General features: G+C 69.7%; 88 protein-coding genes and 8 pseudogenes. 43 read left to right on the top strand and 53 right to left on the bottom strand.

Translation table 11 applies throughout. From position 1 onward, the window contains the following. Nucleotides 1-192 precede the first annotated feature (192 nt). Nucleotides 193-696, top strand: a complete 504-nt coding sequence (locus ADY59_RS13315) for a GNAT family N-acetyltransferase (protein WP_231618702.1) — start codon at nt 193-195, stop codon at nt 694-696. Nucleotides 697-1,106: 410 nt separating this feature from the next. Here ADY59_RS13315 and ADY59_RS13310 read toward each other — a convergent pair whose 3' ends face one another. Next, nucleotides 1,107-1,472, bottom strand: coding sequence for a TetR-like C-terminal domain-containing protein (locus ADY59_RS13310; protein WP_082310078.1), 366 nt, complete (start codon nt 1,470-1,472; stop codon nt 1,107-1,109). Between the two features lie 367 nt (nt 1,473-1,839). Here ADY59_RS13310 and ADY59_RS13305 point away from each other — a divergent pair, with 367 nt between their 5' ends. The 4 genes from ADY59_RS13305 (at nt 1,840) to ADY59_RS49900 (ending at nt 7,882) form a co-directional block, all read left to right on the top strand. Further along, nucleotides 1,840-4,860 carry a S8 family peptidase gene (locus ADY59_RS13305; protein ID WP_231618698.1) on the top strand — a complete coding sequence of 1,007 codons (3,021 nt, stop codon included), beginning with the start codon at nt 1,840-1,842 and terminating at the stop codon, nt 4,858-4,860. A 237-nt stretch (nt 4,861-5,097) separates the two neighbouring features. Beyond that, nucleotides 5,098-5,271 carry a hypothetical protein gene (locus tag ADY59_RS48680; protein WP_197093607.1) on the top strand — a complete coding sequence of 58 codons (174 nt, stop codon included), beginning with the start codon at nt 5,098-5,100 and terminating at the stop codon, nt 5,269-5,271. A gap of 161 nt (nt 5,272-5,432) precedes the next feature. Then, entirely contained in the window at nt 5,433-7,274 is a 1,842-nt protein-coding gene (locus tag ADY59_RS13300; protein ID WP_049562024.1) for a preprotein translocase subunit SecA, read from the top strand. A gap of 320 nt (nt 7,275-7,594) precedes the next feature. After that, nucleotides 7,595-7,882 carry a hypothetical protein gene (locus ADY59_RS49900; RefSeq protein ID WP_156325464.1) on the top strand — a complete coding sequence of 96 codons (288 nt, stop codon included), beginning with the start codon at nt 7,595-7,597 and terminating at the stop codon, nt 7,880-7,882. A gap of 385 nt (nt 7,883-8,267) precedes the next feature. Here the strand turns inward: ADY59_RS49900 and ADY59_RS13290 are convergent, their stop codons facing one another. The 8 genes from ADY59_RS13290 to ADY59_RS13255 all read right to left on the bottom strand — a co-directional run bounded on the left by ADY59_RS13290 (nt 8,268) and on the right by ADY59_RS13255 (nt 15,739). Continuing rightward, complete coding sequence (locus ADY59_RS13290) at nt 8,268-9,167, bottom strand: arginase family protein (RefSeq protein ID WP_049562021.1); 900 nt, start codon at nt 9,165-9,167, stop codon at nt 8,268-8,270. A 238-nt stretch (nt 9,168-9,405) separates the two neighbouring features. Further along, nucleotides 9,406-10,641 (bottom strand): RNA polymerase sigma factor, encoded by a 1,236-nt coding sequence (locus tag ADY59_RS13285; RefSeq protein WP_049562019.1) that lies wholly within the window; start codon nt 10,639-10,641, stop codon nt 9,406-9,408. Further along, nucleotides 10,638-10,961 (bottom strand): YciI family protein, encoded by a 324-nt coding sequence (locus tag ADY59_RS13280; RefSeq protein ID WP_049562017.1) that lies wholly within the window; start codon nt 10,959-10,961, stop codon nt 10,638-10,640. Before ADY59_RS13280 ends, ADY59_RS13285 begins: the two co-directional genes overlap by 4 nt. A 37-nt stretch (nt 10,962-10,998) precedes the next feature. Further along, entirely contained in the window at nt 10,999-11,610 is a 612-nt protein-coding gene (locus ADY59_RS13275; RefSeq protein WP_049562016.1) for a dihydrofolate reductase family protein, read from the bottom strand. A 358-nt stretch (nt 11,611-11,968) separates the two neighbouring features. Beyond that, entirely contained in the window at nt 11,969-12,142 is a 174-nt protein-coding gene (locus tag ADY59_RS49895; protein WP_156325463.1) for a hypothetical protein, read from the bottom strand. Between the two features lie 270 nt (nt 12,143-12,412). Further along, nucleotides 12,413-13,891 carry a serine hydrolase domain-containing protein gene (locus tag ADY59_RS13265; protein WP_231618701.1) on the bottom strand — a complete coding sequence of 493 codons (1,479 nt, stop codon included), beginning with the start codon at nt 13,889-13,891 and terminating at the stop codon, nt 12,413-12,415. A 97-nt stretch (nt 13,892-13,988) separates the two neighbouring features. Further along, a complete protein-coding gene (locus ADY59_RS13260; RefSeq protein ID WP_049562013.1) occupies nt 13,989-14,633 on the bottom strand; it encodes a response regulator transcription factor in 645 nt (214 codons plus the stop codon). Further along, nucleotides 14,624-15,739, bottom strand: a complete 1,116-nt coding sequence (locus ADY59_RS13255; RefSeq protein ID WP_049562011.1) for a sensor histidine kinase — start codon at nt 15,737-15,739, stop codon at nt 14,624-14,626. Before ADY59_RS13255 ends, ADY59_RS13260 begins: the two co-directional genes overlap by 10 nt. Before the next feature lie 790 nt (nt 15,740-16,529). Between ADY59_RS13255 and ADY59_RS49890 the strand changes: the two genes are divergently transcribed. Beyond that, a complete protein-coding gene (locus ADY59_RS49890) occupies nt 16,530-16,799 on the top strand; it encodes a hypothetical protein (protein WP_156325462.1) in 270 nt (89 codons plus the stop codon). Between the two features lie 294 nt (nt 16,800-17,093). Here ADY59_RS49890 and yczR read toward each other — a convergent pair whose 3' ends face one another. Beyond that, nucleotides 17,094-18,503 (bottom strand): aminotransferase-like domain-containing protein, encoded by a 1,410-nt coding sequence (gene yczR, locus ADY59_RS13250; RefSeq protein WP_049562010.1) that lies wholly within the window; start codon nt 18,501-18,503, stop codon nt 17,094-17,096. A gap of 105 nt (nt 18,504-18,608) precedes the next feature. Between yczR and ADY59_RS13245 the strand changes: the two genes are divergently transcribed. Then, complete coding sequence (locus tag ADY59_RS13245; protein WP_049562008.1) at nt 18,609-19,478, top strand: PhzF family phenazine biosynthesis protein; 870 nt, start codon at nt 18,609-18,611, stop codon at nt 19,476-19,478. Then, nucleotides 19,475-20,458: an ornithine cyclodeaminase family protein gene (locus ADY59_RS13240; protein ID WP_156325460.1), complete on the top strand. Its 984-nt coding sequence runs from the start codon at nt 19,475-19,477 to the stop codon at nt 20,456-20,458. The genes ADY59_RS13245 and ADY59_RS13240 overlap by 4 nt, the downstream gene beginning before the upstream one ends. Before the next feature lie 128 nt (nt 20,459-20,586). Here ADY59_RS13240 and ADY59_RS13235 read toward each other — a convergent pair whose 3' ends face one another. From ADY59_RS13235 to ADY59_RS13225, 3 genes are all read right to left on the bottom strand, one after another. Next, nucleotides 20,587-23,163, bottom strand: a complete 2,577-nt coding sequence (locus ADY59_RS13235; RefSeq protein ID WP_231618700.1) for a bifunctional FO biosynthesis protein CofGH — start codon at nt 23,161-23,163, stop codon at nt 20,587-20,589. A gap of 474 nt (nt 23,164-23,637) precedes the next feature. Then, on the bottom strand, nt 23,638-24,027 hold the full coding sequence (locus ADY59_RS13230) for a PPOX class F420-dependent oxidoreductase (RefSeq protein WP_049562003.1): 390 nt from the start codon (nt 24,025-24,027) through the stop codon (nt 23,638-23,640). A gap of 108 nt (nt 24,028-24,135) precedes the next feature. Continuing rightward, nucleotides 24,136-24,990 carry a TetR/AcrR family transcriptional regulator gene (locus ADY59_RS13225; protein ID WP_231618696.1) on the bottom strand — a complete coding sequence of 285 codons (855 nt, stop codon included), beginning with the start codon at nt 24,988-24,990 and terminating at the stop codon, nt 24,136-24,138. 55 nt (nt 24,991-25,045) lie between these two features. Here ADY59_RS13225 and ADY59_RS13220 point away from each other — a divergent pair, with 55 nt between their 5' ends. Continuing rightward, nucleotides 25,046-25,849, top strand: coding sequence for a CPBP family glutamic-type intramembrane protease (locus tag ADY59_RS13220; protein WP_049562000.1), 804 nt, complete (start codon nt 25,046-25,048; stop codon nt 25,847-25,849). 79 nt (nt 25,850-25,928) lie between these two features. Here the strand turns inward: ADY59_RS13220 and ADY59_RS53995 are convergent. Beyond that, nucleotides 25,929-26,092 (bottom strand): annotated as a pseudogene (locus tag ADY59_RS53995) (ISL3 family transposase); the annotation flags it as partial. A 260-nt stretch (nt 26,093-26,352) separates the two neighbouring features. Here ADY59_RS53995 and ADY59_RS49885 point away from each other — a divergent pair. After that, entirely contained in the window at nt 26,353-26,748 is a 396-nt protein-coding gene (locus ADY59_RS49885) for a hypothetical protein (protein WP_156325459.1), read from the top strand. A gap of 47 nt (nt 26,749-26,795) precedes the next feature. Here ADY59_RS49885 and ADY59_RS13215 read toward each other — a convergent pair whose 3' ends face one another. Then, nucleotides 26,796-27,338, bottom strand: coding sequence for a dihydrofolate reductase family protein (locus ADY59_RS13215; protein WP_049561999.1), 543 nt, complete (start codon nt 27,336-27,338; stop codon nt 26,796-26,798). Nucleotides 27,339-27,477: 139 nt separating this feature from the next. Here ADY59_RS13215 and ADY59_RS13210 point away from each other — a divergent pair, with 139 nt between their 5' ends. Next, complete coding sequence (locus ADY59_RS13210; RefSeq protein WP_231618695.1) at nt 27,478-28,068, top strand: TetR/AcrR family transcriptional regulator; 591 nt, start codon at nt 27,478-27,480, stop codon at nt 28,066-28,068. Nucleotides 28,069-28,231: 163 nt separating this feature from the next. Here the strand turns inward: ADY59_RS13210 and ADY59_RS13205 are convergent, their stop codons facing one another. Further along, nucleotides 28,232-29,464 (bottom strand): hypothetical protein, encoded by a 1,233-nt coding sequence (locus tag ADY59_RS13205; protein ID WP_156325458.1) that lies wholly within the window; start codon nt 29,462-29,464, stop codon nt 28,232-28,234. A 97-nt stretch (nt 29,465-29,561) separates the two neighbouring features. On the opposite strand from ADY59_RS13205, the gene ADY59_RS48675 reads away from it, so the two are divergent. Further along, nucleotides 29,562-30,617: a tyrosine-type recombinase/integrase gene (locus ADY59_RS48675; RefSeq protein ID WP_197093605.1), complete on the top strand. Its 1,056-nt coding sequence runs from the start codon at nt 29,562-29,564 to the stop codon at nt 30,615-30,617. A 7-nt stretch (nt 30,618-30,624) separates the two neighbouring features. On the opposite strand, the gene ADY59_RS13195 is transcribed toward ADY59_RS48675, so the two are convergent. The 3 genes from ADY59_RS13195 to ADY59_RS13185 form a co-directional block, all read right to left on the bottom strand. Continuing rightward, on the bottom strand, nt 30,625-31,122 hold the full coding sequence (locus tag ADY59_RS13195; RefSeq protein ID WP_049561996.1) for a hypothetical protein: 498 nt from the start codon (nt 31,120-31,122) through the stop codon (nt 30,625-30,627). A 322-nt stretch (nt 31,123-31,444) separates the two neighbouring features. Further along, complete coding sequence (locus ADY59_RS13190) at nt 31,445-32,413, bottom strand: hypothetical protein (protein WP_049561995.1); 969 nt, start codon at nt 32,411-32,413, stop codon at nt 31,445-31,447. Between the two features lie 96 nt (nt 32,414-32,509). After that, nucleotides 32,510-33,343, bottom strand: coding sequence for a hypothetical protein (locus tag ADY59_RS13185; RefSeq protein WP_049561993.1), 834 nt, complete (start codon nt 33,341-33,343; stop codon nt 32,510-32,512). Nucleotides 33,344-33,543: 200 nt separating this feature from the next. Here ADY59_RS13185 and ADY59_RS13180 point away from each other — a divergent pair, with 200 nt between their 5' ends. From ADY59_RS13180 to ADY59_RS13170, 3 genes are all read left to right on the top strand, one after another. Then, nucleotides 33,544-33,777, top strand: coding sequence for a hypothetical protein (locus ADY59_RS13180; protein WP_049561991.1), 234 nt, complete (start codon nt 33,544-33,546; stop codon nt 33,775-33,777). 233 nt (nt 33,778-34,010) lie between these two features. Next, complete coding sequence (locus ADY59_RS13175; protein WP_049561989.1) at nt 34,011-34,349, top strand: DoxX family protein; 339 nt, start codon at nt 34,011-34,013, stop codon at nt 34,347-34,349. 152 nt (nt 34,350-34,501) lie between these two features. After that, nucleotides 34,502-34,807: a Tn3 family transposase gene (locus tag ADY59_RS13170; RefSeq protein ID WP_063780653.1), complete on the top strand. Its 306-nt coding sequence runs from the start codon at nt 34,502-34,504 to the stop codon at nt 34,805-34,807. A 356-nt stretch (nt 34,808-35,163) separates the two neighbouring features. Here the strand turns inward: ADY59_RS13170 and ADY59_RS13165 are convergent. The 3 genes and pseudogenes from ADY59_RS13165 to ADY59_RS51320 form a co-directional block, all read right to left on the bottom strand. After that, a pseudogene (locus ADY59_RS13165) lies at nt 35,164-35,919 on the bottom strand (SDR family NAD(P)-dependent oxidoreductase); the annotation flags it as partial. 55 nt (nt 35,920-35,974) lie between these two features. Further along, nucleotides 35,975-36,784, bottom strand: coding sequence for an NmrA/HSCARG family protein (locus ADY59_RS13160; protein ID WP_049561988.1), 810 nt, complete (start codon nt 36,782-36,784; stop codon nt 35,975-35,977). Then, on the bottom strand, nt 36,781-37,146 hold the full coding sequence (locus tag ADY59_RS51320; RefSeq protein WP_049561986.1) for an SgcJ/EcaC family oxidoreductase: 366 nt from the start codon (nt 37,144-37,146) through the stop codon (nt 36,781-36,783). Before ADY59_RS51320 ends, ADY59_RS13160 begins: the two co-directional genes overlap by 4 nt. Nucleotides 37,147-37,234: 88 nt before the next feature. On the opposite strand from ADY59_RS51320, the gene ADY59_RS13150 reads away from it, so the two are divergent. Next, a complete protein-coding gene (locus ADY59_RS13150) occupies nt 37,235-37,876 on the top strand; it encodes a TetR/AcrR family transcriptional regulator (protein ID WP_049561984.1) in 642 nt (213 codons plus the stop codon). A gap of 183 nt (nt 37,877-38,059) precedes the next feature. On the opposite strand, the gene ADY59_RS13145 is transcribed toward ADY59_RS13150, so the two are convergent. Next, nucleotides 38,060-38,602, bottom strand: coding sequence for a recombinase family protein (locus ADY59_RS13145; protein ID WP_197093604.1), 543 nt, complete (start codon nt 38,600-38,602; stop codon nt 38,060-38,062). On the opposite strand from ADY59_RS13145, the gene ADY59_RS48670 reads away from it, so the two are divergent. The 5 genes from ADY59_RS48670 (at nt 38,602) to ADY59_RS49880 (ending at nt 41,708) form a co-directional block, all read left to right on the top strand. After that, a complete protein-coding gene (locus ADY59_RS48670; RefSeq protein WP_082310072.1) occupies nt 38,602-39,045 on the top strand; it encodes a mycothiol transferase in 444 nt (147 codons plus the stop codon). The two genes, ADY59_RS13145 and ADY59_RS48670, sit on opposite strands and share 1 nt — an antisense overlap. Nucleotides 39,046-39,418: 373 nt before the next feature. Continuing rightward, nucleotides 39,419-39,793 (top strand): GntR family transcriptional regulator, encoded by a 375-nt coding sequence (locus ADY59_RS13135; RefSeq protein WP_049561980.1) that lies wholly within the window; start codon nt 39,419-39,421, stop codon nt 39,791-39,793. Further along, nucleotides 39,790-40,695, top strand: a complete 906-nt coding sequence (locus ADY59_RS13130) for an ABC transporter ATP-binding protein (protein WP_049561978.1) — start codon at nt 39,790-39,792, stop codon at nt 40,693-40,695. Before ADY59_RS13135 ends, ADY59_RS13130 begins: the two co-directional genes overlap by 4 nt. Beyond that, nucleotides 40,692-41,387: a hypothetical protein gene (locus tag ADY59_RS13125; RefSeq protein WP_049561977.1), complete on the top strand. Its 696-nt coding sequence runs from the start codon at nt 40,692-40,694 to the stop codon at nt 41,385-41,387. The genes ADY59_RS13130 and ADY59_RS13125 overlap by 4 nt, the downstream gene beginning before the upstream one ends. A 111-nt stretch (nt 41,388-41,498) precedes the next feature. After that, nucleotides 41,499-41,708: a hypothetical protein gene (locus tag ADY59_RS49880; RefSeq protein WP_156325456.1), complete on the top strand. Its 210-nt coding sequence runs from the start codon at nt 41,499-41,501 to the stop codon at nt 41,706-41,708. Nucleotides 41,709-41,803: 95 nt separating this feature from the next. On the opposite strand, the pseudogene ADY59_RS52525 reads toward ADY59_RS49880, so the two are convergent. Then, nucleotides 41,804-41,971: pseudogene (locus tag ADY59_RS52525) on the bottom strand (IS5/IS1182 family transposase); the annotation flags it as partial. A gap of 73 nt (nt 41,972-42,044) precedes the next feature. On the opposite strand from ADY59_RS52525, the gene ADY59_RS47510 reads away from it, so the two are divergent. Beyond that, nucleotides 42,045-43,652, top strand: a complete 1,608-nt coding sequence (locus ADY59_RS47510) for a DUF4158 domain-containing protein (protein WP_082310070.1) — start codon at nt 42,045-42,047, stop codon at nt 43,650-43,652. A 217-nt stretch (nt 43,653-43,869) separates the two neighbouring features. On the opposite strand, the gene ADY59_RS13110 is transcribed toward ADY59_RS47510, so the two are convergent. Then, a complete protein-coding gene (locus ADY59_RS13110) occupies nt 43,870-44,388 on the bottom strand; it encodes a TetR/AcrR family transcriptional regulator (protein WP_231618693.1) in 519 nt (172 codons plus the stop codon). A gap of 174 nt (nt 44,389-44,562) precedes the next feature. Here ADY59_RS13110 and ADY59_RS13105 point away from each other — a divergent pair, with 174 nt between their 5' ends. Beyond that, a complete protein-coding gene (locus ADY59_RS13105; RefSeq protein WP_049561974.1) occupies nt 44,563-46,035 on the top strand; it encodes an MFS transporter in 1,473 nt (490 codons plus the stop codon). A 153-nt stretch (nt 46,036-46,188) separates the two neighbouring features. Here ADY59_RS13105 and ADY59_RS13100 read toward each other — a convergent pair whose 3' ends face one another. Genes ADY59_RS13100 through ADY59_RS13085 form a run of 4 tightly spaced genes read right to left on the bottom strand, consistent with a single transcriptional unit; the run spans nt 46,189 to nt 56,508 of the window. Beyond that, on the bottom strand, nt 46,189-47,685 hold the full coding sequence (locus tag ADY59_RS13100; RefSeq protein ID WP_049561973.1) for a hypothetical protein: 1,497 nt from the start codon (nt 47,683-47,685) through the stop codon (nt 46,189-46,191). Beyond that, nucleotides 47,685-51,875: a hypothetical protein gene (locus tag ADY59_RS13095; RefSeq protein ID WP_049561971.1), complete on the bottom strand. Its 4,191-nt coding sequence runs from the start codon at nt 51,873-51,875 to the stop codon at nt 47,685-47,687. Before ADY59_RS13095 ends, ADY59_RS13100 begins: the two co-directional genes overlap by 1 nt. Continuing rightward, the gene (locus ADY59_RS13090) at nt 51,872-54,346 is read right to left on the bottom strand and encodes a hypothetical protein (RefSeq protein WP_049561968.1); all 2,475 of its coding nucleotides are present in this window, start codon (nt 54,344-54,346) and stop codon (nt 51,872-51,874) included. Before ADY59_RS13090 ends, ADY59_RS13095 begins: the two co-directional genes overlap by 4 nt. Continuing rightward, complete coding sequence (locus tag ADY59_RS13085) at nt 54,343-56,508, bottom strand: DUF6603 domain-containing protein (protein WP_049561967.1); 2,166 nt, start codon at nt 56,506-56,508, stop codon at nt 54,343-54,345. The genes ADY59_RS13090 and ADY59_RS13085 overlap by 4 nt, the downstream gene beginning before the upstream one ends. A gap of 657 nt (nt 56,509-57,165) precedes the next feature. Between ADY59_RS13085 and ADY59_RS13080 the strand changes: the two genes are divergently transcribed. From ADY59_RS13080 to ADY59_RS13075, 3 genes and pseudogenes are all read left to right on the top strand, one after another. Beyond that, nucleotides 57,166-58,443: a hypothetical protein gene (locus ADY59_RS13080; protein WP_156325455.1), complete on the top strand. Its 1,278-nt coding sequence runs from the start codon at nt 57,166-57,168 to the stop codon at nt 58,441-58,443. 120 nt (nt 58,444-58,563) lie between these two features. After that, nucleotides 58,564-58,918, top strand: a pseudogene (locus ADY59_RS48665) (IS5/IS1182 family transposase); the annotation flags it as partial. A 41-nt stretch (nt 58,919-58,959) separates the two neighbouring features. Beyond that, the gene (locus tag ADY59_RS13075) at nt 58,960-59,403 is read left to right on the top strand and encodes a nitroreductase/quinone reductase family protein (protein WP_049561964.1); all 444 of its coding nucleotides are present in this window, start codon (nt 58,960-58,962) and stop codon (nt 59,401-59,403) included. An 888-nt stretch (nt 59,404-60,291) separates the two neighbouring features. On the opposite strand, the gene ADY59_RS13070 is transcribed toward ADY59_RS13075, so the two are convergent. Beyond that, nucleotides 60,292-61,965 carry a hypothetical protein gene (locus ADY59_RS13070; protein ID WP_156325454.1) on the bottom strand — a complete coding sequence of 558 codons (1,674 nt, stop codon included), beginning with the start codon at nt 61,963-61,965 and terminating at the stop codon, nt 60,292-60,294. 235 nt (nt 61,966-62,200) lie between these two features. On the opposite strand from ADY59_RS13070, the gene ADY59_RS13065 reads away from it, so the two are divergent. Beyond that, nucleotides 62,201-63,565: a DHA2 family efflux MFS transporter permease subunit gene (locus tag ADY59_RS13065; protein ID WP_049561961.1), complete on the top strand. Its 1,365-nt coding sequence runs from the start codon at nt 62,201-62,203 to the stop codon at nt 63,563-63,565. Between the two features lie 141 nt (nt 63,566-63,706). Beyond that, entirely contained in the window at nt 63,707-64,504 is a 798-nt protein-coding gene (locus ADY59_RS13060; RefSeq protein ID WP_197093603.1) for an AraC family transcriptional regulator, read from the top strand. Nucleotides 64,505-64,876: 372 nt separating this feature from the next. Here ADY59_RS13060 and ADY59_RS13055 read toward each other — a convergent pair whose 3' ends face one another. Then, entirely contained in the window at nt 64,877-65,983 is a 1,107-nt protein-coding gene (locus ADY59_RS13055) for a pentapeptide repeat-containing protein (protein WP_197093602.1), read from the bottom strand. Between the two features lie 224 nt (nt 65,984-66,207). Here ADY59_RS13055 and ADY59_RS49870 point away from each other — a divergent pair, with 224 nt between their 5' ends. Genes ADY59_RS49870 through ADY59_RS53990 form a run of 3 tightly spaced genes read left to right on the top strand, consistent with a single transcriptional unit; the run spans nt 66,208 to nt 67,114 of the window. Then, nucleotides 66,208-66,426 carry a hypothetical protein gene (locus ADY59_RS49870; protein WP_156325453.1) on the top strand — a complete coding sequence of 73 codons (219 nt, stop codon included), beginning with the start codon at nt 66,208-66,210 and terminating at the stop codon, nt 66,424-66,426. Between the two features lie 41 nt (nt 66,427-66,467). Next, nucleotides 66,468-66,608 (top strand): hypothetical protein, encoded by a 141-nt coding sequence (locus ADY59_RS49865; RefSeq protein ID WP_156325452.1) that lies wholly within the window; start codon nt 66,468-66,470, stop codon nt 66,606-66,608. Next, entirely contained in the window at nt 66,605-67,114 is a 510-nt protein-coding gene (locus tag ADY59_RS53990) for a DUF4158 domain-containing protein (protein WP_049561960.1), read from the top strand. Before ADY59_RS49865 ends, ADY59_RS53990 begins: the two co-directional genes overlap by 4 nt. On the opposite strand, the pseudogene ADY59_RS48660 reads toward ADY59_RS53990, so the two are convergent. The 3 genes and pseudogenes from ADY59_RS48660 to ADY59_RS13030 all read right to left on the bottom strand — a co-directional run. After that, nucleotides 67,104-68,339 (bottom strand): annotated as a pseudogene (locus ADY59_RS48660) (trans-sulfuration enzyme family protein); the annotation flags it as partial. The gene ADY59_RS53990 and the pseudogene ADY59_RS48660 sit on opposite strands and share 11 nt — an antisense overlap. A 42-nt stretch (nt 68,340-68,381) precedes the next feature. Beyond that, nucleotides 68,382-69,569 (bottom strand): cysteine desulfurase family protein, encoded by a 1,188-nt coding sequence (locus tag ADY59_RS13035; protein WP_049561954.1) that lies wholly within the window; start codon nt 69,567-69,569, stop codon nt 68,382-68,384. Further along, entirely contained in the window at nt 69,566-70,243 is a 678-nt protein-coding gene (locus ADY59_RS13030) for an ArsR/SmtB family transcription factor (RefSeq protein ID WP_049561952.1), read from the bottom strand. Before ADY59_RS13030 ends, ADY59_RS13035 begins: the two co-directional genes overlap by 4 nt. A gap of 95 nt (nt 70,244-70,338) precedes the next feature. Here ADY59_RS13030 and ADY59_RS13025 point away from each other — a divergent pair, with 95 nt between their 5' ends. Then, complete coding sequence (locus tag ADY59_RS13025) at nt 70,339-71,715, top strand: rhodanese-like domain-containing protein (RefSeq protein ID WP_049561951.1); 1,377 nt, start codon at nt 70,339-70,341, stop codon at nt 71,713-71,715. Further along, complete coding sequence (locus ADY59_RS13020) at nt 71,712-72,962, top strand: MFS transporter (protein WP_082310068.1); 1,251 nt, start codon at nt 71,712-71,714, stop codon at nt 72,960-72,962. Before ADY59_RS13025 ends, ADY59_RS13020 begins: the two co-directional genes overlap by 4 nt. Before the next feature lie 18 nt (nt 72,963-72,980). Here the strand turns inward: ADY59_RS13020 and ADY59_RS13015 are convergent, their stop codons facing one another. The 3 genes from ADY59_RS13015 to ADY59_RS13005 are packed head-to-tail and all read right to left on the bottom strand — an operon-like array spanning nt 72,981 to nt 75,224. Continuing rightward, a complete protein-coding gene (locus ADY59_RS13015) occupies nt 72,981-73,313 on the bottom strand; it encodes a thioredoxin family protein (protein WP_049561950.1) in 333 nt (110 codons plus the stop codon). A 58-nt stretch (nt 73,314-73,371) separates the two neighbouring features. Beyond that, entirely contained in the window at nt 73,372-74,037 is a 666-nt protein-coding gene (locus ADY59_RS13010) for a class I SAM-dependent methyltransferase (protein ID WP_049562034.1), read from the bottom strand. 5 nt (nt 74,038-74,042) lie between these two features. Further along, nucleotides 74,043-75,224: a cytochrome P450 gene (locus ADY59_RS13005; RefSeq protein ID WP_082310067.1), complete on the bottom strand. Its 1,182-nt coding sequence runs from the start codon at nt 75,222-75,224 to the stop codon at nt 74,043-74,045. A gap of 87 nt (nt 75,225-75,311) precedes the next feature. On the opposite strand from ADY59_RS13005, the gene ADY59_RS13000 reads away from it, so the two are divergent. After that, a complete protein-coding gene (locus ADY59_RS13000; protein WP_049561943.1) occupies nt 75,312-75,932 on the top strand; it encodes a TetR/AcrR family transcriptional regulator in 621 nt (206 codons plus the stop codon). Between the two features lie 190 nt (nt 75,933-76,122). Here the strand turns inward: ADY59_RS13000 and ADY59_RS52520 are convergent. From ADY59_RS52520 to ADY59_RS12990, 6 genes and pseudogenes are all read right to left on the bottom strand, one after another. Continuing rightward, nucleotides 76,123-76,348, bottom strand: a pseudogene (locus ADY59_RS52520) (transposase); the annotation flags it as partial. A gap of 156 nt (nt 76,349-76,504) precedes the next feature. Further along, nucleotides 76,505-76,942, bottom strand: a complete 438-nt coding sequence (locus ADY59_RS49855) for a transposase (protein WP_156325451.1) — start codon at nt 76,940-76,942, stop codon at nt 76,505-76,507. A 7-nt stretch (nt 76,943-76,949) separates the two neighbouring features. Continuing rightward, nucleotides 76,950-77,081, bottom strand: a pseudogene (locus tag ADY59_RS53985) (winged helix-turn-helix domain-containing protein); the annotation flags it as partial. Between the two features lie 15 nt (nt 77,082-77,096). After that, nucleotides 77,097-77,423 (bottom strand): helix-turn-helix domain-containing protein, encoded by a 327-nt coding sequence (locus ADY59_RS53980; RefSeq protein WP_442937698.1) that lies wholly within the window; start codon nt 77,421-77,423, stop codon nt 77,097-77,099. A 47-nt stretch (nt 77,424-77,470) separates the two neighbouring features. After that, the gene (locus tag ADY59_RS49850; RefSeq protein WP_156325450.1) at nt 77,471-77,656 is read right to left on the bottom strand and encodes a hypothetical protein; all 186 of its coding nucleotides are present in this window, start codon (nt 77,654-77,656) and stop codon (nt 77,471-77,473) included. Between the two features lie 56 nt (nt 77,657-77,712). After that, nucleotides 77,713-78,951, bottom strand: a complete 1,239-nt coding sequence (locus ADY59_RS12990) for an alpha/beta hydrolase (protein WP_269433590.1) — start codon at nt 78,949-78,951, stop codon at nt 77,713-77,715. A 226-nt stretch (nt 78,952-79,177) separates the two neighbouring features. Between ADY59_RS12990 and ADY59_RS12985 the strand changes: the two genes are divergently transcribed. Further along, on the top strand, nt 79,178-79,972 hold the full coding sequence (locus ADY59_RS12985; protein ID WP_049561939.1) for a MerR family transcriptional regulator: 795 nt from the start codon (nt 79,178-79,180) through the stop codon (nt 79,970-79,972). Next, a complete protein-coding gene (locus tag ADY59_RS12980) occupies nt 79,972-80,307 on the top strand; it encodes a hypothetical protein (protein WP_156325449.1) in 336 nt (111 codons plus the stop codon). Before ADY59_RS12985 ends, ADY59_RS12980 begins: the two co-directional genes overlap by 1 nt. A 206-nt stretch (nt 80,308-80,513) precedes the next feature. On the opposite strand, the gene ADY59_RS49845 is transcribed toward ADY59_RS12980, so the two are convergent. Further along, nucleotides 80,514-80,681 carry a hypothetical protein gene (locus tag ADY59_RS49845; protein ID WP_156325448.1) on the bottom strand — a complete coding sequence of 56 codons (168 nt, stop codon included), beginning with the start codon at nt 80,679-80,681 and terminating at the stop codon, nt 80,514-80,516. Between the two features lie 485 nt (nt 80,682-81,166). On the opposite strand from ADY59_RS49845, the gene ADY59_RS12975 reads away from it, so the two are divergent. Further along, on the top strand, nt 81,167-81,538 hold the full coding sequence (locus ADY59_RS12975; RefSeq protein ID WP_049561932.1) for a hypothetical protein: 372 nt from the start codon (nt 81,167-81,169) through the stop codon (nt 81,536-81,538). Between the two features lie 136 nt (nt 81,539-81,674). Beyond that, nucleotides 81,675-82,085, top strand: a complete 411-nt coding sequence (locus tag ADY59_RS12970) for a hypothetical protein (RefSeq protein ID WP_156325447.1) — start codon at nt 81,675-81,677, stop codon at nt 82,083-82,085. Nucleotides 82,086-82,250: 165 nt separating this feature from the next. On the opposite strand, the gene ADY59_RS12965 is transcribed toward ADY59_RS12970, so the two are convergent. Then, entirely contained in the window at nt 82,251-82,868 is a 618-nt protein-coding gene (locus ADY59_RS12965; RefSeq protein WP_049561930.1) for an RICIN domain-containing protein, read from the bottom strand. Here ADY59_RS12965 and ADY59_RS51290 point away from each other — a divergent pair. Next, entirely contained in the window at nt 82,855-83,106 is a 252-nt protein-coding gene (locus ADY59_RS51290) for a hypothetical protein (protein WP_197093597.1), read from the top strand. The two genes, ADY59_RS12965 and ADY59_RS51290, sit on opposite strands and share 14 nt — an antisense overlap. Before the next feature lie 47 nt (nt 83,107-83,153). Here the strand turns inward: ADY59_RS51290 and ADY59_RS48640 are convergent, their stop codons facing one another. From ADY59_RS48640 to ADY59_RS53975, 3 genes and pseudogenes are all read right to left on the bottom strand, one after another. Further along, nucleotides 83,154-83,333: a hypothetical protein gene (locus tag ADY59_RS48640; protein WP_197093596.1), complete on the bottom strand. Its 180-nt coding sequence runs from the start codon at nt 83,331-83,333 to the stop codon at nt 83,154-83,156. A gap of 77 nt (nt 83,334-83,410) precedes the next feature. Next, a complete protein-coding gene (locus tag ADY59_RS52515) occupies nt 83,411-83,977 on the bottom strand; it encodes a hypothetical protein (protein WP_053174715.1) in 567 nt (188 codons plus the stop codon). Nucleotides 83,978-84,081: 104 nt separating this feature from the next. Further along, nucleotides 84,082-84,273, bottom strand: a pseudogene (locus ADY59_RS53975) (MFS transporter); the annotation flags it as partial. On the opposite strand from ADY59_RS53975, the gene ADY59_RS12955 reads away from it, so the two are divergent. After that, on the top strand, nt 84,234-84,713 hold the full coding sequence (locus tag ADY59_RS12955) for a recombinase family protein (protein ID WP_197093594.1): 480 nt from the start codon (nt 84,234-84,236) through the stop codon (nt 84,711-84,713). The pseudogene ADY59_RS53975 and the gene ADY59_RS12955 overlap by 40 nt on opposite strands. Continuing rightward, a complete protein-coding gene (locus tag ADY59_RS51280) occupies nt 84,671-84,883 on the top strand; it encodes a helix-turn-helix domain-containing protein (RefSeq protein ID WP_197093593.1) in 213 nt (70 codons plus the stop codon). The genes ADY59_RS12955 and ADY59_RS51280 overlap by 43 nt, the downstream gene beginning before the upstream one ends. A 181-nt stretch (nt 84,884-85,064) precedes the next feature. Here the strand turns inward: ADY59_RS51280 and ADY59_RS12950 are convergent, their stop codons facing one another. Both ADY59_RS12950 and ADY59_RS12945 read right to left on the bottom strand, forming a co-directional pair. Further along, the gene (locus ADY59_RS12950; protein ID WP_049561929.1) at nt 85,065-86,237 is read right to left on the bottom strand and encodes an FAD-dependent monooxygenase; all 1,173 of its coding nucleotides are present in this window, start codon (nt 86,235-86,237) and stop codon (nt 85,065-85,067) included. After that, entirely contained in the window at nt 86,234-86,689 is a 456-nt protein-coding gene (locus tag ADY59_RS12945; protein ID WP_063780652.1) for a GbsR/MarR family transcriptional regulator, read from the bottom strand. The genes ADY59_RS12950 and ADY59_RS12945 overlap by 4 nt, the downstream gene beginning before the upstream one ends. Before the next feature lie 117 nt (nt 86,690-86,806). Between ADY59_RS12945 and ADY59_RS12940 the strand changes: the two genes are divergently transcribed. Beyond that, nucleotides 86,807-87,478, top strand: a complete 672-nt coding sequence (locus tag ADY59_RS12940; RefSeq protein WP_049561926.1) for a DUF998 domain-containing protein — start codon at nt 86,807-86,809, stop codon at nt 87,476-87,478. A gap of 53 nt (nt 87,479-87,531) precedes the next feature. Here ADY59_RS12940 and ADY59_RS49840 read toward each other — a convergent pair whose 3' ends face one another. Next, entirely contained in the window at nt 87,532-87,693 is a 162-nt protein-coding gene (locus ADY59_RS49840; protein ID WP_156325446.1) for a helix-turn-helix domain-containing protein, read from the bottom strand. 74 nt (nt 87,694-87,767) lie between these two features. On the opposite strand from ADY59_RS49840, the gene ADY59_RS53970 reads away from it, so the two are divergent. After that, entirely contained in the window at nt 87,768-88,172 is a 405-nt protein-coding gene (locus tag ADY59_RS53970; RefSeq protein ID WP_156325465.1) for a Tn3 family transposase, read from the top strand. Here ADY59_RS53970 and ADY59_RS12935 read toward each other — a convergent pair. Together ADY59_RS12935 and ADY59_RS12930 are read right to left on the bottom strand one after the other, a co-directional pair. After that, the gene (locus ADY59_RS12935; RefSeq protein WP_053174712.1) at nt 88,114-88,293 is read right to left on the bottom strand and encodes a sulfurtransferase TusA family protein; all 180 of its coding nucleotides are present in this window, start codon (nt 88,291-88,293) and stop codon (nt 88,114-88,116) included. The two genes, ADY59_RS53970 and ADY59_RS12935, sit on opposite strands and share 59 nt — an antisense overlap. 156 nt (nt 88,294-88,449) lie before the next feature. Then, entirely contained in the window at nt 88,450-88,719 is a 270-nt protein-coding gene (locus ADY59_RS12930; RefSeq protein ID WP_269433592.1) for a LysE family translocator, read from the bottom strand. Between the last annotated feature and the right edge of the window lie 76 nt (nt 88,720-88,795).

The raw sequence follows: 88,795 nt of genomic DNA, 5'->3' as shown, positions 1-88,795 counted from the left end.
TCAGCCGGGCGTTACGGTGGGACATGAAGCCTCCGTGCGGTGCAGATTCGACACCTTCACCACATCGGAGGCTTCTCTATTGATCAAGCTCCTCTGTTAACAACGCTCGTGGTCGATACAGCTAGCAGCTTGCCGGGAGGTCCGGAAACACGACCGTCATCTGCCCGTGAGCAGAATGTCCATATGACGAAAGTGCGCGCTTTGACCGAAACCGACCTGCCCGCCATCGCCGGCATCTACGCCCACTACGTGACCACCACGGTCGCCACGTTTGACGAGACGCCTCTGGCGGCGGACGACTGGCGGGTCAAGGCCGGCGGCATCACGGGGGCGGGGCTGCCGTTCCTGGTCGCAGAGGTGGACGGGGAGGTCGCGGGGTACGCCTACGTTTCCCAGTACCGGCCCAAGCCCGCCTACCGGCACACGCTGGAGGACACGATTTACCTGGCGCCGGAGCACACGGGGCGCGGGCTCGGGCGGCTGCTGCTGGGCTCCTTGATCGACGCGACCCGTGAGACGGAGGCCCGCCAGCTCGTCGCGGTGATCGCCGACTCCGGGGATCCGTCCTCGGCCCGGCTGCACGAGAAGTTCGGCTTCGAGGCGGTGGGCCGGCTGAGGTCGGTCGGGTTCAAGCACGGCCGCTGGATCGACACGGTGCTGATGGAGCTGGACCTGCGCCAGCCCCGTTCTCCGTAGGTGAGTGATCTTCGCCGGCGGTCTCGTGGATCGATGTCGAGGAGGTCCAGGAGATGGAGTCGGAGGTCCGTTCCATGATCCGTCCGTCGTAGGGCAGACTAGGCGCGACCTGGATCGCGGGCATTGTTCTGCGGCGGGCGGCCCGCGAGCTGATGGGGCCAAGCCGGTTCGGTAGACGGGCCGAGCACCGCGGACCCGTACGTCTGAGGGTGGACTCGTTCGGCTCACAGCGGAGCGGTCCACCATTCCGACGCGACGGAAAGCCCGGCCAGGCGGAGTGCCTCGCGTTTGCCTCGTCCGCGTGGCCGCACACCACCACGCCCTGGGCCGCGCGCTCGGCCGCCTGGATGCGATGGGGCTGCGGCCGACTCTGCTCGCCGAGGACGGGACTGGGCCGTTGCCGGGGGCTCCTACGATCGGATCGTGTCCATGACGGGTGTCCGCCCTATTCCGCCGTCATGGCTGAGCGCGGCAATGATCTTGTCGGTGAGGCGTTGCATGCGTTCCGGGTCGGGTGCGGCCTGAATGATGCTGACACGCCGGTAGAGAGGCCCGGCCGGGAAGTCCAGTCCCAGCTCGACGTCGGTGCCGGCAGGCAGTCCGCCGCGCTCGACGGCGCGGTGCAGGATCGCGGCTACCTTGTTGCGGCGAACCGGCAGGCCGGAGTCCGACTCCGCGCCGTCCGCCGAACGCCCACCTGAATGATCATGCCGCGCCACCACGGGTGGAGAGAATGGCGCGATTCGCACATTCTTTGGCGGGAAACCGTTATCCATATTTCGTCCTACCCGAAATTATGGTTACGCGAACGGACGACGCGTTCTCCGTTCGAAAGTGACTAGAGCATCGGGCTGGACTCCGCGGGATGGAGCACCCAGCCCCGCGAACTGGAGTTATCAGGTGGACATCGGTAGAACGGCCGGCGTTGGCGGCTTACTCCTGGGAATGCTGCTGAGCACGGCTCCCGCCATTGCCACGCCTTCGCAGGCTGCGGCCGCACCAGCGGCCGGCCCGCGGCGCATTGTCACGCTCATCACCGGCGACCAGGTGTTCATGCAAGGCGCGACGTCCCGATCGGTGCAGCCCGCGAAAGGGCGGGAGGGAACCGCCTTTCGCACCTTTACTCTGGACGACCACGTCTACGTGATCCCGGCGGATGCCGAGCGGCTGGTTGCCACTGGCGCCGTGGACCGCAGGCTGTTCGACGTGACCACGCTGCTGGATCTCGGCTACGACGATGCTCACAGCACCTCGTTGCCGCTCATCGTGAGCCACCCGGTCGGCCAGGTGATCACCCAGAGCTACGTCGCGCCCGCCTCCGTCACCCGCGAGCTGCGCAGCATCGACGCGGTCGCGGTAGCGGCGGACAAACGTCAAGCCGGCGCCGTGTGGGACGCGCTGACGAAGGGGGACGGCGTACGCACCCTGGAGGAAAGCGTCACGCGGGTCTGGCTGGACGGCAAGCGGCGCGCGGTCCTGGACCAGAGCGTCAAGCAGATCGGCGCTCCCGCCGCGTGGGCGGCGGGTTACACCGGAGCCGGAGTCAAGGTCGCCGTGCTCGACACGGGCGTGGATCAGACGCACCCCGACCTGGCCGACCGCGAGATCGCCGAGCGCAACTTCAGCGGCTCGGCCGACAACGTGGACCGCGTCGGTCACGGGACGCACGTCGCCTCGACCGTGGCCGGGACCGGCGCCGCGTCCGGCGGCAAGTACCGGGGCGTGGCGTACGGGGCGTCCATCCTCGACGGCAAGGTGCTCGACGATTACGGCTCCGGCCCCGACTCCTCGATCATCGCAGGCATGGAATGGGCCGCCGAGCAGGGCGCCGACATCGTGAACATGAGCCTCGGCGGGTACGACACTCCCGGCCTGGACCCGATGGAGGAGGCGGTCAACCGGCTCTCCCAGCAGTACGGCACGCTCTTCGTCATCGCGGCCGGCAACTCCGGTCCGGACGGCGAAACGGTGGCATCGCCCGGCAGCGCGGCAGCCGCGCTGACCGTGGGCGCGGTGGACCGCGACGACGTCCTCGCCGAGTTCTCCAGCAGGGGCCCGACGGTCGGCGACGGCGCCATCAAGCCGGACGTCACGGCCCCCGGGGTCGGCATCGTGGCGGCGGCGCACGCCGACGGCACGATCGGCGACCCGGTGGAGAAGGGGTACACCAGACTGTCGGGCACGTCGATGGCGACCCCGCACGTGGCGGGGGCGGCGGCGCTGCTCACTCAGAAGCACCCGGACTGGACCGGGGAACGGCTGAAGGCCGCACTGTCCGGATCGGCGTCACCTCACCCGAAGGCCACCGCCTTCGAACAGGGCGCCGGCCGGATCGCCGTGGCCGCGGCCCTGGCCCAGACCGTGATCTCCGAGCCGGTCAGCCTCGGTCTGGGAACGCAGAGGTGGCCCTACGACGCCCAGGAGCCCGTCACGCGGCCGCTCACGTACCACAATCTCGGCAGCGGCCCCGTCACCCTGACCCTCGCGGTCGACGCGGCGGCTCCGGACGGTACGCCGGCTGAGGTGTTCTCGCTGAGCGCCACCACGGTCACGGTACCGGCGGGCGGCCAGGCGCAGGTCACGGTCACCGGCGACGCGCGCCGGGGCACGGCCGACGGCGTGTACTCGGGCGCGGTCGTCGCCACCACAGGTGATTCGGTCACCCGCACCCCGATCGCGATCCACCGCGAGCCGGAGAGCTACGACCTCACCCTGGCGTTTCTCGACGAGAACGGTGCGCCGACCCCCGAGTACGCCAGTACCCTCATCGGACTGGACAGCTCGTATGCCAGTTTCCCGTACGACGCCGACGGGACGGTGACGACCCGGCTGCCGAAGGGGCGCTACCTCATCGAGGGGGCGGTCTACACCCAGGCCGACGGCCGTGCCAACCTGATCGCGCATCCGGGCGTGGTCCTCGACCGTGACCTGTCGTTCACGATGGATCCCAGGACCGGCAAGCCGGTCAAGATCGTACCACCTGCTTCCGCGCGGCTCGAACTCGGGGACATCGGCTACGCGATCCAGAGCCGAACCCGCCTGTTCGGCAGCGGGATGCTCATCAACGATCTGAACGTCCTGACCACCGCCCAGCTGGGCCGGCCGCACAAGGACGACATTTTGACCGGCAAGGTGAACACTCACTGGGCCGGCGCAGGTGGGGAGGTCTACGGGCTGGCGTGGTTCCCGGCGGGCAAGATGCCGGTCGACTTCACCAAGACGGTCCAGAAGCGGGACCTCGCCACCGTCCGTGCGGAATTCGGCGCCACGATCAAGGGCCATGTCGGCCGCCGGTCGGTGTCACCCTTCCCGACGTCCGGCAACGCGTTCGTCTGGTCACTGCTGTCGGACGTCCCCCTGCCGGGCGCCCGCACGGAGCACTACTCCACCGACGGCACCGTCTGGACCGGCTCCGTGATCCAGACCGACACCGACGGTGGGATCCACGCCACGTGGACCGCTCCGGCCCAGACGTACCGGGCGCGGCACAGGTACACCGCCCGTTACATCGACGCCGTGTACGGACCCGGCGCGGCGGCCTCGGAGAATGCGACCTTGGCACTGCGTCGCGGCGACACCATGTCGATCGACGTGCCGATGTTCACGGACGGCAACGGCAACGCCGGCTTCTCCAGAACCGACCAGGCGACGACCAAGCTGTACTACAACGGCAAGCTCATCGACGAGATCGCCGCCCCCGGCTCGGGAACCTTCGAGAACGTGCCGCCCCAGCGCGGCCTGTACCGGCTCGCCACGAGCGTGGTGCGCGGGACCGCGTTCGACCTCAGCACGAGGATCGACGCGGAATGGACCTTCCGCTCGGCCCACGTCGGCGACCGCCAGTCTCCCGCGCTGGACGTCATCTTCCTGCGATTCCTGCCGCGGCTGGAGGCGGACGACACCGCGAAGGCCGGCCGGACCCAGCTCGTGCCGTTGCAACTGCAGGACCAGCGAGGGGCGAACCTGCGGCCCAAGCAACTGTCGCTCGAGGTCTCCTACGACGAGGGGAAGACCTGGCGGCAGGCCCCGATCGTGGCGGCCCACACGGCTAAGCTGTCGCACCCGAAGAACGCCTCGACGGTGTCACTGCGGGCGTCGGCGACGGACGCCGACGGCAACACCGTCAAGGAGACGGTGATCCGCGCGTACAAGCTGCGACCGTGATCCCCGTGATCCCCGTGATCCCGGACGTCCACGCGACCGCCACACACCGGGAACGCCCGGGAGACGACGGCGGAAGGAGTGCCGGCGGCTGAGGTGCCGGCCGTGGGCCTCGGTGCCGAAGTCGCCCCACCGCGAGGCCGGATCAGCCGCGCAGGGCTGATCCGGCCTTCCTCCTGCCCGGTGTCACCCCAGGTGTGAGCCGTCGCCAACTCGATCGGACCGGAAGAACGGGTCCAATTGCTCGGCAGGCTGCTGCGCGCGCAGATACGGGCGGGAGCCGTCGCAGCCGCCCGCGAGACGCGCCGCGAAGCAGTGGAGTACGCGGATTCCCTGGGCCGCGACGACCTGATGATCGCCGCATTCACCGCATGGACAGAGCCGACCGCCTGGCGACTGGCGGGTATGTGGTGAGCGGTGTGGACAAGCGCGGCCTTCCAGCTCTGGTTGGCGTGGCATGGCCGCGAAGCAGACGCATCTCCGAAGGAGGCATCGGCTGCCATTCTTCGCCACTTCTCGGCCATCTCAGATCATTCGCCCTCTCCCGGCTGACACACTTGAAGGTGTCACACCGTTTGCATCTGGACATTCGGGCGATCGAGCGCATGGCCGCACTCCTGGCGGACGCGTCCGACCCTGATCTGTTCACGCGCGCCGTCGCCCTACGCAGGCGACAGGCCACAGGAGAAAGTCCGGACGCGCTGCTGCCCGAGGCGTTCGCACTCGTTTCTGCGACGTTCGGCAGGATCTTCGGCCACCGCTGCACCCCCGCCGAGCTGCAGGCCGGCACCGCACTGTACCGCGGAGCCATGGTGGAGCTCGCCGATCGCACGGCTTGGCCCGCCGCCGCGACGCTCGCCGTCTTCCTCGGCGCCGTGGCAGGCAGGGGCGTCCATCTGATGACCGGGGACGGCGCGCCCGTCACGGCCACGGTGTGTGAGCGCCTCGGGCTGAGGGTCGCCCACCTGTCCAACGACATGGAGACGGACGAGCGACGACTCGCCTATGCGGCGGACGTGACGGTGGGACGGGTTGAGGAGTTCGGCTACGATCACCTGTTCGACAACCGCGTGTCGGGCCCCAACGAGCGGGTGCAGCGCGAGCCGTACCGCGCCATCGTGATGGAAGCCGACCTCGTCATGCTCGACCAGTCGACCACCGACCTCACCCTGGACCGCGACGGCATCCGCACGGCGTCGATCAGCGTTCGCGCCTGTCTGGCCCGGTACGAGTCCCTGGCAGGGATTGCCCCGACGGTCCTGACCGAAGCCGCCGAGTTCACCCACCTCTTTGGGCTTTCCGTGGAAAACGTCGACACGGCGCATCCGACCGCGCGGCATGACCATCCCGACCTGCTGTACACCACGACCGAGGCCAAACTGAACGGCCTTCTCGAGATCATCGCAGGTCACCACGCCGAGGCCCGGCCGGTACTGGTGGTCGCGGACTCCCCGGAGATCACCGAGCGGCTGGCCGATCTGCTGGCCGCCCGCGGCCTGCCGGTCGCATGGCCTCACCAGGAGCGCCCGCTGGCCCGCGCGGGATGCCCGGCGACGGTCACCCTGTTGAAGCAGCCAGCGGTGGAGGGCGAGGTCGCCTTGGGCGGTGACCTGGACTGGCTGGCCCAGGAACACGTACTGGCTTCGGGCCTCGACCCGGTGATCGCCTCCGGCGATGCCTGGGACGAGGCAGTGGCCGTGGCCAGGCGGGGGCTGCTCCCCGCGTGGACGGCCGACCGGGATCGGGTGGTCGAGACAGGTGGGCTGGTGGTACTGGGCGCCGAATATCCGAGCACCAGGCGCCTGGAGGCACGCCTGCGCGCGCTGGCGGGAGCACGGGGAGACACACGGATCTTCGTGGCGCTGGACGAGAGCTGGATCTGGCACCGGGATGCCGACTGGCCGCGCCGCCTCCTCCTGAAGCACATCACCGAGCCGGTGGAGGGGGCGCTGCTCGCCAGAACCGTCGAGCGTGCCAAGCGGAAATGCGAGGCGCGGATCACCGGTTATCGGCGCCGGGCGGCGGCCTGCGATGCGGTTCTCTCAGCGATCCGGGAGCAACTGTACGCCGAGCGCCGCGCGATGGTGGAAGGTGCCGAGCCGCTGGAAGCGGTCCTGGCGTTCACCGGCGAGCAGGCGCCGCCGGGAAACGTGGGCAGGGAGGCACTGCGCCTCATCGCCGCGGAGGTCATCGACGAACAGTGGACGGCCTGCCTGGCCGAGCTCACAGCGATGCGCGACGACGACGCGCAGGTACAGCGCTCTCAGGAAGCGTCGCCCGCCTTCCGGGAGAAGGCCGAGGCCGCCGACAGGGCGATGCGCGAGAGGGCAGCGAAGGCACTCACGGATCGGCTGCACGGGCTGGGAGGGTACTGGTATGTCCCGTCCAGCTCTCTCCCTCCTTGGTCGGCGCGCTGAAACGAGCTACCGGCGCGTGAGCCTGACCGGCTCGGAGGTGTCGCGGGACCGACGCTCGGGCTGGCCATCCGCAAGAAGCGTGATGCGCTGACCGTTTTTCGTTTCACGACGCCACACCTGCTGATCAGCTCAAGCTCATACACCCCTTCGGCGGACTCGACCGATGGCGGCCCGCCCAACGCGCTTCTCGCCGGCCGTGCCGAACGCACCTGGCTCGCCGAATTTCCGAAGGTACGGCGGCGCGTACGGTCGCCGGCGATCCTGCGATGCCGTCGTGGACCCGGCCATCGTGCGGGGCTGCGTCGGCAGGCGCCAGCAACGTGGCCGAGCGCCGCATCGCCTCCAACTGTTTGACCTTCGGGGCCTTCGCGGACATCCCGGGCGCGGCGAGCTCGGCCAGCCTCACCGGCGCCACCCCCATGGTGTCCACCGCGCCGCCGCCCAGCGCCCATACCGCCTCGACCTGCTCCAGCGCCTTACCCTGCCCGGTCCCGGACACGTCCGTCACCGTGGCGGGCATTCACGCCAGCGTCGAGCCCCTCCGGCCGTCGGGGACCTCCAGCAGCTCCACCGGCGTCCGCTCGGCCTGCTCAGCGCACCTGCGCTGACCTCTGGAAAGTCCTTGGCGCTGTTCCCTGAGGAATGTCCCAGGACCCCTTCGCCTCCCTGGCGGTGGGTGGTTTGGTGGGCAGCCTGCTGACGGAAACTCTGGTGCGCCGGCCAGGCACCGGCAACGTCATCCGGCCGACGTTGGTCATGGATGTGGCGATGTCTCTGGCCCTGACGCCCGACCACCCGCGTGCACGGCGCCCACCGGCTGTTGTCGACCGCAGGTGCAGCCGGAGGCTCTTTGCCGGGCGGAACCCTGGCCACCGCCTCCACCTGCTCGTCCGCGACCGTCCGGGCCGGCAAGCGCTGAGACGGGGTACGCAGGGTTCGCGATCACCGGGTGCGTCAGACCCGCGACGGAGGAGCACGGACAGCTCCTGTACCTCAGCCGTGCAGGGATGTGACAAGGGTGTCGGTCAATTCTCGCGCGAGCCGGCCGTCCGGATCGAGATCGGGGTCGAAGACGGTCACCTGGAAGCCGGTACAGCCCGGCGCTGCCAGCAGCGGAGACAGCAGTGCGATGAGCTCGTCATGCCGCAACCCGCCGGGATCGGGCGAGTCGACGGCCGGCATCACGTCGGGATCGAGCACGTCGGCGTCGAGGTGCACCCAGAAGCCGTCCAGCTCGGCTCGCTCCAGATGCGCGAGCACGGAGGCGGTGGTCGCAGCGCTGCCCTCCTGCCGGATCCGGCTGACGTTCCACACCGGGATGCCGAGGTCATGCAATTCGTCCTGGTTCGCGTCCTCGTCCCGCACACCCAGCACGACCACGTCGGAATCGCGCACGTACGGGCGGCGGCCCTCGATGTCGGTCAGGTCCGGCTGCCCTCGCCCGGTGGCCAGAGCCAGGTCCTCTCCGGCGGCCGCACCGATGCCGGTGGAGTTGCCCGGGTGCCGGAAGTCGTCGTGGCCGTCGACGAAGACCAGACCATATCGGCCGCGCCGGGAGAGCGCCAGCGTGCTGCCCAGCAGAATGCTGCAGTCTCCGCCGAGGACGACCGGAAACCGGTTCTCCATGAGGAGGGCCTCGATGCGATCGGCCAGTTTCACTGTGTACGTGGCTATGGCTGCGGCGTTGAACACCCCGTCGCCGCTTCGCCACTCGCCGCGATCGTAGCGCGGCGGAGTGAGACACCCAGCGTCCTCGGCAGCCAGGCGGAGTCGCAGGCCGTTGTCCCGCAACGCGCCGGGCAGCTTGTAGCAGCCGGGCACGGTGCCCGGCGCAGGCGGCCGTAGGCCCAGGTTGGAAGGGGCGTCGAGCAACGCTGGTCGTCGGTTCGTCACTGCCTCAACCTACCGGTGCACGCCTGTTCGGTGGCGACGATCGGAGTGCATATGATCATGAAATTGCGCAGCCCGGGCGTTTGCCCGTGCTGCAATCATCGCTTGACGGAAAGCCGCATGAAATGGCGGGGAGCTGTGATGCGAGACCCTTCGTCGACGCGACAGGTTGTCGGATGCATCGGCAGGGCGCCTCGGGGGCGGCCGCCGCTGCGCGCGGGGTTGATCGGGGCTGTGGGCGCTATCGCAGTTGGTCGCGGCGGCGGGTGAGGTAGGCGGTCTCGGCGGTGTTGCCCGCCAGTTCGATGGCTTTGTCGTAGGCCGCGCACGCCTGCTGGCCGCGGCCCAGCCGGCGCAGCAGGTCGGCGCGGGTGGCGTGGTAGGCGTGATAGCCGGCCAGCGTGTCCTCAAGGCGGTCGACGGCCGCCAATGCCACCTGCGGGCCGTCGAACTCGGCGACCGCGATGGCCCGGTTGAGGGCGATGATCGGCGAGGGATCGAGGCGGATGAGTTGGTCGTAGAGGGCGAGGACCTGTGACCAGTCGGTGTCGCGGATATCGCGGGCGGAGGTGTGCACGGCGTTGATCGCGGCGAGGATCTGGTAGCGGCCGGGAGCCGCCCCGGCGGCGGTGGCGGCGAGGCGCTCACGCACCAGCCGGTGGCCCTCGGCGATCAGGCCGGCGTCCCAGGCCCCGCGGTCCTGCTCGGCCAGGGGGACCAGGTCGCCGCCGGCCGAGACGCGGGCGGTGCGGCGAGCCTCGGTGAGGAGCATCAGCGCCAGCAGCCCGGCCACCTCGCCGTCGCCCGGCATGAGGCCACGGATCAGGCGGGTGAGCCGGATCGCCTCGGCGGTCAGGTCGGGACGTAGGGGATCGGTGTCGGGGCCGGTCGCCAGGTAGCCCTCGTTGAACACGAGATACAGGACGGCGAGTACACCGGAGACGCGGGCCGGTAGATCCTCGGCGGATGGCACCCGGTAGGGGATGCGGGCCGCCTTGATCTTGGTCTTGGCCCGGGTGATCCGCTGTCCCATGGCGGTCTCGGCCACCAGGTAGGCGCGGGCGATCTCGGGCACGGTCAGACCGCCGACCATGCGCAGCGTCAGCGCAACGCGAGTCTGCATCGCCAGTGCCGGATGGCAACAGGTGAAGATCAGCCGGAGCCGGTCGTCGTCGATGGCGCCGACAGGCTCGGGCGGGTCGTTGCCGTACACCGTCTGAGCCTCCTTGTGCTTGTCGTCGCGCTTGTTCTCGCGACGGATCCGGTCGATGGCCTTGCGGTTGGCAGTGGTGGTCAGCCAGGCGCCGGGGTTGGGCGGCACGCCGTCGGCCGGCCACCGCTCGACGGCGGCCGCGAACGCCTCGGCGGCCGCCTCCTCGGCGATATCGAGGTCACCGAAACGCCTGGTCAGGGCGGCGATCACCCGCGCCCACTCCTCTTCGTGGGCCCGGGTGATCGCTTCCCGGGCGTCGATCAAAGGAACGGCCGCACCTCGATCTTCCGATCGCAGACCTTCGACGCCTCGGCGGCGAGCTTGAGCGCCACATCCAGATCGGGGGCCTCCCACACCCAGATGCCGGCGAGATACTCCTTCGACTCCACGAAAGGCCCGTCGCTGAACACCGCCGGCTCGCCCCGGTTGTCGATGACCGTGGCGGCGTCGGTGTCCGCGAGTCCGCCCGAGAAGACCCAGTAGCCCTCGGCGATCAGACGTTCGTTGAACGCGCTGATGGCAGGCCGCCTGTCCGTGCTGCCAGGATTGCTCTTGTCATCGATCACGGAAACCAGATATTGCATCTGAAGATCAACTCCTGTGGTGTCAAGGCGGCGTGGTTCAGGCCGTTGGCGCATACTGCGGGCGCCCAGCCGGCCGGTAGACCGCGATCGACACACCCTTGGAGTCGACCCGCGATTCGACCAGGTCGAGCGCAAGATCCGGGCCCGCTGCGGGGAACAACCGCGCGCCCTGGCCGACGACCACCGGGACGGTGATCAGCATCATCTCGTCGACCAGGTCGTTCTCCAGCAGCCACTGGACCAGGATGCCACTGCCGTGCACCTGCAGCTCACCCCCGGGCCTGGCCTTCAGCTCACCGATGGCCGCCGCAAGGTCACCACCGAGAACGGTCGTGTCCTGCCAGCGCGGGGCGGTGAGCGTGGTCGAGGCAACGTACTTGGGGGCCTCGTTCAAGGCCACGCCGATGGGATGGGCGCGCATCTGGTCGATGGATCCCCAAGAGCCGGCGAACAGCTCGTAGGTGTGCCGGCCGAACAGGAACGCCTCGGCGCGCTGATAGGTCTGCGTGATGAACGCCCTGGTCTCGTCATCGCCTTTCCCCAACGCCCAGCCGCCGCGCTCGAATCCGTTCCTGCGGTCATCCGACGCGGCGCCGTTTCCCTGCATCACGCCATCGAGGGTGACCTGAGTCATGGTCGTCAGCTTCATGATCGCGATTCCTTTGACTTGGCGCCGCCCCTTGCGGGCGGCCTCACCCCTGCTACGAACACCACCGCCCCGATCCGACACCACCTCCCGGATTTCTTGAAGAACTGGCCGGGGCTCCGGTCTCGTCAGCGATCCGACGGCACGACGGCTTCACGGCGACGGCGCTCCGCCTCCTTGATCGCGCCCAGCACGGACGGGGATCTGGGGCCAGATCGATCGCGAAGACCCTGGAGGCGGGTGGCCTGGCCTGGCGCTGGCGGGGATGTCGGTCAGTGCCTGATGCGGTACCAGTGCGGGTCGAAGGCGATCCCGGTCTTGCGTCGCAGCCGCCGTACCAGGTCGTGGACCGCCGAGCAGGTCAGCGCTCCGCCGGGACCGGGATCGTGCACGGCGTCCTGAATCTGGGCCGGGCGCCGTTGTCGTTGACCCGCGACTGGACCGTCACCGTCCGTTCGGCGGCCGCCAGGTCCTGGTGGCGCGCGCCCAGCGCCTCGCCGATCCGGATCCCGCTGTCGTGGAGCAGCGCGGACAAGCGCCAGTCCAGCCCCTGCCGGCCGAGGAAGGTGAAGCAGTCCTGCAGATCGGGAGCGTACGCCTTGATCGTGTTGGGGATCGTCCGATGTCGGTCAGGTACGCCAGACAGGCCTCGATCGGCTGGACCGGCCGCCTGCATGCTTCCTCCGGTGATCCAGCAGACAGATGACAGGATGAGCCGTTCGTCATGGACGCCGTGGACAGCGGCCAGGCGCTACAGACAACGGCCGCTTGTGAAACAGCCTCGGAAGTCGTGAAGTCCCGGTGCTCACGTTCCGGTCGTAGAGGATGCCGACTGGCGGCGCTGCTGTCGCAGGAGAGCGCGGATGCGGGCGGTGGTGACCATGATCCCGGTTGCTGCGGTCAGGCCGACTGCGGCGAGGAAGGTCGGCCAGATGTGGGACAGCAGGACAAAGGTGACGCCGCGCCCGCCGGTGATCAGTTCCAGGATGCGCGGCAGGAAGGCAAGCACCGGCGACGGCAGCAGATAGGGGACGAGCCGGAGCGTCGTTCTCCAGGGGGCAGCGGTGGCGCGGCGCTGCGCCCAACGGCGCGCCCGGCGAGCTTTGACGGCCCCGCCTGTCGCGATCGAGATCGCGGCGGCGAGGGCGGTCAGGTCGGCGATGAAGGCGAGCGGGAGCGGGGCGCCCGTGCCGGGCGTGCCCTGGGTCAGGGCGATGAGTCCTTCCATGACGGCCTCGACGTCGGCCTCCAGCGGCATGCGGCTGTTGGACATCAGCGCGATGCCGTACCCGCTGCCGGGCAGGAGCACCATGGTGGCCGTGGAGGTGAAGGACGATCCGGGGTGCGTGATCTGCCGGGGCCCGCCGTAGGGGTCGGGATTGTCCCAGCCGAGGGCGTAGCGGCCGTCGGGTGCGCTGGGCCGATGCAACTCGCGCAGCCCTTTCTTGGACAGGACGGTGCTCGCCGCGCCACGGGTGTGCAGGGCCAGCCAGTTGGCGAGGTCGTCGGCGGTGGTGACGATGCCGGCCGAGCCGGCGACGAACCGGTCGGGCTCGGTGCGTGGCCAGGTGATCCCGAGGAAGCGGTTGTGCCCGTCGATGAGGCCGGGTACCGGGTCCTGCCAGCTGTCGACGGTCACGGTCGAGGTCATCCGCAACGGGGTGAACACCCGCTGGGCGAGGTATTCGGCGAAGGGCAGCCCGCTCACCACTTCCACCAGCCGAGCGGCGACCCAGTAGTTGGGGTTGTGGTATTCGTGTCGCCGGCCCGGCAGGGCGGCCAGCCTGGCGCGGCGCAGGTCCGCCACGGCTTGGCGCAGGGAGTCCGGCTGGGGTAGACCGGCCTCAGGGTGGGTGGTATCCGACATGCCGGAGCTGTGGTCGAGCAGCTGGCGAACGGTGATCTGCTCGGCTCTGGGGTCGGCCATGGCGAATTCCGGCAGATGGCGCGCGACGGGGTCATCGAGCCTGAGGTCGCCGGCCTCGGTCAACTGCATTACCGCCAGGGCGGTGAACGACTTCGACAGTGATGCGATCCGCATCGGTGTCCGGCTGGTGACCGGCTCGCCACGCGCGTCATGCCCGTATCCGCCGGTGTGCAGGACGCGCCCGTTCTTGACGAGTGCCACCGCGACGCCGGGCAGGCGAGTGGGGCCGAGATTGGCCGCTACGACCTCGGCGATCGCGGCCGGGGCTGGCTGCGCCGCCGCGGCGGCGGGTGCGGCCGGCAAGCCGAGGCAGCACGCCACCACGGCGACCGCGCTGGTCATGAAGCGCCTTGTCATCACGTTCACACGTACTCCTGTGCAGAGGGGCGGAGGGAAGAGGGCAGGGCTGAGCGACCGGGCGGCACTCCGGCCGTCCAGTGGTCAGATCCGGGGGTTAGTCGTTGAGGAAGCGCACGATGGCCAGGACCCGGCGGTTGTAGCCGTCGGCGTGCGCGAGGCCGAGCTTGTCGAAGATGGCGTTGGCGTGCTTCTCCACCGCGCTGCGCGACACATGCAGCCGTCCGGCGATCGACTCGTTGGTATGCCCCTGTGCCATCAGGGTGAGCACCTCGTGCTCGCGCACGCTCAGCCGGGCCAGGGATGTGGTGTCGCGTGCACGGTTGAGCAGCCGCCGGACGACCTCTGGGTCGAACGCCGTGCCGCCGTCCGCCACCCGCCGCAGCGCCTCCAGGAAGTCGCCGACCTCGACCACCCGGTCCTTGAGCAGGTAGCCGACCCCGCGTACCCCGCCGTCGACAAGCTGGGCGGTGTAGCGCGTATCGACGTACTGCGACAGCACCAGCACGCCGATCCCAGGGTGCCGGCGCCGCACGGCGAGCGCGGCCCGCAGGCCCTCGCTGGTGAAGGTCGGCGGCATGCGCACATCGGCGATGACCACCTCCGGCTGATGCTCATCACACGCGGCCACCAGCCCTTCCCCGTCGCCGACGGCCGCCACGACCTGGTGGCCGTCCTCGCTCAGCAGCCGGGTCAGGCCCTCACGCAGCAGCGTGCTGTCTTCGGCCAGGACTATGCGCATGGCAGCTCCACCCGCAGCGTCGTCGGCCCTCCGCCGGGGCTGTCAAGGTCGAAGCGGCCGTCGTAGGCGGCTACCCGGCGGGCCAGGCCGGACAGGCCGCGGCCGTCGGGGCGGGCGCCGCCGACGCCGTCGTCGCTGACACGTACGCGCAACGTGCCGGCGGCTTGGCGGACCTCGACCTCAACCCGTTGAGCCTGGCTGTGTTTGAGCGCGTTCGTCACCGCCTCGCAGACCACGAAGTAGGCGACCGTCTCCTGGGCCGAGCCCGGCCGGAACGGAACGTCGTAGTCCAGGTTGATCGGCACGCTGGAGCGTTCGACGAGCGACTCCAGCGCCGCCGGCAACCCGCCGTCGTCCAGCGCCACCGGGTAGATCCGCCAGGCCACCTCCCGCAACTCCTCCAGAGCGCGACGGGATTCCTCCCGCGCCTGCCGGAACAGCGCGGCGGCAGCGCCGGAGTCGTCGAGGCGATGGGCGCGGCCTAGCAGCATGCCCAGCGCGACCAGTCGCTGCTGCACGCCGTCGTGCAGGTCCCGCTCGATCCGCCGACGCTCGTCGTCGACCGCCTCCAGCACCTCTGCCCGCGTCCGCGACAGTTGCTCGACGCGGCTGCGCAGCGCCTCCTTGTCGCTGGGCGCGAGTCCCCATTCCGCCAGCCGCCGTTCCAACGCCGCCAGGCCGATCAGGGCCTGCGCCGCCAGGAAGATGACGAGGAGTCCGAACGCCGTCCAGGTGATCGGGTCGTACCAGCTCATCTCGGCACGCTGCTCGGTACCGCCGGACAGCGCCCGCCAGCTCAGCGTCACCCAGATCCCGACCAGCACCAGCACCCCGCCGCCGAGCCCGCCCACGACGCCGCGCATCGCCACGTACGCCAGCGCCCGCCCCTCAGCCAGACCAGGGGCGACGCTGCCACCCAGCCAGCGATTGACGCGGACCCGATCGGCCTCGGCCAGCCGCCGCGCGCCGCGGAACGACCAGTGCCGGGCAGAGGGTATGGCCAGCAGCGGCATCGCGAGGACGACCCACGCCAGCTCGACCACGGCCATCACCGCCCCGAGCACCAGCCCGACCATGCCACGTACTGCCGCCCACGCCACAACCATGGTCACGAACTCTAGACAGCCGCCCGGCGACAGCACATTGAAGGTTTCCACAAAGCCGACCAACCGCGAGTGTCCTGGGTGGGGGACCCGTTCGGGGCTTGAGCAGAATCCGCACGGCCAGTGACGTTGCGGAGCCCGGCGGGCCCGGCTAAGCGTCACTGGTCGGACGCACCGTCGAAGTCCTCGCCCGCATCGGTCTGCTCGATGATGACCGCGTCCCCGTCTTCGACAGCTGGCTGGCCGGCAAGCTGAGCGGCCTCGCTCCCGGCATCGCCGCCGACGTCGAGGCATGGGCCCGCCTACCGCACGAGGGCGGGCCTCGCCAGCGAGCGCGCAGCATCCAGACCGTCTGGAGCTACCTCACCGAGATCCGGCCTGCCCTGCTCGACTGGTCAGGCACCTACGATCACCTGCGGGAGGTCACCCGCGACGCGGCGCACCGGACACGCTCGAAGCCGCTCTCCGCTGACACTCTTCGCGACGTTCAGCGCGCCGAACCAACCGAGAGGTTGATCAGTAGGGGGCAGGCGCAGTTCACGTCCATCATGGAGTAGTGACAATGTGTGGCTGGCTGGGCGAACGGCCGAAACCGCAGCGCTGCGCAAAGTCCTGACCACGCTGGATTCGGTGGGCATGCGTCCAGAAGGGCGGGCACATGCCCGCCCGAGCATTTGAGGCAAGCGGCTGCTGCTCGAACAGTGGCAGCCGAGGACAAAGCTCGACGAGCCCCGCGGCGCCTGGCCGCATCGCGCGAGCCCGTCGGTTCACCGCCGTCTCCAAGACTGCGGGCGTGAGCACCGACTTCCTCTATCGTCACCCCGAACTACGTGCGCAGATCGAACGGCAACGAGCCAAGTCCCGCGGCAGATCTCGCCCCTCGGCCGCAGATGATGAGCCCGCCGCCTCATCTTCGGCCGCTGTGAGGGTGCTCGCGCGCAAGCTGGAGGAAGAACGAGGCGCTCGGCGCCGTGAGGTTGCGGAACTGCGCCGAGCATTGGAAGCAGCTCACGTGGAGGATCTGGAGCTGCGCCGCCGCCTTGAGCGATACGAGCCGGCATGATGATGCTCAGGGAGTAGGTCAGCGGGCGGGTGGTGCTCGCGGCGAGGAGGTCTCCATCGGCTGGTACTCATCAGTGAGATGGTGACGGGGACTTCGGTGATCTCAAGATGTCCGGTCGGTGCTCGTTCATCCCCATTGGGAGGCGGCATGGGAGAGCAGGTCCCCGTTCTCGAGAAGAAGATCATCTCCATCTGGGCGCGGACGGGCGGGCCGTCGTAACGGCCGTACCTCGCCGCTTCTGAGTCGCTCAGAGAGTCGAGATGCCCAGAGATGCCGCCGCGACAGCTCCCGGTATTACGGAGCGGCATGGGCTTCGGTGAGTCTGTCGACCGCGGCGTCGAGTGCCTCCGGCGGGAGGGTGAAGGGAAGTCGCAGGTAGTGGCCCAGCGCGCCGTCGGGGGAGAAGTAGAAGCCGGGCGTGAGAGAGAGGTTGAGGCTGGCCGCGCGGCTGGCCAGCCGGCTGGAGTCGATGTCGAGGAGTTCGAGCCACAGCGACAGGCCGCCCTGCGGGATCTGGAAGCGGCACCACGGCAGCGCGGACAAGCGGGAGACCAGGTGGTCGCGCTGTATCCGCAGTTGAGCACGTCGGCGATCGAGGATCGTCGCCTGGTGTTCCACAAGCTGGGCCGCGACGAGCCGGTCGAACGGTGAGGGCGCGAGAGCGGCCGCGAGGGGGAGCGCCGCCAGACGGTGGATGACGTCGGGATGAGCACGGATCCATCCCACGCGCAGGCCCGGCCATAGGACCTTGCTCAGGGATCCCACATGGACGACGTTGCGGTCGCCGGCCCGTGTGACGGTGCGAGGCGGCGCGATGGCGTGCCCGCGCAGGTCGAGATCCCGCATGGTCTCGTCGAAGACGACCACGGTGTCGTGGGCGCGCAGGCGGCGCCGGAGTTCGCCGCGCTCCTCCTCGCTCATCAGCAGGCCGGTGGGGTTGTGGAAGTCCGGGATCAGATAGGTGAGGGACGGCCGGGCGGCCTGGAGGGTGCGGTCGAGGGCGGGGATGTCCCAGCCGCTGGACCTGAGGGGTTGCGCGACGAGCCTGGCACCGGCGGCGCGGAAGATGGCGAGCGCGCCGGGATAGGTGGGGGAGTCCAGGACGACCCTGCTGCTCTGGCGCAGGTATGCCGCACTGAGCAGGCTGAGCGCGGCGTCGGCGCCGCTGGTCAGCAGGAGGTGCTCGCCGTGGGTCGCGAACCCTTGGGCGCAGTACGCGTCGGCGATGGCGGTGTGCAGCGTTGACGGTCCATGGCCGCCGGCAGTGTCGTGCAGCAGGGCGGCGGGCAGAGTATCGGCTGCCGCGTGTACTGCCTGCAGGAGCTCGTCGAACGGCGCCGCGGGCTCCGCTCTGGTCAGGTCGAGCGCGGCGCCGCTCCTGCCCGCCTGGCCCCGGTCACTGGCCCACGGCGAAAGGCGATCGTGCAGCCGGGGCGGCAGGCGGGTGGTGCTGCCGGAGCCGGTCCGCGTGATGATCAGCTGTTCGGCTCGCAGGAGGTGGTAGCACGCTGCCACGGTGCCCCTGGCAAGTCCGAGCTCGCCGGCGAGCAGGCGTTCGGCAGGAAGCCGCACCCCGAGCGGCAGCCGGCCGTCGTGGACGGCCTTCTCGATGGCGACGGCCAACTGCTTGGCGAGCGTGCCGTCACCGACGCGCCAGTCGCCGAGCAGCCGGGGGAACTGCGACGCGGGGACGCGCCGCACCATACGACTCACATGGGCCACTTTAACCAGATTGGACCATGACTGGACGGCCGGTCTTGCCTAGCGTCGAGCCGTGACCAGCCACCACCCCTCCGACCCTGGACCCACATGCCCCTGAGCTACCGACATGTCGATGTCTTCGCCGCCAAGGCGTTCACCGGCAACAGCCTTGCCGTCTTCCCCACGAACCCGGGCCTGTCCAGCGCGCAGATGCTCGCGATCACCCAGGAGCTCCGGCACTTCGAAACGATCTTCCTGAACGACTCGGGTGAGGAGGGAGAGGTCCAGGCCCGGGTGTTCGACCTCTTCGAGGAACTGGACTTCGCCGGGCACCCCGTCCTGGGCGCGGCCGCCGTCCTGCACGAGCGCGACGGGGAGCCCGGCGTGCGGCGCCGGCGCTTCCGCCTGCCCCGCAAGACCGTCGCGGTGACCACGCACCGTACGGCCACCGGCTACCACGCCGCACTGGACCAGGGGAAACCGGAATTCCTCGCCACCGTACCGGCGCAGAACAGGCTGGAGATCGCCACGGCTCTGTCCTTGCCGGAGTCGGCGCTCGCCGAGCTTCCCCTGGAAGTCGTCTCCACCGGACTGCGATACCTCATCGTCGCGGTGATGGGAGGTCTGGCCGGGGCAAAGATCGTCCGCGACGACTTCGCGGACCTGATCGCGCGTCACGGCGCGCAGTTCGCCTACCTGGTCGACGTCCAAGCTCTGGAAGGCCGCCACTGGAACAACGACGGCGTCCTGGAGGACGTCGCGACCGGCAGCGCGGCCGGCTGTGTCGGCGCCTACCTGGCCAGGCACCACATCGTGCCCGTCGAGGAGGAATTCCTGCTGCGGCAGGGGCGCTTCACCGGCCGGCCGAGCCTGCTCACCGTCCTGCCGCAGGGTCGCCCCGGCGACCTGCACAACGTCCGGGTCGGCGGCGACGTGACCCTGGTGGCCCGGGGAACCCTGGACACCCTGCCCGAGTGAGGACCCTCATGCCCGGTTTCCCCCTCTACACCGCTGACCAGATTCGCACTGCCGTGTGCCTCGCCGACCTGATCGAGCCGACGGCCGAGGCCCTCGCAGCGTTCAGCACCACCGAGGGAGCTCAGGCTCCGGTCGTGGTACTTCCCCTGGCCGAGGGCGGGGACTCCCACATCAAGGCGGCCTACCTGCCCGGGGGACGCCACTTCCTGGTCAAGATCTCCAACTGGTTCCCCGGCAACCGGCCTCGCGGCATGCCCGAAGGCGGCGGATTCGTCGCGCTCTTCGACGCGACGACCGGCGCCGTAACCGCCCTGCTTGAGGACGAACACCACCTCACCGACCTCCGCACGGCCGCGGCCGGAGCCGTCTGCGTCCGCGCCCTGGCCCGCCCGGACGCAGCCCGCGCCACCGTCCTGGGGACCGGCAGGCAGGCCGAGCTACAGGCTCACGCGCTCACTTTCGTACGCCCGATCCAGCACATCAGTGTGTGGGGCCGGGACCACGGCCGGGCGACCGCCCTCGCCACCCGCCTGGGCCGCGACCTACCGCACACCGAGGTCGTCGCCGCCGCGGACCCGGAGCAGGCCGTACGAGAATCCGACGTCGTCATCACCGCGACCGCCAGCTCCACCCCCGTCCTGTTCGGCTCCTGGCTGCGCCCCGGGCAGCACATCACCGCACTCGGCGCCGACGACCCCACCAAGCGGGAACTCGACGGCGCCGGCTTGCGGCGCGCCACCCAGGTCTTCGTCGACAGCCGGGAGCTCAGCCTCCGCTACGGGGACATCCACGCCGCCATCGCCCGTGGAGAGGTGACCAGCGACCGCATCGACGGCGAGGTAGGCGAGATCCTGTCCGGCCGGATTCGCGGACGCCGCACACCGGCGGACATCACGGTGGCCAAGCTCATCGGTATCGGCCCCCAGGACCTCGCCGCCGCCGAGACCGCCCTCGCCCTTCTGGAACACACCATCCGCTGATCACCACCGGCGCGCTCATGATGTTGATCATCGCGACTTGGCCCGGTTCAAACTCTTGATCGGACGATCAGATCCACTCCACGCTCCACTTCGGCTCACCCCGCCAGATATTTCGCTAGATCGCGGGGTCAGTTGCTGATCAGCGGCAGCAGACTCGGCCGCCATACGCCGTCGTGCTCGCGTCCTGTCGCCAGGCGCTCCGCGTCGACCTCGCCGTACGTGGTCGTTCGCTGGCGGGCGGGGCGGCCGACGGCGTGTGCGAGGGCTTCGAGGTCGGCGATCGTCTTGTAGCTGCCGTTCTCGGCGCCTGCCATGCGGCTGATGGTCTCCTCCATCAGCGTGCCGCCCAGATCGTTCACGCCACCGCGGAGCACGTCGAGCACCCCAGGCGGGCCCAGCTTCACCCAGCTCGTCTGAATGTTCGCGATCCGACCGTGCAGCAGCAGGCGGGCCAGCGCGTGCACGGCACGGTTTTCCAGGTGCGTGGGGCCTGGACGGGCGATGCCGGCCAGATACAGCGGTGCGTTCGTGTGGACGAACGGCAGGAGCACGAACTCGGTGAACCCGCCCGTCCGTGCCTGGATGTCGCGGATCAGCTTGATGTGGGCTATCCAGTGCGCCGGGTTGTCGACGTGGCCGTACATCATCGTCGACGTCGTCGGGATGCCCAGTTCATGGGCTGTGGTCACGACCTCGATCCAGGACGAAGCCGGCAGTTTCCCCTTGGTCAGGATCCAGCGGATGTCGTCGTCGAGGATCTCGGCCGCGGTGCCAGGCAGCGAGTCCACTCCGGCCTCCTTGGCGGCGCTCAGCCAGTCGCGGATGGACAGGTTGGTCCGCGACGCGCCGTTCACCACCTCCATCGGTGAGAAGGCATGGACGTGCAAGCCGGGCGCGCGCCGTTTCACTTCGGCGGCGATGTCGAAGTACGCGGTTGCGGGCAGGTCGGGATCGATGCCGCCTTGCATGCACACCTCGGTCGCGCCGACCGACCACGCCTGCTCCGCTCGTTGGCCGACCTGTTCCAGCGATAGCGTGTACGCGTCACTGTCGGTGCGGCGCTGCGCGAACGCGCAGAACCGGCAGCCGGTGTAGCAGACATTGGTGAAGTTGATGTTCCGGGTGACCACGTAGGTCACCTCGTCGCCGACCGCGTCGCGGCGGACATCGTCGGCCAGTGCGGCGAGCGCCGAGATTTCCGGGCCCTCGCCGGCGGACAGCAGCATCAGGCCGTCCTCATCGGACAGCCCGCCCGGGTCGGCCTCAGCGCGCAGCAGAGCCGCGGAGAACTCCCGGCGCAGCCCACCGGTCGGGCGGCTCGCCTCCCTCGTGGCAGGCATGGCGTCCACCTCGGTCCGCAGCGCCTCCCAGTCCCCATACACCGAGTCGAAGTCGTCGCGCCGGTCTGACGTGCGGCCCTCGGTGTCGATCCTCACATGCAGGTCGGTTCGTCCGGATGAGACCAGAGCAACCTCCGGCTCCTGCCACCGCCGCCCGATCGGCCGGCTGTCCCGCTTGGCCAGGCCCGTTGCCGGGTCGGCGAGAGCGGCCACATGCCCGGCGACGCGCGGATCCAGCCACGGCTGCCCGCGCAGCACGTACTCCGGGTAGATCGGCAGCCGTTCCTCCAGCGAGAACCCCGCAGCCTGGGTGTGCCGGGCCAACGTGTCCTCGCGCGGCCACGGACGCTCGGGGTTCACGTGGTCAGGGGTCAGCGGTGACACGCCGCCCCAGTCGTCGATCCCGGCTCGCAGCAGCAATTCGAACTCGCCAGCGATCAGATTCGGCGGGGCCTGGATGCGCATTTTCGGCCCCAGTATCAAGCGGGCCACCGCGACGGTCGCAGCCAGATCCTCAAGCGTGGCGTCGGCCATGCCCGCCATCGCGGTGTCCGGCTTGGCCCGGAAGTTTTGCACGATGACTTCCTGGATGCCGCCGTACTGCTGGGCCACCTTGCGGATCGTGAACAGCGAGTCGACCCGCTCGGCGAGACTTTCGCCGATACCGCTCAAAATCCCGGTGGTGAACGGCACCGAGTTGCGCCCGGCGTCCTGAAGCACCCGTAGCCGGACGGCAGGATCTTTGTCCGGCGAGCCGTAGTGCGGGCCGCCCGGCCGCGACCACAGCCGGGTCGCGGTGCTCTCCAGCATCATGCCCATCGACGCCGACACCGGCTTGAGACGCTGGAAGTCGGCCCAGGTCAGAACGCCCGGATTCAGGTGCGGGAGCACGCCGGTCTCCTCCAGCACCTTGATGGACATCGCCCGCACGTAGGAGAGCGTGTCCGGATAGCCGGCTTCGTCGAGCCACTCGCGTGCCGCGGTCCACCTGTCCTCCGGCCGGTCGCCGAGAGTGAACAGGACTTCCTTGACGCCCAGCTCGGCGCCACGCCGGACGATGGCGAGCACCTCGTCCTCAGTGAGGAACGCCGCAGGCACCCGCCCCGGGACGGTGGCGAACGTGCAGTAGTGGCAACGGTCCCGGCAGAGTCTGGACAGCGGGACGAACACGCTACGGGAGTAGGTGATCACCCCTGGCCGACCGGCCGCGTCGAGTCCCGCATCGCGTACCCGGGAGGCGGCGGCCAGCAATTCGTCCAACTGTGATCCGCGGGCGTGCAGCAAGATCTCGGCCTCAGTGGGGTCAAGGGCGAGTCCCTCCCCGGCCCGGCGCAACGCCCGGCGGACGGCTGACTCGGCGGGCACGAACCCGCGGCTCACCGGTGTCCCCGATGCCTGCGCACCGTCAGCGTCGGTGCGCACCGAAGTGAGGCGCTGACCGGGGTTAGGGAGGTGCGTACAGCGGCGGCCCTGCGGCGAGCGCTGCGGGTCGAAGGACAGACAATGTCCTGGGCGGTGTGGAAGCTCACGGCTATCTCCAAGCAAGAGTCGTGCAGGGTTCTTGGCAGGCGGGCCCATTCGTAGACCGCCTCGGCCAGAGGCATGGCAGGGCGGGCGCGGAGCCAGTGGTCGCCGAGGAGTCCGGATGAGATGATTGCCGGCGTCACGTCGTACTCGGTCGCACGGTCGCCCGGTGGGCGCACCGAGTCAGCTCGGTCATCCATCGTCGGGCGCGGTGAGCCCGCCCTCACCGATCCGCCGATGGTGAACCGGTGGTTGATCGCCAGGAATGCTCGAAGTAAGCCGCCAGTTCGTACAGCCCTTGCCCCTGGCGAGCTTTCACACCTTGCGGCTCGACCGAGCTCCGTCCACCCCCCAGGAGATGATCTTGCTGGGAGTGATCAGGATGATCTCACGCGAGAAATACGGTATCGGCGGCTCGTGGTCGGTCAGGGCCACAGCTGAGCCTCGGATCTCGATGCCGCGTACCACCCATGGATCCACTGAGGCCAGGTCGTCCACGACGAGTGAGACCGTGCTGCCCTGCTGAACGTTCCTGAACTTCTGGGATGCCCCCAGCGCGTGCCCGCCGATGGTGATCGTGCCGGAGGCGGCGTCCACGAAGAACCCCACCGGGTTGTTCTGGACGAGCCCGGCGGGAGAAACGGTGGCCAGGCGTCCAAGGCGCTGTCCAGCCAGGTAATCAAGTTCCGCTTGCGTGAAGGTCATACGGCAAAGCATGCAACCTTGACACTGACGTCAATCAAATTCGGCTACCGGTCTCGCGTGCCTGGGGGCAACCGGAATACGGGAGAAAGACACCGCGGCCATGCTCGTTCAGCTCATCGGCCACCGCCCGGCTTGCAGGGCGGTCGTGACCGAGTGCTCGTACTCGTCGGTCCATTCGATGTCGGGGTCGGCCTCCACGAGGCTGAGCACCACGGAGGCGATCGCCAGCGCGGGCTCCGACCATTCGGCGGGCTCGGGCGCCCCGAACGGATTGGCCTGGAATCGCACGGTGCTGATCTCCGGATTGGCGGGCTGCATCAGGATGAGCCCTCGCAGGGTGGCGATGGCCAGGCGGGCCGCCGTCTCGAAGGTGACGCCGGCCTGCGGCCGCAGGCCGATCAGGCGGGCCACCTGCGCGTAAGCCGTTGCAACCCCCGCGACCATGGAGCGCTCCGACTCCGCAAGGGATCGCTGAACTTCGCTCCGTAGTTCGCCGTCGGGCAGGCTGCGGAAGGTCGCCTGCAGCGCGAGATAAGTACGCCAGGCCGGCGACCGGTGGAAGATTTCGAACTCTCCGAGCGCGCTTCCCCGGAGCACCTCGGCGGCCAGCGCGCGGCGCAGGCCCGGCGTGCGGGCCCAGCCGATCGAGGCGAGAAGAGTGCGGGCCACGGACCGTATCGCGCCCGGATCCGCGCCGATGATGGCCGGACTGTCACCTTTGGCAAGCTCACGCAGCAGGTCGCCGAAGAACATGTCCTTGTTCGGCCAGCGGCGGTAGACGGCGCTGCGGGCGACCCCCGCGTCGCGGATGACCTCCTCGAAGCTGATGTGTTCCAGGCTCACTGTCAAGCCGGCTTCATCGACCTTGGCGATCGCGGCGTCGAGCATGCGTCGCGCGGTCTCTTCGTCGGACAGTCGCCTGCGGCGTCGCGCGAGGCCAATCCCCGGTGTTTCAGCTGTCACGCATCCATTCTATGGTACTTGAGATATTAGGTCCCAAAGTAGAGACGGTGAGCCTGTGAAGGTGCTGACGACCGACATTCCGGCGCGCGAACGCGCCGGAATTCGCCTGGTGCGGTTCTTCGTCCTCGTCACCGCGTTGTCGGTGCCCTTCTACATCCTCGGCGCGGTGTCGTCCACCGTCCGCGTGGGTGCGCTCCACCTGCCCGCGAGCGCGGCCATGTTCGTGCTGCCGGGGCTCGCCGCGGTGATCCTGGTCTTTCGCGAGGGCGGGTCGGCTGCGGTCAGGGCCCTGCTGGCCCGCGTGGTAGACCGGCCCGCGGGGCAGGCCCGCTGGTATGCCGTCGCGGCGCTCCTTCCCGTTGCCGTCGGCCTTCTGGCGTGGGCCCTGCTGTGGCTCGGCGGCCGAGCCGACCCGGTGCTTCCGGCGCCGTTGGCTCTGCTGCCCCTGCTGCTCACCGCGATGGTGGTAGCGGCCGCATGCGAGGAACTGGGCTGGGCCGCTCATGCCGGCGATCCGATACGACGCCGGTTCGGCACGCTCGGGACCGGACTGCTCCTCGGGCTGTTCTGGGCTGTCTGGCATCTGGTCCCGCTCCTGCAGGCCGGTCACGGGGCGGCCTGGATCGGCGGATGGTTCCTGGGCACGGTCGCGAGCCGAATGATCATCGTCGGCCTCTGCGCTGCCACCGGCGGCGTGTCGGCGGCGATCTTCATGCACGCCATGATCAACATCACCGCCGCCTACCTTCCCGGCTACGACATGCCCTTCGCTCCTCTCGTGACAGCTCTGCTCACCGCCGTGGCTGCCGCGGGCATCCTGCGGCTCGTCTCGTGCCGCTCCTCCTGCGCAATCGGTTGACGAGCAGTCATGGCACACGCCGTCGAGGGGCGTGTGCCAACGGCTCTGGCCCACTTTCGGTGGTTACGGAACGTGGTTGGCCGAGCAGGATGCGGTGGCGAAGAAGAGCGAACCCGGCGCGGCCGTACATCTGCCGTTTGAGGAGCTTGGTCTTGGTGGAACGGCAGGCTGAGCGCGGCATTCACTGTGGCGCGGTCATTGCCAGGCGCGGGTGAAGGCGTGCAGGTGCGGCAGGTCGACGGCGATCTGGCCGGCACCGGCGCGAAAGCGCCGTAGGTAGCGTTGCACCTGCTGCTCGGCGCCGGAGTATCCGAGCGTGGTGATCTCGCGCGGCCCTGCACAGAGCGCAGTACCGGTCGGCCTCTGAGCAGCAACCAATCGGTCAGTGGCGGTAGCGGATCGACATCGGCGGACCTGCCGCCATCCAGCGGCCCGCTGCGGGCGAGCAGCAGTATGGCGGCGGATTGAGTAACCGTGGACGGACTGGCCCTACTGTGCGGCGCATGCCGGTGGTGGAGTTCCTGATCGATTACGAAGCGCCCGAGTCCGGCCGATACGGGGAAGTGCCGTCGAGCGCGAACCTGGAGCGGGTGTTCTTCCTCGATGACGAGGACCGGGAGCTGGTCGAGCGTCGTCGTGGCGAGCGCATGAAGCTCGGTTTCAGCTCACCGGTCGCCGGCCACGGCGATCTTCTTGGAGGGCAAGGCGGTCGACGACTGTCTGGGGATGCTCGATCTGCTGGTCACCACCGAGCACACGCAGCCACATGCAGACGGCGACGATTCATCTGGATGGGCTGGGACGAACACGGTGACGGCTCGCCGGCGTCGAAGCGGGGTACTGGCCGACGGCTGGGAATGGGGTTCCGGAACCCGCTTGGGGTCGGGGCGGACAAGTGACGAGGGCTCGTGGCGGACCCGATAGCTCGGAGGACCTGCAACTCTGGCTAACGGAGGACTCGGTAGCGAAGATGAGCCTCGCTGGCGAAGGCTGAGGTGTCGAGGCGCTCAAGCTCGATGTGCCGCCCCAGGCCTGCGAACAGCGAGATGCCGTCGCCGAGCAGGACCGGCGCAACGTCCAGGTGGAGCTCGTCGACGAGACCGAGCCGCAGGCACTGTCGCGAGATTGTTCCTCCGAGCAGACTGACCCAGCCGTCCCCGGCCGCTTGCGTGGCCAGCCTGACGGCCTCGCTGATGTCGTCGACGACGAAGTTGTACGTGGTGCCGTCGCGCTCGATCGGCTCATGGGCGCTGTGGGTCATCAGGTAGACCGGGACCTTCAGCATGCCGCCATACGGGATCTCGCCGTCCTCGATGGTCTGGGTCTTGTTCGCGCCGCCGACCACCGCGCCGATCCGGCTCATCACTTTCTCGACGACGGCGTAATCCTCGGGAGCGGAGGGTCGGCCGAACATCCAGTCGACCCCGCCGTCCTCCTTTGCCATGAACCCGTCGAGAGTGATGGTCGCGTGGACGATCACGGTAGCCATGAGCCGCTCCTATCTCCAAGAGGTGAGTCGATCGACTCGCCTCTATCAACCTAATCGTGTTCGTAATGGTGAGTCAAGGAACTCGCCTCGATGAGATACTGAACGGATGACACGTGGACGCTCCTCGTACCACCGTGCGGTGGCCGCGACCAATCGCGAGGCGATCCTGGGCGCCGCCGCGCAGCTCTTCCTGGAGTTCGGGTACGACCGCACGCCACTGGCACGTGTCGCCGAGCGCGCGGGGGTGTCCAAGGCGACGCTCTTCAAGCAGTTCCCGACCAAGGCCGAGCTCTTCGAGGCAACGGTGCTCGCGGCAGGCGGATCGCCGGCTCCGGAACCGGTCGAGATCCCGACCGGCGACCTCTACGCGGGCTTGGTGGTGCTGGGTCGCGCGTATTCGGAACTGTTGACTCGTCCTCGCATGGTCGCCCTGATGCGAACCGTGATCGCCGAATCGCACCACTTCCCCGAACTGCGCGAGCGGACCTTCGACTTCGGCACGCTGCCTGTGCTGCAGGCGCTGGGGCGCTATCTGCGGGAGGCGCACTTCGCAGGAAGCGCCGACATCGAGGATCCGGATCTGGCATCCGCACAGTTCCTCGGCATGATCGCGTCCGCGATCTTCTGGCCGCGCCTCATGCACGGTACGTGGTCGATCACCGAGGAAGAGCAGTCGCGGGCGGTCGACGAAGCAGCCCGGACGATCGCCGCGCGCTTCGCAACTCCCTGACCTGATCATCCGCGTTCGGAGCAGTGCCCAACCTTAGGCGTACAGCCCCCTCTCGCCCGTGCAGATGGGCTCTTTGGTCGTTGACTCATCTGCCGGAGACTTCCTCCTTCGTCGATCTACGACACCTCGGCGGCTGCCACTCGACTCACTTCTGAAGCACGCCCTAACGGGACTTTTCATTCGGATTCTGGTCATGCCCCGACTCCGATGCTGCTGGTGTCGTGATGCCAGAAAGATCCTCGGATTCGCTCTGATCCGGTGCGCGACGGGATTGCTGCTCGCGCAGGAGTGCCTGTGCGACGGCGGCGGCCGTGACGGCCTCTTCGCGCTGCTGCTGGGCGCTCTTCAGTGCGCTGGCGAGGTCGGCGCGTTCGCCTCGCAGTCGTTCGGCCTCGCCGAGGGCTGCGGCTCTGGCTTGGTCTGCGAGGGTGCGGGCCTGCTCGGCCACGGCGGCGGCGGTGACGGCTTGCTCGCGTCGCTGTTGTTCGGCGGTGAGCGCTTGGCGCAGCCGGTCGATCTCCTCGGCGTGCGCTGTGGCGGTGCCGCGGGCCTGGTCGCGTTCCTGCTCGGTTTTCCGGGTCCGGGCTTGCTGCTCCTGCAGTTGGCGCCGGAGGTCGGTGAGCTCGTGCTGCCCGTCCTCGGCCTGGCGTTGCAGTTCGGTGATGCGGGCGGTCGCGGTGGCGTGCAGTTCGGTGAGTTCGGTGGTTCGCCGACGGGCGGCGTCACGGTCGTGCTCTGCCCGACGCTGCCGGTCGGCGGCATCGGCGGCGAGCTGCTCGGCCTGAGCGCGTGCGTTCTGGTGCTCGCCGACCTGGCGCCAGGCGTCCTGCTCGCGTTCCTCGGCGCGGTCGCGGGCACTCTCGGCCTGGGCGCGTTCCTGCTCGGCGGCGGCGATCCGGGCGGCGGCGGTGTTGGCCGTCGTGGTGACGCGTTGCTCGGCGGCCGCGGCGGCGGCGCGGGCCTCCTCGGCGGCCTGCTCGGCGGCCTCGACCTGGGCCAGCGCACCACCGCTCAGCTCGGCGAGCTGGGCGCGCAGCGCTTCCTGGGCGGCCTGCCATTGCTCGCCCGCGGCCAGCAGCGGGTCGAGGAGGTCCTGGGTGCGCAACAGCGCGTTGGCCACAGGGGCGGCGTGCACGGCGGTACGCGCCCGGTAGGCGGCCGCCCGGCAGGCGTCGCTGCAGTACTTGGCGCGGCTGCTGCGTCCCGGCAGCGCCTTGGCGCAGCCCGGGCCGGCGCATCGCAGCTCCTCGCTGGTCCTGTCCGTCCCGCTCCCGGCCCGTTCGCCATTTTCGGCCGGTACGTCCGCCGTCACAATTTCCTGATCGTTCGCCACAAGCAGCAGAGTAGCGTTCGTCACGTTCGAACGCAGTAGTTTCGTGCGTTCGCGATCGATCAAGTGGATTGATCTGACTCGTGATAATCTCCCTTATCGCGAGCCAGAAACGCAGTGCCGGACAGTGTCGGATGGGCCACGAACAGGCGGGGAGACGGGCGTGCACGACGAGCTGGAGACGCTGCCGGCCCCGGCTGCGGGGGAGCGACCACCGATCTACCCGCTTCCAGGAAATACAGCGCACGGTGACGGACATACTCCTGCGGACTACGCGCTCAGCGCGCGCACCCAGGAGCGGATCGCCGATGGCGTGCCGGCCAACACCCGGCGCGCTTACGCCCGGCAATGGGCCGCCTTCACCGCCTGGTGCGCCGAGCACGGCCGCGTAGCGCTGCCCGCCACCGCGCACACCCTGGCCGAATACACCTCCCGGCTGTGCGAGGCCGGTCAGGCCCCGGCCAGTATCGAGCAGGCCATCGCCGCGGTTCGGACCATGCACCGGCTGGCCGGGCACACCGGACGGCCCGAAACCGAATCCGCCCGGCTGGCGCTGCGCGCCTACAAGCGCCGGCGCGCCGAGGACGGCGGCCGAGGCCAGCGCGAGGCCCCGCCCATCACCATCGACGCGCTGCGCGCCATGGTGTCCGCCTGCGACCTCGACACGCCGATCGGGCGACGCGACCGGCTGCTGCTCGTGCTCGGCCTGGCCCTGATGGGCCGGCGCAGCGAGCTCGTCGCCCTGCAGCGGGAGGACGTGCGCGAGGTGCCCGACGGCCTCGAAGTCACCATCCGCACCTCCAAGACCGACAAGGAGTCCACCGGCGAGACCATCGCCATCCCCCGCGGCAGCCACCCGCTCACCGACCCCGTCGCCGCCTGGCGCGACTGGCTCCACGTCCTCCACCAGGCCGGACACACCACAGGCCGGCTGCTGCGCCGCATCAACCGGCACGGCACCATCGGCCCCTCCCTCGGCGCCGACGCCGTCAACACCATCGTCCGCGACCTCGCCGTCCGCGCCGGCGTGCCCGGCGCGGACACCATCACCGCGCACAGCCTGCGCGCCGGCGGCGCCACCGTCGCCTACGCCGCCGGCGTCCCGGTCGCCGTCATCGCCAAGCACGGTCGCTGGGCCCCCGCCTCACCGGTGGTGCTGCGGTACATCAGAGCCGTGGACCGCTGGCGGGACAACGCGATGCGCAATGTAGGGCTCTGACCGGCCACTACCCGCCGAGCAGCAGGCAGTCAGCTGAACCGGGCCCGCGCCGCACTGCCTGGCCGAACGCGGCCACGCCCAGGGCGGTCGCGCCGATTCCGGCCAGGCTTTTGGGGGCGGTCGGTTCTTGTGTCACGGGGTTGTCCGGCTCCCCGTCTTCACATGCGATGGCTGGGCGGACGCCCAGGGCACGGAAGTAGTCGCTCACGGGTGCGAAGTCGACGCTGTCGCCGCGGTACCCGACGTACTTGTCCGGGCGGATCAGGTACAGACTGGGGCGGCGCACGCCGTAGCGGTTGTGCGCCTGGCTGCGCAGGTCGGCGAAGACTCCGTCCATGGGGTCGTGTGGCAGGTGGCCGCGGGTGATCACATGGACCTCGCCGTGCCCGGCCATTGCCTCGTGTGCGGAGGCCTGCCAGGCGGCCAGGGTGGCGGAGTCCGTCGTGTCCGCCGCGAACAGGACGAGGTGGTGGCCCGGCGTCCGGAGGATGTGACGGAGCGCCACCGGCCTCTCACGGTTCTCAACGTAGACGTCCCGTACCAGTTCGCCGGCTTCCGGTCCGGTACAGGCGACGTCGCTCCACGCCCTGGCTTGTGACTCGTGCCAGCGTTCGAAGACGAGGTCACTTAGAGAATGAACGTTCATCTTTCTTGAGGGCGAGCGACCGGAGCAGGCCGTAGGCGGCCGTCATGGTCTCGGCGGTGAACGCCGTCAGCACAGTTGATCCAAGTAGTGGCCGACGCCAGGCGCGGGCCACCCCTCATGCACAGGCCTGGTCTGGGGTTGGGGTTCGGTATTGGATGCCCTGGCCGCTCGTCTCGGTCGGTCATTCCTCCACGGCTATGCCGCTGTAGCGCCGCGCGACCTCGTGGAAGGCCTCCTTGGGTCTGCACGCACCGTCGACAGTCACCGCCACGACCCCGAACCCGGCCTTGTCGAGGTCGAGATGAGGATCGTCGTGATGCGGGAAGTCGGGCATGGCGAAGGTGAACACGAAGCAGCCGTGAACGCCCTCCGCGTCGTACTGGCTGATGAGTTCACCGACGTAGCGGGCCTGGACGACCTCGTCGCGGGGGTGGTCGCCGCGGATGCGCGGGGGTGCGGCGAACCAGTTGACGATCCAGAAGGAACCGGCTCCCCGCTGGTCGGCTCCGGTGAAGGCGCCGCATCCGAACTCCGTGATGACGACGGGCTTGTCGTGGTCGCGAACCAGACTGCGCAGGCGGTCTGCGTAGGTGGTGTGGTTGCGGCCGGACCGGTAGAGACTGACGCCGACCAGGTCGAACAGCGACCAGTCGACGTGTTCCCACCCGGCCGCGGAGTAGGTGACCGGCCCGCCGAAGCGGCGCCGCGCGGTGGTCACGGCGGCGGTGAGCAGCCTGTGGAGCCGCCTGTCGATCCTGCGCCGCAGCACGCGGTGGAAACGCACAATGAGCTTCAAGCGCAGGAACGAGCGAGGTCCGGGGACGATGCCGGGCACGGTGTGCGAGAACTCGCTGCCGACCAGGAGCGTCACCTGGCCCGGGTGTTCCCGGCGAAGTTCTTCGGCCGCCTCGGCGACGGCGTCCAGGTGCTCCAGCAGTTTCGGCTGAGGCAGCTCGGGAACGCTGGGCCGGATGTAGACGCCGAGACCGGTCTCCAGGGCGGTACGGGCGGCATCGATCAACCGCCTTCCGTCCCCAATGAGCATCACCGTGGTGCAGTGCAGGTTCCGCGCGATGACCTCCAGGTCCCGCCGCACGTCATCGGTGCTTGCCTCGCCGACCAGGTAGGAGATGCCGCGGACGGTCAGCATGCGCTCGGCTCCTGTCGACGCAGACGGTAGGCAGCCATGAGGAGAAGGGCGGCGACACCGCCGAGCATCGCGGCGTTGACCACGTACTTCATTGTGTCATCGACGTTGCCGAGCGGTTCGACCAGGAAGGACAGCCCCGCGCGGACCACGAGGGCACTGCCCGCGGCGGCCACCACGTGTCGGCGGCCCCAGCCCTGGCGGCGCGACCAGCGCAGCAGGAGCCAGCCGAGTACGGCCATGACGACGACGTTCACCGTCACCCCTGCCCAGGTCGCCGGCAGCAGCTGATTGGCGCACCATACGGCCCCAATGACACCGCCGACCAGCCACCACGGCGGCGCCGATCAGCTGCGTCGGGCTGGCGGTGGAGTCCGCTGCCGTGTCGTTGAAGATCAGCACGGCGCTCAGCGCCCACAGCAGCACCATGATGCCGACGCCGACAGGGCTCAGCCACCGCCGGTCCGCGATGCGCGGGGCACAGGATTCGACCACCGCGATCGGAGCGGTGAAACTCCAGATCACATGCCCCCCGACATAGTTCAGCAAGCTCGCCGCATCGACTCCCAGGCCCGGGATGAGGGTGACCAGCGCCTGGGTCGCCCAGCCTGGGGCATCGGCGCCGACCTCATTGTCGAACAGGGTCTGATCGATCAAGCCGGCCTGGATCACCCCGAAGGCCGCGCTCAACAGCAGGATCGTCGGCCAGCCGCGACCGGTGCGTCGAGTGATCTCACGGACGAGCACCGCGACGGTTCCGTAGAGCGGTGCGAGGATGAGCAGGCCCGCCAGCAGCTCCAGTGGCCGATCAATGCTGTCGCCGTAGCCGATGAGGTACTCCGCGCCGATCGGGGACAGTACCAGCAGGCCGGCCACGACCGCCCAGCGGTGCCGAAACCGCGGCAGTGCGGCAGGGGTGGAGAGTGCGGGCATGAGGATCCTTAGCGCCTGGTGGTCCAGAGGTCCGGATCGTCACCGGTCCGCTCACGCTAGAAAAGCCGTCGGTGCTCGGGCATCCGTCTTTGGTTCAGGAGCGCATCACTTCCGTCTAGGCCTGTACCAACGTGGGTAGAGGCGGCGCCGGCACGTTGGAAGGCCGGCAGATGTCGCGCAGTGGTGGCGGAACCCAAGGAATGGATGACGTCGAATTCCGCGCCCACCGCGGCGAGGATGAGCAGGTCGGCAGCGCACTCGGAACAGCCGTACTCGGGACTGTGTTCTTCAGCGGGTTGAGCGCCGGGCCTACCGCAGCCGCCGACACGTTGTGGATCGTCGCCGCGATGATCTCGCTGACCTTCCTGGCCGGTTTCCTGCTGCCCAGAAAGGCCGGCAGCGTCCACCCAGCTCGGCGTCCGCCGCGCGGGTAGTGCCTGTCGTTAACGAAGCTGTCACCAGGTACACGGGATCGCATTTCCCTTGGTCACTGAGCCGTTGCGAAGAGACTTCCCAGGATCTTCGGAGTTTGCGGGACGTGTCGGACCGTGTGCGGTATGTATTGGTCCGGATCTCGGGGGATCGGTCTGGTGGCTGGCCTTGGATGCCGGCACTACGACACATACCCGGGATGTCACAACTGTGCGTGCTGGATCGTCCTTGTGGCATGTATGTCGCCATTACGCTGCTGACGGCTGCGGTCGTCGGCATGGCCGCCGTCGCCAATCTCGCCCGGCACCCCTACGGGCGGGCGCAGGCCGAAAGGCAAGGTGTTCCGGTCTCCTGGCAGGTCCCGCTCGGGTTCGTGCTCGGGGCGGGGGCCGTCGGGCTGCTGGTGGGGCTGGCCGTGCCAGTACTCGGGACGGTGGCCGCCGCCTGCCTCGTCGCCTATTTCGTGGTTGCGTTCGTCCCTGAGGTGCGGGCGCGCCCCCTGCGGATCGGCCCGTGGGCCGTGTACTTCGTGCTGGCCGTGGCCTCGCTCGTCACGAGCCTGACCGCGCGGTGAACCAACCCCCGACCAATTTGGCCTCGACGATTGCTGACGGTGGCCGGGACGGGCTGGGGCGATCACCGTCGTGGGCCTCCTTCGTCCGGCCACGGCATCGCTCTTGAGCGGCAGGTCTCGCACGTGACGAACGTGCCTGAGAACTCGGCCGGGTGATCCGCACCATCTTCATCTGCGACTATCTCGTCGAGAAGGAACTGCGCCGCGAGATCCACGAGGGCCTGAACGTGGTGGAGAACTGGAACATCTTCTACGGCAAGGCCGGCGTCCTGACCGGCGACGACCGTGAGCATGTCGAGGTCTCCGCGCTGGCCCTGCACCTGGTCCAAGCCGCGATCGTCTACCTGCACACCAGAATGGTGCAGATCGTCCTGGCCGAGCCGAAGTGGCGAAAGAAGCTCACCGACGCCGACCGGCGCGCCCTGGCGGCTCTGTTCTGGTCCCATCTGAACCTGTAGGGCAGGTTCGAGCTGGACATGAGCAAACAGCTCGACCTCGGGCCGGGGCCGAGCGCCGGGTGACCGGCGGCCTGTTGGAGTTCACGCTCAGCGGGTAGTGCGGCCCAGCTCGACCCGTAGCGGCAGGGGTAGACGCTGCGCCAGCTCGGTCATCCGGTGCTGCAGCATCCGGCCCAAGCCGGGCCGGGCTGCGCCGGAGCCCCAGGCCAGGAGCTGGCGCCGGCACCCGGCCGACCTTGGCCGCTACTTCCGCCTCGGCGAGGAGACCTCCGACCGCAGTCATGCCTGGAGAGCCGTCGTCTTGCTGGAAATTCCCGTGGTGAGGTCTGCGCCCCTACCGCAGATCGGTCGGCGGGTCAGACAGCCGGTGCCATCCGGGTGTGTCCGTGCGCCTCCTCGGCGAGGTCGTGCCAGTCGGCCCAAGTGTTGAGCCGGTCGGCGTACACCTGCGGAACGATCTGGTTGCCCTGGGCGCCGAAGAACACCCGCAGTGGCGGGTTGCCGCAGTCGGCCACCTTGAGCAGCGCCCGGCCTGCCGCGGCCGGGTCACCGACATCTAGCGTCTTGGCGAAGTCGGCGAAACTCTCGCGCAGACCGTCATACAGCGGGTTGGCGTCGGCGTGGACGCCGCCGGCGGCTCCTTCGGTCGCGTAGGAGCCGGGCTCGACCAAGGTCACCTTGATGCCGAAGTCGGCGACCTCCTGGGCGAGGGTTTCACTCAGGCCTTCCAGCGCCCACTTGGAGGCGACATAGCCGCCGCCGAGTGGGAACACGGTGAGGCCGCCGACCGACGAGATTTGGATGATGTGCCCGCTGGCCTGGTCCCGCAGGTAGGGCAGCGCGGCTTGGACGACCCACAGCGGGCCGAAGAGGTTGGTCTCGAGCTGGTCACGCAGCTGCTGCTCGGTCAGCTCCTCCACCGCGCCGGACAGTCCGTAGCCGGCGTTGTTCACGATGACGTCCAGGCGGCCGAAGTGCTCACTGGCGCGCTTCACGCTCTCGAAGACCGCGGCTCTTCTGGTCACGTCCAGCTCAAGCGGAAGCATCGCATCGCCGTACGCCGCGGCCAAGTCATCAAGGTGCGCGGTGTTGCGGGCGGTAGCGGCAACCTTGTCGCCGCCTTGCTCATGTGTCTTCCGTTCTTTCGGTGGTGAGTGTCAGTGGCGTCTAGCGGATCTGCCCGCCGAGCCAGTCCTGGAAGGTGAGCAAGCCCGGAAAGTCCTTGCGCAGCTGGGCGAGGTCGGCCTGGTAGCCGCTCTCGGCAAACCACTCGAACAGCCTTTCCTCGATCGGCAGGGGGACGAGGCGCGTTGGCACTGCGGTGACCTTCTCGTAGATTCCGGCCACCTCGGCGAAGGTCAGCTCGTCGCCGGCGATCTCGAGTTCCACGCCCAGGTAGTCGTCGCGGTGGTCGATGACGTGCGCGGCGATCCGGCCGATGTCGTCGGTGGCGATCAGCTGTATCGGCCGGTCGGGGAGCACCGGGAGCTCCATCAGCCGTTCCCCTTCGACACCGGCGTAGTGCAGCAGGTTGTCCATGAAGAACACCGGCCGCAGGATCGTCGCGGGCAACCCCAGAGCGCGGATGTACGCCTCGATCGCCGCCTTGCTCTCGAAGTGCTCGATCCCGGTGTGCCGCTCGGCTCCGCCGACCGAGCTGTAGACCAGGTGCCCGACCTCGGCGTCCAGTGCGGCGGCGGCGACGCGCATGCCCTGCCGTACCTCGGCCTTGAGGGTTTCCGGCTCATACGCCAGTGCCTGCATGCTGAACACGGCGTCCACGCCTCGCATGGCCCGCTCCAGGGATGCGGGATCCTCCAGGTCGCCGACCACGAGCTCGGCACCGGTCAGCCGGCCGGCGGCAGGGCTCTTCGGATCGCGGACCAGGGCACGGACGTGCCAGCCGCGGCTCAACAGGTGACGTGCGGTGGCGCCGCCCTGCTGACCGGTTGCGCCGATGACCAGGGCCACGCTCATGACGTCACCACCGGGGTGGTCTGGGCCAGCGCGATCCGCCAGGTGCCGTCGTCTTTGACCAGCACGAAAGTCAGCGCTCCGGTGCGGCCGTCATTGACGTGCTTGATCAGGTTGGCCAGCGCCACGTCCGGTCGCAGGAACGTGACGTCGACCAGCTCGTTCTTGGTCAGCACGTCCTTCAGCGGGGTGCGCAGCGCCTTGGCCATGACCTGCCTGACCTGGTCGCGGCCGCGCAGCCGGATCCCGGTGAAATTGACCAGGGTCACCTCCTCGGTCAGCAGCCCGGTGAATCCGGCCACGTCGCTCTGCAGACCTTCGGCGTCGCGGACGACCTGCTCGATCGCCTCGATATCGGGATTCATGTCGCATCTCCTCAGAGTACGGAGCGATTCGCTCCGCCTTGAGACTATGCCGGAGCGAATCACTCCGCAACTGGTAGAATGTGTGGCGATGACCACACGCAAAGACATCGCAGAACGCAACGACCGCACGTTGCTCCAGGCCGCCCGCGACGTGCTCGCCGAAGACGGCGCGCACGCGTCCGTCGCCGCCATCGCTGCCCGGGCAGGCGTCGGCATCGGCAGCCTCTACCGCCGTTACAAGACCAAGGAAGAGCTGTTCCAGCGGCTCAGCGTGCTCTCCCTCGACCACTGGAACGAAGCGGCCGAGCAGGGCCTGGCCGATCCCGACCCGTGGGCAGGGCTGGCGGGTTTCATCTACGGCTGTGTCGTGTTCGGGCAGGGCTCGCTGGCGCCCGTCGCCGGCACCATCGAGGTGACCCAGGAGATGAGCGCCAAAGCCCGCCGCGGCGACGAACTGCTCGACGAGCTGGTACAGCGAGCGCACCAGGCCGACGTACTCCGCAAGGACGTGGCCGCGGTTGACATCTCGCTGCTCATCGAGCAGTTCGGCCGTTCCCCGGTGGTCGATCAGCTTCGCAAGCAGGGCAGGGGCGATCTGCTGACCGCCGCTGCCGAGGCCCGCCGACGGCTTATCGCGATAGCGCTCGACGGGTTGCGGCCGGGACATAGCCCGTTGCCCGGTTCTCCGCCGGGCGAGGAGCTCTTCACCGGCCGCTGGTCGAACAAGTAGATGAACCCGATGCCCGGCCTGGCACCTCCGCCTGGCCCCGAGTAGCCAAGGTCTACGAGGCGTCCACCACGCCCCGAGCTCGGTGATCCGGCCGGATGGTGGCGCCTTCGCTGACCGACATCCGGTCCCACCTTCCGCCTGCAGAGCCACCCGGATAACCAAAACCCTGTCCCCGCGCCCCGATCACACCCTGTCTGAAGTCTTCTTCGGCTGGCGGGGCATGGTGTCGCCCTTCAGGTGCCCGTACATCGTCGAGCGTGCCACTCCGAACAAGTCCGCGATCTGCTGGACGGGCTTGTCCCGCGTGTCGTACAGCTGCTGGGCCAGGGCGGCCTGGTCGGCGGTGAGCTTGGGCCGGCGTCCGCCGACACGGCCGCGGGCACGGGCGGAGGCCAGGCCGTCCATCGTGTTGGCCACGATCAACTCGCGCTGCAGCTCGGCCAGGACCGACAGCATGCCAAACATCGCGCGGCCCTCCATCGTGTCGGTGTCAATACCCTGCTCGATCACGTGCCGGCCCACCCCGCGTTCGCGCAGGTCCGCCCCAAGGGTGACCAAGTGCAGTACTGAGCGCGACAGCCGGTCCAGCCGGGTGACCTTCAGCTTTGGCGCCGCCGGCCTTGTCCAGATGGATGGCATCACGGTCAACGCCCGCGCGCAGCAGCGCGTCGATCTGGTGGTCGGGTTCTGGTCTGCGGTACTGACCCGCGCGTAGCCGAAGAGCACTGTCGAAATCTACTCCGCACACCGTTCACCGACGGCGAGGTCTTCGACCGCCCTCCCCGGAACCCCTGCCCCGGTGGCAGGACTCCGACGGCAGCCACTGGGCGACCGAGGACGAGACCCGCGAACAGATCATCGGGTTCTACCGGCGCACGTGGGAACACTCGGACGCGACGATCAACGAGCTTCCCCTCGACGCCCCGGGCCACGTGCCGTGGTGGCCGGAGTCAACGCCGGCCTGGCACACGAACCTGTTCGCCATCATGGTCCACGTCCTCGTCGAGTCCACCCGGCATGCCGGGCACGCCGACATCCTGCGCGAGGGCCTCGACGGCCGGACCGGGTTGCGCCCCGAATACGAGGAGCAGATCGACGAGGAAGCCCGTGCAGCCTACTGCGCGAAGATCCTGGCCGGCCCGTACCCGGGAACGGCCCGCAGGACCTGAACCACCCGGGTCCTGCCCGCCAGATCCTGCCCGCTGCGCGCGAACACCTCCGCCACGCTCACCGCGCCGCAGGCCACCTCCGCCAACAGCGCACGCCGCGCTGTACGCGCCTCGGCCGCCTTCGCACGCTGCTCCGCCATCATCGCCGGCAGGGCCATGAGGCACCTCTCCTGTAGAGATCGGCTGGTCAGAGACTCCCGCCAGAGATCACGACAGGGCCGCCGCCGATCATCATCCCGCACAGCGTCAACCGATGTGACACCAAACCCGGTTCAGCGTTCCACTCCTACATGGGCCCTCGGCTTGACAGCCGCGGCGCAAGGTTGCATGGTTAGTTACACATATAGCTAACCAGTTGGGCGGCTAGCCAACGATGGACGACGACCGACCGATCTTCCTTCAGATCGCCGAGCTCATTGAGAACTCGATCATCGACGGGTCGCTGGTGGAGGAGGCCCAGGCCCCGTCCACCAACGAGCTTGCCGCCTTTCACCGGATCAACCCGGCCACCGCGGCCAAGGGCGTCAACCAGCTCGTGTCGGAGGGAACGCTCTACAAACGCCGCGGCATCGGCATGTTCGTCGCCGGTGGGGCCCGGGCCAGGCTGCGCGAGCGGCGACGGGAACGGTTCACCGAACAGTACGTGGAACCCCTGCTCGCCGAGGCGCGCAAGCTCGGCATCGGCCACGACGAGCTGATGAAGATGATCGATTCATTCGGTGCGGTTGTCGGGAGGGAGCTGGGATGACGGCGGTGGTAACGGCACACGGGGTGACCAAGCGCTTTGGTGACGTCACGGCGCTCGACGACGTGAGCTTCGCGCTGGCCGAGCACACGATCTATGGCCTGCTCGGGCGCAACGGGGCGGGCAAGACCACCCTGATGCAGATCCTCACCGGGCAGGCGTTCGCGTCGTCGGGGAACGTGTCGGTCTTCGACGCGCCACCGGTGGAGAACCCGGCCGTCCTGTCGAAGGTCTGTTTCGTCCGGGAGAGCCAGCGCTACCCCCACGTCTACACCGTGCGCCACGTCTTTCGCGCCGCACGCCGGCTGTTTGCGAACTGGGACGACACGTTCGCGCACGGCCTCGCCGCGGACTTCCAGCTACCGGCCGGGCGGCTGGTCCGCAGGCTCTCACGGGGCATGCTGTCGGCCCTCGGCGTGACCGTCGGGCTGGCCGCGCGGGCGCCCCTGACGTTCTTCGACGAGCCGTACCTCGGGCTCGACCCGGCCGCCCGGCAGCTTTTCTACGACCGCCTGCTCGCCGACTACGCCGGGCATCCCCGCACCGTGGTGCTGTCCACCCACCTCATCGACGAGGTGAGCGATCTGGTCGAGCGGGTGCTGCTCATCGACCGTGGCCGGCTGCTGCTCGATGAGGACGCCGACGACCTGCGCGGGCGGGCGGTGGCGGCCACCGGACGGGCGGAGGCCGTGGACGGGTTCGCCGCCGGACGCACCGAGTTGCACCGCGAGCGGTTGAGCGGCCTGGTCCGGTCGACCATCCTCGGTGGGCTCGGACCGCACGCGAAGGCGCTCGCGCAGACGCTCAACGTCGAGCTGGAGCCGCTGTCGTTGCAGCAACTCGTGGTCCACCTGACCGTACCGCCGATGACAACGGCGCCGGCGGACCGGGAGGCCGCCCGATGAACCGCATCCGTCAGGTGGCCCGTCTCCAGATGCCGGCCTGGCCGCAGATCGTGGGCTGGACGTGGAGCATGATGGCCGTCGCGTTCGGCATCAACCTGTTGAGCTTCATGGCGAACTACGACCCGGGCGACGGCGTGACGACCACCGGCGGCCTGGTCAGCCTGTGCGGCATGGCGATCGGGATGGCCGCCGTCTCGGTCACCCAGATCTTCCCGTACGCGCTGGGCATGAGCGTGACCCGCCGGGAGTTCTACCTGGCCTGGTCGCTGCTCGCGGTCGTCCAGTCGGTGGTCTACGCGCTGGTGCTCTGCCTGCTGCGCGCCGTGGAACAGGCCACCGGCTACTGGGGGGTGGGGATGCGCTTCTTCGGCCTGCCGTTCATGGATGACGCCAACCCGGTGCTGCTCCTGCTCGGGTACGCGGTACCCATGCTGGTCGTGACCCACCTCGGGATCCTGCTCGGCACGTTGCACCTGCGCTGGGGCACCACCGGCGTCCTCGCCGGCCTCACCCTGGCGTTCACAGCGCTCGGGCTGGCCGCCGCGCTGATCACGTGGGCCCGGCAATGGCACGCGATCGGCCGCTGGTTGCTCGACCAGTCCCCCACGGCGCTGCTCGCCGGCTGGCCGGTCCTGGTGGCCGCCGCGTTCGCGGTCGGCGGGTACGGGCTCATGCGCCGTGCCACGGCGTAGGCGCGGCGGGCACTCGGCCGCTCCGGACACCGCACAACGCGAACGCCAACTCCGCCGTGATGGGCCGCCAGATTGTCAGCCCTGTCCGCCCGCGTCCTTGGGAGAGATGCAATGACGAGCAACAACACGCCCCCGCCCGCCGCAGGTCTCGGAATCTGGGCAAATCTCGGGATCTGGATCGCATTTGGCCTTCTCTTCGGCGTCGTCGTCGGGGCTTTTTTCGACAACGTCACTTACGGTGTCGCGCTAGGTCCGCTCCTGGGTCTGGTCCTCTGGCTCGTCTTCATCGCGCCGCGAAGGAATGCCCGCCGCGACTCCTGAGCGTCGCGCCCGAGTATCGGCTACGGGGTCGTAGGCGCCACCGGGAAGTCCAGGAAGCAACGCAACGGCGCTGGCGATGGTGGCCGCGTCAGATGCCGGACGTGTGAGCTGTCGATCATCGCCTTGGACCAGTCGAGCTGACCGGCGGTGTGCAGTTCGGCGAGCAGCATCCGGTGCAACGTCTCCCACACGCCGGCCTGGTGCCAGTCGCGTAGGCGTGTCCAGCAGGTCATCCCGGAACCGAAGCCCAGCTCCTGGGGCAGGAACTTGGGGTGCCGGTAAGAAACATGTCATGAGCCCCAAACGGCGTTGATCTTGTTGTGACTTGCCTGGTCAATGTTGGGCGGACATGACGCACCCCGATGCACATCGACGAGTTGGTCGAGCAGCGCTACCCGCCTCGCTTTCGCGATCTTGCTGAAGTTCTGCACGCAGTACGGACGCTTCCCACGCGGCCGCTCGGAGCTGCTTGACCAGGTCGTCGAGCACGTCGCCAAGCAGGTCCAGGTGCCCGCCTCGGAGCTCGGCTTCTACGAGTGGTCCGGCTCTACGATCGAGTACCACCGCAATCGGATCCGCACGCACCTCGGCTTCCGCACCCGTACGACTGCGGACGCCACGAAGGTGACGGGGTGGCTGGCCGAGAACGTCGCGCAGGCCGAGCGACGTTCCGAGCGGGTGCGGGAAGAGCTACTGAAGCACCTGCGGGAGGAGAGGATCGAGCCGCCCACGCCCGGGCGGATCTCTCGGATCGTCGCCTCGGCGCTGCACAACGCGGAGGTCACCTGGTCTCTGCGGATCCCCTCCCGGTTGAGCAGCGAGACCACGCAGCGCATCTGCGGGCTGGTCGACTTCGACAAGGAGCGCGACGTGGTGAGCGAGGAGTCGGGCGACGGCGACCAGTCGCCGGCCGACGATGACAACGACTTCGCCTTGCTGGCCTTCATCAAGTCGGCGCCGGGCAACGTGAGCCTGGAGTCGATGATGACTGAGATCCGCAAGCTGGCCGCGGTGCGTTCGATCGAGCTACCTCCGGGGTTGTTCGCCGACGTGCCGGCCAAGGTGCTGGCGGCCTGGAGGACTCGCGCGGCGGTGGAGGCGCCCTCGCACATGCGCACGCATCCGCGCGAGCTCACGGTCCTGCTGCTGGCGGCGCTCATCCACGAGCGGGAACGGGAGATCACCGACACCCTGGTCGAGCTGCTGATCGCCACCGTGCATCGGATCAAGGCGCGGCCCGACAGCAAGGTGACCAAGGAGCTGATCAACGCGTTCAAGCGGGTGACCGGGAAGGAGAACATCCTGTTCAAGGTCGCCGACGCCGCCCTCGGGCATCCCGACGACTCGGTCCGCGCGGTCATCTTCCCTGCCGTCACCGGCGGCGAGCAAACGCTCAAGGACCTGGTCCACGAGTCCAAGACCAAAGGCCCGGCCTACCGGACCACGGTCCAGACCACGCTGCGCGCCTCCTACACCAACCACTACCGGCGTGGCTTGATCGCGCTGCTGGAGACGCTGGAGTTCAAGAGCACCAACACCGCCTACCAGCCGGTGATCCGCGCGCTGGAGCTGATCCGCCGCTACGCCAAGGCGGGCAACACCACCTACTACCCGCGCGGCGAGACGGTGCCCGAGCACCGCGGCACGTCCGGCGCGTGGGAGGACCTGGTGTTCAAGAACGACAAGCGCGGGCGCCGGCGGGTGGTGCGGATGGTGTACGAGATCGTCACCTTCCAGGCGCTGCGCGACGCTCTGCGGTGCAAGGAGCAAGCGCGGAATGGCGGACCGGCATCGCCGAGACCGGCCGCGGACGCATTGCACGTGTTCGACGACCTCGACACCGCGCTGCGCCAGCTCGCCGACGATGATCGCATCTCCCCGGGGGTGTGGACCGACGCCAGGATCGCGCTGGTGCGCATGCCTGTGGTCTGGCGCGACATCTAGCCAGGAACGCCGCGGTGGCTCACCGCACGCGTGCCGTCTCGTTTAGCACGTCACCAGGTTGTCTCCGTCGTCATACATATGATCGACATCGTGCCGGAGACGATCCAGTGTGCTGCGATCTCCTGGCACTGTGCCATCGATAGTGAAGGCTATTCCGCAACAGGGCACGGGCGCCGCTCGCTTGCTGCGCCGTTCACACCTCATTGGACCAGCAGGTTTAGGCCCGCTCGTCTACCCGGCGGTGGAGCCCGTCGAACATGACGGCCAGAAGCTGATCACGATGTGCGGGGCTCCGCTCCGCCGCCCAGGCGACTGAAGCGATCAGGGAGAAAAGAGCGGAAGCGTCAATATCGGGTCGGATCGTCCCTGTGTGCTGGGCTCTGGTCAGTAGTTGCGCCCCAGCGGCCTTGACGGCTTGGCAGGTGGCGTGGAGCTCGGATGTGGGGTCAGCGAGGCTCTCGACGAGGGCGTCGACCAGGCCGCGGTAGGCCATGGCGTGCTCGACCGCAGCCGTCAGCCAAGTGGCCAGGGCCTGGTGCGGGGATGGGGAGGCGAGCAGCTCATCTGAGCGGGCTTTCAGGCCGCGCAGGCTTTCGCCCAGCAATGCCTCCAATAGTGCCTGGCGGGTCGGGAAGTGCCGGTAGAGGGTCACGTTACCGACACCGGCGGTGCGCGCGATGTCGTTCAAGGAGGCGCCAACGCCGTGCTCGGCGAAAGCCGTCCGGGCGGTCGTCAAGAGCCGCTCGTAATTGCGTCGCGCATCTTTGCGCCCTACGGGCCGGGCCTGCGTTGATCGATCCACCACGGGAACCCTCCACACATTTGCCAAACGAGGAACCTCCTCGTATTTTAGCTCACGAGAAAACCGAGGACCTTCCTCGTTTCGTTGCGTACCATCCTGAGGAGTGCCATGACCGAACAGAGCACGCACGTGGCGACAGCGGGATCCGGGCCCGCCGGCGCCTCCCGCCCCCAGCGCCACCCCGGCCTGGTGCTCGCCATCGTTCTGATCTGTCAGACGATGTTCATCCTGGACACCAACGTGGTGAACATCGCCCTCCCCGACATCCAGCACGACCTCGGCCTGTCTGCGGCCGGCCTGTCCTGGGTGCTCAATGCCTACATGCTGGCCTTCGGCGGTCTGCTGCTGCTCGGCGGTCGCGTGGGCGACATCGTCGGCCAACGGCGGGCTCTCATCGGCGGGGTCGTCATCTTCACCCTCGCCTCACTGGCCGGAGGGCTGGCCACGTCGGCTGGGATGCTGCTGGCGGCCCGAGCCGGTCAGGGGATCGGCGCTGCCATTGCCGCACCGACCGTGCTCGCCCTCATCACCGTAGGCTTTCCGGACCCTGCACGCAGGGCTCGGGCGCTGGGGGCTTACGCGGCGGTCTCCGGCTCCGGCGCCGCGATCGGCCTCATCGCCGGTGGCATGCTCACCGACTGGATCTCCTGGCGGTGGGTGCTGTTCATCAACGTGCCGATCGGCGTCGTCCTGCTGATCCTGGCCCCGCTGTTCATCACCGAGACCGATCGCCACCCGGGCCGCTTCGATCTGGCGGGTTCGCTGACCTCGACGCTTGGCATGACCGCCCTCGTCTATGGCTTCATCCGCGCCGCTGAGCAGGGCTTCGGCGACGTGGTCACGCTCGGCGCGCTCGGCGTGGCCGCCATCCTGCTGGTCCTGTTCGTGGCCGTCGAGTCCCGTGCCCGGCAGCCGATCGTCCCGCTGCGGCTATTCGCTGACCGCAACCGCGCCGGCGGCTACGTCGTGCTGCTGTTCGTCCTGGCCGCTGGCAATGGCATGTTCTTCTTTCTCACCCAGTTCCTGCAGCAGGTCCGCGGGTACAGCCCTCTGCAGGCGGGATTCGCCTTCGTGCCGCTGGCCCTCGTGATTCTGGCGTCTTCCGGTGTGGCAGCCCGGCTGCTGCCGCGCCTGGGTGCCAAGACGCTGATTGGCCTCGGTGCCGGGGCGATCAGCCTGGCCCTCCTGTGGATGACGCAGCTGACGCCCCAGGCCGACTACGCTACGGCGCTACTCGGCCCCATGATGATTGCCGGTCTTGGCATGGGCATCTTGCTGGTTGGAGCCACCACAGTGTTGTCCTCCGGGATCCGAGCCGAGGATGCCGGTGCCGCCTCCGGCCTGCTCAATGTCATGCAGCAGATTGGTGGTGCGCTGGGGCTGGCCATCCTCGTCACGGTGTTCGGCGCAGCCACGCGCGCCTCGCGTGGACCGGCCCACCAGGTCCTCACCGAGGGAGTCACCGCGGCCTTTACTGTCGCAGCCGTATTCACCGCCGGCGCAATCCTCCTGGCCCTGACCATGAAGAACCGGCCGGCTCCCACAGCCGAATCCGCAGCCGCGGAGGAGCTCACCCGATGACGTAGGAAGCAACCTCATCTGCGCCAGCGATGAGTTGCGGGAACGAGACCCAGCGTACGTTTTCCGTTCCGCCACACTCCGACCCCCGACTCTGGGGAGCAGCGGCCCCGCCTAAATCCGAGGGGCGCGCCCACTCTTCGGCGAGGCCGACGTTCAGTGCAATGGGGGGCTTTCCTGGAGCAGGTCGAACCTGAGATGTGAGACGGGCCCCGCCAGCAAGGGCAGCCGTCGTCGCTGGCGCCACAACACGGGTTTTCCCTCGGTGTCGCGCGCCAGCACGTACCGGCGCTCCAGCCGCATGCCCTGGTTCGGCACGGCGGTGGCCGCCAGCACATGGCCCTTGCCGGCGCCGAGCAATTCGGATGTGGCGGGTTCTCGCCCGTTCACCACGCCCTGCACGAACACCCGCGACGAGTGGTGCTCGATCCGGTAGGGATGCCAGTGCTCCGGCAGGGTGGTGGAGGCGCGCCAGGTGAACTTACGGGTGCCGGTGCGCTGGGTCTCCTGCAGCGCAGCCGCGCTGTCGCCCGAGAGCGCGCGGTCGCTGCCGTTCGCGCGCAGCTCCGCCGCCCACAGCACGTTCGCGTCCTCGTCCACGCCGAGCAGCACGTCGTCGAGGACTGGTCCGGTGAGCGGTGTCGTCGCGGTCGGCCACACAACCAGCGAGGAACGATCGAGCCCGGCAGTGCGGAACAACGACCAGGGGCCGGGAGCCTCGTCCGGTCCCGCGGGTGGATCTGCCGGGCCCGGCGGGATGGTGAGTTCCCATTCGTCGTCGAAGGCGTCCTTCACGAGTGCGGTGCCCAGGCTGACCACGACGCCGGAGGTCGGGCTCGGATCCTGTCCGGGTTCCGTCCGCGGGGTGGGCACCGGGAAGGTGAACCAGTCGTTGGCGTGGTCGCAGATCAGCTCGATCAGCAGGGCGGTGGCCAGGTGCGCGCGGTCCGGCGGGAAGCCGCCGATGTCGACCGCGCCATCTTCGATCTGCCACCAGCGCGGGCCGGGGGCGCCCGGGTACTGCAGCCGTTGCGGCACTACGTGCAGGGTGGTGAAGGCGGGCGCGGCCAGCGGACCGGTGGCGTCGGCGGTGTACCAGTCGACGTCCCCGCCGTCGTGGGCGGTGATCTGAAGGGTGGTGCCGCCGACCGGCACGTCGCACTCGTGGGTGAGGGTGTCGGACCGCCAGAAGTCCGGCCGCTGCGACAGCCCGGCCAGTTCGGGGTGGGTCATGTCGAGCAGGCCGTTGCGGGCCAGTTCTCGCCCGTCCACCTCGCCGGCGAAGGCGTCGCCGTAAGGCTCCGGCAGTGTGCCGAGGGCGGCGGCAGCCCGCTGTGCCGACGACAACGTGCCGGCGAAGGCGCGGCCGACCCGGATGCGCCGCCCGATCGTCCACCAGTCCTCCGCGGAGCCTTCCAGCAGTGCTTCTGCGGGCACGACGGCCGGGTCCAGGCCGGCCACCGGTTCCAGCGGTGTGCGTGCCACGGGCACCTTGACCAGCACGGGGGTTGAGGCGTCCTCGCCGGCGTGCTCGCCGATCTGCCACTGCCGGCCGAGCATCCAGGCCGGGTCCGCCAGTTCCGCGGAGAAGCCGCGTTGCAGGTCGGTGTAGGGCGGGACGGGTTCGACGCGGTAGTAGTGTTCCCAGGTCATCAGGGCTCCACGAGGTTCGTCCCGGCGGGCCCGGCGCCCAGGATCATCGAGGTGGGCAGCGCGGCGGCCCAGGTGCCGAGCTGGTCGGGCTGGACCATCCTGGCCTTGGCCAGTTCGCGGGTGGCGAGCACGATGCCGGGCAGCGCCTCCACGGTGAGCGGTCGCTGCTCGTCGGATGGTACGGCCAGCAGCACCGCCTGCGGCGCACGGGCTCTGGGGGCGTCGAAGCCGAACGCCGCGAACGTGGTGTGCTGGTCACCGGGCACCGTTTCGGCCCAGTCGTCGAGCAGGCCGATCGCGGCAGGGGCGCCCCCGGTGCAGGCGGGGCCGTAGACGATCACGCGATGTTCGCCCGGTTCGGGTCGTACCCACAGCCGGGCCGGGTCGTCGGCGGCCGCGGGCCACGGGTGCCGGAGTTGGTGGGCTTCCAACCTGGCCAGCGCCGGTCGCACGGCGGCCATCACTTCGAGCCAGTCTCGGTCGAGGGTGCGCGCGGCGACCATGGTGGGCAGGGTGCCGGTGCACAGCAGGGCCAGTCCGGCGACCGGTGCGAGCAGAGCCCGGATCCGGTCGCCGAGTGCCGCCTCGTCGGCGCCGGCGTCGTCGCCCGGGTCGCCTGCTTGTTCGAGGCGGGCGGTCAGCGTTTCGGTGGCCTCCACCGGGTCGGAGGACAGGCCCCAGCGCAAGGCGGGCCCGGTCTGCGGTGGTTGTGCGGCCAGCCCGGCGAGTACGTCCGCGGCGGCCGTTCGCAGGGCGCCGAGCCGGGTACGCAGCTCGTTCGCGGCGGTGTCGCCGGCAGGGCTGACCAGGTCGGGCAGGCCGCGCTGGGCGTCGAGCAGGGTGCAGAGCCGTTCGAGGTCCGCGCGTTCGGCGGGCGCGGTGCCGCGGTCGGCGGGCCCGCCGAGCAGTCCTGCGGCGAGCTCGTCCAGCCGCTGCTGCGTGATCAGCACCGTGTCGGGGACGTCGAGGCCCAGGTCTGCCAGGGTGACGGAAGCGCCGTCGCGGGTCCACGTCCAGCTCGTGGCGGGACCGGATCGGTCACGTAGCAGGGTGGCCAGGGCCGGGTCGGCGGTGGTCACCGGTGAGGCGGGGTCGTGCGCTGCCGGAAGCGGCAGGGCGATGAGAACCGTGGTGCGCACTGACGCGCCCTGCCGCTGGGTCTGCAGCAGCCGCAGTTCCGGCGGCGCGGCGAGCCCTGCGGCCGCCTCCATCGCCTCCTGCGCCTGCGCTCCCCGCCCGGAGACCACGTGGTGGACGGCGTCGGCGACCAGCAGGTCGCCGTAGGTGTCCAGCACCTCGCGCAGATCCTCCAGCGAGCCGAGCCACGTGGGAAGGTCCGCCGGGCCGGCGTCGAGGATCATGAGCCCGTCACAGACGCGTCGCCCGGCCTGCTCCGGACGTGGCGCGAAGCGTCGGCGCAGTTCGAGAACCCGGGCAGGATCTCCCACGCGGCGCTCGATCTCGCGGCCGATCGCCTCGCTGGGATGCACGCCCAGCCGGACGTCCGCGCCGAGCCGGGCGGCCAGGCGGACCTGATCAGACCTCGTGGCGATCCGCCAGCGCGGGTCGTCGTCGTGTACCGCGTGATCGCGCAGCACGGCGGCGGACATGGCCTGGCTGTGGCCGGGCGCGTGCAGCAGTCCGGCTCGGGTGGGCGGTGTGGGGTCCTCGGCAGGGCTCAGGTCGTCGACCCAGCCGTAGGCGCCCAGGTGGCGTCGTACGTTCCGGGCGGCCAGCCGGCGCAGCCGGCGGGTGGCCGGGGCGGTGGCCCACGGGTCGATGCGGTGGCTCGCCGAGTCCAGGACGGCGGTGATGGCCGGCGTCAGAGCCCCGCCCTCGGCCAGTCCGTCGCCGAGCTCGGCCAGTTGCCGCACGGCCTGCCTGACGTCGAGGAACTGCCGGGTGATCGCCGCCACGCGAGAGTCGGGCGGAATCTGCTCGCCGAGCAGGTCCAGGGCGTAGTCGGGCAGCTCGGCGACGGTCTCGCCCCGCCTCGCGTCCTCGGCCAGCCGCTCGGCTTCGTACACCGGCGGAAGGTAGTGCGGGGTCCAGAACGGCCAATGATCGGCGTCGAGGCGGGAGACTTCGGCCTGGGTCAGGAGCAGCGACTGGCGCACCAGCCGCACGAGCAGTGGGTGGCCGGTCTCGCTCTGGTGATCATCCTCGCTCGGGAGGAACGCCAGCGCCTCCCACGGCATGTCCAGATAGCGGTGGAGCAGTTCCCGCACGTCTTCCTTGCCCGGGGGCGCCGGCTCGACGTAGCCGTACGCCAGGTAACGCCGCAGCGGATACTGGGTCGCGTCCAGCGCGGCGGCGAGATCCAGCACCGCCGCGGCGTTCTCCCGCCAGCGCAGAGCCACCTGCCACGGCTGCTCGTCGACGGCCAGGCTGCGCAGCAGCATGATCGGCTCAAGTGGTAGCAGGAGCCGGGAGCCGGGGGCGCGGCTGGTGGGGACTTGGCCGAGGATGGCCAGCAGTTCCCCGGGGCCGGCTCCGGCCGCGGTGCCTGCCCCGGCCGCGGTCCCGGCCCAGTGTGGCAGCACCGTGTCCAGCGCCTTGACCAGCGGGGCTTCCCACGGTGGGTCCTGTGGCCCGGCCCTCCACCGGGACAGGTCGGCGGCGGGCAGCACGCCATACGGGACGTCACCCACCCGCAGGACCGGGGCTGGGCCGAGGGGAGCGAGCAGCCGGGCGGCCCAGTCGCCCATCCCGAGCACCTCGTGCGGGGCGCCCACGACGTCCTTGAGCCAGCGTTGCCACAGCACCGGCCAGAGCGCGGTCACCAGCGGCGGCACCGACGCGAGCAGGGACGTGTCGGCGGCCGGGACGCCGTGGAGCGTCGGTTCCCCGGTGAGCCAGAACACGAGCCCGTCCGCGGTGCCGCCCCCGTGCGAGCGGGCGACGGCGAGCCACGTCGCCGGATCACGGCCGAGGTCAGCGGCGGGCGCCCCGGCGACGGTGTTGGTCGGTGTCATCGGGGCGACGACGCCGAGGGCGCCCCGGCCGGCCTGCGCTTCGAAGGCATCGCCGGGGCGGCTGCCGCCGAGTCCGGTGACGAGGAGCACGTCGAGGTGCGGCCCGTCGGGCAGGACCACCTCCGTGGCCAGGCCGACCCGTTCGGCGGCCTGATAGGAGTTCCACCACAGTTCGGGCATCACGCCGTGCTCGAGAGGGCTCAGCGAGGAGTCGAAGTCGGCCTGTTCGGCGATGCCGGCGTGATCCGGTCGCAGCTCACCGAGGAGTCGCAGGCCGCCGCCACCCTCCTCGCCCCATAGCTGGAGCACGTCGGGCAGCGCGGCGCGGTGGTCCACGGACCGATCTCCTTGATCGCGGTACGTGCCCGAGGCGGTGAAGCCATCATCCGCCGGTACCACGGGCACGGTGCGCAGCAGGTGGGCGGCGCGCCCGCCGCCGACCGCCTGCGCGAGCGCGCGAAACGCCGCCTCTCCCATGTCGGTGCTCAGGTCGCCGTCGCATCGGCTCCAGCACAAGGCGACCAGTTCCGCCTCGGCCACGGTGGGTGCGGGCGGCGGAGCGGCGAGCGCGACGGGGTCGGGATGCACCCGCACCCGCAGCTTCCACGGATCGCCGCTGTGCTCACGCGGACTGAATCGGGTTTCCAACCGGAGCGGCAGCAGAACACCGATCGCCTGGTCGCCGGGCAGGGGGTCGAGCCGGGTCCGTGCGGTGTGCTCCAAGTCGAGCACGTCGTCGTCGGACAGCATGGCGTCGTGCACGAAGGCTTCACGGTCGCCAACGTCGCCGCCGTTGGCCGCGACGGTGTCGACGAGGCGGCGCGCGGTCTCGGCGCTCATCCGCGGCTCGTCGCCGAGAAAGAGCCGCCGCGGGTCGGGGCGCAGTTCGGCGAGCAGCGTCTCGGCATCAGGTACGGCGGGGAGCCAGAGCGACCATTCCGTGAAGAGGAACTCGTCCTCCGTCCGAGGCCCGTCGAGTGCGTCGAGCTCCGCGTCGAGCGCGGCCAACCCCAGACGGGCGGCCTCCAGCTCGGCCATCCACCCGGTCGCCCGCTCGGCGGCGGCCCGGTGCCCGGGGTCGTCCAGCCGGGACGGGTCGCCGGCCAAGAGCCAGCCCGGCGTCGCGGCCAGTTCGGCGGCCAACTGCGCCACCCGGCGCAGCCCCGCCTCGCGGGCGTCCCGCGCGCTCTGCACGGGGTCTCGGCGGCCGGTCACAGCAGGTTCCCGAGGAAGACACGGGTGGGAGGGGCGAACGTCACCGCGGCGAACCCGGCAGCGTCCGGCGCACCGCCACCCGACGGGCGGCGGAACCGGTATCCCGGCGGCGGCTCCTCCAGCACCAGCCAATGGTCCTCACCGGCGGCGGGCGGCAGGCCGAAGCCGAAGAAGACGAGATCGGGAGTGAGCCGTCCGCTGAAGGCGGCGTACTCGCGTAGGGTGCCCGCGTTGTCCACGTCGGGCACCTGACTCCACTCACCCGTGCCGCCGGGGTTCGGGGCCAGGTAGACGGCGGTGGCCGGGTATCGCCGGAACAGTTCGGTGTGCAGCACGATCACCAGTTCGGCACCGCGCTCGGGATCGGATTGGTGCGTGTCGTCGCCCAGTCCGGTGGCCTCCGGCCAGAGCGGCTGGCCGGTATCGAGTGCGACGACCGGGCGGAGGTCGGTGGCCACGGCGTCGCCTTCCACATCGATGCGCTGCCAGAACCGGCGCAACGGCGTCCATCGGGACGTGATCGGCAGGTTGCGCCACCGCAACTCGCCGATCGTCTGCGCGTTCGCGCCCAGCAGCACCGCCTCGACGAAGCTCGGGTTGCTCTGCACCGCCAGCACGCGATCGGGCGGGATGTCCCCGGCGCCCGGCAGCAGCCAGTCCGGCGCGTGGTCGGCCAGGAACCGCCAGAGCGGGATGTCCAACTCCGGCGCGACGTCGGGTTCGGCGAGCAGGGGCTCGCGCAGGCCGCGGAGCGTGCCGAGCACCCGGCGCACGGCGACCGGCCGGTCGGCTTCCGGGTCCACGGCCGCGGCGACCGAGTCGGCGAAGGCCCCCAGGTCCGGCAGCGGGCGGCACTCCTGTTCGGGCGGCGTCTGCCTGACGAGGTCGATCAGGTCCTCCGGCTGGAGGGTTTCGAGCAGCATGCCGGTGGTCTCCTGATCGAAGAACTCGTGGAACACGTCATGGGCCCGATCTCTCAGCTGTCGGGGGAGGGACTCATCGAGGTCGGCCACCCTGTCGGCGATCTGCTGGTCGGTCTCAGGCAGGCGCTGTTGTGGCGGGCAGGTGTTGGCCGCTGCGATCAGGGTGGCGAGCGAGGTGGCTCCGTCCTGGGCGGAGCGGTGCAGCGGCCCGCGCCTGCGCAACAGGCGGCGGGCGGCGCTGGAGAAAAGCGCGGGCACCAGGGCCGGAGTACGCCCGGCGACGGCCTGCAGGGCGTTGCCTCCTCCGGCCACCGGCATCCGGGCCAGCAGCGGCGCCAGCACGGCCAGACGCGCGAGAGGTTCTTCCGGCACGCGCCCCCGCCAGAGGCTGCCCGCGGCACGCAGGCCGAGGGCAAGGTGCCGGATCCGCTGGGCCGCGGTGGCCACCGCCCCGGCCTGCTGCGCGGCGGCCAGGGCGATGCGGTCCTGCCAGGCGATCGCGATCCAGGCGCCCAGCCCGGCCGCCCCCCGGTGACGCGGGTCCAACCGCAACTCCCGCCGCCAGCCGCCGGGAGGCACGTCGTCGCCGGGCGGCGGCCACGCCCACGGCTCGCCGTCGACCGGGCCGGGATGCCACGGCACGTCGTAGCGCGGCAGCCTGAGCACCCAGGGGGCGTCCCCGGGCTGGTCCTCGGTCAGCTTCTCCACGCCGGCGGCCACGTGCGAGGGCAGCGGGCCGATTGCCGGGGCCGTGACCGCGGTGAGTGCCGCGCCGGCCGACAGTGTCACGCCCAGTGCTTCCACGTGGGCTCGGCCGAACTGCTTGTCCGCCAGCATCGTCGTCTCGGCCGGGCTGAGCGGCTCCAGCCGGGCGGCGACCGTGGCGAAGTCCCCCGCGTCGGCTGTGGTGCGGAAACTCCACCTGTCGAAGCACGGCAGCGTCACCGCGTCCGTTCCGTCCTGCCAGGCATCGGCCAGTTGCCGGCCGGGCAGCAACCGCCAGCCGGGCACGAGCGCGGCCACGTAATCGCGGCCCGGATGCAGCAGTCTCGGGCTGAGGATCCTGGAGAACGTTCCGCCAGGGGTGCGGTGCACGTGCGCCCAGCGATGCGAGGCCGCCAGCGGATGCTGGGCGAACAACTCGGCGCCGCTGAGCCGCACCCGCCCGTCCGGCAGCAGGCTCACCTCTTCCCGGCTTCCCACCACGAGGACGAGCCAGGGCCGCACCCGGGGAGCGCCGGCGACATGCCGGGCCCGGGAGTAACGCCACGGCAGGTCAGGTGCGGCGAGCTCGACGTGCGGCATCATCGTCGAGTCCGCATCGGGGCAACCGGGGTGCGGGCGGCGCCCGGTGACCTGCCCCGCGGCCAGCATGGCCACGTCCCCCGGGCCGGCGAGCAGGAATCCGGCCGCCGCCGGGATCTCGCCCAGGTCGTCGTGCAGAGTCAGCGCAAGGGTGGCGGTCAGCCTCGGGTCGCTGGGCAGGCCCTCCTCGGTGGCCAGCGCGTACACTGCCGGGCGCTGCCAGGACACGAACTCGGGCGTCACAGCCCCTCCAGCAAGACGGGTTCGACGAAATCGGGTTCGGCGACGGCGAAACCGCCATGAAGCCTGGCGCTCTGATGGGCGGCGGTCGCGCTGTCGCATACGAACTCGTCGTGGGTGGCGATCCAGGACTCGCTCTGAACCTCGACGATCGGAGCCGTGGTGGCGGGTGACGGGGCGGCGTCCCGGGCGGTGAGCATCCCGGCCAGGATTCCCGGCAACGCCAAGACGTCGGCCTCGAAAAGCAGGGCCAGAGATTCCGTGCGGACCTTCTTGAACACCTTGTGCCCGGTCGGCTGCGGGTTCGCGCGGCCGGCGAGGTCCTCACCACCCGAACAGACGACTCCGGCGGGCAACTGCTCGAACGCGGGCCGGTTCAGCGCCTCAGCCTGGGCCAGAGCGATGAACGAGCCCGGCGCGAACAAGTCCGCGACGGTGGACGTCAACCGCGGAGCCGTCACCGTGACGGTCTGGACACCACCGAGCGGCGCACCGTCAAGACGATCGATCGGGATGTTCAGCGGCACCCTGCGCTGTTGCCAGCACACCCCGCCGCGCGGACTGATCAGCGCCATCCCCGGTGGCACCGGCAGCCCGGCGGGCACGACGTCAGGGTCGCTCCCGCCGGCCGGGCGCAGCGCCTGCGGCCGCACTTCGTCCCTCAGCACCTGCGCCGCCCGCGTCGGCGCCACCTGCACGGCGCCGCCGCCACCGCTGCCGAAGGTGAAGGTCTCATCGAAGTGGAAGTCGTGCAGGAAAGTCTCGACAGTGAGCCTGCCACGCAGGGTGACCGGGCCGGGTCCGTCCAAGGTGCCGTCGAGGCGTACCCCGCAGAACGTCACCCCGAGGACTCTGACCTCGAAACCGGCGCTGACCTCTGCGTGCACGTGGAACGGGGTGAACTGGACGATGGAGTCGACGGCGAGGAACCCGCGCGCGCGGCAGCCCGCCATGCCCACGTTCGCCTCGATCCGGCCGCCGAGCTGGACGCTGTTGGACGTGACCGCCAGGTAGCCCTCGGCCCGTAGGGAGATTCCGGGAACGGGGACGTCCAGGTGGTAGCCGAGGCGGCGCAGTGGGGGGATGACGGCCGGCTCGGGGCGGAAGCCCGGGTAGAAGCCCCCGGCGGTCAGCACGGTGTGGGCCTGCGGCCCCCAGCATTGCCGGAACGCCAGGTCGCCGTACACGCTGAAGACGCCGAGCAGGCCGCTGTCGATCAGACTCGCGTCCACGGCCACCGTGCTCTGGACCAGGTCGATCACGCCGGCCACGTCGACCCGCAGCTTCAGCACGGGCGGGATACCCGCGCGCGCGACCCCGACGACAACCACCCGCTGCGGGCCCGGCAGTTCCATCAGCACGGCCAGGTCGAATGAGCAAAAGCCCTGGCCGGCGATCTCCAGCCAGGACAGCCGCAGGGTCGGCCCTGCGACGGACACACCGGCTCTGGGCGGCAGGATGGTCTCCAGCGCGGCGAGCGCGTTGCGGGCGCCGTTGCCGAGGTCGAGCGGGAACAGCACCTCTCCCGCGCTGCCGTCACGCAGCGGGGCGGCCAGTGCCTGAGGGTCCACGCCGCGGTTGGCGCCGATGACGCCACCCACCCGCGACAACTGGAAACCGAACCCGAGCTGCAGGCCCGGCGAGAAGCCCGCCGAGAAGACCGCAGCGGCCGAGGACCGGCCGTCCACTTGGCGCAGGCTCGCCAGCGCCGCCACTTCGACCACGCCGAGGTCCAGCCCCAGCACTCCGCGCGTCCCGTCCGGGAGCACATCGAGGGAGCCCCCGCCGGCCACGACACCGGCATCAACGCGGGCACTGACGTTCTTCGGCGGCAGCGGGCCGACCGCGATGGCGGGCGCGGCCGCGTTGCGCGGGTCGGGCAGCAGCAGCGACGGGCACACGGCCTCCACCGCGAACGGGCCGAGGCCCGCGCCCAGGCGGACGCCGTCGTCGGCTGCCCAGTCCTGCAACGACGGTTTCGGCAGCGGCAAGCCCGCGAGCACGTAGGCAGCCAGCCAGTCACGCACGGCGCCCATGGCCGCGCGCCATCTGGCCAGTGCCGGGTCAAGGGATGCGGGCGCGCCCAGCGCCGCATCGAGCGCGTCGGCGGCGTTCCGCAACTCGACGGCCCGCGGATCGCCCGCGTGCCCATCGACGACGGCCAAGACGCCCCCAGCGTAGCCACGAACCGCGCCAGACATCAGAGGGTACTTCCCTTCCCGCTACCACCGAGACCGCTGTCCCGGGAAGTACTGCGCATGAATGGCCGGGAGTAGACGAACATGTCGAGTCGGCCGGCTTGCGGGTATCTGGCTCCCGGACCGGTTGCGCCGAAGACAGCCGGCGAACGGTCCGCTTTGGTCTGTCCACGTCGACACTTTCCCGGCTCCCGAGCGCGTTATAGTCGCTCACCGGTCGTGAGAACGTCATGAGTTCTCAGGCGTGAGTTCTCGGGGGCTTGGCCGTCGTGCAGCGATCGTCAATCCTTGGTCAAACAACGACCTGCTCGTGGACGCAGGGCTCCGCCGGGGAAGATTGCCGGGTGGAAACAACGCATCCGAGCGACTTCGCGACTGCGATCGGCGAATTGACACTGAGGTCAGCCGCCGCGCGGGCGCCGCTCGATCCCGGAGGGTGAATTCACCTCTCCTGAGGCACCGGAGCTGACCACGATGACGGACCCACTCAATCGCCTGCTGATCGAGCACACCTCGACGTCACGCCGGAACCGGCCAGGCGAGACACACCACCTGGTCCCGATCGGCGGTGAGCGCCGCGAGTTGCTCGACTGGGTGGAGGAGACCGGCGCCTTCAAGGTGTGGGTGGCCGACCCGGACGCGGGCCCCACCGACGACCCCTACAAGCCCGTCCCGCGCACCAGCGGGACGTTTCTCACCATCGGCCAGGGACATCGCCTGGTCTGGCTCGCCAGCCAGCTCGGATTGTGGCACGAGGGCAGCGTGCTGGATTGGGTGCCGAACTCCGGCGGCAGAATTTTCGAGCTCAACCGGTCGATCACTGCCGGAGACCCGATGCCCGAACTCCTCAACGCCTCGCAATTCTCGATTCCGCCCGAGCGCGAACTCATCTACCTCGACCACGAGCGGGTGCTCGACTGGGACCGGTTCACCGGCGACATCCTCATATGGGACTACGACCGCTCGGCAACCACGACCGACCCCTTCCCGACCCGGCTCAACAGCACCTCGTTCCCGAACGTCCGCGAGGACCACCAGATCGTCTACCTCGGCGGCGACATGCTGCTGATCTGGAACGAAACGTCCGGCGAAGTCGAGGTCTGGCGCTACGACCGCACCCTGCTCGGAGAAGTCGACCCGTTCACCGATCTCGAGATGAGTGACAGCTGGACGGGCGAGATCGAACCGGGCCGCAAGATCCTCTACCTGGGAGAGGACCAGGTGCTGGACTGGGATCCGACATCGGGCTCGCACCGGATCTGGAGCTTCGACCGGCCCAGGATGCCGGCCGCGCAGTTCGACTTCCTGCTCAACACCGACCTGGACACGGCTGCGCACTGGGTGGCCCGAGCACAGGAGCGGATCGTCGCCTACCAGGTCGCGCTCGCAGGCAGCGGCACCGACCCCAACTTCTCGGCCACCGATGATGCGCTGCGCACCCACTTCCACGCACAAGACCATCCATCGGGTCTGCAGTTCGCGCTGGCCGCGATCCTCGACATGTACGTCGGGATGATGAACCGCTTCTCGACGGGCACCGGCTCGATCTTGCAGGTCACCAAGGAAACCGCCATCTCCGACCTCGGAGGCGTGTCCGACTACACCCGCGGCTACAGCACCCAGGGCGTCGGCACCCGGCTCACGCCCGCCTATCGCACCAACGACACGATCGGCCATCCCGGACTCGACGGCGCCGGCCCCCGGCTACGGGCAGCGATCCTCATTCACGAAACGACGCACTTCCTCGGAGACAACCCCGACACCGCCCTCGAATGGCAGATCCAGGCCTACGACGCGCTCACTCCCGAGCTGGCGCTCCGAAACCCGGCCAGCTACGCCAGCTTCGCCCACCAGGTCACCGAAGGGACGTTCCTGCGCTTCGGCCTCGAACCGTGGATCTGACAACACCAGTGGTCCGTCGCACAACCTGGTCCGGCTTCAGAGTCCGCATGTGAACAGCGCCCTGCGCCTGCTCAACCGCCCGTATCCGGCCGAGAAGCGCCCGACCAGCCAGAAGGTGAAGTGCGACTGCTGGCCGATCAGATGGGCCGGCTGGTACGGGTCTCGCCGGCGTTACCCGGGAGCGGTGCACGACGTTGGTGCTGCTCGAACGGTCGGCCTGATCGACGCTCTGACCGGTGCCGGTGGCACGATCTGCACACCGTTCAAACGACATCGCCATCGGCCCTGGCTCTCCCGCAGCCAGGGAGACGTCAACCACGCCCACGCCCGCATCCGCGCCATCGCCGAACGCGCCGTCGCGACCTTGGAGCTGGAAGGTGCTCACCAAGCTGCGCTGCCGCCCGCATCGAGCGACCGCACTCGTGCAGCCAGCCTCGTCCTGCAACTCATCGAAGAGGGCCGCTACTCAGGATGAAAAGGGCTCCTTGATCGGCTCATTCCCCATAAACTACGCGGATGCTTCCTAACCTCGATGGCGAGGCGGGTGCCAGCGCCGAGCAACGCCTCCAAGACGAGACGATCATCTGGCTGACGACGGTCAGATCCGACGGCCAGCCTCAGACGTCGCCTGTGGGGTACGTGTGGGACGGAGTGAGATTCCTGATCATCAGCAACCCCGGCGCCCCGAAGATCCGCAACCTGCGCGACAACCCCAAGGTCACGCTGCACCTGGACCTCGACGGCAACGCGGAGCGATTCAGCGTCCTCACCATCGAGGGCATCGCCGAGCTGGAACCTGCGCCCCTGGGTGGGCCTGCGCCGCTGAGTGAGTGGGAGCTCTCCACCTACCTGGAGAAGCACCTGGAATCGATGCGCTGGGCCGGTTTGACGCCCGAGGAGACCTTTGCCGACTTCTCCACCGCGATCCGGGTGACGCCAATCCGTGCCCGCTGCTACTGAGCCGCCTGCCGCCGAGATGAGCGATCGGGACTGGAACACCCTTGGCGCCCAAGGAAGCCAAATCTCCCCGAACTACTTCGCTGAATCACGTCACCGTCTGGAGCAGGCACCGTCCGCAGGCGCGCCTGCAGTGTCGCCTCTCCGCCGGGTACCGCTGGGAACACCACCTGCCGGACGGTGCCCTCCGGAGCCCGCAGCTACGCTTCGGCGATGGAGAACAGCTTCTCGGTCTTGCGGTGCGCCTTCTTGGCCCGGCGTCTCGATCTTCAACGGCCAGCAGCGCCGCCCGCAATCCCTCGTCTGTGAACACCGCCGGGCAGATCTTGTCCGCCAGTCACTCGGTCAGCATGCCCCGCACCTGGGCCCGGTGCCGCTCGATCGACCGGCCTGACCAGTCGTACTCCACCAGCAACGCCGGCTCGACCTGTCAACTACCCGGCCACGTAGTTCCACGGTGACGACCTCGGGGCATTGCAACGAGCCGGCTTCTGCCATTGCATCTGCGGCCACGAGTTCTCCGGGCACCAGCAGGGGCCGACAGAGGGCCGGTGTACGCGAGCTGAAAGCCGGCCCTGCGCCCAGCCATCGAAGCTGTCGTGTCATCAGCCGACCGATGCCCGGGCCATGCCTCGCCCAAGCCGCCAGGCGGCCCAGCCCCGAACGCCTGACCCGGCACACGATCACCGCAGGCGCAGGGGTACGCGCTGACGGACGAGGAGATGACGGCCGGCTCATGCTCGGCCGCCGCTCCGGTCGTCGTGCCCGGGCAGCCATTGCTGCGCTGGGCATCGTGCTGTCCGCGCGGCGCGCTCGCGAGTTGCCCCTCTGCGGGCCGCCGCGGGCCCGCATCGCCGGCCTACGCGAGGTAGGTCTCGGCTCCCTGGGACGCTATCCCGCCGCCTCGACGACCGTGACCACGTGATTGGTGCTCGTTCCCTTGACGGTCGAGCTCCCGACCAGCGTGACGGTGTAGGTGTGCTTCCCGGCCGTGGCCGGCGTGTCGGTGAAGGCGAACGTCCCGTCGGTGGCGGCGGCCAGTTTCTGACCCTTGGTGGTGACGGTGCCGTCCGGCGCGACGGCCCTGCGGCTGACGGTGACCGTCGTGCGAGGGTAGACGACGCCCGTGGCGGCAAAGGTGCCGCTGAACTCCAGCAGCTCGCCGACGGCGCCCGTCGCGGGCCCGGTCACGGTGAGCGCCGGTTCGTACCTGGCTACCGCGACGGTCGCCGTCGCGTAGGCCCCGTAGTACCAGGAGTTGCCCGGCCAGGACAGGCGATACCTGAACGCCCCGATGCCCGGTGGGGTGTCGGTGAACTCGTAGGTCCCGTCCGCCGCTGTGGTGACCTCTCGGAAGGGCCGGTCGGTGCCGTCGGGGAGCCAGCTGTACAGTTCCAGCGTCTGCACGCCGGGGGTCGCTCCGGTGCTGAGCGTGAGCCGTCCGCTGATGGTCAGCGGCTTGAGCGCGTTCGCCTCGGCGGGCGCCGTCAGGGTCAGGGCCGAGGAGTGGTAGGGCGCGGACGGCAGCCGCCAGAGGTGCATGCGCCCGGTGCCCGGCTCCTTCAGCACCGCGAAGGTGTAGATGCCGTAAAAGCCGATGCTGCCCGGCACCAGTGCCTTCCCCTGGCGGCCGGCCGTGTAGATCACCTCTCTCGTGATCGCGTCGTAGACCACGAGCTCCGCCGCGTCACCCGCGGCGGAGTTCCAGCCGCCCACCACGTAGTAGCCGTTCTCACTGGCCGCGACGGTGGCGGCCAGGTCGTGCCCGGCCGGCCCCTTCTCGTCGTAGGCGTGGGCCCGGTCGAAGGTCGTGGTGTCCCAGGCGTCGAAGGCGTGGGCGCCGGACGGCACCGGCAGCACCGCCGACCCTTGGTAGGCGAGGGCCAGGTCCTCCAGGGACGGCAGCCCGTCCGCGTCGCCGAGGATCTCGCCGAGCGGGTTGCCCGGGTCGCGGTTGACGTCGTACAGCCTGATGGTGGCGGGGCTGACTCCCGGCTCCGACACGGCGAGGAAGGCGCCGGCGACCGCGACCAGCGGAGGTCGGGTCGTGGCCGGCCCGACCTTGACGAGGATGGGGGTGGCCCGCACCTCGAGCGCGACGACCCCTCCCTCACCCGCCCCGCCGCACCCGTATCCGATCCACAGCCGGTTGTGGGCCTGCGCCAGCGTGGACGGGCACGGATACGCGGACAGGTCGATGCGCCGGGTGACGGCGACCGTGGCGGTGTCGATCTCGATCACCTCATGCGTGCCTCTCAGCGTCGCGTACACCTTCCTGGCGCCGTCCGGCGCGGATAGGGCGGTGACTCCGGACAGGCCGCCGATCGTGGTGACGGCCTCGCCGTCGAGGTGCGTGACCACGATCCGGTCGTCGGCGGCGACGAAGACCTTGCCGTGGCCGGCCACCAGGTCCCCGCCCTTGCCCGCGACCCCGAGGTCGGCGACGAGATCGGCGGCCGCGGCCGCGGCGGCGGGAGCTGGGGCGACGAGCAGGCTCGCCGCCAGGAGCAGGGACCCGGCCGAGGCGACTAATCGGCCGATGCGTTCAGAGGCTGAAGGACGCACATGCACTCCGTTCGAAAGACGATCTTCGTTCTTCGAACGTATATTCGCATATTGTGTCATCGCCGTGAAGGGCAAGTCGCCGAGTTTCTGCATGCGGTCCTTGAACAAGGTGGGCCGCAGCGGGGCCATCGGGGAAGCGCAGACGATGATCGCGCCCATGTCCTCCATGCGACACAGCTTGGCCTCATGGTGGGTTGTGGCCAAATACGGCGGATCATAGCGTCGTCGGGTGCCGATGATTGTGTTGTGTCTCGTCCAGTTCATGCTCGTGCTCGATGACACCGTCGTGAACGTTGCGTTGCCCAGCATCCGCGATGAGCTGGGGTTCAGCGCGTCCGGGTTGCCCTGGGTCGTCAACGCCTACTTCCTGGCTTTCGGCGGGCTGCTGTTGCTGTGCGGCCGAATGGCGGATCTGCTGGGCCGCCGCCGGGTCTTCCTGTTCGGGGTGGCGCTGTTCGGGGTGGCCAGCCTGGCCTGCGGGCTCGCCCAGGAGCCGTGGCAGCTGGTGATCGGGCGGTTCGTGCAGGGTGCGGGTTCTGCGATGGCCAGCCCGGCGGCGATGTCGATGATCACGTTGCTGTATCCGGGGCCGGAGGAGCGAGCCAGGGCTCTGGGCATCTGGGGCGGCATCGCGGCCCTGGGCGGGACTTCGGGCCTGGTGCTGTCCGGGGCGCTGACCGACCTGCTGTCCTGGCGGGGGATCTTCCTGATCAACCTGCCCATCGTCGCCGTGGCCCTGGCGCTGCTACCCCGCCTGGTCCCCGAGTCCCGCGCCCCCGGCCGGCGCCGCCTCGACGTTCCCGGCGCGGCCCTGGTCACCGGTGCGGCGGTGTCGCTGGTGTACGGGCTGCTGCGGGCCGGCGAGACCGGCTGGGGCGATCCGATCGTCGTCGGCGCCGTCGTGCTCTCCGCCGCCTTGGCGGTGGCGTTCCTGGTGGCCGAGTCGCGGGCGGCGGCGCCGCTGGTGCCCCGGTCGTTCCTGGCCTCGCGGACGCGGGCGGTCGCCAACGGCGCGACCCTGCTGTTCTCGATGGCGATGTACGCGATGTCGTTCCTGCTGATGATCCAGATCCAGACCGTTCTGGGCTACAGCCCGCTCCTGGCCGGCATCGCCTATCTGCCCTACGGCGCCGACATCCTGGCAGGCATGTGGCTGTCCTCCCGCATCTCGCTCAGGATTGGGACGCGCTGGGCGCTCCTACTGGCGTTCCTGGTCAACATCGCCGGCCTGCTGCTGCTGTCCGGCGTGGCGGCCGGCGACTCCTACGCCGCCCACGTCCTGCCCGGCATGCTCATCCTGAGCGTGGGCAACGGGCTGAGCCTGCCCGTCATGGCCGTGGCCGCGGTCGACGGCACCACCGAGGACGACGCCGGTCTCGGCTCGGCCCTGTTCACCTCCGTCCAGCAGATCGGCGGCGCCGTAGGGGTGGCCGCGCTGGCCACCATGAGCTACTCAGGCGGGCTCACGGCGGGCGCGCTCTGCGTGGCGCTCGGTGCCGTGCTCATCTTCGTGCTACTGCCCTCGCGTGCCGGCGGTCCGCGGCGGCCCGCTGGGCATGGAGCCGACGGCCGAAGCGCGCAGACAGCCGCTCCCCGGTGAGGATCTGGACCCCGCTCCGCCCAAGCCAGGCCGTCGCGGGCCAGCAGTGCGTGGCGACTTGACGGTAGCGCTAGGGCGGCTGCTGGCCACAAGCCGCGATCAGGCCATATCGTATCGCGTTGAGGACATAGGCTGGAGCCCATGATCGAAGCCGCCGAATCCATGATCGAGGCCGTCGAAACCGCCGTCCCGACCGCGGTAGGCGTGATCGTTGTCGGGCACTTCCCCCTGTCATCGGGGCAGTGGATCTCCCCGCACAGCCACACGCACCACCAGCTGGCCTGGACGCGGAGCGGCGTCCTCAGCGTCGCCGTGGACGACGCGTACTGGATCCTGCCACCCACCCGGGCCCTGTGGCTGCCGGCGGGAGTCGTTCATCGGACCGGCGCGACCCGCGACGCGCTGCTGTGCAGCCTCTACCTCAATCCAGTGCGGTGCGCACTGGACTGGACGGAGCCCACTGCGGTCGGCGTCGACGGGCTGCTGGCCCATCTGATCGCCTATCTCGCCCGTGAAGACCTCGCCGATGACGCGCGATTGCGGGCCGAGGCGGTAGTGCTGGACCTGTTGCACCCCGTGCCGGCCCTGCCCATCGATGTCCCGCTTCCCGTGGACGAACGCGTACGCGCCGTGGCCGACACCCTGCTGGCCGACCCCTCCGACTCCCGGAGCCTTGACGGCCATGCGCGCGCCATCGGAGTGAGCCGACGCACTCTGACGCGGCTGTTCGTCCGTGACACCGGGTTGAGCTTCGACCGCTGGCGCACTCATATGCGACTGCGGGCCGCCCTGCCTCTCCTCGCCGAAGGCCGGCCGGTGTCGCAGGTCGCGCACACGGTGGGGTACGCGACCTCAAGCGCTTTCCTCGCGGCGTTCCGCCGGACCGTCGGCACCTCACCCGGGCGCTACCTCAACCGAGAGGCCGTCCGCGACGTTTGATCCAGAACGGAGAAGGTCTCACGATCTCATCCGGGCGGACACCTGCTCCCGCGCCTGTCCACAGCATGCGCCACCAGCACCGAAGCCAACTCGGCCGCACCCTCGGCGAACTCCCGCAGCCGATGCGCCTTCTGAATCTGTTCTCTGCCGAGGTGACCATCCGCTGCAACACCGCCACCACTCAAGCCGACGGCATCGCACGTGACACCTCGACCGGCTTGGCGAAACTCCCGCCGCGTCCTCATGCCAGAAACCCGAAGCCGGCTGACGGGGACCGTACGAAGAACGGCTCTGGCCCACTTTCGGTGGTGACGGAGGGTGGTTGGCCGAGGGTGTCTCTGAACTGGTGGCACGATCTTTTCTGGCGGCGGGTTACCTTACGAGGCGCCAGGTGCCATTGCCGTTCGGTTGCAAGTGCCAACCTGCCGGCCAGTCGCTGACAGTGACTTTCATGTCAGGCGCTTCCCTCACAGTGGCCCTGTCAAAACTGATCCCTTGATCGAGGGTCGTCCCGTCGAATCGAGTGTCCCTGGTGAAGGTCGCCCCGTTGAATCGGGCGGCACCGGCAAAGGTCGCCCCGCTGAACCAGGCATCCCGGCTGAAGGTCGCCCCGACGAACTCGGCCCCTTTGGTGAAGGTCGTTCCGTCGAACCGGGCGTCCCTGCCGAAGTTGACCGACAAGAACTTGGCCTCTTCGGTGAAGGTCGTTCCGTCGAACCACGCGTCCCCGGTCAGGACCGCCCAGTCGAACCGGGCCTGTCCAGTGAAGGTAACCCTCCGGAACAGCGCCTCTGCCGTGCGGCAGTAGGTGAAGTCGAGGTCGATGAGGGTGGCACCGGTCAAGTCGATGCGCATGCCGTCCCAGAACTGCTCGCCCGGAGATGTCACCCGCAGGTGGGGATTGCGCCGATCGTCGCGCAGGTGATCGATCAGGATTTGCTGCGCGGTGAGCCGGACCTGAAGCTCGCCTTCTTGGTCAACGCCGTTCTGTGCGGCCGGGTGTGGTCCCGGCGTGGCTGGAGCAGACTCCTGGCTGGGAGGCGGGCCCCACATGCGTAGGTAGGCGCAGATGACGTTGACGATGGTCTGCCGGTGTCCGGGGTTGTCTTGGGCCAGACGTTCCAGCGCATACAGCCCGGCCAGCCGGACCGCAGCTTTGTCGTGGCCGAGTTGCTCGGCGGCCTTGGTGTACAGCTCGGTCACCCGCCGCTCGGTCGCGTCGTGCGCGGCGACATGTTCGACCAGTTCGTGGTGGCGCTGTCGGCGGAAGGCCAACATCAGCGTGATCGCCGCGCCCACCCCGGCTCCGGCGGCCAGCGCAGTTCGGATGATCTCGCTGCGTGCCGTTGCTCCAGCTGCATCGGCCCGCGGCGCGGGCAGTCCGGACAGCAACCACCATGCCACCACGCCCACCGTTCCGGCTACCGCCACCGCCGCCGAAACGATCCACCATACTGCCGGCCGAGGCTCGCGCAGCACGGGCACCGAGCCTGGCCTCAATCGGCTGTGAAATTCCCGCGTCAGGCGCATATCGCCGTATCACGGTTTAAGCGCTCTCCGTTACTCGTAGACCATCGATCGCCATCTCGCAGACGGCTTCGAACGGGTCTTCTGGCCCCACCTGGCCTAGTGCTCCAGTGACACGTCGAGGTCTTGACGGTTCAGCCACATGAAGACGGCCATCACATGATCATTCGGAGTTCGTGAAGACATCTGAAGATCGCGTGATGGCCGTGGCCGACACTGGCGACCCCGCCGGCTGGATGGTCACCGGGGTTGAGCAGCATGCGAACGAAAAGTCTCGTTTAGCCGCCCCCGAAACCCCGCTTGGCGTGGACGGCTGTTCCGACACGCTTGACCTGCAGAAACGTGCTGCTCAGAGGGTCGCTGAAGCCGTTTCTCCCGTGACAGTTCGATCTTGAGCCTGGCCGGCGCTGATGGATGAGTCCTACTTTCGGGGCCCATGCCAGTTGAGTTCTTGAGCGATGAAGAGGCGGCCGCCCACGGCCGTTACGTAGGGGCGCCGACGCGGGCCGAGCTGGAGAAGATGTTCTTCCTCGACGACGCGGACCGCCGGACCCGCTCGAGGTCCCGGCCGAGGTGATCGACTACCTGGCCGATCAGCTCGGCGTGGCGGACGTCTCGCAGATCAAGCAGTACACCGAGCGGCGCCAGACGCAGTTCGACCACCAGGACGAGATCAAGAAAGCGTACGGGCTGCGGGAGGTCTCCGCGGTCGAGGCGGCGTTTGTCGCGTGGGTGGACGCGCGGGCGTGGAACACCGGGGACGGCAAGAAGAGCATCTTCGTCGACGGGGTGAGCTGGCTGCGCACCAACAAGGTACTGCTGCCGGGGGTGACCACGCTGACCCGGCTGATCGCCCGGGTGCGCGATGAGGCAACCGAGCGGCTGCATGACACGCTGTACGGCATCTTGTCGCCGCGGCAGCAGGCGATTCTGGCCCGGCTGCTGGAGGTACCGGAGGGGGCGCGGGCCTCGGATCTGGAGCGCTGGCGCAAGGGCCCGTCGGTGCCCTCAGGCCGGAACATGGAAAAGGCGCTGGAGCGGGCCGGTGAGATTCCGGATCGAGGGCCTGGGCGAGGTCGGTGATGAGGTCGTCGGCGTCTTCCATGCCGACGGACAGGCGGATCATGCTGTCGGTGATGCCGCGGCGGGCGCGCTCGTCTGGGTCGAGGCCGTGGTGGGTGGTGGTGATGGGCTGGGTGATGAGGCTTTCCACGCCGCCGAGGCTGGGGGCGATGGCGAACAGGCGCAGCCGGTCCACCACGGCGGCGGTTTGCTCGGCGGTGGCGTCCAGCACGGCGCTGAGCATGCCGCCGCTGCCGCGCATCTGCGCGTCCACGATCCTTTTCGCGTCGCCGGTGGCCAGGCCGGGGTAGTGCACCCGGCGCACACACGGGTGGGCCGCGAGGAAGGCGGCGACGGCGGCCGCGGTCTCGTTCTGCGCGCGTACGCGGACGGGCAGGGAGCGGATGGAGCGGGCCAGCAGGTCGGCGACCTGTGGGGCGATGACCTGGCCGAGGTTCTTGCGCCACATCGCAACTGGGGCCAGCAGTTCGGCCGCCCCGATGAGGGCGCCGGCGGTCAGGTCGGAGTGGCCGCCGAGGTATTTGGTGGCCGAGTGGATGACCAGGTCCGCGCCATGGTGGAGCGGGTTCTGGTTGACCCGGGTGGCGAAGGTGTTGTCGACGACCGTCAGCGCGCCCGCCGTGCGGGCTTGGGCGGAGATCGCGGCGATGTCGAAGACGTCCAGCTTCGGGTTGGACGGCGTTTCGAAGAACACGATGCGGGTGCGGCCGGTCAGCACCTCGCCGAGCCGGTCGGTCTCGTCGGCGCGCAGGAAGGTGGTGGTGATGCCGAGTTGCGGCAGATTGGCGCCGAGGAGTTCGAAGGTGCCGCCGTAGACGTCGCCGAGGCACACGATGTGCTCGCCGGTGCGGGTGTGGGCCAGGAAGGTGGCGGCTTCGGCGGCCATGCCGGAGGAGAAGGCCGGCGCCTGCTGGCCGCCTTCCAGGTCGGCGAGCTTGTCCTCCAGGGAGCGGATGGTGGGGTTGAGGCCGTAGCGGGTGTAGAGGTTGCCGCTCTTGCGGCCTTCGACGACGTCGAGCAGGTCGGCGGTGGAGGGGAAGGCGAAGGTGGAGTGCGCGTACAGCGGGGTGTGGACGGCGCCTTCGCCGTCGCGGTGTTCGCCGGCGTGCACGCTGCGTGTGGCCAGCCCCTGGCCGTTGGTGCCACGGACGATGAGGCCCGGTGCGCTGGTGCCTGCTGTGGTGGTGTCCGGTGTGGTGATCTCGGGCGAGGTGTGGTCGGTCATGCCTCTCCTGCGGGTCGTTTCACGCTGGACCGGTGGGCGTGGTCAAGAGGCGGCCTTGATCAGGGCGGCTGTGGCCGTTTCGATGTCGGTCTCGGTGCTCCAGCGGCCCAGCGACAACCGGACCGCAGCAAGGGCGCGTTCGGGGTTCAGGCCCATGGCGGTGAGTACCGGGGAGGGGGTGTGGGTGCCGCTGTGGCAGGCCGATCCGGTGGAGGCCGCGAGCTGTGGCGCGGAGGCGAGCAGGTCGTGGCCGAGGACGCCGTCGATGCTGACGTTCAGCGTGTTAGGCAGCCGCTGCCGGCTGGGGCCGTTGAGGTGCACCCGGCCAGGCAGGTACTCGGCCAGCCGGCGGTGCAGGTCGTCGCGCAGGGCGGCCAGCCGGGCGGGTTCGCCGTCGGCCAGATCGCGGGCGGCCAGGTCGGCGGCGGTGCCGAGCGCGGCGGCCAGGACGGCGTTCTCGGTGCCGGCGCGCAGTCCGCGTTCCTGGCCGCCGCCGTAGACGACCGGCTCCAGGATGACGCCGTCGCGCACGTATAGGGCGGCGATGCCTTTGGGCGCGTACATCTTGTGCCCGACCACGGTGAGCAGGTCCGCGCCCAGCGCTCCGACGTCCACGCCGATCTTGCCGACGGCCTGAGCAGCGTCGCAGTGCAACAGCGCACCCCGGGCATGGGCGAGCGCTGCGAGGTCGGCGATCGGCTGCAGGGCGCCGGTCTCATTGTTGGCGGCCATCACCGATACCAGGACCGTGTCCTCATCCAGCGCGGCGGCCAGCACGGCCGGGTCCACCAGCCCGTCGCCATCGACCGGCAGTACCGTCACCCGGGCGCCGTACAGGCGCTTCAGCGCCTGACAGGTTTCCAGGATGGCCGGATGCTCGGTGGCCTGCGTGATCACGTGGGGGCGGGGGCGGCCGGCGGCCAGGACCGCGCCGCGCAGGGCGAGCAGGTCGGCCTCCGAACCGGAGGCGGTGAAGACGATCTCGTCCGGACGGGCGCCGATCAGGGCGGCGACCTGCTCGTGGGCGTGCCCCAGTGCCGCACGGGGCCGCACACCATAGCGGTGGCCGCTGGACGGGTTGCCGAACAGGCCATCCAGGTGCGCCGCCATCTGTTCGGCCACGCGCGGGTCGACGGGGGTGGTGGCGTTGTAGTCGAGGTAGACCGGCCCGCCGGCCAGGCCCGGATGCTGGAGGGCCTGCGGGCGGGGCCCACCGGTCGCGCCGGTCATGCGGGTGCTCCGGCCTCGACGGGAAGGTCGGACAGCCGCCACTCCAGCATGCCGTCGCTGAGCCGGATCGCCCGGCGGCCGCGGCCGGTCAGCAGCCGGACCGCATCGTAGGCGAGCACGCAATACTCGCCGCGGCAGTACACGACGATCTCGACACCCTCGGGCAGCTCCTCGATGCGGTCGGCCAGCTCGGTGACCGGGATGGACACGGCGCCGGGGATGTGGCCGGCCAGGTACTCCTCCACCGGCCGCACGTCCAGCACCAGCACCTCGCCCGCCCGGGCGCGGGCGTACAGCTCCTCCCGGGTCACCTCCTCCGCCCTGTCGTCGCCGAGATAGGCCAGGCGTGCCTGGGGGACGGCGGCCTGGTGGGTCTCGGCGACCTTGCGCAGCAGCGCGAACAGCTGGGCGACGTCATCACCGGCCAGCCGGTAGTGGATACGCACGCCGTCGCGGCGAGTGGTGACGAACCCGGCCTGCTTGAGGGTCTGCAGGTGGGCCGAGGCGGTGGTGAGGTTCAGCCCGGCGGCCTTGGCCAGGGCCTCGACGGTGCGCTCGCCCTGGGCGAGCAGATCGAGCAGCTCCAGGCGTTTTCCGCTGGCCAGCGCCTTGCCGCTGGCGGCGAACGCCTCATACAGCCGGGCTTTGGCCTGGGCGGGGGTTGCGTCACTCATCCAATCCTCCATTAATCTATGGAATATCGTACCTTCTGGGGAGCGGTGCGCGCCCCTGCCCGGCCCCGCCGGGGGCCAGATCTTGGAGGGACATCGTGGGATTCGCCGAGGAGTATCTGATACCGCTGGTGGACGAAGGGCTGGGCAACAGCGCCTACCTGGTCGATCTGGGTGACGGCCGGGCGCTGGCCGTGGACGCGAGCCGTGACCTGCGCGCTTTGCGCGCCGCCGCCACCCGGCGCGGCCTGCGGGTGGCGTACGCGGCCGACACCCACCTGCACGCCGACTTCCTGTCCGGCGCCGTGCAACTCGCCCACGACACGGGGGCGGCCGTGCTCGCCTCGGCGGCCGGGAAACGCGGCATTCCGCACCGGGGCCTGGCCGACGGGGATGAGGTGGATCTCGGCGGGCTGCGGCTGCGCGCGCTGGCCACGCCCGGCCACACCGATGAGCATCTGTCGTTCCTGCTGCTGGATGACGGCCGGGAGCTGGGGGTGTTCACCGGCGGGTCGCTGATCGTCGGCTCGGCCGCGCGTACCGATCTGCTCGGCGCCGAGCGCACCGAGGAACTGGCCCGCGCCCAGTACCGCTCGCTGCACCGGCTGGCCACCCTGCCGGACGCGACCGCGGTGTGGCCCACCCACGGCGCGGGCTCGTTCTGCTCGGCCCCGCCCGGCGCCGAGCGCACCACCACCATCGGCGCCCAGAAACGCACCAACGCGCTGCTGGCCGCGCCGGACGAGGACACCTTCGTCCGCCGGTTGGTGGCGAGCCTGGGCTCCTACCCCGCCTACTTCGACCGGCTGACCGAGCGCAACCGGCGCGGCCCCGCCGTCCTGACCGGCACGCCGCCGCTGCCCGCGCTGAACGCCGAGCGCGTCCGGGCGCTGCTCGCCGACGGCGGCCAGGTCGTCGATGTCCGCCCGGCGGCCGAGTACGCGGCCGCTCACATCCCCGGCGCGCTGTCCATCCCACTGCGCGATCAGTTCGCCACCTGGCTCGGCTGGCTGCTGCCCGACACCGCCCCCCTGGCCTTCGTGGTCGGTGACGGCCAGGACCTGGACGAGGTCATCTGGCAGGCCCGCAAGATCGGCTACGAGCGGCTGGCGGGACATCTGGCCGGCGGAATACCCGCCTGGCTCGCGGCCGGCCATCCGCAGGCGTCGACCGCGTTCGTCACCGCCGACCGCGCACCGGCCGGCCCGTACCTCGACGTGCGGCAGGCAGCCGAGTATGCGGATGGGCACGTGCCCGGGGCGCTGCACCTGGAACTCGGCGAGCTCGCCGCCCGCGCCGCCGACGTCGCGGCAGGGGCGGTGGTGGGGTGCGGGCACGGCGAGCGCGCCATGACCGCCGCGAGCCTGCTGGAACGCGCCGGTCACCCCGGCGTGACCGTCCTTGACGGCGGCCCGGCCGACTACGCCGCCGCCCACGGCACGAAGCTCGACGCCACCGGGGGCGGTGCCCGGTGAGCTCCGGCACGGCCGCGCCCGTGCGGCTCGGCTTGCGGGAGAACTGGCTGCAGTTCACCCTGCTCGTCGTCGTCAACGTCTGCGTGGGCGGCCTGGTCGGGCTGGAGCGCACCACGGTCCCACTGATCGGCACCGACATCTTCGGCCTGACCAGCGACCTGGCGGTGTTCTCCTTCATCATCGCCTTCGGCCTCACCAAAGCGGCCACCAACCTCGCCGCCGGTGCGCTGACCGCGCGCTTCACCCGCAAGCAGCTTCTGCTGGCCGGGTGGCTGGTCGGTACGCCGGTGCCGTTCATGCTGGCCTGGGGGCCGTCGTGGTGGTGGATCGTGGCGGCGAACGTGCTGCTCGGCCTCAACCAGGGCCTGGCCTGGTCGATGACCGTCAACATGAAGATCGACCTCGTCGGGCCGGCCCGCCGCGGCCTGGCCACCGGGCTCAACGAAGCCGCCGGCTACACCGCGGTCGGCGTCACCGCGCTGCTCACCGGCTACCTCGCCACCGCCTACGGGCTGCGCCCGGCCCCCGAGCTCATCGGTGTCGTCTTCGTCGCCACCGGACTGGCCCTGGCGCTCATCGTGCGCGACACCGCTGCCCACGTCGCCCTCGAACTCGCCCAGCATCCCGAGCCGCTGCCCGAGGGCGGGAACACCGGGCCGGCGGCGACGTTCGTACGCACCTCCTGGCGGGAGCGGTCGCTGCGCGGCGCCAGCCAGGCCGGGCTGGTCAACAACCTCAACGACGGCCTGACCTGGGGCGTGTTCCCGCTGCTGTTCACCGACTACGGGCTTGGCCTGGCCGCGGTCGGCCTGATCAAGGGTCTGTATCCGATCCTGTGGGGCCTCGGGCAGATCCCCACCGGCCACCTCGCCGACCGCATCGGCCGCAAACCCCTCATCGTGTACGGCATGCTCGTCCAGGCCGGCGGGTTCGTCCTGGCCCTGGCGCTGCTGGAGCGTCCGCTGCTGGCCGGAATCCTGTCCGCCGTGGCGCTCGGCCTGGGCACAGCCATGGTGTACCCGGCGCTGATCGCCTCCGTCTCCGACCACGCCCACCCGGCCTGGCGGGCCAACGCCCTGGGCACCTACCGGTTCTGGCGCGACATCGGTTACGCCGCGGGAGCCCTCGTCGCCGGTGTCCTGGCCGACGCACTCGGCCTGGAGGCCACCGTCGTCGCCGCCGCCGTGCTCACCGCCGCCTCCGGGCTGCTCGCCGCCCGCTGGATCACCGAGCCCCGTGGTCACTGAGCTGCCAGGTGCGGTGGTTCAGCTGCTGAACTCCTCAAGCTCCGCGAGCAACTCGGCCTTGGTGAGCGCCCCGGTCAGCCGCTTCTTCTCCACCCCGCCGACGAACACGATCAGTGTCGGCAGTGCCATGACCTCGAACCGGCCCGCCAGCTCCGGCGCGTTGTCCAACTGCACCATGCCCACCCGCAGCCGGCCCGCCTGCTCCGCCGCGACCTCCTCCAGCACCGGGGCGAGCGCTTTGCACGGACCGCATCCGCTCGCCCAGAAGTCCACCAGGAAGGGCTGCGTCCCCGCGCCCGTCAGCTCGGCATCGAAGCCGGCCGTGGTCAATGCGAGTGGCGTGGCGCCCATGGCGTTCCTCTCTGCTGTCCGTATCGATGACGACTTCGGCCGCCCCTCGCCATGCCGCTCACTCATCGCCATCACGCAGGGCTGTGCCGATGACGTGGAAGGAGACCGGGGTCCGTACGGGCGGGGACAGGAAGCGATCCAGCTGATCGATGTGGAACCCGGCCCGCCGGAGTTCGGCTTCGGCGTCGCGGCCGAGGTGGCAGCCGCCGACCATGAGCGGCCAGATGGTGGCATCCAGCACATCCTGCAGCCGGGCCAGGCCGGGCGTGTCGGCTCGTACGTGCTCCAGAAATCGGAGCTGCCCGCCCGGCCTGAGCACGCGTCGTGCCTCGGCCAGCGCCGCACCGGCGTCGGGCAGCGAGCACAGCACCATGCAGAACACCACCGCGTCCATGCTGCGATCGGCCGTCGGCAGGTGCTCGGCGACGCCGGCCACCACCTCCACAGGAGCCGCCGTCCCTGCGGCGGCGACGGCCTGCGCCTGAGCGCGCAGGCGCGGCTCCGGCTCCACCGCCGTCACCCGTGTCACCTCGGCCGGGTAGTGCGAGAAGTTGACGCCGTGCCCGGCGCCGACCTCGGCCACCTCCCCGGACAGGCCGGCCAGCAGCTCACGGCGGCGCTCCGTCATGCCGCCCCGGTCCATGCCGGCGGCCATCTTGGGATACATCCGGCTGAACAACGGCCGCCGCCTGCTGACCTGCCTGCTCTCCTTCGCCGCGCTCATGCCGGTCACCAGGTCACCGGCAGGGCGGTCAGCCCGCCGGTCAGGGTGCGCTTGTCGAAGGTCAGTTCCTCCACCGCACAGCCCAGTTCCAAGGTGGGGAAGCGGGCGGTGAGCCGGGAGAAGACGACCTGCAACTCGATGCGGGCCAACGGGGCGCCGACGCAGTAGCGGGCGCCGTGCCCGAAGGCCAGATGCGGCACGGCGGGCCGGTCGACGTCGAACCGGTCGGGATCGGCGAAGACGCCCGCGTCGTGGTTGGCCGCGCCGGTGTCCAGCAGCACCAGATCCCCGGCGCGCACCCGCACACCGGCGATGACCAGATCTTCGCGGGCGTAGCGCGGGATGCCGCCGCCGCCCAGGCTCGGCGCGCGCAGGATCTCCTCCACCGCGGCGTCGATCCGGGACGGGTCACCGACCAGGGCCTGCCACTGACCGGGAGTGGCCAGCAACCACAACACACCCCGCCCGATGGCGGTGACCGTGGTCTCGTGCCCGGCGAACAGCAGGAACATCCCCATCGCGGCAGCCTCGTCGTCACTCACCCCCTCCGTGGCCGCCAGCCGGGAGATCACATCGCCGTCCGCGTCACCTGCGGCGCGCTTGCGCGCCACCAGCTTCTGCCCGTACGCGAACAGCGCGCCCAATCCCTGGGCCGATCGGGCGCCGTCGGTGACGTCGGCCACCTCCCGCGTCCAGGCGCGAAACTGCTCGCGGTCCTCGTACGGGACGCCGAGCAGCTCACAGATGACCGCGATCGGCAGCGGCAGCGCCAGCGCGGCGTGCAGGTCGGCGGGCGGGGCGGCGTCGGCCAGTTCGTCAAGCAGCTGCGAGGTGAGCTGCTCGACGCGCCCTCGTAGGGCGCGCATCCGCTTGGGCGAGAAGTGGGGCTGCAGCAGCGAGCGCATCCGCTGGTGGTCGGCCCGCTCGGTGTCGAAACCGCCCAGCGGGCCGCCGAACAGCTCCGACTCGCCCGTGCGGGAGGCGCGTTCCGGCTCGGGATGGGCACGGCCGAGCCGGCTGTCGTCCAGCAGGGCGCGCACCTCCGCATATCCCGTCACCTGCCAGCCGGGGTCGCCGACGGCGGTGCGGATGGCGTGGATGGGGCCCGCCGCCTGCAACCGGCGCAGCAGCGGCGGCGGTTCCAGCGGTCCTGGCTGTTCGAACGGCAACTGTACGGGATCGGACACAGCTCCACCTGAAGTAGATTCGTTTTTGTAGACTCTAATGTATAAGAAGCTACATGTATACTTTGCCTTCTACAAGTGGAGGTCGGGATGAGCACCGAAGCGAGCCAGAGCGGGCACGAGGCCGGGCCGGGTCAACCAGTGCGCAGGCTGCGGCGCGCGGAGCGGCGCGAGCAGATCCTGGACGCGGCCACCCGTGCGTTCGCCCGCGCCGGATACGCGGCCACCGGCCTGGACGACATCGCCGCTGAGGCCGAGCTGACACGGGCGATGTTGTATCGGCACTTCGACTCCAAGGCCGACCTGTACCGGGCCGTCCTCGACCGCGCCTGCGCACGGCTGGCCGAGGCCACCGGCGCCGACGACTTCGACGAGAACTCCATTCCCGCCCTGCTGCGCGCCGCCACGGCCGACCCCGACGGGTTCAGGCTGCTGTTCCGCTACGCCGCCCGCGAGCCCGACTTCCGCGACCTGATCGACTCCATCACCGCCGTCTCCCGCGAGGTCGCCCGCCGCAACCTGGCCCGCGTCATCCCCGAGGGGCCCTGGCTGGACTGGGCCGCCAACCTGATCCCCGCCTTCACCCTGGAGGCCGTCATCGCCTGGCTGGACGCCGGCCGGCCCGACCCCGGCCAAGCCGCCGACCGCATCGCGGCGGCCGTGCACGGCGTCATGGCCGCCGCCCACCCCACCCCGCACCCACCTGCGTGACGGGCGAGATGTCGCTGTCCTCGGCTGATCTTGGTTGTTGAGGTGGTCAGAGGCTGGCAGGGGTGAGGCGGCCTTCGAAGGCGATCTGGAAGGCGGTCAAGGGTGCCTTCCAGCGCATGGTCCATCTCTTGCGGCCCTTGCCGGTCGGATCCAGACTCATCGGCGCCATGAAGACACGCGTCAGGACGGCGGTGCGGGTGTCGACGCTTTCGTCGGTGATGGAGGAGATGGTCTGCTTGGGCACCAGGGCGCCGTACACCTCGGCCAGGTGGCCGGAGAGCTCTCCATGGGTCAGGCCCCTGGCCGGCAAGGACAAGACCATCTCATCCCATCCCGGACAGCCGGCGCTGCCGCTTGCGCACCAGCGGGGGCTCGAAAGTGCCGCCGACATCGCGCGGCACCCGCACCTCCACCGGGCAGACATCGCGTCATGGCCGAGGTGATCGGTGATCTCGCCTTCCCGCCGACTCCAGCACCCACTTGGTCAGCTGCAGCCCGTAGCTGCGGGCCCCACTCACGAGCATCGAGATCAACTGCTCGTGTGTCAGCGACGGTCCTGCTCGGCAGGCAGTTCATTCATCGACGGCTGGCTTTGAACGAGTCCTCCGGCCCCAACGGAACGAGTCTTCTGGCCCCATCAGGCGATCCTGAGCGCAAACGACGAACGAATCTTTGACGTTGTCCCAGATCAGCACGATCGGCTCGCCGAGCGGCTTGTGGACGGCATCCCGCAGACGGGCGTAGTCGCCCTCGTTGAACCCTTTGCGTGCGTTCTTGCGACGCCGATAGATTCTCATGCGGTAGATGAACCGGGCCCGATGTCCCGGCTTGAGGCAGATCAGCCCGGCCAGGTTGACGCGTCCGGAGCCCTTGCCGGAGACGGTGACGATCGGGGTACAGCCACGGCGGGACCAGGTACGGGTCTTGGGCGGCGTCAGCGATTGCCCTGCTTCGTCGGCGAAGCAGATCCACGCTTCCTGGTCCCGCGCCGTTGTTCCGCCAACGGCCAAGTCTCCTTCACCCAGGTGGCGATCGCCTCCTCGTCTCGCTCGGCGGCGCGGCGCGATGCAGCAGGTAGGAGATCCCGCGCGGGGTGTAGGAGAGGTGGAACAACCTGCCGACCAGTACCGTCACCCGCCCCGATGTCCAACGCTGATCTTCGGTTCAGGCCCCACACGGCCGGACCGCCGTCCAACGCGGCCTCCAAGCGCTGCACCTGCGCTGGGCTGAACCGGCAGCGCTGCCCACCCGGCCCTTCGACGCCAGCGCCTCGACCCCTGCCGTGCGCCAGGCCCTGTGCCAGACGTAGGCCGACTTGCGGAAGACCCGCAACTTCTTGGCCACCTGAGGCGGTGACATGCCTGCGGCGAACAACCCGGCAATCTCCAAGCGGACCTCTTCACGCTCGGCCCGCGCCGCCGGGGTGAGACTGCCACCATCCGGATAACGGATTCCACCGGCATACTCCCGAACCCCTCCGAGAGCACGCAACCGCGCGGTGATACCTCAGTCCTTCAACCTCTGTAGCGCGGGTGACGTCAAAACAAAGCGCTTGTGAAGAATGCCTGGAATCCACCGACATCGCGACGAACGTCCGCACCACGCTCACCGAGATGCGCCGCCTGCTCAGCGTGCTCCGCGCCGACATCCCGGCCGCCCCAGAGATCGCGCCGCAACCAGGGCTGGCGCGGCTTGACGAGCTGATCGAGCACGATCGATGTCACCCTTTCCGCCGTACTTGGTCTGCCCCCTATCTACTGCTGTACGGCGAACTGGCTGGTCAGCTGCTTGGAGATCTGTCAGGAACGTCAGGCAAGTCGACCCCCAGCATGCCGGCGACCCTTTCGCCGCGCGGGTCTCTTGCGCTCCCGGTCAGCATGAGGTTCATCAGCGGGCCGCCGAGTGCCACCTTGCCGCGGCCACGGAGAGCGGCCAGGTGGGCCGTCCGCGTAGGCAGGAGGTGAAGATGCTCTTCTGTCGTCTGTCGGGCGATGGCCAGGGCCGCAGCGGGATGGTTGTCCAGAATGCTGTGCGCCAGCCCGTCGAAGGGCACGAGCACGCCGTGGGGAGTCAGGTCGCGGATCCGTTGCGCGACAGCCGGTATGGAGCGCAGGTCCCTGGCTCCGGACACGACGGCGACAGGCCAGGTGAAGTTTCGCAGGGCGGCGGGCGCGTCGATGGGTTCGCCGATGAAGGAGGGAAAGCGGTCGGCGATGGAGGCGAAGGGCAGGGCGGGGTCCAGGGGGAGGCCGTCCGGCTTCTGCGCGTAGGCCTCACGGAAGTTGATCGCTCCGGCGAGGTCGAACTCCATGACGTAAGGGCGTATCCGGGACAGCTCGCCGGTGACCAGGGCGGCCAGCCGATCCCAGAGGCGGCGCCTGCCTCTGCCCACCGCCATGAGCAGCTTGGACAGGAGCGGAACCCCGCCGATCTCGTAGACGAGCGGGACCACGACGGCCGTTTCGTCGTCCGTGACCTTTCCCGACTCCACCAGGGCGCGTAGCGCCGCTGCCACGCCTCTGGTCGTGGGGTCGTCCCCGTCCCACAACAACCGCCGCAGGTACGCCCGGCAGAGGTCGAAGTCGTCAACCGAGGCGTAGGTGGAGTCGAGCACCATGGCGGCCACGCGCTGCGGGTGGGTGGCGCCGAGCACCTGCGCGAGATAGCCACCGTAGGAGGTGCCGTAGACGACGGCGCGGTCCACGGCGCACGCGTCGAGCACCGCCACGAGATCCTCGACCGCCGCGGCGACGGTGAGATCCTCCCACCTCAGATCCACCCCGGCACGGTCACGACGGGAGAAGCCGACACCCCGATGCTCGACCATGATGACGTCGAACCCGCGGTTCGCGGCCATGCGCCGGAGCCGGCGATACGGCAGGACCGAGCCCATCCCCGGTCCACCCGGAATCACCAGCAGAGGCGTCGTCCCTCGCCGTCCCGCTCGCACATAGGCCACGTCGAGGTTGCCGCGCGGGACACGTTCAACGCCGTGGCGCCGATCACTGAGAATCTTCATGGCTTCAGGAAAAGCCATGACGCTACGTCAAGGTCAATTGCGCGGCGCCGGGGGTGTCGACCAAGGGGCTGTCCAGCCGTATCGCCTGTTGGGCCGCCTGGCTGCGGAGGGACATCGGTGCGCGATGCCGGCGACCACCACGTCCGGCTGCTGTCGGCGCGATCGCTGGTGCTGGAGGCGTTGGAGCGCTTGACCTTGACGTAGCGTTAATGTGTCCAATAAGGACATGAGGATCAGCGAGCTTGCCACGCTGGTCGGGGTGTCCGCCCGGACCGTGCGCCACTACCACCACCTGGAACTTCTCCCCGAGCCCGAACGGCTGGCCAACGGTTACCGGGAGTACCAGTTGCGGGACGCGGTGGCTCTCGCGCGCGTGCGCCGGCTGGCCGAGCTGGGCCTGTCCCTGGACGAGATCCGCGACGTCCTGGCCGGCCAGGGCCGGGAGCTGCCGCAAGTGCTCAAGGAGCTGGACGCCGACCTGGCTGCGCAGCAGGAGACGATCAGCCACAGACGGGCTCGGCTGGCCGCGCTGCTGGCGGAGGTGGACGTGCATCCCGACTCGGCGGTGTCGCCCGACATGGCGGCCGTGCTGCGCGATCTCCCCGCCGGGGATTCCAAGTCCGCTGAAATCGACCGCGAGCTGCTGGCCCTGATGGACACCGTGGCTGACCCTGCCGATCGGGCCGTATTCCTCGATCTGTACCGCCCGCTCACCGAGCCCGAGGCGGTCGCGCGGGGACACGCCCTCTACGCCCGGTTGGACGAGCTCGCCGACGCCGGCCCCGACGACTCCCGCGTCAGCACGCTCGCCGCCGACCTCGCCGCTTACATTCCCGACGAGATGGCGACGGCGATGGTCGCGAACCTGGACTCGGCTCCCGATCACATGCGCCCGCCGGGCACCGACCCGGTGGAGAACGCGGGTGGCGGGCAGTGGCTGAGGACGATGTACGCCGACGTGTCCGCCGCCCAGGCCGAGGTGCTCCGGCTGCTCATGATCAAGCTGACGGAGCGAAGGTGATGCTGAGGATCGCGCGCGCCGCGCTGTTCGCCATGGTCCCCCGTGGAGCTGCTGGTCACGGTCCTGCTCGTGGCCGGCGTGTCACTGCCCGCCCGCTGATCGTGATCGCCGAGGCGGCCGTCGTCGCGGTGCTCGCCCTGGAGGCGACGACCCGGTACCGCCTGTTCGGAGCGGAGCGCAGGGGCGGCGCGAACCGACGAACGGCATTGCGGGCGGCCTTCCGCCGGTTGGTCCCCGATCAGGTTCGACGGATCGTGGCGTTCGATCTGCAGGGCATGGTCAGCCTGGCCTTGTGGATCGCACGACGCCGGGCGCGGGGAGTCCGGTTGGGGTAGGCCGGCCTCGGGGTAGGTGGTATCCGACATGCCGGAGCTGTGGTCGAGCAGCTGGCGAATGGTGATCTGCTCGGCTCTGGGGCCGGCCATGGTGAAGGGCTCCCGCTCGGGTCGAACCGACCGGAGCAATGTAACGCTGGGTAATCGTTGGCGGGCTGGTCAGGCGTCCGCAGAGGCGGGCAGGCTCGGCAGTGCGGCTGGATGCGTCAGTAGGCCGGTCTCGATGATTTCTCGCGCCGTCTGCGGATCGTTTCGATCAATCTGGCCATCTCGGTCAGATGCTGCTCGCGGGCCGCCGCGAAAGCGCGCACCTGATCCCGCAGCGGTCCCAGGTCCGCGGCAATCGGGAAGCGCAGCACGGCATGCTCAGCCACGCCTGCTCACCTCTCCCTCACCAGGGCGAACCCTCCCAAGCTTCCCATCAGCGGCACTCCGATGCGAGGTCAGCACCGCCGTCAGCGCCAGCGTCGTCACGGCGAAGGTCATGCTGGGTGAACAGGTCCAGCGACGTAGCGGTTGCGTGTGCCGTCGCGTGACACCTCGATGTAGCCGGCCGCGCGCAGGTCGCTGATGATGCCTGTGACGGCGCGCGGGGTGATGCCGATGGCGCGGGCGATGTCGCTGGGTGGCCTGCTGCGGGGAAGAACGGGTACATGTACCCCGGGCCGCATCCGGTGGGCCGAGGTCGTCGAACAGGCCCGCCCGATTGTCGCCGCCCACGAGGGCGGAGTGACGCTGCGGCAGTGCTTCTACCACCTGGCCGTGACCGGCATCATCCCGAACACCGCGGCGGCCTACCGCAAGCTTCGACTACGGCCTGCCCGTCCTGGCGCTGCGCGGCTTTTCCAGCGAGACCTATGTGCGGCGGGTCCGCGAGCGCCTGGCCGCCGATCCGCGCCTGGCTGTGCTGGCCTACGTCGGCGATCACGACGCCGGCGGCGAGGCGATCCTGACCGACTGGCTCGCCCGAACCAGCGGTTGCTGGTTGGCCGTGGAACAGGTCGCGCTCACCCGCGAGCAAGTGCTCGAGTACGGGCTGCCGGCAGCGCCGGGCAAGGCGAGCGACCCGCGCTGGCCCGCGTTCGCCGCCCGCCACGCCCTGGACCCGGCCGCGCCCACTCAGTGGGAGGCCGAAGCGCTCGACCTCGCCGGGCTCAGTGGGGACGAGCGGACGCAGCTCGCCGGCCTGCTCCAACAACTCGCCGCCACGCTGGCCGAAGGCGACGACTAAGGTCCGTGCCCGGTCCCTGCGATGACGCCTTGCAGGTCGAGGATGCGACACGTTCGTACAAGGTCTGACCGCGATCGCGCCGCACCATTGACATGCGCACGCAGAAACTCGAACTCTTCATGGAAAGGCGTGGTCCATGAGAAACGCAATCAAAGCAGTCGGTGCCGGCGCCGCAGCGGTGGCCATGATGGCCATCTCCGTCGCTCCCGCCCATGCCGATTCGGCGTGGGGAGGGGAGTACAAGGGGTGCAGCAACTATGTCGTGTTCGACCGCGAGGGCGGGCGCATGTTCGGGATCGGCATGGTGACGTGCAACAAGCCCCAGGCGATCATGCGGCCGGAGATCGTCGTCTGGGCCCGCAACAAGATCTACAAAAAGATCGAAGGCTGTGCCAAGGCCGGCCGGGGACCCACGTACTGCCAGACCGACAAACTGTACGTGCCCTACGAGCCGGGCTACCGCTACCAGGCGTACAACGCCGGCACCACCAACTTCGACTACGTCTGGCCGACCTGGACCCACGCCCGCGTCTATGTGACCCGGTGACCGTGGCCCCAGATCGTTCGTATGGCTGTGGGCGGCCACAGCCCGGCAGTGGGAAGCCGTCCGGACCGGACGGCTTCCCGTCTTCCGTCTTCCCGTAGAAGCGGCTAACAGGTTGCGCGCTCTGCCGCCGTGGCCTGAGTCCCTGAGCCGCAGGACGATGCTGTGTCAGTACCAGCGCTGGTAGTCGTTCGGGTTGTTCAGGTCGCATCGCCACAGTCCGACCGGGCTGCCGCTGCCTTGCCAGCGCGAGGAGTACCCGTCCAGGCAGGCGTACCACTGGCTCACCGGAGAGGCCAGAGCGAGACTGGAGCCATTGCTGTAGAGCCTGAAGGTCTGGCCGCCGGCGGCGCCGTCCTTGCAGTCGTAGACGTTGAACTGCCAGCCGAGTTGGCCGTCGGCGGATTCGGGGTAGTCGAGGCAGCGTCCTGAGGCCTGGTTGACGAGCTCCCATCCGTAGTAGGCGGTGGAGCTGTAGTACCGCCACCGCCACTGCTCGGTGATGCCGCGGTTGCAGATCCAGAAGCCGACCGGCGAGTTGTTCGCCCCGTTGCCGCTGGCGAAGTTGTCCAGGCAGTAGGAGTCTCCGTAGGCGCGTACGTGGAAGAAGAACGGATCAGAGTCGTAGACGGTGACTCCGCCCGTCAGTCGCCGCCCGCCGACTCCGTCCGCGACGCTCTTCTTGACCTGCTCGTACGCCTCGACCGCTGAGACGGTGGGAGGCTCCGCGGCCGAGGCGGGAGCCGCCCCGAACCAGACGATGAGTACCGCGATGACGATGGCCAAGGACCTCATGCCACGCCTTTCTCTGGGGGGTTTGTCTGACCTCAGAATGCGGCGAGATCACCTGCGCGGCTTGTACGAACGTGTCGATCAAGAGAACGGGCACCTCTCAGCCCAGGGCTGGTGCGCGGCAAGAAGGGCAGTGGTGTTCTACCAGCGCTACCTGACCGTGGGGTCTGCGGTGCGCCACGTCAGCGTGGAAGACGCCCGGGTGCGAATGCCCTCGCGGCTGGGCGCGTGAGTGGCTCCAATATCTTTGCCATCACGGCCGAGCCGGCGGTGGCTCCTTCACGACCGCTTGCCGCGGAGCGGCATACCGAGGTGGACGGATCCACTTGCGGTGCGAGTGCGATCAGTACTCCGGTCGAGACTGGCAAGCTTCTCCTTGGCCTTGGTGAGGCTGACCTGAAGGCCGTGGACTTCACCGAGCCAGCCGTTGATGCGCGCTTCTGAGATGCGCTCGGTCAAATTGTGAATGATCTCGATGAAACCGGCCTCGTTGCTTGGGCGAGACCCGGAGCATCGGACATCTCAAACATGAATGTTCATGCTGGCAAGGGGTTCCGGCGGAAGTCGTGCGGCGCGAAGTGCAGGGGCTGTCCGGCCTGGTGCGGCGGCACCGAGCCGACGACCAGGTTGGTGGTCAGCGCCATGGACGGCGCGACGGCCGGATACAGCACCGTGAAGCCGGCGACCAGCAGTGGCAGTCCGCCGGCGGCGCCGACCTGGTTGAGCATCAGGTAGCCGATCAGTTGGATGGCCAGCCCGGCCGCGATCAGGTAGCCGGGGCGGGTACGCCGGGCCAGGACCGGCGAGGCGGTGGAGGCGACCACCAGCAGGGCCGCGCCGGGCAGCACCCACAGGCCCTCCACCAGCTGCGGGTACTGGGTGAACAGCAGGTAGATGCCGCCCAGGGCGCCGCCGACGGCGCGGTTGGCGAACAGCCGCACGTCCAGCAGCAGCTCGCTCAGGCGCAGCTGGCGCACGATGAACCAGGCGCCGAACGCCAGCCCGGCCACGATGCCAGCCAGCGCCGGGATGAGGGAGTCAGGCCTGGCCAGTTCCTTGACGCCGTAGACGATCGGCAGCAGCGTCGCCAGCGACAGCGCCACGCTGAACAGGTCGAGGCGCCCCGCCGTCGGGTTTCGGGGTTGGCCTCCAGCAGCGCCCCGCCGATCACCGGCCCGAGCGCGGTGCCGACGGAGATGCCGCCCGACCAGATGCCGACCGCGAGGCCGCGCTGGCGCGGGTCGGTGTACGTGGAGAAGATCAGCCCGAGGGTGGCGGGCATCTGGGTGGCCGCGGCGATGCCGAGCACGGCCCGCCAGACGATCATCAGGGTGGGGTCGGAGGTGGTGGCGGTGATCAGTGAGACACCGGCGAAGACGGCAGCGCCCGCGATCAGCAACCTGCGGTGGCCGATCCACGCACGGGGTATCGACCGCGGACCAAATCCCCGATCACCAGATCGACGCGCTCATCCGCGCGGGCGTCGATCTGGAGCACACCCATCTCGACCGGGCCTCCGGCGCGAAGGCCTCCCGCCCGGAGCTCGATCTCGTCCTGCAACTGCTGCGCGAGGGCGACACCCTGAAGGTCACCCGCCTGGACCGGCTGTCGCGGTCGGTACTGCACCTGGTGACGCTCGGGGCGGACCTACGGACGCGGAAGATCGGCATGCACGTGATTGAGCAGGGCATCGACACCGAGACCACCGAAGGCCGGGCGATGTTCGAAATGCTGAGCGTCCTGGCCGAGCCGCAGCGCGAGCTGATCGTGGCGAACACGGTGGATGGTTGGCCTCGGTGCGGGCCCGCGGCCGGGTCGGCGGCCGTCGCCCCCGGCTGACCGAGGACCAAGCGGCGCTTGCCCTGGAGCTCTACGACGCCCGCGTCAAGACGGTCCAGCAGATCGCCGACCTGTTCGGTGTGCCGCGGTCCACGGTGTACGGACACCTGAACAAAGAGGCAACGGTGCCACGCCAGTCGAAGAAGAAGGCAGTCACGCAGGATTCGTGACCAGCGGATCAATCGCAAATGGCGGCTGGTGGTAGCAGCCTTACGGATGGGCCGTCAGGGGGGCCACCGGAATACGGCAGATACGGGCCGCGTGCTTGATCACCGCCACTGGGGTCTTGGCGTTCATGCTGGTTGGTGACGGTTTCCGGGTTCGGGGCGGCGCGGTCTTTGGCTCGGTGAGTCAGCCATGGGGGAGTGCGTCCGGCGTTGTCGGCAGGGCCGGGGGTGTCCAGTCCCATAGGGGGCCGAGCGTGCGGGGTGCGAGGCGCGCCCAGAGTGTTGAGGGAGTGAGCTGAAGGGCGAGAGCGGTCAAGGCGTGGGTGATCGGCCCGGCGTTGATCACTTGATGACCGGCCTGGCGGGCGTTGCGGGCGGTGGCCTGGGTACGGGGGCGGCGCTGGGCATCGTAGGCGTCCAGTGCCGCGGGGACGGAAGCGTTGGCGGCGAGGGCGGCGGCCAGGACGACGGCGTCTTCGATCGATTGGCCGGCGCCTTGGCCGCGATCAGGGCTCATGGCGTGGGCGGCGTCGCCGAGCAGGGCGATCCGGCCGCTGGTGTAGGCAGGCAGATCGGGCAGGTCGTGGATGTCGAGGTGGCGGACCAGTTCGGGCGGTGTGGCCTCCAGGAGGGCGGGGATCGGGGCGTGCCAGCCGGAGACGCGTTGCCGCACTTGCTCAAGTTCGTCGTCGAAGCGGAGGCCGGGCTGGTCGGCGGTGGTGCCCAGCGCCCAGTAGATCTGGTGCGGCGCGACGGGGTGGATGAGGAAGTAGCAGCCGCGGCCCAGGGTCATGCTGCCACCCACCGGGACGGAGGTGTCGGCCAGACCGAGCCAGGAGGTGTAGCCGAGGAAGCGCGGGGCGGCAGCGTGCGGCCACAGCAGGCGGCGGGTGAGGCTGTGGATGCCGTCGGCGCCGACGACCAGGTCGGCGTCCTGCCGACCGGCGGCGTGGGTGACGGTCACCTTCTCGGAGTCCTGGGCCAGGCCGGTGACCTCGACGCCGGTGTGCACCACGTCCTCGGGCAGCGCCTGTCGGAGCAGCCGGTGCAGGGCGGCCCGGCGGAAGGCGCGCAGCGGCGGGTTCTGGCCGGTGGGGGCGCGCATCAGGTGGTGACCCGAGGGCAGGCGCATGGTGTGGGTGGCCCAGGTCGGCATGCTCGCCGCTTCGGCCTGTCCGGCCAGGCCGAGTTCGGCCAGGGCGCGCATCGCGTTGGGCGATTGCGACAGGCCGGCGCCCACCTCGCCGAAGGCGTGCACGCGCTCCAGCACATCCACCTGCCAGCCGATGCGGCGCAGAGCGACGGCGGCGGCCAGACCGCCGATGCCGCCCCCGATCACGATCGCGTGACCGGTCATGAATCCTCCTTGTTCAGGGGTGGGGCCTGTTCGAACACCTTGGCCATCCAGGCGAAGGTGCTGTGCGCTTGACGGACGCGTGCGGCCCGTTCGTCGTCGGGGCCGACCAGTTCGAGGCCCTGGCGGGTGATGTCGAGGAACGAGGCGATCCCCGCCACTTGTTTCTGCACCACCGCCTGCCAGGCGTCGTCGGCCATCCGGTAGTACATGGTGCGATCGCCCGGCCGGGTCCGCCAGGTGAGGAAGCCCATGCCGGTCAGCAACCGCAGGTTCATGGTCAAGGACGCGCGGCTGGCGCCGATGGCGGCGCTGATCTGGCCGGCCGACTGCTCCGGCGGATCGCAGACCATCAGCCAGCCCAGGATCCGCCCGGCGATCGGCGGCACGCCATCGCGTGCCAGGTGCATGGCGACCTGCTCAGCCCATTCCAACAGTTGTTCGTCGTCGGCCAATGAATCCCCCTTTTCGCGAGTTTCAGTATGAGCTAAAATCTGTGTATCCAACAACATGGTGAGCCGGGAAGTCTGGTCGGCCCGCGACGCGCGTCGCGGAGAAGGAGGGCTTTCCCCATGTTCATCACATGGACGCTGCGCTGCGGCGTGGCCGCCGGTGTCCTGGTTCCGGCAGTGCTGTGGGGCGACGGCGCCACCCGTCCCGGCTACAGCCTGTGGCATCATGGCGCCAGCCAGCTCGGCACGGGCGAGCGCGCCTGGTTGCAGACCGCCAACTCCCTGCTCGGCGCTCTGCTCCTAGGCCTGTTCGCCATCGGCCTGCGACGGGCCCTGCACTCCGGCCGCGGCGCCACCTGGGGACCCGTCCTCATCGCCACCGCAGCCGTCGGCCTGGCCGTGGCTGGACTGGTGCCCACCGACCCCGCCCTCGGCTACCCGCCCGGACAGCCGGAAGGCATCACCGCCGCCGGAGGCGTTCACCAAGCGGCAGGGCTCGCCCTGTTCGCGGGCCTCAGCGGCGCCGCCTTCGTCCTGGCCCGACGCTTGGGCGCGGCCAGTCGCGCCCGGGCGCGCCATCTGCGCGCCTCAGGTTCTCTCGTCATCATCTTCGCCTTCGCCGCCGGCATCGCCTACCGCCTCGACACGCTCGGCATCTGGCGGCCCGCTCCGGCCGGTCTGCTCGAGCACCTCGCCCTGCTGGCCGGATTCTGCTGGATCATCGCCGTCGCCGCAGGGTTGCTCCGCCACCCAGCCGATATGCCGACAGAACCGGCTAAGTCCGGCATTTGACATGCCAGCCGCACGGCCTGCCGCGCCTTGACGGAGCCTCCGGAGTCCTGGACCTACCGGCTGGCGGCGAGCGCGGCGCAGGCCGTGCTGCGGGAGATCTTCAGAATGCGGGCAGCCTCGGTGACGCTGACGCCTTCGTCGGCGAGGTGGCGCAGCACGGCCGGCTCGGCTGGGCCGACCGCACGGGGGCGGCCGGTCTTCTTGCCGGGCAGCATGGTGCCAGCGGCTTCGCGGCGCCTGGCGGCGGCGACCGTCGGCTTGACGCTCGGCGCGCGGCTCCAGCGTCACGCTGTGGAACAGCTTCTACGTCGATAAGGCTTTGGGTGCTCTGCAGAGGGCGGGCTACCCGCTTGCGGAGGAGGATGTCGCCCGCTTGTCGCCGTTCGGCCGCCGGCACATCAACGTGATCGGCACCTACACTTTCGCGCTGCCCGATCTCGGCCCGGGGAGTGTGCGGGAGCTGCGAAACCCGGACGAGCCCGAGTGGGGGCGACTGACGTCGACGTCAACCGCGCGGTTGTCCAAGCGCGTTGAGGCGGCGCAGCACGACCAGTTGCCCAGCCTGCTTCGGTCTGCCCGGCGCTCCAGGTGGGGCGTCAGGCCGCGTGTCGCGATTCCACCGGCAAGGGGCGGCCTCAGCGGTTGCCGGGGCGCCGGCGTGCGTCGGCGTCCACCGGGCGGGGGTGGTCGCTGACTCGCAGGGCATAGGTGGGCTGCTGGCGGTTGGGGAGCGGGCCGAGGTAGCTGTGGCCGGTCAGAGGGCACCAGGCGGGCAGGTCGAGGGGCGCGGCCGGGCCGGTGGTGATGACGTGCACGATCGTGCCGGGCTCGCCTGGTCGGCGAGGTCGCGGGCGGCCAAGGCGGCGGCGGTGCCGAGCGCGGCGGCCAGGACGGCGTCATCGCGATTGCCGCGCTGGTCGTGCCGCTGCCTCGGCGGGAAGCGGCGTGAAGAGGGAATGCCGGCCCGGCCCTCAGGCACCTGCTATCACCGCGGCGCCCAGCCCCAGCAGGACGACGCCGGTGGTCACGCTGAGCCCCCGCAGGACGGCCGGCCGCGATACCAGGGCGCGCCCTCGCCTGACGGCCCAGGTGAGCAACATGTACCAGGAGGCGCTGACGAGCGCCCACAGGGCTCCCAGGGCGACGGTCGACAGGAACACCGGGCCTTTCGCGGTCACGAACTGGGGCAGTACCGAGACGGCGAACACGCCCGCCTTGGGATTGCCGAGGTTGGTGATCAGGCCGGTGAGATATCCGCCCGCGAAGCCAGTGCTGCGCGCCCTCGCCTGACGGATATCTCACCGGCCTGATCACCAA

This window comes from Nonomuraea sp. SBT364 (assembly GCF_001083785.1).
Lineage (GTDB): Bacteria > Actinomycetota > Actinomycetes > Streptosporangiales > Streptosporangiaceae > Nonomuraea.
This window is presented reverse-complemented; position numbering and strand designations above follow the sequence as displayed.

Coding starts and splice junctions, on each gene's coding strand:
- ADY59_RS13275 (WP_049562016.1), bottom strand. CDS start 11,610: ATGAAGCTGACGACCATGACTCAGGTCACCCTCGATGGCGTGATGCAG.
- ADY59_RS13185 (WP_049561993.1), bottom strand. CDS start 33,343: ATGCCCGCACTCTCCACCCCTGCCGCACTGCCGCGGTTTCGGCACCGC.
- ADY59_RS12950 (WP_049561929.1), bottom strand. CDS start 86,237: ATGACCGGTCACGCGATCGTGATCGGGGGCGGCATCGGCGGTCTGGCC.
- ADY59_RS12970 (WP_156325447.1), top strand. CDS start 81,675: ATGAGAAACGCAATCAAAGCAGTCGGTGCCGGCGCCGCAGCGGTGGCC.
- ADY59_RS13280 (WP_049562017.1), bottom strand. CDS start 10,961: ATGCAATATCTGGTTTCCGTGATCGATGACAAGAGCAATCCTGGCAGC.
- ADY59_RS13260 (WP_049562013.1), bottom strand. CDS start 14,633: ATGCGCATAGTCCTGGCCGAAGACAGCACGCTGCTGCGTGAGGGCCTG.
- ADY59_RS49885 (WP_156325459.1), top strand. CDS start 26,353: ATGCCGGTGGTGGAGTTCCTGATCGATTACGAAGCGCCCGAGTCCGGC.
- ADY59_RS49865 (WP_156325452.1), top strand. CDS start 66,468: ATGCCAGTTGAGTTCTTGAGCGATGAAGAGGCGGCCGCCCACGGCCGT.
- ADY59_RS13130 (WP_049561978.1), top strand. CDS start 39,790: ATGACGGCGGTGGTAACGGCACACGGGGTGACCAAGCGCTTTGGTGAC.
- ADY59_RS13075 (WP_049561964.1), top strand. CDS start 58,960: ATGCTTCCTAACCTCGATGGCGAGGCGGGTGCCAGCGCCGAGCAACGC.
- ADY59_RS13150 (WP_049561984.1), top strand. CDS start 37,235: ATGACCACACGCAAAGACATCGCAGAACGCAACGACCGCACGTTGCTC.
- ADY59_RS51290 (WP_197093597.1), top strand. CDS start 82,855: ATGACGATGGCCAAGGACCTCATGCCACGCCTTTCTCTGGGGGGTTTG.
- yczR (WP_049562010.1), bottom strand. CDS start 18,503: ATGGTGCGGCGCGTCCCCGCGTCGCAGTTCCCCCGGCTGCTCGGCGAC.
- ADY59_RS13230 (WP_049562003.1), bottom strand. CDS start 24,027: ATGACCTTCACGCAAGCGGAACTTGATTACCTGGCTGGACAGCGCCTT.
- ADY59_RS13035 (WP_049561954.1), bottom strand. CDS start 69,569: ATGACCGGCGCGACCGGTGGGCCCCGCCCGCAGGCCCTCCAGCATCCG.
- ADY59_RS12990 (WP_269433590.1), bottom strand. CDS start 78,951: ATGAAGATTCTCAGTGATCGGCGCCACGGCGTTGAACGTGTCCCGCGC.
- ADY59_RS13160 (WP_049561988.1), bottom strand. CDS start 36,784: ATGAGCGTGGCCCTGGTCATCGGCGCAACCGGTCAGCAGGGCGGCGCC.
- ADY59_RS13125 (WP_049561977.1), top strand. CDS start 40,692: ATGAACCGCATCCGTCAGGTGGCCCGTCTCCAGATGCCGGCCTGGCCG.
- ADY59_RS13265 (WP_231618701.1), bottom strand. CDS start 13,891: ATGACAAGGCGCTTCATGACCAGCGCGGTCGCCGTGGTGGCGTGCTGC.
- ADY59_RS13010 (WP_049562034.1), bottom strand. CDS start 74,037: ATGAGCGCGGCGAAGGAGAGCAGGCAGGTCAGCAGGCGGCGGCCGTTG.
- ADY59_RS13190 (WP_049561995.1), bottom strand. CDS start 32,413: ATGCTGACCGTCCGCGGCATCTCCTACCTGGTCGGCGAGGCAAGCACC.
- ADY59_RS49880 (WP_156325456.1), top strand. CDS start 41,499: ATGACGAGCAACAACACGCCCCCGCCCGCCGCAGGTCTCGGAATCTGG.
- ADY59_RS13135 (WP_049561980.1), top strand. CDS start 39,419: ATGGACGACGACCGACCGATCTTCCTTCAGATCGCCGAGCTCATTGAG.
- ADY59_RS13065 (WP_049561961.1), top strand. CDS start 62,201: ATGATTGTGTTGTGTCTCGTCCAGTTCATGCTCGTGCTCGATGACACC.
- ADY59_RS13030 (WP_049561952.1), bottom strand. CDS start 70,243: ATGAGTGACGCAACCCCCGCCCAGGCCAAAGCCCGGCTGTATGAGGCG.
- ADY59_RS13000 (WP_049561943.1), top strand. CDS start 75,312: ATGAGCACCGAAGCGAGCCAGAGCGGGCACGAGGCCGGGCCGGGTCAA.
- ADY59_RS13245 (WP_049562008.1), top strand. CDS start 18,609: ATGCCCCTGAGCTACCGACATGTCGATGTCTTCGCCGCCAAGGCGTTC.
- ADY59_RS51320 (WP_049561986.1), bottom strand. CDS start 37,146: ATGAATCCCGATATCGAGGCGATCGAGCAGGTCGTCCGCGACGCCGAA.
- ADY59_RS13215 (WP_049561999.1), bottom strand. CDS start 27,338: ATGGCTACCGTGATCGTCCACGCGACCATCACTCTCGACGGGTTCATG.
- ADY59_RS47510 (WP_082310070.1), top strand. CDS start 42,045: ATGTTGGGCGGACATGACGCACCCCGATGCACATCGACGAGTTGGTCG.
- ADY59_RS12980 (WP_156325449.1), top strand. CDS start 79,972: ATGCTGAGGATCGCGCGCGCCGCGCTGTTCGCCATGGTCCCCCGTGGA.
- ADY59_RS13175 (WP_049561989.1), top strand. CDS start 34,011: ATGTATGTCGCCATTACGCTGCTGACGGCTGCGGTCGTCGGCATGGCC.
- ADY59_RS12985 (WP_049561939.1), top strand. CDS start 79,178: ATGAGGATCAGCGAGCTTGCCACGCTGGTCGGGGTGTCCGCCCGGACC.
- ADY59_RS13060 (WP_197093603.1), top strand. CDS start 63,707: ATGATCGAAGCCGCCGAATCCATGATCGAGGCCGTCGAAACCGCCGTC.
- ADY59_RS13180 (WP_049561991.1), top strand. CDS start 33,544: ATGGATGACGTCGAATTCCGCGCCCACCGCGGCGAGGATGAGCAGGTC.
- ADY59_RS13015 (WP_049561950.1), bottom strand. CDS start 73,313: ATGGGCGCCACGCCACTCGCATTGACCACGGCCGGCTTCGATGCCGAG.
- ADY59_RS12940 (WP_049561926.1), top strand. CDS start 86,807: ATGTTCATCACATGGACGCTGCGCTGCGGCGTGGCCGCCGGTGTCCTG.
- ADY59_RS13310 (WP_082310078.1), bottom strand. CDS start 1,472: ATGGATAACGGTTTCCCGCCAAAGAATGTGCGAATCGCGCCATTCTCT.
- ADY59_RS13100 (WP_049561973.1), bottom strand. CDS start 47,685: ATGACCTGGGAACACTACTACCGCGTCGAACCCGTCCCGCCCTACACC.
- ADY59_RS13255 (WP_049562011.1), bottom strand. CDS start 15,739: ATGGTTGTGGCGTGGGCGGCAGTACGTGGCATGGTCGGGCTGGTGCTC.
- ADY59_RS49840 (WP_156325446.1), bottom strand. CDS start 87,693: ATGCTGCCCGGCAAGAAGACCGGCCGCCCCCGTGCGGTCGGCCCAGCC.
- ADY59_RS13105 (WP_049561974.1), top strand. CDS start 44,563: ATGACCGAACAGAGCACGCACGTGGCGACAGCGGGATCCGGGCCCGCC.